Source organism: Caballeronia udeis, from assembly GCF_044909315.1.
GTDB lineage: Bacteria > Pseudomonadota > Gammaproteobacteria > Burkholderiales > Burkholderiaceae > Caballeronia > Caballeronia udeis_A.
This window is the reverse complement of the sequence record NZ_JBIYEB010000016.1, coordinates 1-115343: the sequence shown is the minus strand read 5'-3', so window position 1 is coordinate 115343 and position 115343 is coordinate 1. Positions and strand designations below refer to the sequence as shown.

Below are 115343 nucleotides of genomic sequence, written 5' to 3'. Positions count from 1 at the left end.
ACGAGATTTCCGAGGTGTTCACTTGCATCGTGAGTTCGGCATCGGCGGTGAATGCGTCCGGGATCAAGAATGGGCGATTAGTGTCCTTCGCCCGAATATAGGTCTCGATGGATTTTTGCAGGTTGATCATGGGTAGTTCCTGGGCTTGCCGACAGTGCCGGGCTGGTGCGGGGGCCCAAGTCTATCGCTGCCCGGTGCGGGCAAGGCGTTATCCCTTCGCTCTTGGCGGGGATGTGAGCGGGCTTTATCCGGACGTTTTGCTAGCGGATAATTCCGGGTGGGAACGCATGATCGCGCCGGGCTGGATAATCGGGCCTGGGATAATTGCTTCCTCGAAAGCAAGTTTTCGCGTAGATTTGCGACCGCGAAACAATTGTTACCCGGTAAAAGTAAGAGGAAACCATTCATGACCATTGCCCGGCGAATCCGCGAAGTGTCCAAGTTGAGCGGCGATTTCCTGCTGCGTTCAGGCAAGCGCAGCAACACCTACTTCGACAAATATCGCTTCGAGTCCGATCCCGTATTGCTGAAAGCGATTGCGGAAGCGATGGTGCCCCTGATTCCCCCAGGTACCGAAATACTGGGCGGTCTCGAGATGGGCGGCATTCCGATCGTCACCATGCTCAGCCAGGTGACCGGCTTGCCGGCAGCGTATATCCGCAAGGAAGCGAAAGAGTACGGCACTTGCAAGTACGCGGAAGGCGCGGATCTGGCCGGCCGCAAGCTCGTGCTGGTTGAAGACATTGTGTCGAGCGGCGGCGCCATTTCCGACGCCGTGGCGAAACTGCGTGCCGACGGCGTGCCGGTCTCGCTGACGCTGTGTGTGATCGACCGCGAAAGCGGCGGTAAGGAAATGCTTGCGGGAATCGGCATTGAATTGAAATCCCTCTATACCTTCTCGCAGATCGAAGCGGGCCAGTGAGCGGTCACTGAGCGGTCAGTGAGTATCAAGCATTGAGCAGTACTCCGCCCCAAGCACTTCGCCCCAGCTTCAATTCATCCATTCCTGAGCGGCCGAGCATGCAGCTTCTTGATCATGTTTCTATCGGTGTTCCCGATCTCGACATCGCCCGGCGTTTTTACGACGCGATCATGAGCACGCTCGGCGCAGCGAAGGTGTATGACTTGCCGCATGCGCTGGGGTACGGTGAACGGTGCACTGCCCAGGACCCCGCGTCGACCTATCTCGCGGTGTACCTGGATCAAAGCGTAATAGGCGAGAACAAGCGGCACTGGTGTTTCAAGGCCGCGTCCCGTGCACAGGTCGACGCGTTCCACGCCGCCGGCCTTGCTGCCGGAGGCCGCTCGGACGGTGCCCCGGGGCTGCGATCCGACTACCATCCAGGTTATTACGCCGCGTTCCTCCTTGATCCGGTGGGCAATCGCGTTGAAGCGGTGTGCCACGTCATCGCGTGACACTGATTGCTACAAGCCTCGCCAGGCATCCGCACTACCCGAAAAATAGTTATAGGCGCCGGAAAGGTCGTCGGCGGTGATGGCTTGTTCGCCGGTTTTGTCTATAACGGTCTTGCCCCGTCGCTGCAGTACGAAACGCGGCGTGCCGGCTCGGGCATCCGCGCTGAGATGGGTCACACCCGCGGGCACGTCGAAGCGCGTGGCGGAGTTCTGGACCGACGCCAGCGACACGACCAGCGCAGCCGGCGCTGTCAGAAACACCGATACGTGAATCTGCGACGACAGCGGTTCGCTGGTGCGCGGGGGCGTGCCGGCATCGTGTGTGTCCAGCCAACGCTGGTGATCCTGCCCGAGCGGATTCAACCGATAAAAATAGAACAGCCGATCCCGCGTGATGGCAGGCTTGCTGTCTGACTTGAACCATTCGATGTAGTACCGGCTCGCGTCGAGATAACCGGTATGCGAGAGGAGATCGCCGAAGCGGTCGTCATAGACATGAGCGCGGCCCGTGCCGCCGATGGGCGCGACATACGTGGATTCGGCCCAGTCATTCCAGGTCACGATCTGCACCCATGCCGCGCCGGATGTGATCGCCGCTTCCCATTCGGTCGCCATGCCGGAGAAACCGCTGGTTTCGAACGCGCGATAGTTGCTGCCCGCCCGCAGCCCGCGATAATACGGCGTGACCGGCGCCATGAACACTTTGCCCCGGGCCTTGAGTTCCGCGCTGAGCACTTCAGTGGACTTAGCGATCAGGTTTGGCGCACCCGCCGCGCCGAAGTAGAAATAACCATCAGCACTACCAAGCTGTTCTGCGATCTGAGCGGCTTCGCATGCGGAAATCTGGCGCTCGCCCGAGGACGGGAAAAAGTGCGGCACGAAGAACGCGCCTAGCCGGGCCGCTTCGCGCACGAGTGCCGCGCCATGGGTGTAACCCTTGCCTCCCGCGGCATAGGCGGACAGAACGGGCTTGTTATCAACGCACAATTGCGCCTTGAGACCGCGCGTAGTGGCGACTATGTCCTCGATTTCGTCTTGCGCCCGGCCGTCGGCGGAGACGAACAGCGTGAAGTCGAAGTCGAGACGCGCGGCTGCGGCGTACAGGCGCAGCACGCGTTGTTTATAGTGCGGCTCGCTGCGGTCCCAACCGCCGCAATTGAGTGCGAAGCCGTCGATGCCGCGCGCGTGCGCGTCGCGGCATTCCGACTCATAAGCGGCGACCGTTGCATGCGGGCCACCACGCGGCCACGCGACCACGTAGTGGGCGAACGCGTTTGCGCAATCGCTCTGCTGCAAGCGGCGGTACGGCGGCGTGAACGCTGAGGGGAGTAGTGCAGGACAACGAGAAGCACGCAAGCACGAAGCGGCGACGGCCCGGGATCGGACGTGATGGCATGAAGGGCAGGCTCAAGAGAGTGTCTGCACCATAGTAGCCGGATCATGAGGACTACATGTGGAAGTCAGACATGCCGATGACTTGCCCGAAACCAACCGCGAGAGTGTGAATGCAAACGCGCAGGTTTTGGGTTCACCCCGCTGCGCCGGCGTTTGCAATCCCGAAGATTGGTGCGCTTCATGTTGCTGGCGGTGCAACCGCCGATGTCGTTGCTATTGCGTCGGATCGGTGTCGGTCGAGGTCTGCTGGTGCCGATGCCCCCGGCCCTTTGCGGTCGCGGCCGGAGCGCTGGCTTCAGCGGGCGGCGCAGGCGGGTGATTGATGTACTGGAAGTTCTGCGCGATAGCCGAGTTAGCGACGTCCGGGCTCGACTGTGCATAAGTTGAAGAAACGAATAGCAGGCACGTGACGGCCGGCGCGAACAAGATACGGTTCATTGGAGACTCGTTTGTTCGTGAAGAAAAAAAACGGCCCACCCAGGAGGGCGGGCCAAGCTGCAGTCACTTGCATCACTCACAACCGCGTCTTGGGAGAAGACGCATGATCAGTGTATGCCGTGCAAGCTTCCAGTGCGTTGCAGGACCGCTTACATGCGTTACACCGCATGACAAACGCTCCCTGAAAATAGCAGGAACAAACCTTGCGGATGCTTGGCGACGTTGCATGCAGCGACCTGGTATGCATCGTGATGGATGAACGGCATGTAACGCCGCGATAAATTACAAAATGCCGACGTTGCAATCGTATCGACTGAAGTATTCAACAGGCACAATCCGTGTTCTGATTCGTGCCTTGCTTTACAGCTAGCTTCTAGCGTGCTTCATAAGCTTGATTAACAGCTTGATTCACCGTTTTATTAACGTTAACCCCCATCATTTTTAAGCAAAAAAAGTCCGAAAAGTTGTTATCCAATTCGCATCCGTTGCGTTAACAGAAATGTAGGGTGAACAACCATCGACTGGCGGGAACCTCCTGGGACACTTGATAGACGACATGACCAACCGCTAATGATGGGGTTGCGGGGTGTTGTTGAACTCGTCCGCCAATGTCGGCGTCTGTACCGCCTGTGCATGAATGACTCGCTATGTGAAGCCACTTCACTTTTTCCCCGCCTTACACTTATGGAAAACACCATGAAGAAAATTGCCATCGCCCTTGCTCTTGCCGCCACCACGTTCTGCGTTATCACCCCGGCCTCCGCCCAGCCGCACCATCGCGAATGCCACAAAGTGAAGGTGCATCATCATTGGGAAAAGCGCTGCCATTAATTGCCGGAGTTGTCGGCTGATCGATGTGCCGGATCGGCATCGATGGGCGGTCAGACCTGCGGTATTAACAGTATCTGCAGCAGCTTCAGTAGCGTCATTAAGCAGTCTTTGAAAAAGCCGTTCCGGATTTCACGGGAACGGCTTTTTCGCATCCGGCATTTGATCGCGCGACGGCTAGCTTGACGCTGTTGTATTCCAATGACAGCGTTGGCGGGCAAGCGCGTACCTGCAGAAGAAAGATCGTCGCGTGACGGCCGGGAACGCATAGAATAATTGCATGACGAATGGGCGCCGAGGGAGGCACTCAGGACCGGGAGTAAAAAGGCAAATCGAAAGGTGGGACGCGCACGCTCGGCAATGACGGATTGCATGGGTGATTGCGGCTTTAGGGGGACCGTTTCCTGCGGGCGGGAGGGTTGGATCGGCGAAGTGCGAACAGGCGCAGGCCGGCTCGGATCTGACAAGCGCCAGACAATAGCGCCTTATCGTTGGAAGCCTTCGAATGTTAAAAAGACCGACTATTTTCTTTCGGCTAAGAGCGGCTTTAGCGCGCCATCCGAATGCAATAGTTCTAGGCAGCATTGCTTTTTCGGTGATCGTGTTCGGGTTCGCCCTCGCTGTTCTGGTGCAGGCGCATCAGGATACGACGGCTCGCGCGATCGAGAATGCGGACAACCTGGCGCGCGTCATTGAGCATGACATCACGTACACCGCCCAGCTGACGGACCTCTCCATCCGGGCGGCCGTGGACGGCGCGCAGGACGCAGACGTCATGCGGCTGCCGGACCGCCTGAGGCGGGAACTTCTGTTCGACAGATCCACTACCGCCAGCCAGTACATAGGTTCATTGTTGTGCCTTGATTCGCAGGGCAAGATCATTGTGGACTCCACGAGCGCGATTCCACGCAGGGTCGACCTGGCCGACCGGGAGTGGTTCGTCGTTCATCGCGACAATCCGAATCTCGGGCTCTTCATCAGCCGTCCATTGCATTCGCGCCTGGTTCCCGGCGAAGTCGATCTCATGTTCAGCCGGCGGGTGAATCATCCCGATGGCTCGTTCGCCGGCGTTGTGGTGGCAGCCTTCCGGCTCGACTACTTCCAGAACTTGCTGTCGGGGGTCCGGCTTGGCCCCGGGGGCGTCATCACGCTCTTGCAGGACGACGGTCACATGATCCTACGTTATCCGAACGATGGAACCGCAGTCGACGAAAACTTCGCCGGACGAAAAAACTTCGAGCGCTTCAAAGAGACGCATGAGACGTCGTTTATTGCCACGTCCGGAGAAGACGGGGAAGAGCGGCTCTATAACTTTCGCACGTTAGACAAGCTGAAGATGATCGTGATCATTGCGCCCGCTACCCGCTACGTCTTCGCGGACTGGACCAGCCGGGCCTGGTATATCGGCGTTGTCACGGCGCTGCTGATTGTCGGCCTGTTGTTTGCGGCACAGCTTCTCTCAGTGGAGTTCCGGCACCGGCTGGAAGTGGAGGAGCACTTGCGCAACATGACGCGTATTGACGGCCTGACGGGCCTGAGCAACCGGCGCAGTCTCGACGACCGCCTCATGCTTGAATGGAATCGTTCAAAGCGCTCGGGAAAACCACTGGCGCTTTTGTTCGTGGATATCGACCGGTTCAAGGGCTACAACGACACGTACGGCCATCAGGCCGGTGATGACGCGCTGACCGCGGTGGCGCAGGCGATTGCGCGAAACAGTCAGCGGCCGGGCGACATCGCTGCGCGCTTCGGAGGGGAGGAGTTCGTGGTGGTATTGCCGGAGACGGACCGCGCGTCCGCGGCTGTGGTTGCCGCCGCCATTCATGCGGCTGTCCACGGTCTGGCGATCGAGCACAACGGTAGCGAGCATGGAGTCATCACGGTGAGCATCGGCGTGGCCTGTACCGACACCGAAGAGGTGGCCGACCCGCTTGCGCTGATCAAGGTGGCGGACCAGGCTGTGTATCGGGCGAAGGCTTCGGGCAGAAACCAGACGAGCATGGCCGGGCCATTCGGCGGAGCGGCCGTCACGACCTAGCCTGGGATTACACGCTCTCAAACGCGCCCGACGGCTCGCTACAAATGCGCCCTGACGTTCGTTCAACGAGTTCCGATCGAAGAGGCCAGGGCGATGATGAAGTCCATTGTCTTGCTTCCGGCAACGTCCTTTCAAACGCGCGAGCTCAGGCGGCGCCACTCACCGGACTTTTCTCGCGCAAGGCTGTGACATGCTGCCTGGCCGCTTCGTTGCCGTGAGCTAACGCACGTACGGCAAGGGAAAACGCCAACTGGGTGTCGTGGGCGACAGCGCTGCGATCGTCGTCGAAGAGTTTGGCCGCGTGGCGCAAATGCTGCGCCGCCTGCCCATGGAGTTCTGCCGCCGTTGCATGATGCTGCGCTGCGGTCGTGTTGTCGCCGGAACCCGATGGCGGCGGTAAGACGGTCGACGCACCGGCGTTATGTTTGACGACGCTGTTGGCTTCGTCTATGGCGTGAAGGGCATGCCCGTGCGCCATGACCGCCTGATGGGCGGCATGGTCGTGGTCCTTGCCTGCTTCGAAATGATGTGACGCCTCGCGGTGAAATCGCGCGGCCTGCTCGTGATGCGATGCTGCGGCTTCGAGATGTCCCTTTTTACTTTGTTTTGTGTTCATGGCTGCTCCTCCTGTACAACGTGTCCGACTTCGACGTTTGACCTGCCGCGTAAGGCATGCAATCAGCATGCAACCGCCATGCAACCGCTACGCGACAGGCCGGAACCTATCCAATGAATTTACGCCTCTTCGGTCCCCGGAGGTTTTTTTTCGGCAGGCCGGCTGCCATCGGAACGTTGTCAGGAAAGCGCATCCAGCAAGCCATACCACGCCACGCCCGCACTGATATACACACGCTGCAGCGCATGAAAGGGGATCGGCTGGATCGACGTGGGCGGCAGCGGCAGTCCCTGTGCCGCGCCGCTCATGAATGCGGCGAGGTGCTTGCCCAGGGTTGTCGCCATGGCGATGCCGCGCCCGTTGTAGCCCAGCGCTATCGTCAAGCCCTTGGCAGGCGTGTGCACATGCGGCAGGAAGTCCCGTGTAATGGCGATGCGTCCCGCCCATCGGTATTCATATTCGATCCCTTCGAGTTGCGGATACATCAACCGCGCTGCGCGTTCAAGATGCGCCCAATCGGTGACGGCACGCGGATCGCGGAAGGGACCTCGGCCGCCCATCAGCAAGCGGCCGGCGGCGTCCTTGCGGAAGTACAGCAACAACCGCCGCGAGTCCGACGCGACTTCGCGTCCGGGCAGCACACTCGCGGAAATATCGCCGGGCAAAGGCCGGGTTGCGACGATAAAACTATTTGCCGCTATCACTGATTGCGCGAGGCCGGGCCAAAGCGAGTCGGTATAACCATTGGTCGCGAGCAGCACCTGTTTTGCCTCGACGACCGTCCCTCCGGCACATTGCACGCGCCAGCCGTCGGCGCTTCGTTCGAGCGCGACGGCGCGGGTTGCACCGTGAATCGCGACTCCCGCCGCCTTTGCCGCGCGTGCCAGCCCACGCGCATAACTCAACGGCTGCACGCTGCCCGCGCGTTTGTCGATCCAGCCGCCCACGAATGTTTCAGTACCGAGCCGCTTCGCAACCTGCGAGCGGTCGAGTAGTTCGACCGGCGCACCACGCGCTTCCCACTGCCGTGCGCGGGCGTGCAGCGTGCCGAGCAGCTTGTTCGAATGCGTGGGCTGAATCCAGCCATTGCGGGTGGCGTCGCATTGGATCTGATGACGGCCGATCAGGTCGAAGACCGTGTCCGCGGCACCCCCGGCAATCTGCGCGAGCGCTTCGCCGTCGCGCGGACCATAGCGGCGGATGAGTTCATCCGGATCGTATTTCAGGCCGGGAATCACTTGACCGCCGTTGCGGCCGGACGCGCCCCAGCCCAGTTCGTTCGCATCGATCACGCAGACTTTCAGACCTTGCTCCGCAAGATGCAAGGCGGTCGACAGGCCGGTATAACCCGCCCCTACGATCAGCACATTGGTCTTGATGGACGTGTCGAGCGGCGGGGTATCGACGGCCGGTTCCGCCGTCGCGGCCCAGAGAGAAGGCGGCAACGGTTGTGCAACTTCAACGAGGCTCATGTTGGATATTCAGGTTGAAGGCGCGTCGGTGGAAGTGAGCACCCGGCGCAGGAAATCGCGTGTGCGGGGATGTTGCGGACGTTCGAGCAGATCGGCTGCGGCGCCTTCTTCGCAGATCGTGCCGTCATGGAGAAAACACACCCTGTCAGCCACTTCGCGCGCAAAACTCATTTCGTGCGTGACGACAATCATCGTCATCCCGTCATAGGCGAGCTGGCGCATCACGTTCAGGACTTCGCCAACCAGTTCGGGGTCGAGCGCGGACGTTGGCTCGTCGAACAGGATCGCCTTGGGCTCCATGGCCAGCGCCCGGGCAATCGCCACGCGCTGCTGCTGGCCGCCCGACAGTTCCGACGGGTAAGCATCCATGCGATGCCCGAGCCCGACCTTGTCGAGCAGATGACGCGCTTTTTCCCGCGCTTGCGCACGGGCTTCTTTCTTGACGAACACCGGACCCTCGCAGACATTCTCCAGCGCGGTACGGTGCGGAAACAGGTTGAAGCGCTGGAACACCATGCCCACCTGCATGCGCAGTTCGTGAATGTGATTCGAGCGGGCGTCGACGGTACGGCCATCTACGGTGATGGTGCCGGCGTCGTGCTTTTCCAGCCCGTTGATGCAACGCAGGAGCGTTGACTTACCCGAGCCGGACGGACCGATCAGGCAGACAACCTGACCCGCTTCAACGTTGAGGCTGACGCCCTTCAGCACTTCCTGGTCGTGAAAGCGTTTATGAATCGAGTCGACCTTGATCATCGTTTCCCCTTGAGACCGAGGCGGCGTTCCAGGCGACGCAAGCCATAGACCAGCGGCAGGCTGAGCCCGAGATAAAGCAGCGCAACCAGCGTGAACACCGTCATGTTCTGGAACGTCGACGACGCGATCAACTGCCCGGCACGGGTCATTTCAGCGACCGTGATGGTGGACGCGAGCGACGAGTCCTTCAGCATCATCACGAGCGTGTTGCCATAGGGCGGCAGCGCGATCTTGAACGCCTGCGGCAGCACTACGCGCCGCATGATCAGCGCGCCGCGCATGCCAATGGATTGCGCCGCTTCTATCTGCCCGTGATCGATCGCCTGGATGCCCGCGCGAAAATTCTCGGCCTGATACACGGAGTAAGCGATGCCCAGCCCGATAAAACCCGCTTGGAACGCGGACAGGCGCACGCCCAGATCGGGCAGCACGAAGTAGATATAAAAAAGCTGGACGATGATCGGCAGGCCGCGGATCACGTTGATGAACGTCGCGGCGGCGCGCGAAGCGAGCTTGTTCGACGACACCCGCATCAGCGCCAGCAGGAGACCGAGCAGCGTGCTCAGGATGAACGAGCAGAAGGTGATCTCGATCGTGACGACCGCGCCTTTCAGCAGGATCGGCAGGAACTCGATGGCGTTCTGGAAGAACATGGCTTCTATCCTCTTTATGCTGAGGATGCCGTTATTCCACCTGCCACTTCTTGATGATCTGCATCAGCGTACCGTCAGCCTTGATCTTCTTGATGCCCGCGTTCAACTGGTCGAGCGTGGCCGTGTCGCCTTTGCGCACCACGAAGCACAACTGGCCTTTCACTTCCGGCTGATACTCGGCAACCAGCCGCAACTGCGGATTCGGGTTGTGCTGAAGCTGGTAAGCGATGATCGGATGGTCGCCGAAGCCTGCCTTGATGCGTCCGAGGGCGACGTCGCGCATGATGTCGGCGACTGAGTCGTAGGTGCGCACTTCCTTGAAAATGCCTTTCTTGTTCAGCGCATCGACGAACGCCGTCCCTACCTGAGCACCCACCACTTCGCCTTTGAGCGAGTCCATTGTCGGGTATTTGCCGGTGTCGTCGGCGCGCACAATGAGGCCTTCGCCATAGGAGTAAACCGTGTCCGAGAAGTCGACGACCTGCTGGCGTGCGGGCGTCTTCAGCATGGCGGCCGAAATGATGTCGATCTTCTTCGTGGTCAGCGACGGAATAAGTGAGGAGAACGTGGTTTGTTCGATGCTGACGTCAAAACCCGACGCCTTTCCGGTGGCCGTGATGGCGTCGACCAGCAAGCCCTGGATCGAGTTGGTCTTGACGTCGAGGAAGGTGAACGGAATACCCGTAGCTGTCGCGCCGACCGCATAAGTGGGGGTGGCGGCCACCGACAGGGCCGGTGCGCCCGTGAGCAGCAATCCCGTTGCAAGGACACAGGCGAAGCGTTTGACGAACTGGAACATGAGGCTCTCCACTTATTGGGAAGGGTCGACAAGAGAAATCGGTCAATGACGGTTGGAGTATCTTATTCGAGACAATAAAATCGTCAATCGAAATATGCGTATCGATATTCGATATGATAGTGTTGCATTGTCATTCCGCACCTCGATCCAAACAATTGGGTAAATCCATGAACCTAAACAAGCCGGACCTTCAGGCGGACGTGCCTGCTGCAGCTGACGACGTGCCGGATGCGTTGTTCAATCAGTCGCTGGAGAAGGGCATTGCGGTGCTGCGGGCGTTCAGTGCACAGCGGCGGACCATGACGCTGCCGGAGGTGGCCGAGGCCACGTCGATCACCAAGAGTTCGGCGCAGCGCATGATCTACACGCTGGAAAAGCTGGGGTATGTGAAGAAGCATCCGCGCACGAAGCGGTATCAGCTTGCGGCGAAGGCCATGCAGATCGGCTTCAACTATCTGGCGGCGGATACGTTGATTGATGTCGCCAATCCGTTCCTGTCGGAGCTGACCAATGTGACGGGAGAGACGACCAACCTGACCGAACCGGATGGCGTGGAGATGGTCTACGTGGGGCGATTCGTGTGTACGAAGTTCCTGCCCATACACATGCCGATCGGCAGCCGCATTCCCATGTATTGCACGGCGTCGGGGAGGGCGTATCTGGCGGCGTTGCCGGAGGACGAGTCACGCGTGCTGCTGGAGGCAAGCGAGCGTGTGGTGCATACGCAGTACACCGTAACAGATCTCAGAGAGATCCACGCGCGGCTGGCGCAAGGGCGGCTCAGCGGCTATGCCTCGAATCGGGAGGAGTTGTTCATTGGCGATATGACGATTGCAGCGGCCGTGCTTGACGGCGAGCGCCGTCCGGTGGGGGCGGTGCATGTTGTCGCGCCCACGAGCCGCTGGACGCTCGCCGAAGCGGAGCAGCGCCTGGCCCCGGCGGTGATTGATTGCGCGCGGGGAATCAGCAACTCGATCCGTACGCTGGGGTAAGGGTTATCGTTCGCACTCCTTGGGTCAGGTCCTTCCCGGGTGCGAACGAAAACGTCGAGCCTTCTTCAATACCCCGGTGGCGGAGGCGGCGGCATCCCGGGCGGTGGCGGAGGAGGCGGCTGGGTGGAATAAACGCCTTGCGCCGGTTGCGCACTCATCATCCGCCCGCGCATTGGCACGCGGTTACCGTTTGCATACATGCACTGCAGATACGCCTGGTCATAGCGGCGCTGTACGTCGTAAGCTGACCCTTGCGCGTTGGACGCACCAAACAAACTGCCGGCCAGCAAGCCGGCGCCCGCGCCTACCGCAGCACCCGAACCGCCATTGAACGCCGCACCCGCAGCCGCGCCCAACGCCGTGCCAACCACGGCGCTGCCTACCACGCTATTGGTCGTGGACTGATTGGCCTGGTCACCGCCAACCTGCCCATACGCAAACTGACGACACGAACCATCGTCCGCGCGGAACTGGTCGAAGGTCTTGCCGGTACCAGGAAGGGCCATCACGCTCGGTCCCGTAGGCACCACGGCGCAGCCGCCGAGAATGCCGAGCGAAACCCCCATCGAAACGAGTAATGCAAGTCTTGGATACTTCATGATGCTTTGATCTTCCGTTCAAGGATTACTGAGAGTTGCCTGGTTGCGGCGCCACGGGACGCCAACCGGACGGGCAGTCCTTTACATACGGGTAATACCCTTTCGATGCATCGCAGTAGTACCAGGAGCCACCCTGCTGTCCAGAGCCGTCGGCCGATTGGCCCTGCGCCTGTCCCTGCTCGACATAGTTGACCGGTGGCGGCGCCGGCACGGCCACGACCGGCGGATAGTAGGGGTAAGGGTAGTAATACGGAACCGGCGCAACGGGATAGTAATAGGGGAGTCCCACCCCCACTCCCACAAAAACACGTGCGGCATTCGCCGGCCCGCAGATACAGGCTGCGGCGACTGCCACCGCCGCTAGCGGCAAGCAAGAATTCAGGCGTTTCACGACATTTCTCCCAACCTGGTTTGACATCACGCTCCCCGACTTTTTTTACCGCAAGCAGATATTGGACCGAACCGTCATCCACCGCATTAAAGGAGCACAACTGAACGCTAATTCAGTTGACCACGAAGTGCCATTACAGACGTTACGTGTCATTTTTCCGATCGTTACAAAACTGCCGTTAACGCCCTTATTCGAAAGATAATTGACAGCATCAGGTAATATATTTTTATGGAATTCAATCAAAAATACCCGGCAATCCGGTGCGGCTTCTAACAGGAGTAAAGGTGTCCACTCCAGCGGCCCTGTGGCACTGCTCTTACAATTGAAAACGATTACTTCTCGCGGAAATTCCCGGCGCGAAACGTTTTTTACATGAGACGCCGAATCGTCTTCAGGCACAAGAGCGGACAACCGCGGGTGTGTGCTCGCGCAACGGTCGGCGCGAATGTGACCAGAATTGAAGGGAACGTACTGACGCCGCAACTGGCGTTGCTGCGCACGAAGCAGAAGCGCGAGGCTTCGTAGCGGCGAGGCCGGATAAAAGCTGCAAGCGCAGCAGCGCTTGCGCCCGCTCGATGATGCGGATCATGACGCCGGTGTCGCGCCGTGCGGTCGCGCTTATTGCCGCGTTCCCGCTTTGATCGCTTCGGCGAACCGCTTGATGTAGACCGGCGATGCGTCGCTGATCGCCCAATAGACCATGCCGTCCTGGTGCCACTCGACCAGCGAATAACCGTCGTCGGACTGTGTGACCAGAGGCGTGGACGACGGCGCGCTTTTGCCGTGATCATCCGGGAAGACGTACAGGTCGATCGGATGTTTCAGGTACCGGTAGATCATGACGGCCACCGGACGATGATCCACATAATCGAGCCGGCCGCCGACCAGCGGAAAACCTTGCTCCTGGGGATCGACCACGGGCGGCGCATAGTCGATGCGCCCATTGAACCAGGGCTTGACCGTATGCTGGTCGCTCGACAGCACATCCATTGTGCGCGCCGACATCAACGCCCGCACGTGGCTTGAAACAATCTCCTGCTGCAGGTCGCCGCCACGGGGCGGTTGCTGGGTCCAGAGCAGCGTCATGAAGACCACCGAGCACAGGGCGATCCCCGCCACGCCGCCGCCGATGAACGGGACACCCGCCATGCGCCACGACCAGTTCCAGCGCGACGGCTTTTGCTTCGCTTCCTTCGCTGTTTCAGCTTTCAGCCGGGCTTGCACCTGCGTACGCAGGGATGCCGGGGCACGCTCGTAGAGCGAGCCGTCGCGCAGTTTGTCAGCGAGAGATGAGTTGGGTTTAGTTTCCACGCTTGGACTCCCCCGGACCGGCGGGTGGTGTTTTGACCAGGCGGATCGCCTGCTGTTCAGACCCGCTCTGGGCCGCCCGCACGGCCGTGCACAACAGGCGGCGCGCGCGCGACAGGCGCGACATCACCGTCCCCATGGGGATGCCCGCCACCGCTGCCACGTCCTTGTAGCTCATGTCTTCCAGCTCTCGCAACACGATCACCTCACGATATTCGACCGGCAACGTGGCCAGCGCCCGATGCACGAGCTGGGTCTCGTCCTGCCGCACGGCCAGTTTCTCGGGATCGTCGCCGCTTTCGTCGGCCCAGCCGGGAAGCTGGTCGTCGACATTGAGCGAGTCGTCGTAGGGCGTGGCATCCGCGCGGCTATGTTGCCTGCGCCATTCGGTGAACCAGGTGTTGCGCACGATCGCCAGCAGCCAGGCACGCGGATTGTCGCCCTCGTAACCGTCGAAGAAACGAAAGGCTCTCAGGAAGGCTTCCTGCACGACGTCGTCAGCGTCCGTGGGACTGCCGCTCAACCAGCGAGCAAGGTTATACGCCGCGTCCAGATGCGGCAGCATCACCTCGTCGAAGCGATTCGGCGAGTGCTTCGCCATCGGTACTCTCCCTGCCGTGGAACGTGCTGAATGTGTGTCATGCGCCCATGCGCATGACGGGTCGCCGTCGGTCCGCCATACCGCACTACAAAACGCCGGCTCTCAACCGTACTTACTGTCCGGCTTCCAGGTTTATTCCAGATTATGCGAGTTTCGCGAAAAAATTTATCGGGCATAAAGCACCGGACCGCTGAGTTTGGTGGGCATGGGGCAATGCAACCCCAGCTTGCATCTATATGCGCAATGGGGCTGGGGTACGGATGACAGCGCGCAGGCCCTGGCAATGATGAAGCGCTTCGGTTCGGTCACGGTGCTCAACGGCCACGTGCATCAGGTCGCACAAAAGGTTAAAGGCGAGATCAACTTCTATTCGACGTTATCAACGGCCTTTCCGCAGCCAGCCCCGGGCACGGCTGCCGGTCCCGGACCGATGAAAGTCCCCGCCGACACGCTGCGCAAGATGCTGGGGGTGCGTTCGGTCAACTACGTTCCGGGCAAGGCTGAACTGGCCGTTGTCGATACCCGGCTCAGCGTATGAGCGCCCTTTTGAACCAGCGGAGAATGATGATGACACTGTCTGATTTTCGGCATGCATGGTGGCCACGACGGCTGCTAAAACAATGGCCGCATTGTGCCTGGCAACGGCGCTGGCGGCTGCGCCCGCATTTGCCGCCGATGCAAAGCCGGCCGCGACTACCGTAGTGATCGACAACTTTTCGTTTAGTCTTGCTCAGTTGTCGGTTGCAGCGGGGTCGACCGTGACCTGGGAGAACCATGACGACATGCCTCATACGATCGTCAACGATGCAACACCGCGCGAATTCAAATCCGCCCCGCTCGATTCCGGTGAGCATTTTTCACAGACGTTCCTGAAACCCGGCACGTACAAGTATTGCTGTTCGATCCATCCGCATATGACGGGGACGATCGTTGTGAAATAGAAGAGGGATAGAAGAGGTTATTGCTGCACGCCCAGCCGATACCACGTGACTTGCCGGTACGGTTCACCGGGCCGGACGATCACGTTGCCCGCATCCGCCATGTTGACCTGGTTCGGAAATGCGCCGGCCTGGAGGCACAGGCCGGCGTGCTTTCCATAGTGTCGTCCATGCCGTCCCACGATGCCGTCCAGATGATTGCCGGTATAGAACTGCACGCCGGGTGCGCTGGTTCCCATTGTCAATTCGCGGCCGCTGCCGGGGTCGTAGAGCCGCACGACAGGGTTGAGCGTCCTGCCGCTTTCACCTACGACATAACAATGATCGAAGCCGCCCGCTCGCACGAGCTGATCGTGCGGCCAGTCGAGCCGCGCGCCAAGCGGAGCGCTCGCGCGGAAGTCGAACGCATGGCCCGCGACCTGCGCGCGGCCTTCGGGGATCAGTGCGGCGTCGACTTCGAAGAACGTGTCGGCATCGATGGAAATCACGTGGCCGCGGATATCGGCCGTTTCGTCGCCGGACAGGTTGAAGCAAGCGTGGTTCGTCAGGTTGAGCGGCGTAGGCGCGTCCGATACGGCTTCATACGCGAGCGTCAGCGTGCCGTCGTCGTCGAGCGTGTAGCGTAATGTGGTCGACACATTGCCGGGGAATCCCGCTTCGCCTTCCGGCGATTCATGCGTGAGGACCAGTCCGCCGTCCGCCTCCTGAGCGTCCCATAGCGCGCGATGAAAGCCCGCCGCGCCGCCATGCAGCAAGTTGTGGCCCTCGTTGCGATCGAGCGAATACGCGACGTTGTCGAGTGCGAAGCGCGCGTTCTCGATCCGGTTTGCCCAGCGTCCGATCACGCCGCCTAGATAGGCCTGCCCGGCGAAATATTCAGCCGGCGTGTCATGGCCCAGCAGGACATCGGCCACGCGGCCTGCGCGGTCGGCGGTATTCCATGAGACCAGCGTCGCACCGAGATCGCTGATCGCGACGCGCATGCCGTGCACATTGCGCAGCGTGAACAGGCGCGCCACGTCGCCGCCGGGCAACTTACCCCAGCGTTCGACACTGACGCGCGCGGAGCCTGGGCGGATTGGTGTGGGCATGCCGGCTGGATTCATGAAGAGCGGCGATCAGCCGGGTTGTGCGCAGGGCGCGACCGGCAGGCGCTCCTGGTATTCGCGCGGCGTACAGTCCAGCTCGCGGCGGAACACGGCGTACATGTATTGCAGCGAAGTGAAGCCGCAGCGAATGGCGACTTCAGCGCTCGATAAATCGTGACGGGCGAGGAGTTGCTTCGCGACATCGAGTTTGTGATTCAGGATCTCCTGATGCACGGTGCAGCCGAGTTCGCGGCGGAAGTGATCCTCCAGCGACGAGCGCGACACGCCCACGTAATCGGCCACCTGTTCGGTCTTGATACCCTGGCATCCGTATTGCCGGATGTAGTGGCGCGCACGCATGACATAGGGGCTCGACACCGGTTGATGCCGCGTTGATTCAAGCACGTTGATGCCCACCGGCGGGACGAGGATGCGCCTGCCGTGAAAGCGCGCACCGCCCAGCATCTGGTGCAGCAAATGAGCCGCTGTCCTGCCCATTTCCTCGGCCCCCTGAATCACGGAAGAGATCGGGATGCGGGTGAGCGAACGGGTCAATGGATCGTTGTCTATGCCGATGATGGCGACTTGCTCGGGTACGGGAATACCCGAAATAAGGCACGCCTGCAGCAGATGCCGCGCGCGTGCATCGGTCACGGCAATCACGCCTACGGGCTTCGGCAAGCTCTCCAGCCACGAGGTCAGTTGCGCGCTTGCCTGGCTCCAGACAGGCGCGCTGGTCGGCAGGCCGCGATGGATATCCGCTTCCAGCCCATCGGCCGCGAGCAGCGCCTTGAAGGCCAGTTCGCGTTCCTGCGCCCAGCGGTTTTCCGATGCTTCGGGCAGGCTGTACAGCGCAAAACGCTGCAAGCCGGCGCCGATCAGATGCGTGTATGCAAGCGATATCAGCTTGGTGTTGTCGGTCGCGATATAAGGCAGGCTGGCTGGATAACAAGCCGGGTCCGCATAAGACGAACCCACGGCGACCACGGGCAGTTGCGAATCTCCAAGTGCTTCGGCCACCGCCGGATCGTCGAAATCCGCGATGATGCCATCCCCTTCGAAGCGTTCGATGCCGTTCAGCCGGCAACGAAAATCCTCCTCCAGGAAGAGGTCCCATGCCACACGCGTGGACAGCAGATAGTTGCCGATGCCGGTAATCACCTCACGGTCATACACCTTGTTCGCGTTGAACAGCAGTGCGATCCGGTGTGATGCCTGAGCGGTCTGTGGTCGTGTCATCGAACTCCGGACGGACGCATGCCGCTGCGTCGCGATATGCCCGTCATCTCCGTTGCAGCGCAATATGCGCCTGTTTTTCTAAGGTCTTTGTAGCGTTTGCTGATTCTAGGCCCGCGCGTCAGCCCACCGCCAGCCTGATTATGACTTACCTGAAGAAACACCATGAGCGCTGGCGGATTTCGCAATTGCCCGCTGTGCGACGATGCTGGCAGCATGGTGTCACATTAAAAGCAAGGAGACGCCCATGTCGTATTTCGAACATTTGCCGGCCGTACGTTATGAAGGTCCGCAGTCCGACAATCCTTTCGCCTACCGCCATTACGACCGCGACAAGCTGGTGCTCGGCAAGCGCATGGAGGATCACTTGCGCCTGGCCGTCTGTTACTGGCATACGTTCGTATGGCCGGGGGTGGACATGTTCGGGCAGGGCACGTTTCACCGGCCTTGGCAGCAACCCGGTGACGCCATAGAACGAGCCCATGTGAAAGCCGACTCGGCATTCGAATTCTTCTCGAAACTGGGTGCGCCGTATTACACCTTCCATGACACGGACGTGGCACCCGAAGGCGACAGCATCAAGCACTACGTCAACAACTTCAAAGGCGTCACGGACTATCTGGCGACCAAGCAGGAGCAGACAGGCATCAAGCTGTTGTGGGGCACGGCGAACCTGTTTTCGCACCCGCGTTATGCGGCAGGAGCCGCGACGAATCCGAACCCGGAAGTGTTTGCGTTCGCAGCCACGCAGGTGTTCCAGGCGCTTGAGGCCACGCATCGGCTTGGCGGAGAAAATTATGTCTTGTGGGGTGGCCGCGAGGGTTATGACACGCTGCTGAACACCGACCTCAAGCGCGAACGGGATCAGCTTGGGCGCTTCCTCAACATGGTGGTGGAGCACAAGCACAAGACGGGTTTCAAGGGGGCTTTGCTGATCGAGCCGAAACCGCAGGAACCGACCAAGCACCAATACGACTACGACGTGGCGACGGTCCACGGTTTTCTTGCGCAGTTCGGTTTGCAAAATGAAATTCGCGTGAATATTGAAGCGAATCATGCAACGCTCGCGGGGCATTCGTTCCACCACGAAATTGCGACCGCTTATGCGCTTGGCATCTTCGGCAGTGTCGACGCCAATCGCGGTGATCCGCAAAACGGCTGGGACACCGACCAGTTTCCGAACAGCGTTGAAGAGTTGACGCTGGCGTTGTATGAAATCCTGCGGCATGGCGGCTTCAGCACCGGCGGCATGAACTTCGACGCGAAAGTGCGCCGCCAGAGCGTGGCGCCCGAGGACCTGTTCTTCGGGCATATAGGCGCGATCGATGTCATCGCCCTCGCGCTTGAACGGGCAGCCACGATGGTCGAGAACGACAAGCTTGCGGAGTTCAAGACCCAGCGTTACGCGGGATGGGACACGGAATTTGGCCGCAAGATTCTCTCAGGCGGTTACTCTCTGGAATCGCTGGCTATAGATGCGCTCGGACGTCGTGTTAACCCTCAGCATTTGAGCGGACAACAGGAGCTGCTCGAAAATATCGTGAACAGGGCGATTTATAAGTGATGTGCCAAGCTTGGCAAAACCGCAAAGAAGCCGCATTGAAAATCATTAAGCGGACCGGCTGATTTCGCAATTGCGTTCGAGGCGAATAAGGCCCCAAGCTAACGACAAATTAAAGAGAGACCACCAACCCGCAAAACCGACGACCGCGGACACCGATTCGCGGCGCAAGCAGTAGATTCCGCCGACGTCCCCTCTCTCGCCTATGCGTGGCCCTCACCGGCCGCGCAGGGAGACGTATCGGCTCGTCAACCATAAAGAGGAGTGAGACATGAAGTTCGCAAAACGCCGTGCTGTGCTCGGATCGCTGGTCTGTGGAGCGATGTTCGCAAGTCTGACCGTGCTTCCTTCGCTGGCTTACGCAAGCAAGGACAAGCCTGAAATTGGCTTTTGCATTGACGATCTGCGGGTCGAACGCTGGTCGCGCGACCGGGATTATTTCGTTGCCGCCGCGACCAAGCTGGGCGCCAAGGTGTCCGTCCAATCCGCCGATGCCAGTGAAGAACGGCAGATATCGCAGATTGAAAACCTGATCTCGCGAGGTGTGGATGTCATTGTGATCGTGCCGTTCAATTCGAAAACCCTCGGCAACGTGGTGGCCGAAGCGAAGAAGGCGGGCATCAAGGTGGTGTCGTACGACCGGCTGATCCTCGACGCGGATGTGGACGCCTATATCTCCTTCGACAACGAGAAGGTCGGCGAAATGCAGGCGCAAGGGGTGTTCAACGCGCAGCCGAAGGGCAACTATTTCATGCTCGGCGGCGCACCGACCGACAACAACGCGAAGATGCTGCGTGAAGGGCAGATGAAGATCCTCAAGCCGGCCATTGATCGCGGCGACATCAAGGTTGTCGGCCAGCAATGGGTGCCGGAATGGAGTGCGGCGACCGCGCTTCGTATCACCGAAGACGCACTGACCGCGAACAACAACAAGATCGACGCCATCGTGGCGTCCAACGACGGCACGGCCGGCGGCGCTATCCAGGCGCTGGCTGCGCAACACCTCGCGGGCAAGGTGCCTATCTCCGGTCAGGATGCGGACCTGGCCGCAGTCAAGCGCCTGGTGGACGGCACGCAGACCATGACGGTCTATAAACCACTCAAGCTGATTGCGGGCGAAGCGGCCAAACTGGCGGTGGACCTGGCGAAGGGGCAGCAACCGGCCTATAACGCGAAATACGACAACGGCATGAAGCAGGTCAACACCGTGTTGCTGCAGCCGACGCTCCTGACGAAGAGCAATGTCGACACCGTGATCAAGGACGGTTTCTACACGCAAGCCCAGTTGGCGGGAAATTAACACGCCTTTAGCGTCATGCCGGGCGTGAGGGCCTTGCAAGTATGAGTAAGGGTGGGCCTTCACGCTGATTCACTGTCCAGGATAAAACCGCATGGCAAACGCGCTGCTGGAAATGCACGGCATCGTCAAGACGTTTGGCGGTGTGAAGGCGCTCGACGGAATCGACCTCGCGGTCTCGCCCGGGGAATGCGTTGGTTTGTGCGGCGAGAATGGCGCGGGCAAATCTACGCTGATGAAAGTGCTGTCCGGCGTCTATCCGCACGGCACATGGGAAGGCGAAATCCTCTGGGAAGGTGAGCCTTTGCGGGCATCGACCATCCGCGAAACGGAGGACGCCGGCATTGTCATCATCCATCAGGAACTGATGCTGGTGCCGCAGCTATCCGTGGCGGAAAACATCTTCCTCGGCAACGAGATCACGCTGAGCGGCGGCCGCATGAACTACGCGGCCATGTACCAGCGCGCGGACGAATTGCTGCGCGAATTGAACATCAGCGGCATCAACGTGGCTCAGCCCGTGATGAACTATGGCGGCGGCCATCAGCAGCTCATCGAGATCGCCAAGGCGTTGAACAAGCGCGCAAAGTTGCTGATCCTGGATGAACCTTCGTCGTCCCTGACCGCGAGCGAAATCCGCATCCTGCTGGACATTGTGCGCGACCTGAAGAAACGCGGCGTGGCGTGCGTGTACATCTCGCACAAGCTTGATGAAGTGGAAGCCGTCTGCGACACCATCACGGTGATCCGTGACGGCAAGCATGTCGCCACGCAGCCGATGAAGGACCTGAGCACCAACAGCATCATCTCGATGATGGTGGGCCGCGAGATCAAGAACCTGTTCCCGCGCGAGCCGCATGACATTGGCGAAGTGATCTTCGAGGCGCGTCACGTTACCTGTTTCGACGTGACCAACTCACGCCGCAAGCGGGTGGATGACGTCTCGTTCTCGCTGCGCAAGGGCGAGATTCTCGGCGTGGCGGGATTGGTCGGCGCGGGGCGGACCGAACTGATGCAGGCAATCTTCGGCGCCTACCCGGGCATCAGCGAGGCGGAGGTTTACCTGAACGGCAAGCGCCTGAAGATCAAGACCCCGGCCAATGCAATCGACGCCGGTATCGGCATGGTGCCCGAGGACCGCAAGCGCCACGGCATCGTGCCGCAACTGGGCGTGGGACATAACATCACGCTTGTCGTGCTGAACCGTTTTGCGAAGGGCGGGCGGATTGATTCCGCTGCCGAGCTCGACACCATCCATACCGAGATGAAGCGGCTTTCCGTGCGTGCAGCCACCCCCATGTTGTCCATCGCCAGCCTGTCCGGCGGCAATCAGCAGAAGGCCGTGCTGACCAAGATGCTGCTGACCGACCCGGCAATTCTTATCCTCGATGAACCCACGCGCGGCGTTGACGTAGGCGCCAAGTTCGAGATCTACAAGCTCATGTTCGCGCTGGCCCGCCGCGGCGTGTCGATCATCGTGGTGTCGTCGGAGCTCAACGAAGTGCTGGGCGTGAGCGACCGCGTGCTGGTGATCGGCGAAGGTCAGTTGCGCGGCGACTTCGTCAATGAGGGGCTTACGCAGGAACATATCCTGGCGGCAGCCATCCGCGCGACCCCACAGACAAACTCTTTTCAAGCGAGCGTCGCATGACTCCTGACGTCACCTCGTCGCCCAAACGCAGCGCCGCCGGCGGCGCGGGCACCTCCTCCGGGCAGCGCTTCAAGCAGCTATTCACGCGTTACAAGTTGCTTGCCCTGCTGCTGGCGGTCACCGTCATCTGGATCTTCTTTTCCTTCCTCACCGACGGCGCGTTCGTCACGCCGCGCAACCTGTCGAACCTGCTGCGGCAGATGTCGATTACCGGCATGCTCGCGTGCGGCATGGTGTTCGTGATCATCTCGGGCGAGATCGACTTGTCGGTTGGGTCGCTGCTCGGTTTGCTGGGCGGCGTGGCCGCTATTCTCGATGTCTCGCATCACTGGCCGATCCAGTTCACGGTGCCGGCAGTCATGCTGCTTGGCATTGCAGTCGGCCTGTTCAACGGCTGGTGGTCGACCTATTTGCGGGTGCCGTCGTTCATTGTCGGGCTTGGCGGCATGCTCGCGTATCGGGGCGTGCTGCTGGGCGTGACGGGTGGTTCGACCATCGCGCCGGTCTCGAGCAACCTGGTGTTTATCGGCCAGGGATATTTGCCGCGCATGGCGGGCAATGTGCTGGCCGTCGTGCTATTTGCGCTGCTCGTCTCGCTGACCGTGCGCCAGCGGCAGAACCGCCTGCGTTACAGCCTGCCTGTCGTGCCGCTCTGGCAGGACGGCATGAAGATCGTGGCGGCGGGGCTCGTGCTGGTCGCGTTCGTGACCACGCTGAACCAGTACGGCGGTATTCCCGTGCCGGTGTTGCTGCTACTGGCGCTCCTTGGTATTTTCACCTATATCGCGACGCAGACCGTGTTTGGCCGGCGTATTTATGCGGTTGGTTCAAACCTGGAAGCGACCCGTTTATCTGGCGTGAATACCAACCGCGTGAAGCTGATGATCTTTGCGCTGATGGGCCTGATGTGCGCGCTTGCCGGGTTAGTCAACACGGCGCGGCTCGCGGCCGGGTCGCCGTCGGCGGGGACCATGGGCGAACTCGACGCCATTGCCGCGTGCTTTATTGGGGGGACATCCATGCGCGGTGGTTCGGGTACCGTGTATGGCGCATTGATCGGTGCATTGGTGATGGCGAGCCTGGACAACGGCATGTCCATGCTCGATGTCGATTCGTATTGGCAGATGATCGTGAAGGGCGGGATTCTTGTGCTCGCGGTGTGGATCGATGTCGTGTCGGGCTCCAACCAGCGCTAACCAATAGTAGTGCGGGGGTTTTCCATGGTGGTTTGACCGGAGGGTAAGTGTCACAAAACTTGGCGCATAATCCGAGCACCGTACGTACAAGATCCGGGAGCCGACATGCTGACCAAGAGCGAAGAGCGCGTAGCGCACCTTCTCACCGACGTAGTCGACTTTGCACGGGGACGGCTGCCCGAGCCCGCGTTCAATGTCGTCGAACCTCTCCTGAGCCACTACTACGAACTTGCGGACCCCGAAGACGTCCAGAGCCGCGACATAGCCGATCTCTACGGCGCGGCCATGGCGCACTGGCAGACGGCGCAAAAATTCACGACGGGCCGCGAGGTCCTGCGGGTCTACAACCCCAACCTCGAACAACACGGCTGGCACTCCGATCACACGGTGGTCGAGATCGTCAACGACGACATGCCGTTCCTCGTCGACTCGGTCACCATGGCGGTCAACCGCCTGGGTCTCTCGATGCATTCCGCCATTCATCCGGTGTTCCGGGTTTCCCGCGGCGCGAGCGGGGCGATCACGCGGATCGCGTTGGGTCACGTCGACGGCGGTGATCCGCAATCACGGCTCGAATCGTTTATTCACTTTGAAGTGGACCGCTGCGGCGAAGCCGCCAAGCTCGACGAGCTACGCAGCGACATCGCGCGGGTGCTTGGCGACGTACGTGCATCGGTTGAAGACTGGCCGAAGATCGTCGACGTTGCGCGTGCCACCATAGGAGAAATGAAAGCGCGTGAGACGAGCGCGGACGGCGTCGAGGCACGCGCCTTCCTTGAGTGGATGGTGGCGGATCATTTCACCTTCCTCGGGCACCGTGACTACGAACTCATTACGCAAGACAACGGGTTCGCGTTGCGCGGCGTGCCGGGCTCCGGCGCGGGACTATTGCGCGAAAGCCTGCGCCCGCCCTCAGCCGATAACACCACGCCCTTGCCTCCGGCAGCGGCCGCCATCATCAACGGCTCCGCGCCAATCTTTCTAACCAAGGCGAATTCGCGCGCGACCGTGCACAGGCCGGGCTACCTGGACTACGTTGGCGTGAAGCGCGTTGGCGCGGATGGCAAGGTGATCGGGGAGCGGCGGTTTATCGGCCTGTATACGTCCACCGCGTATCTGGTTCCCACTTCCGAGATCCCGATCGTGCGGCGCAAATGCGCGAACATCATCAGGCGTGCCGGTTTTCTCGCGAAGGGGCATCTGCACAAGTCGCTGGTGACCGTGCTCGAACAATATCCGCGTGAAGAACTCTTCGAAGCGGATGAGGACGACTTGTTCGACATCGCGCTCGGCGTGCTGCGGTTGCAGGAGCATCAGCGCACACGCCTGTTCGTGCGGCGCGACCGGTTCGACCGCTTTGTCTCATGCCTCGTGTTCGTGCCCCGCGACAAGTTCAACACGGACCTGCGCAAACGCATCGCGAACGTGCTCATGGAGGCGTTCAACGGCAAGAGCATCGAGTTCACGCCGCTGCTTTCGGAGTCTCCGCTCGCACGCATCTATATCACGGTGCGCTCCGATAAAGGCGCAATGCCCGAAGCCGATACACGCGAACTCGAGCAACGGATCGTGCAGGTTGCGCGCCGCTGGCAGGACGATCTCGCGGATGCGCTGATCGACAGCTACGGTGAAGAGCAGGGCAACCGGCTGCTGAACAGATACGCGGATTCGTTCCCGGCGGGTTACCGCGAGGATTATCCGGCTCGCACGGCGGTTCGCGATATCGAGTTGATCGAGCAGACCCAGGTGAAGGCGGGCGGCCTTGCCATGAGCCTCTACAGGCCGATTGAAGCCGGGCGGCGGGCGTTTCGGTTCAAGGTGTATCGGGTGGGCGACCCGATCGCGCTGTCGCATAGCCTGCCGATGCTGGAGCACCTGGGCGTGCGGGTGGATGAAGAACGGCCTTATCGCATTGAACCGCAGGGTGCGCCGCATGCGTGGATACACGACTTCGGACTGGAGCTTGCCGACGACGTGGAGTTCGATATCGACCGCGTCAAGGAGTTGTTCGAGAACGCGTTCGCAAGCGTCTGGACGGGTGAGGTCGAGAACGACGACTTCAACCGGCTGGTCCTGCGCGCGCAACTCGGTGCCCGCGACGTCACGATCCTGCGTGCCTACGCCAAGTACCTGCGGCAAGTGGGGTCCACGTTCAGCGATGCTTACATAGAGCGTGCGCTGACCGGCAACCCGGCGATCGCGCGCAAGTTGCTTGAACTGTTCCTGGTGCGTTTCGATCCGGCGCTTCCCGGGTCGGCCGGCGATAACGCTCAAAGCCGGGAGCTTCGCGACACCCGCACGCAGCATGTGCTTGCCGACATAGAAGCCGCGCTCGACAACGTGCCGAATCTGGACGAGGACCGCATCCTGAGGCAGTTCCTCGGCGTGATCAACGCGACGGTGCGCACCAATCACTTTCGTAAGGATGCCGAAGGTAAATCCAGGCCCTACCTGTCATTCAAACTCGATCCGTCGATGGTGCCGGGCCTCCCCGAGCCCAAGCCGATGTTCGAGATCTGGGTCTATGCGCCGCGAGTCGAAGGCGTGCACTTGCGAGGCGGAAAGGTGGCGCGCGGCGGCTTGCGCTGGTCGGACCGGCGGGAAGATTTTCGCACTGAAGTGCTCGGCCTGATGAAGGCGCAGATGGTGAAAAACACCGTGATCGTGCCGGTGGGATCGAAGGGGGGATTCGTGGTGAAGAACCCGCCGCCGGTCACCGATCGCGAGGCGTTCGCGCGTGAAGGCGTAGCGTGCTACCAGATGTTCCTGCGTGGCCTGCTCGATGTCACCGACAACCGTGTGTCCGGCGTCATCGTGCCGCCGCCGGATACCGTGCGCCACGATCCCGACGATCCTTACCTCGTTGTCGCGGCCGACAAGGGCACGGCCACGTTCTCTGACTACGCCAACGCCATTGCGCGCGAATACGGTTTCTGGCTCGACGATGCCTTCGCATCGGGCGGGTCGGTGGGCTATGACCACAAGAGGATGGCGATCACCGCACGCGGCGCGTGGGAATCGGTTAAGCGGCATTCACGCGAGATGGGTGTGGATACGCAGACGACGGACTTTACCGTGGTGGGTATCGGCGACATGTCCGGCGATGTGTTCGGTAACGGCATGCTGCTTTCACGTCATATCTGCCTGATTGCGGCGTTTGATCATCGTCATATCTTCCTCGATCCGAATCCCGATACCGCCGCGGGTTTCAACGAACGCGAACGGCTGTTCGCGCTGCCGCGATCAAGCTGGGCGGACTACGACGCCACGCTGATTTCAGCCGGTGGCGGTGTCTTCCCGCGCACCGCGAAAACCATTCCATTGTCGCCACAGGCCCAGGCCGCGCTCGGCGTAACAGCAACGACGCTCGCGCCAAACGAGTTGATCCGCGCGATCCTGCTGGCGGATGTGCATCTGCTTTACAACGGCGGCGTGGGCACCTACGTCAAGTCGACGCGCGAGACACCGGCACAGGTCGGTGACCGCACCAACGACGCCGTGCGGGTCAACGGCTCCGAACTGCGCTGCAGGGTCGTTGCCGAGGGTGGCAACCTGGGCGTGACGCAACTTGGCCGGATTGAATACGCGCAGCATGGCGGGCGTATCAACACGGACGCTATCGACAACTCCGCGGGCGTGGACTGTTCCGACCACGAAGTGAACATCAAGATCCTGCTGGGCCTTGTGGTAGCCGACGGCGAGATGACAGAAAAGCAGCGTAACGCGCTGCTTGCCGAGATGACCGATGAAGTCGGCCTGCTCGTGCTGAAAGATAACTACGCGCAGACGCAGGCGTTATCGATTGCGAATCGCTACGTGGCCGAGATGCTCGATGGCGAGGCGCGGCTGATGCGCTGGCTCGAACGTGCAGGCAGGCTTAAACGCAAGATCGAATTCCTGCCGTCGGATGAAGAGATTACCGAGCGTCAGGCGGCCAAACTTGGGCTCACGTCGCCCGAGCGGGCCGTGCTGCTGGCTTACAGCAAGATGTGGCTCTACGACGAACTGCTGGCCTCCGATGTCCCCGAGGACGTGCTTGTCGCCGGCATGCTGCCCGACTATTTTCCATTGCCCTTGCAGGCTCGCTACAGCGAACCGATGCAACGCCATCCGCTCAGGCGCGAAATCCTGGCCACGCACCTGACGAATGCATTGATCAACCGGGTCGGCTGCACCTTCGTGCACCGGTTGATGGAGGAAACCGATGCATGTCCCAGCGAGATCGTGCGTGCCTGCATCATGGCGCGCGACGTGTTCGATCTGAACGAGATCTGGAGCAGTATCGACGCGCTCGACAATCACGTTGCAGACGAAGTGCAAGCGCGGATGTTCGTCGATGTCGTGCGTTTGCTGGAAGGCGCAACGCTCTGGTTCCTGCGTCATTTGAAGGTATCGACGGAGGACGCGGGTCTTGCGGCCGAACGTGTCGCGCGCTGTCGTGAGGCGGCGCAAAGGCTTGCACCGCAGTTGCCGAGCTTGCTGCCTGCCGATGAACTCGACGGATGGACGGAACGGCGTCGCGTGCTGGAGGACGCGGGGGTTGAAGGTCCGCTGGCCGCGCTGGTGGCGAGCGGCGGGTTATCGACTGCCGTGCTGGACAGCGCCGAAGTGGCGGCCAGTTGCGACCGTAGCCTCGAGACAGTCGCGAGCGTTTATTTCGCCATAGGCACATTGCTGAACTACGGCTGGATTGCAGAGCGTGCGATGGCGTTGCCTGCATCCACTCACTGGGACCTGCTCGCGCGGGCGGCTGCGTTGGAAGAGCTTGCGCGGCTCAAGCGCGCGTTGACGATCAGTGCGCTCGAGCAGACACGCGACATGGATACGCCTGAGGTGATCGTTGAAAACTGGCGATCAAGAAGGGAAGCCGCCGTCGAACGTTACGCACGTCTGCTGGCGGAATTGCGTGCAACGAGCGGCGCGAGCCTTTCGATGCTGCTGGTTGTGGTCCGCGAGATAGCGACGCTGGAACGTGCGTAGTTGCATGGGCTGGAGCCAGACATGGCTCCAGCCGTACTGTCTCAAACCGTCCAGTCCAGGATCACCTTGCCGCTCTGGCCTGACAACATGGTCGCGAACGCTTCTTCATAGTCGTCCACGGCGAAGCTATGCGTGAGGATAGGGGAGAGATCGAGCCCGCTCTGCAGCATGGCGACCATCTTGTACCAGGTCTCGAACATCTCGCGGCCATAGATGCCCTTGATCTCCAGTCCCTTGAAGATCACCTGGGTCCAGTCGATCGCCATGTGCGCGGGCGGAATGCCAAGCAAGGCCACCTTGCCGCCGTGATTCATCGCTTCCAGCAAGCCCGTGAACGCGCTTGGCACGCCGGACATTTCCAGCCCCACGTCAAAGCCTTCGGTCATGTGCAACTCGGCCATCACGTCGCGCAGTGACGTCTCCGACACATTCACCGCCCTCGTCGTGCCCATCTTGCGGGCAAGATCCAGCCGGTAATCGTTCACGTCGGTGATCACTACGTTGCGCGCACCCACATGCTTCGCGATTGCCACGGCCATGATGCCGATCGGCCCGGCGCCCGTGATCAACACGTCCTCGCCGACCAGATTGAACGACAGCGCCGTATGCGTTGCGTTGCCGAACGGATCGAAGATAGCGGCAAGATCGTCGGAAATTTCCGGCGGAATCTTGAACGCGTTGAACGCCGGAATCACCAGGAACTCGGCGAACGCACCGGGACGATTGACGCCGACGCCCACGGTATTGCGGCACAAATGCCGGCGCCCCGCGCGACAGTTTCTGCAGAAACCGCAGGTGATATGTCCTTCACCGGACACGCGGTCGCCGATCGCGAAGCCACGCACTTCCTGCCCCATCTCCACGATCTCGCCAACGTACTCGTGACCCACATGCATGGGCACGGGAATGGTCTTCTGCGCCCACTCGTCCCATTTCCAGATATGGATGTCGGTGCCGCAGATAGCTGTGCGCGTGATGCGGATCATCACGTCGTTATGACCGACTTCAGGCTTCTTGACGCGCGTCAGCGTCAGCCCCGGGCCACGTTCCAGTTTTGCCAGTGCTTTCATGATTGTCCCGATTGATCCCGATGTTTCAGATGATGCCCAGTGAACGGCCGACACGCGCAAACGCATCCACCGCGCGATCGATTTGCGCCGGTGTGTGCGCGGCGCTCATCTGCGTGCGGATACGGGCGCGGCCCTTCGGCACCACCGGGAACGAGAACCCGATTACGTAGACGCCCTCATGCAGCAGCGCGTCCGCCATGCGCGACGCGATCTGCGCGTCACCCAACATGACCGGGATGATCGGATGTTCGCCGGGAACGAGCGTGAAACCGAGCTTGCTCATGGCATCACGGAAATGGGCGCCGTTGGCACGGACGCCGGCGCGCAATTGGGCGCCCTCGTCGCTCGCCAGCAGGTCGAGCACCTTGAGCGTCGCGGCGGCAATGCTGGGCGCCAGCGAATTCGAGAACAGATAGGGGCGCGAACGCTGCCGCAGCAACTCGATAATCTCGCGGCTCGCGGCGACATAACCGCCTGACGCGCCGCCCAGCGCCTTGCCCAAGGTGCCGGTGATGATGTCCACGCGAGAGAGCACGCCGCAATGCTCAGGGGTACCCCGTCCGTGTTCGCCGATGAAACCCACCGCGTGGGAGTCGTCGACCATGACGAGCGCACCGTAGCGATCGGCGAGGTCGCAGATGCCGGCGAGATTCGCGATGATGCCGTCCATTGAAAATACGCCGTCGGTGGCGATCAGCTTGAAACGCGCGCCGGCAGCATCTGCTTCGCGCAGTCTGGTTTCAAGGTCGGCGAGATCGTTGTTCTTGTAGCGGTAGCGCTTGGCCTTGGACAAACGCACGCCGTCGATAATGCTCGCGTGATTGAGTTCGTCGCTGATGATGGCGTCGGACTCGTCGAGCAGGGTTTCGAACAGGCCGCCGTTTGCGTCGAAGCAGCTTGAGTACAGGATGCAGTCGTCGGTTTGCAGGAACGAAGCGAGCGCTTGCTCGAGTTCCTTGTGGACGGTCTGCGTACCGCAGATAAACCGCACCGACGCCATGCCGAAACCGTCGCGGTCGAGGCCCGTTTTTGCGGCTTCGATCAGGCGGGCGTCGTTGGCGAGGCCGAGGTAATTGTTGGCGCAGAAGTTCAGCATGTCGCCGCCGCTCGCGAGCTGGATGTCAGCCGATTGCGGACTTGAGATTACGCGCTCGGTCTTGTAGAAACCGTCTGCGCGAATCTGATCGAGCGTGCTGCGCACATGCGTCAGATAAGAATCATGCATGGATCATGCTCCTGAGTGATACGGACGCCCGACGGAACCCACGATGGATCGGCACCATGGGACCGTAAGGCAACGCCGTTTAGACGATACGGCTGCCAGTATGCAGGAACTGACGTCAGGCATGAAGCAAAATGCCGATTCGGGGCAATCAGAGCACCGCGTGCGAGCCTCTATCCACATGAATGATCCGGCCATTCACATCAGTCGATGCGGGCAACGAGAGACACACCGCCGTGCCTTCGGGTTTGCCCCAACTTTGCGGCGGATTGCTGCCATGCATCCGTGCATTGGACGTGGCGTTTATCACGACCCGAGGCAATTACTCCAGCGGGACTCCGCGCAGCTCCGGAATCAGAAAGAGTGTTGCCAGCAGATCGATAATATAGATCGACGCCAGCAACGCGATGGCCGTGCCGAACGAGTAATGCGTGGCGAGCGCCCCGATAGCGAGCGGGCCAAACCCGCCCACCGCCCGACCGATGCTCCACAACACGTTTTGTGCGGTGCCGCGAGCGTGCGTTGGATAGAGTTCCGCCATCAGCGCGCCGTAACCGCCCATCATCCCGTTCACGAACAAGCCCATGAAAATGCCGCCGATCAGCAGCGCGCTCGGGGTGCTGAGCGTTGAGTAGACGAATACCATGACCAGCGCGCCGACCTGATACCCGACGAAGGCAGGCTTGCGTCCTATGCGGTCCGCAAGCTGGCCGAAGATCCAGATGCCGGCGAGCATGCCGATGATCGATGAACCGGTCCAGATGGCGGACCTGGTGAGCGTGTAGCCGAACATTTTCGACAGGTAAGCCGGCATCCAGACAATGAGGCCGTAGTAGCCGAAGTTCTGGACCGAGCACAAGATGATCACGCCAATACTGTGTTTTGTGGTGGCCCTGTCGCGAAACAGGGTCTTGATGGGAAACTCGCGTTTCTTCGCGGCATGCGTGCGCACGAACAGTTCCGATTCGCCAATAGCCTTGCGGATGATGAACGACCCCACTGCTGGAAACAGGCCGACCAGGAACATGCCGCGCCAGCCTATATGCGGCAGCAGCAGCGGCGTGACAATGGCCGCGGCAAGCACACCCAGTTGCCAGCCCATGCCGACATACGACGACACGCGGCCGCGCTGGTTCGCGGGCCATGCTTCGATGGCGAGCGCCATGCCAATACCAAATTCGCCGCCTAGCCCGACGCCCGCAATAAACCGGTAGACGAGCAGATCGCTATAACCCGTTGCGAGCGCGCACAGGCCGGTGAACAGCGCGAAGAGCAGGATGGTATAGGTCAGCACGCGAACGCGGCCGATATAGTCGCTCAAGATGCCGAAGCCCACGCCGCCCACGACCCCGCCGGTGAGCGTCCACGTCACCAGCGACCCGGCTTGAGAACTCGTCAGGCCCAGGTCGGCGGAAATCAGGTTCAGCATGAAGCCGAGGATCAGCAGGTCGAAGCCGTCCATGGCGTAGCCTGAAACAGCGGCGATCAGCGCGCGAGCAGGGCCTTGCGTTCCGGCCGCGAGAGGCGGGTTCGCGCTGGGCGGAACGTCGGGCGTTTCGGCGCTGTCTTGCTTGTAGCTTGTCATGAAGATAGGGCTTCGTGCGAATGGCCGCGACTCTGCCATGCGGTTGAGAAGGTGTCGAGCAGTTGTTTAGTCGTGAGGCAGCGGGGCGCCCGCGCCGGTTCGCTCGACGATCAATCCATAGTGTTCGGGACGGCGATGTCTGGCGAAATTGAACACATGTTCGCGGAAGGTGTCGCCCAACGCGAGATCGATATTGGCGAAAATGACCTCATCGTCTTCACTCGACGATTGCGCGGCTATTTCGCCTGAAGGTGCCACGATCACCGAGCCGCCGATCATATGAAAGCCGTCTTCAAAGCCGCACTTGGCGGCCGCGCCGATCCACATCGCGTTCTGGTAGGCCGCCGCCTGCAGCGAAATCAGATGCGTGTGCATGCGCAGGTGCGGCGGCTCGTTCCAGTGAATGTTCCAGGAGGGTGTGTTGTAGCCGAGCACACCGAGTTCGGCGCTTTGCAGAGACATTACGCGCCATGTTTCCGGCCAGCGGCGATCGTTGCACAGGCACATGCCGACCTTCGCGCCGAACGATTCGAAGACCGGAAAACCGCAGTCGCCGACCTCGAAGAACTTCTTCTCGAGATGCTGGAACGGCGCATCGGGTTTATGGTCGGCGTGACCCGGCAAATGGATCTTCCGGTACTTGCCGATCACGTTCGCCGTTTTATCGACCAGCACGGCCGTATTGAAACGGTGGCCATCGGGCGCCAGTTCCGCATAGCCGAGATAAAAGCCGATGCCGAGTTCGCGGGCGGTATCGAAGAGGGGTTGTACGCCGGCGTTGGGCATGGAACGTTCGAAGAAGCGCTCGACCGCTTCCTCCTCGCTCATCCAGTAGCGCGGGAAGAACGTGGTCAGCGCCATTTCAGGGAAGACGACCAGGTCCGCGTTGCGGCCTTTCGCCTCGCGCAACATCTCGACCAGACGCGCGACCACCTGGCGGCGATCGTCGGCAAGGTTGACGGGACCCATCTGCGCTACCGCGAGACCGAGTTTTCGGGAAGGACGCATGCTTGACCTCTGGTTGAAATTGGTTTGAATGATGATCGAGAATCACAAGCTGACCGGCTTGCTGTCGGTCAACGAGCGGAAAAAGCGGGTGGAAGGCGTGAGCTCGCGTTCGGTCGCGCAGGGCATGGGCGTTGAGCGCGGAATAAAGCGGCCGCTGCCGCGCGCTGCGTTTAGCTGGCCGTTCTCGACAATCACACGTCCGGCGCTGACGACCGTTTCCGGCCAGCCCGTCATGGTCATTCCTTCGTAGGGTGTGTAACCCACCTGATCGTGCAGCGTGCTCGCCGTAAGCGTTACTTCGCGTGACGGATTCCAGATGGCCACGTCAGCGTCCGCGCCCGGCGCAAGCAGCCCTTTGCGCGGAAAGAGGCCATACAGGCGAGCGTGATTGGTCGCGCTCAGCGCGACAAATTCAGGCAGGGACAGCCGGCCTTTTCCAACCCCTTCCGAGAACAGCAGCGGCAAGCGCGTCTCGAGTCCGGGCAGGCCGTTTGCGATCTGCTTGAAGGTCGTCTTGTCGCCTTCGGGCAGCTTGCCGCTTGCATCGTACCGATACGGCGCGTGATCCGACGAGAGCGTCTGCAACGTGCCTTGCCTGAGCGCGTCCCATAGCGCGTCCTGTGCCGCGGCATCGCGCAGCGGCGGGCTGCAGCAATACTTCGCGCCCTCGGTGCCCGGCAGGTCCATGTCGTCTTCTGTCAGCAGCAGATAATGCGGACAGGTTTCGCCATACACTTGCGCCCCGATTTTCTGAGCGGCCTGGATGGTCGCAAGTGCTTCGCGCGCCGACACGTGCACGATCAATATCGGCACGTCGAACAGGCGTGAAAGCTGGATCACGCGATTCGTTGCTTCAGTCTCGGCCAGTTGCACATGGCTCGTGCCGTGATATTTCGGCGCGGTATGACCGCGTTCCAGCAGACGCTGCGAGACCCAGCGGATCACGTCGTTGTTCTCGGCATGCGCCATTACCAAAGCCCTTTCGCGTGCGGCCACCGCGAGGACCTCGAGCATCTGGTAGTCGTCGATCTTCAACTGGTCGTAGGTCATGTAGACCTTGAACGAGGTGATGCCCGAGCGGATCAGTTCCGGCAGGTCATGCTGAAGCGTCTGCGGATCGGTCTCCGAGAGAATCAGGTGATAGCTATAGTCGATGACGGATTTTTCGCACGCGAGCGCGGCGTAGTCGGCGGCTGCCTGTTTGAGCGACATGCCGCGATGCTGGGTGGCGAAGGGCACGATGGTCGTCGTACCGCCGAACGCTGCAGATACGCTGGCGAAGTACCAGTCGTCCGCGCCCATGCGGCCCATTCCCGAGCGCTGTTCCACGTGGCAGTGCGTGTCCACGCCGCCCGGCAAGACAAGGCGGTTCGTGGCGTCGAGATCGTGACGGCCCGGAGGCAAACCCGCTTCAACAGCAACAATGCGATCGCCCACAATGCCGACATCGGCACGGAAAACCTCGGTGTCGCTCGCGACAGTGCCGCCGCGAATGGTCAGATCGAAATCGTTCATAGTGTGCCGCCTTGGGATCGCCTTGAATCGCGCCATCGTGGTGCACGTTTGCGCTCGATATGCTGCAACGATATCAATCACCGCGCCAGCCGTGAAATACGCCAAAATTTAAAGGGTATAGACGCCGTGCATGCATCTCGTCCGGGCGTGCGGATAACGTTAAGCTTCCGCCGTCGGGCAGCCGGACCGACAGGATTCAAGAGGCAATTGGAGCGCTGATGACCTGCAATGACTCGCCGCAACGCAGGCTTACGATGAGCCTGCGCCAGATTGAAGTGTTTCGCGCCATCATGATCGCGGGGTCTATCAGCGAGCGTGGTCGATGGTCTGGTTGACCAGATCAAGCAGGCGCGGCTGCTCCTTCACCACGCCGATATAGCACGGTGAATCGCGGAAGATGCAGGAACAAAAAAATAGACCAATTTAGATGCGATATAGCTGCAGGCTACGGTTCGCGATTCGCGGGCTGAGCCGTGAATTTGAAGCACTATTGTGAGGCGCTGGTAATGCAGCCCACTGACCCTGCAGGATCGGGATGATGCGAGTGAAGCGCAGTGGGCGTGACGAGTCATTCACGCCAGGCGTCATGCCGGTGCCTGACGTTTGCTTGAGGAAGCTGTCTTACTTCACCACTACCTTCACGTCGAAGTACTTCGATCCCAGCTTGTCGATGGTGCCGTCGGCCTTCAGGTCCGTCAGCGCCTGATCAAGGGCATCTTGCAGCGCGTGGTTATTCTTCGTCACGCCGAAACCCACCCCCGCGCCCAGCAGTTTCTCGTCGGCCACCGCAGGTCCGGCGAACGCAAAGCCCGCACCTTGCGGCGTCTTCAGAAAACCCTTCGACGCCGCTTCCGCGTCCTGGAACGCCGCATCCAGACGGCCCGCTGCGAGGTCCGCATACACCTGGTCCTGCGCCTGGTACGACACCACGTCAATACCGGCTGTCGCCCACTTGGCCTTCGCGTAGGTTTCCTGGATCGACCCTTGCAGCACACCAACGTGTGCGCCCTTCAGGCCGTCGACGGTGGGCAGGATCTTGCTGCCTTTCTTTGCAATCAACTGGTTCGGGATTGCGTAGATCGGATTCGTGAAGTTGATGGCCGCCTTGCGCTGGTCGGTGATGGTCATGTCCGAATTGATCGCGTCGAACTTGCGTGCCTGCAAGGCCGGGATCAGGCCGTCAAACGAGTTCTCGACCCAGACGCATTTGACCTTGAGCTTCGCGCATACGGCGTTGCCGACATCGATGTCGAAACCAATCAGTTCGCCGCTCGGTGACTTCGATTCGAACGGCGCGTACGACGCCTCGACGCCAAAGCGGATTTCCTTGAGATCCGCCGCCTGCGCGCTTGATGCCGCGAACGACGCTACGAACACCGTGGTGGCGGCAAGCGCGAGAGCGGCGACTTTATGATTCATCCGGAAAACGTTCTTCAATGCATACCTCTCAGGAGTGGGGCGGTGGTTTTATGCGTTTGCACGGCCATTGCCGGCGAACACGGGATTGGGGGCGAAAGCGGGTATAAGCGGATATAAGCGGACATGGGAGGGCATACGCAAGCCAACAAAAGAGGCTTTAAACAGGCTCGCGCGATGAACCGAGCAACGCGCCGCCACGTGGTTCATCGGGCGCCTGTCCGCTATGCTTTTCGATCCAGTTACGGCGTTCTTCACGCGGTGTCACGCCGAAGCGGTCGCGGTACGCGTTGGAGAAATGCGCCGCCGATGCAAACCCGCACGCGAGGCTGATCTGCACCACCGACTTGCTGGTGCGCTGCAATTGCGTGCGGGCTTTGGTCAGGCGCAGGTTGACGTAATACTTCGACGGCATCGCGCCGAGGTACTGTCGAAACAGCCGCTCGAGCTGGCGTCGCGAGATGCCGACAAGCCCCGCGATTTCATCGGTGGCGAGCGGGTCTTCAATGTTCGCTTCCATCAGTTGCAGCGCGTCGTTCAGCCGCGGGTGGCGTTCGCCCGGCGCGGTCACGAACGGAATGCGCTGGCGCTCTTCGCCCGAGCGCAATACGCCAATGCCAAGCGAATCGGCGATCCGTTCCGCCAGGTCGGCGCCCTGGTCGCGGGCGATCATTGCAAGCATGAAGTCGACGGTCGCCTGGCCGCCGGTGCAGGTGGATCGGTCGCGGTCGATTTCGAAGATCTGCTGTGTGACGATCGAACGCTCGAACTCCTCGGCGAATTGCTGATAGGTTTCCCAGTTCACGGCCACCCGGTACGCGCTCAGCTGGCCAGCCATCGCGAGCCACCAGACACCGTGGTGAATGCCGGTCACGCGTGGCGTGCGGCTGCCCACGCGCGCGAGGCTTTGCAGGAAGAGCCGGTAGTCCGCGAATTGCTGATACCGCTCGCTGACCACGATCAGCCAGTCGCAACTGACGGCGTCGCCGAACGCGGTGTCGGCTTGAAGCTGCGCACCGCCCGCGAACGTCAGGGGCCGGCCGTCCCACGAACAGATTCGCCAGTCGTAGAGCGCGTGGCCATCGATCTCGTTCGCGAGGCGCAGGCTGTCCAGGATCATCCCCACGCCGCTCATGGAACACGGCGGCAGGACAACGATTGCGACCTTGAGCGGCTTGGCGCCCGGGACCGGCCCTGGCCCTGGCCCGGGGCTCACGCTCGCACTCGCGTTCACGCTTAAGCTCACGTGCTTACTTGAGACTGCCGGAGAGGAACTGGCGCAGCCGCTCGCTCTTCGGTGCCGTGAGCACGTCGGCCGGCGCACCTTCTTCTTCGGTGCGGCCCTGATGCAGGAACATCACATGGTTCGAGACGTTGCGTGCAAAGCCCATCTCGTGCGTGACCACGATCATCGTGCGGCCCTCTTCGGCAAGCTTCTGCATCACCTTCAGCACTTCGCCGACCAGTTCCGGGTCGAGCGCCGAAGTGGGTTCGTCGAACAGCATGACGTCTGGATGCATGGCGAGTGCGCGCGCAATGGCCACGCGCTGCTGCTGTCCGCCCGACATGTGCGACGGATATTGCTTTTCGATGCGAGGCGCAAGCCCGACCTTCTCGAGGTACATCCGTGCACGCTCCTCGGCTTCCTTCTTCGAGAGACCGAGCACATGGCGCGGTGCTTCCATCACGTTTTCAATGGCGGTCATATGCGACCACAGGTTGAAGTGCTGGAACACCATCGCGAGCTTCGTGCGCACCCGCTGCAATTGCTTGCGGTCGGCCACGTCATGGTTGCCCGCGCGGTCAGGCTTGACGAGCACCGTCTCGCCATCCACCACGATCTGTCCTGCGTTCGGCCGCTCGAGAAAGTTGATGCAGCGCAGGAACGTGCTCTTGCCCGAACCGCTCGCGCCGATGATGCTGATGACGTCGCCCGCGCGTGCGGAGAGCGATACGCCCTTGAGCACCTCATTGTCGCCGTAGCGCTTGTGAATATCCTGCGCGACCAGTTTCGTCGCTGCATCTTTGGCGGTTGGCTCCAACTCATACTCCCGGGGTGATTGACTGAACTGCGGTTTAAACCAAGGTGATCCCCGAGGGAATCCTTGCAAGGCGCCGATTTTAATTCATGTCCTTCAACGGCGACTCGGGCCCAGATACCCAAGCCAGCGCTTTTCCGCATGCCTGAATGCGCCGATCAGCACGAACGACACGGCCAGGTAGATCAGCGCCGCGAGCCCGAACGACTCGAACGATTGATAAGTGGCCGAGTTGGCGTCGCGCGCGACCTTCAGGATGTCCGGCACGGTCGCGGTGAATGCGACGGTTGTGGCGTGCAGCATGAGGATCACTTCGTTACTGTACAGCGGCAGCGAGCGTCGCAGTGCCGAAGGCAGGATCACGCGCCGGTACACCGTGAAAGTGCTCATGCCGTAAGCACGCGCCGCTTCCACTTCGCCGTACGGAATCGAGCGGATCGCACCGGCGAAAATCTCGGTGGTGTAAGCGCAGGTATTGAGTGCGAAGGCCAGTATCGCGCAGTTGAAACCGCTGCGAAAAAATGCTTCCAGCAGCGACTGCGAGCGCACGAATTCGAGACCATACATGCCGGTGTAGAGCAGCAGCAACTGCACGTAGAGCGGCGTGCCGCGAAACACGTAGGTGTAGAGACGCACCGGCGTGGCGAGCCAGCGATTCTTCGAAACACGGGCGCAGGCGAGCGGCACCGCCGCGATAAAACCCAGCGCAAGCGAGCTTGCCAACAGCCACAAGGTCACGACGAGGCCCGAGGCGCGCATGCCGTCGGAGTAAAGAAACGGGCGCCAGTAATCGGCAAGTACCTGGATCATGATGGTCGCTGTTCCCTTTTGCTCAGAGGTCGGCGTGCCGCACGCCGGTGGAATAGCGGCGTTCGAGATACAACAGAACGATGTTCGAGACAGTCGTGATGGCGAGATAAGCCGCCGCCGCGACCAGAATGAAGAAAAACATCTTGTAGGTGCTTTTGCCGGCGTCTTGCGCGGCCTTGACGATATCGGCGAGACCAATGATCGACACCAGCGCCGTCGCCTTGATCAGCACCTGCCAGTTGTTGCCGATTCCCGGCAATGCAAAGCGCATCATCTGCGGAAACAGGATGCGGACGAACACGCGCACGCCGCTCATGCCGTAGGCGCTGCCCGCTTCCAGCTGGCCGCGCGGCACCGCGAGAAACGCGCCGCGAAAGGTTTCGGTGAAATAGGCGCCGTAGATGAAGCCGAGCGTGAGGACACCCGCCGTGAAGGGATCGATGTCGAACTGGTCCAGGCCAAAAGCATCAGTCAGGTGATTGACGGCAATCTGGATGCTGTAGAAAAGCAGCAGCATCAGGACCAGGTCGGGCACCGCGCGAATCAGCGTTGTGTAGGCGGTGGCGAGGCTGCGCGTGACGCGGTTGCGCGATAGCTTGGCGCTTGCACCCGCGAGCCCGAGCAGGATGGATACCGCGAGAGACAGGAGCGCGAGCGCGACCGTCTGTTTTGCGCCCGCCAGCAGCAGTGGACCATAGCCGTAAAGGAACAAGTGCATGTCTCCGTCTGTTGAAGGGGCCGTGGGGGCATGCGCCTTGTCACGACGGCATTGCCCGGACGACTGGCGCGGATATTCACCAGCGAAAAAGAATTGCTCAAACGGGGCAGGCGCTGTTTATTGCGCTGCAGCAAACGCTTCCATCCATGCGTATTGCGGACAATGAACCATGGGACAGGGGCTTCGGTCGCGTTGCGGCTTTCGTACGACATGACGCTGCACATTGACTGCCGAGCGGAATCCACGGGTTTTGCGTCGCTTTTCCGATAGAAACCCGGAGGCCCTGGAAAGCGCTTTGGCGGGGGCTGGACGGGGAAAATCCGTTCGCCCGATTCATCCTGGATGAAGATGCGGCGAACAAGCCTGCCCGCTGTTCAGAGCGCGTGAAGCAGCCTGAGGCCGTAGGCGCCGTGAAACCAGACGTGGTCTACAGCCACGGCTGCGGCGATCCACGCGACGCCGACGATCAACGCGTCGCAGCGGCCGCTGTTCCACCAGTTCAGGGAATGTCGCGAGACGAGCCACGGTACGCCAAGCGGGTTGGGCCAGTCGGCGAAGAGATGCATCAAGCCCCCGCAGGCAAAACCGAAGCCGACGGCGGCCCATGGGTGGACCCCAAGCAGATGGTAGGAAACGGCGAGCAGTGCGACCCAGCCAACGCCCCAATGCGTGAGCGTGCGGTGCGTGATCCATAACCTTCGCGCCCGCGTCCACCACGCCACTTCGAGCCAGTCCGGCGCGGTGCCGCCGAATACGCCCGCACAAAAGCTGAGTACGCCCCAGACGTGATACGGACCGGTTGCGCCGGCCTTGCTGACGACCGCGGCAGCGATAAGACCTGCTGCCCAACCGGTCGCGTGATGCGCGTTGCTCGAAGCCATGAAGAGATGCCGCGTGTAGCGAATGAAATGAAGCTGCGCATGTTGACACAAGAGTTGCGTAGTGTGCGCAATGTTCGCGAGGATCGGGCACGTCCGGGTGCTTGCGGATTTGTCAGGAGACACACGCGGAGGAGCGTGAGCGGTAGGGCGGTGCCGGCCACTCAAGTCCGGGTTTGGACTTCAGGCAGGGCCGGGCGCGCGATTTGCTGTTTGAAGATATCGCCACCTTTTACTGATGCCATGTTCCGTTTGGTGCATGAACAAGGAGCAATCATGCTGACGCAGGCGTTCGAAACAATTCTCGCGCTGTTTTCCCTTGGCTTTCTCCAGCTATCGGCGCTTACACCGCTCAGTGTCGCGCAGGGGTTCGGATCGGTACTGGGAATTCTGGTCGGCATCGCGATTCCGTTAGGCATGGCAATGACGACCCGCGAGCAGTTGGAAAGGCTTTGAAAATTCAGCGAGGAATGATCACAGGATTCGTGGGAATTCAGGCACGCGCTGCCGCATAACGGCGCGCGACTTCGGTCCAGTTGATCACGTTATAAAACGCGGCTATGTACTCCGGCCTGCGATTCTCATACTTCAGGTAGTACGCGTGTTCCCAGACATCCAGCCCCAGAACAGGGTGATTGCCTGACATCAATCCCGCCATCAGCGGACTGTCCTGATTACCCGTATTTTCCACGGCGAGGCGTCCCTGCTTGTCGACGCAAAGCCATGCCCAGCCGCTGCCAAAACGCGTCAGCGCCGCCTTCGTGAACGCTTCCTTGAAAGCAGCGAATCCGCCCAGGTCGGCATCGATCGCGCGGGCCAGTTTACCTTCGGGTTCACCGCCGCCCCGAGGCGACATCACGGTCCAGAAAAGGCTGTGATTCGCATGGCCGCCGCCGTTGTTGCGCACAGGCAATTTCAGGGACTCGGGCAGCGATTCAATTTGCGCTACCAGCGATTCAACCGGCAGATCCTGGTACTCCGTGTCTTTCACCGCGGCATTCAAGTTGTTGACGTAGGCCTGGTGATGTTTCGTGTGATGAACTTCCATCGTGCGAGTATCGATGTGGGGTTCGAGGGCATCGAATGAATAGGGCAAGGCGGGCAACGTGTAGGGCATCGCAGGTTCCTTTGCGGTTGGGGGTTGGAATCAGTGCGGTATCGGGTGGTCGGCGTTCAGCGCGAGACAACCTGCGCCAAGCGCCCGGGTAACCAGCGGATGCGGTCCGTGCGCACGTATATGGTTCAGCAAGGCGACGTGCGTTTCGCGGCTGTGGCGCAATGCGGCGTGTTGCAAGCTTGTGTCCTGCCTGCCGTCGAGGAACAACTGGATAAGGGTTTCGTGGGCATCGCAAAGATGGCCGGCAGCGCTGTCCAGATCGCCCCATTCAGCCTGCAGGCCGGCCAGGTTGAGATGCGAAACGACCAGCGCGGCCACGCAGTCATCAGCTCGTCCTGGAGGCGGTTGTCCGACCAACTGATGCGCAATGCGCAGCGCTTGCTGATAGATCGTCAGAGCGACACTGCGCGGCACGGCGCGAGAGGTGCGCGCGACTTCGCGCATCACGCTCTCCCACACGGACAGGCTTGCTCCGTTGTTCGGGGACAACTCGTTTTCCGCAGGACTGGCGATCTGCTGGTGCATGAAAAGGGCTCCTGTTTCTGCCCCCTTTTCGTTGACGGTCGCCTGCGTACTTGGGTCATTAAATGATAATCATTCGTGTTAACGATGTCTAGCGGGGTTGATTTTTCGGAGCACCGGGTGTGTAGGTTCGCCTGTACGGTGGGGTGAGTCCGCTGCACGGCTGCGCTGACCCCTATTGACAAAGAAAATTGACTACATTTACATACTAACCAGTTGGTATCTTAGTGAAAGGGGAACTGGGTGGTCACAGAACTCAAACGGCGCAGTCAAGCCGATCGCACGGCAGCGGCGCGCGCAGCATTGGTTGAATCGGCGATCACGTTATTGAGCGAGCACGGGTTTGCACGTACGACGACGGCTGCCATTGCCCAGCACGCGGCCGTAACCACGGGGGCGTTGCATCACCATTTCCCAACTAAAGAAGGCCTTTTGATTGCGGTGCTCGATGAATTGGCCGAGCAAGCGCTCGTGCTTTTCAGGGGGCTGAACGATCGCGACCGGCACGGCGATGGTCCGGCGCGCTCGATCGTCAGATCCCTGTGGTCGCTATACGGCAGTCGCCGCTATTGGGCCGTCTGGGAAATCAACCTTGGGTTGCGGCCCGACGAGAATTTGCACCAGTTGTTGATTGAGCATCGGACGCATACACGCGAGCAGATGAACGCGGTGCTGGCGGCCAACACCGCGCTCAAACCGGAAACCAAGCAGGCGCTCCACGTCCTTTTGCCGTTTCTCCTGTCAGCGATGAGAGGAATATTCCTCGACACGTTCTTCACGGGTCACGACTCCGAAACCCTTGACCAGCAACTCGAGCGACTGCAGCACGCACTTGATCAGGAAATCAGGTCGCTCTCCACGAACACACATTCGCCGGCACCCGCTTAGGACCGCCATCCGCGATACCCGCGAAGCGTTGATTCAGAGCGGTCGCGGAGTGTGAATTGCAGGAAAGTCGACGAGAGAATTCAGCCCTGATTCGCCTTCGGAGCTTCTAATGAAACACCCAAGCAATACAGCAACCCAAGAGCCGGGTTCCGGCGCCAGGGCGGCGTCCAAAAGCCTGGTGCTCGATGCCGTCAGCAAACGCTACGGCGGCGTGCCGGCGCTGGATGCGCTCTCGCTTGAGGTGGAACCGGGTGAACTGGTCTCGCTGCTTGGGCCATCGGGTTGCGGCAAGACGACCACGCTACGCCTTATCGCCGGATTCGAGTTTCCCGATCAGGGGTCGGTTTCGATTGGCGGGCGAGACGTGTCGTCGTTGCCACCGAACAAGCGTGGGCTCGGAATGGTCTTCCAGAACTACAGCCTCTTTCCTCACATGAGCGTGGGCGAGAACATCGGGTTCGGCCCGCGTATGGCAGGTATCAGGAAGCCCGAGACCCAACAGGCGGTTCGCCGTATGCTCGACTTGATCCGCATGCCCGGTTTCATGGACCGCCGGGTCTCGCAGCTTTCAGGCGGACAGCAGCAGCGCGTGGCGCTGGCGCGCGCGATCGTCAATAATCCATCAGTACTCCTCCTCGACGAACCGCTCGGTGCGCTTGATAAAAACTTGCGTGAAGGCATGCAGTTCGAGATACGAAGGCTTCAGCAGAGTCTCGGTATCACGAGTGTAATGGTTACGCACGACCAGGAAGAAGCCATGACGATGAGCGACCGCGTCGTCGTCATGCGCCAGGGAAAGATATTGCAAAGTGGTGCACCGCGCGAGGTCTACGACCGTCCGCGCAACCGCTTCGTCGCGGAGTTTCTCGGCACGGCCAACGTGATCACGTGCCGTATTGTGTCGCGCGGCGCTCAGACGGTCACCGTCGGGACGGTGTGTCCGGATGAAGCCCACGGTGCGTCGCTGACGCTTGCGCTGCCGAAGAACTGGACAGGCGAGTTGCCCCGCACGATCGAAGTGGCGGTGCGTCCCGAGAAGATCGCCATTGACGCCCCGCAACCGGGCCACGTGCAGTTCCGCGGAGAGATCGTTCAGCACGTATTCCGAGGCTCGCAACATTCGTACGAGATCGAGGTGCCGGAACTCGGGCCTCGTATCTATGCGTATCAGCAGGCCTTTTCTTCCGGGCATGCCGGGCATGCGCGCGGCCAGGCAGTGACAATCTCGTTCGCGCCGGGCGATGTCGTCGCGCTTGAACCGGACGAGGGCCACGAACTCGCCATGAGCGGCATCGATGCGTTCATCTGCGGCCCTGAAACGGTTGCCACGCAGGGAGTACGCTGATGTCCACGCCAGGCGCCATCACGTCCTTGCTGCTTACGAGAAATGGAAAGCGCTCGCGCAGCATGCGTGTTGCCCTGTTGCTCGCTCCCGCGGTGATCCTGCTGGTCGTCTTCTTCGCTGCTCCGCTGCTCGAGAACGCCGTGCGCAGCCTCGGGCTGGACGTTCATGCGAGCGGGTCGGACGGCAGCGCGTTCAGGAACTACGAGAAGCTCTTTTTCGATCCGTACTATCGCGGCGTGATCGTCGAGACGGTCAGGATCAGTCTCTATTCAACGCTCCTTTGTCTCGTGATCGGGTATCCGGTCGCGCACCTCATGGTGCGGCACGCGGGACGCTTTGCGATGCCGTTGCTGTTCATGCTCATCACACCGCTTCTGACGTCGATCATCATGCGCACCTTCGGCTGGCGCGTGCTGTTCGCCCGTCATGGGCCGTTCAACGATGCATTGATGTGGCTGCATCTGATTGATCGTCCGCTGTCCGTGCTGGGCGGACCGCTTGGGGTTTATATCGGCATCGTGCATGTGATGGTGCCGTTCATGGTGCTCTCGATCATCCCAGTCCTGCGTGGCGTTGACCGGCGACTCGAGGAATCCGCCCGCATTCTCGGCGCCGGGGCGACACGTACGTTCTTCCTCGTGACCCTGCCACTCACCGCCGAAGGCATCGCGACCGGCTGCGTACTCGTGTTCATGCTCACCAACGGCAGCTTCGTGACCCAGCTTCTGCTTGGAGATGGAAGCGTTGTCACATTGCCGCTTCTCATCTTCCAGCAATTCTCGCTCACGCAGGATCTCGGCTTCGCGAGTGCCATGGGTAATGTACTGCTCATCATCGTGCTCGTGTGCCTGTATGTGCAGCTACGCCTCTCCGGACGCAAGGGGACATCGCAATGAACCATGCCGGCCTGCAGAACAAGCTCGCGTCTCGCGCCGGGCTCGGCGTGCTCTCGGCGTTCACGGGGCTTTTCTTCGTCGCGCTGATTGCGCCGATCGTCGTGGTCGTGCTCGTGTCGTTCACTCCGGGCGAGGCCCTCACGGTGCCGGTGACGGCATTTTCAATGCGATGGTACAGGCGGCTGTGGGAGTATCAGCCGTTTGTCGACTCGCTGATCACGAGTCTCTATCTGGCATTGTCTTCGTCGTTCATCGCAATCCTGGTCGCGGTGCCGGCGGCGATCGGCATTGGACAAAGCCGGAGCAGGGTGGCCACCGCCCTGACCACCTTCCTGCTTGCGCCGATCGCGATTCCGGCCCTTGTGATCGGCCTGTCGCTGCTGTATTTCCTGTCCAACATCGGCATTGGCGTGTCGTATGCCGCGCTGCTGATCGCGCATACCGTGGTCTCCGTGCCATACGTGATGCGTACCACGCTCGCGACTTACAGGAACACGCATGCTTCGTATCGCGAGGCGGCGTCCGTGCTCGGCGCGAGCAGCTGGCAGACCTTCCGGCACGTCACCCTGCCGCTGATCGCTCCGGGGATTTTCGCGGGTGCGCTGTTCTCGATTCTCGTGTCACTCGACAACCTCGGCGTGTCGTACTTCTTCGGCACGGCGAATGTCACGACCCTGCCGGTCGTCATGTTGTCGTATCTGCAAAACCAGTTCGATCCTGCGATTGCGGCCGTCAGTACGGTGCAGATGGCGATTACAGTCGTTTTGCTTCTGATCGTCGAAAAAACCTATGGCCTGCGCTCATTGACGACTCAATGACGACTCAATTACACAGGCCACTCCTTTCCCAATGCCCTGGAGCCCGAATGACTCTGCCTCGTCCCCTGCGTGCCGCAGCAGTTGTGATCCTGCTTTCCTTTAACGCTGTCGGCGCGCCGTCGGTAGCGCGTGCCGCGGACCTGACCGTCACCGCCTACGGAGGGGCCTGGGAACAGGCGTACCGCAAATGCTTCGTACAGCCGTTCGAGAAGCAAACGGGCAAGACTGTCGATGTGATTCTCGGCAGCCCCATGCAATGGATCAACCAGGTGGGTGCGAATCCCGCGCATCCGCCGATCGATGTGATGGTGGGTCTTGTCGACAGTGGCGAGATCGCTCGCGAGCGCGGGCTCGTCGACAAGATCAGCGATGCGGAGATTCCGAATCTGAAGCAGCTCAAGCCGAACATGCTTGGTTACGGCAAGGGCTACGGCTTTCCGATCGCGTTCGGCGACTTCGGCCTGATGTACAGCAAGAAGGCCGTGCCGAATCCTCCCCAAACGTGGAAGGAATTCGTCGATGGCACCGTGGCAGGAAAGTGGCACGCAGGTCTGCCCGGTATTTCATATGTGGCGACGGCCCAGGGGGTCATCGGCCTGTTCGCAACGGTGTACGGCGGTAGCCTTGATAACGTGCAGCCGGGCCTGGACCAGGTCAAACGAATGAAGGCGAGCGGCAACGTGAGCTTCTACAGCGAGCCTAACTCGCCGCTCATCAGCCTGAGGTCAGGCGATATTGACATCGCCATGTATTTCGACGGCCGCGCCTGGGCCGAGCACGATGCCAACAACCCTGATATTGGCTATCTGAATCCGAGACCCGGCGCGGTCGCCTTCCCGACAATGGTGCAGAAAGTGAAGAACGGGTCGCCGCTTGGCTACCAGTTCATGAACGTGCTCGCCTCGGCCGAAGGGCAGAGCTGCTTCGCCAATCTGCTCCAGTACTCGGCGTCGAACCGCGACGTAAAGTATTCGGACCAGGTCAGGTCACGTATCGCAAAGGACGACGACTCGCTGTGGCTTTCGTTCGACGTCGTGTCGAAGAAGACGCCTGAGTGGGTCGAAATGTGGAACAAACAAATCGGTCGTTGACCGGAACTGAGGAACCTCTTTCATGAGCCTGAGAATTGGAGTCGACATTGGCGGATCGTTCACCGACTTTGCGGTGCTGGACGATGACACCCGCAAGATCCGCACGCTGAAGGTGTTTTCCCGCCCTGACAGCCCAGGCAGCGAAGTGCTGACCGGCATGGCAGGCCTGATCGATCGCTATGGAATCGAAGCGAAGGATGTCGCCTACTTCACGCACGGCACGACTATTGGTGTGAACGCCGTGGTGCAGCGCAAGGGCCTGCGCCTCGCGCTGGTCACGACCCGGAATTTTGAGGATGTGCTCGAAATCGCGCGTCTCAAGATCCCAGACATGTATCACCTGTTGTCGAAGCGCCCCGAGCCGCTCATTCCGCGCGACCGGGTGTTCGGGGTGAAAGGCCGGCTCGCGGCAGACGGCAGCGAGGAAAGTCCGATTGACGAAACGAGCGTGCTTGCCGCGTTGGCGGGTATTCGCGCGGCGGAATGCGAAGGGGTTGTGGTCTCCTTGCTGCATTCGTACCGGAACCCGCAGCATGAGAAGGACGTCAAGGCCCTGCTGGAAAAGCATTGTCCTGGTCTCTTTGTCTCATGTTCGCACGAAGTGTGGCCCATCATTCGCGAGTACGAGCGTACGTCCACGGCCGTCATCAGCGGGTACGTGCAGCCGAAGGTAGCCAATTACCTGACGCATTTGCAGTCCGCACTGGCGGAAGCGGGCGTGCCGGCGGAGCTCATGGTCACGAAGTCCAACGGCGGCGTCATGAGTGCCGAGAACGGCAAATCGAACTGCGTGCAGATGATCCTGTCGGGTACGGCGTCGGGTGTGATCGGCGCGGCTTACATTGCGGAACAGTGCGGGATCAGGAATTGCATGAGCCTGGACATCGGCGGGACGACAGCGGATGTCGCGCTGATTGTCGACGGTCAGCCCCAGTATGCGACCGGTGAATACATTGGCGACTTCCAGATCCACATTCCGTCGGTCTCGGTATCGTCGATCGGCGACGGTGGTGGCTCTATTGCTTGGGTTGATGATTTTGGTGTACTAAAAGTAGGCCCCCACAGTGCGGGATCGAGCCCGGGGCCGGTCTGTTACGGGCGCGGCGGAGACAAGTCAACCATTACCGATGCGTTCGCCGTGATGGGTATCCTTGGACAGTCAGACCTGGGCTACAACTCGGTCACGCTTGACCGCGAGGCGGCGCGCAAAGCAATCGCGACATTGGCCGTGCGTCTCGAGAAGAGCGTCGAGCAAACCGCGGAAGCGATCATCCGGGTTTCCACGTCGAGCATGTATGCGGGTACAAGCCGCCTGGTTTCCCGTTTCGGCATTGATCCGCGCGCCTTCACGCTGTTGCCGTTCGGTGGCGCCGGTCCCATGCTGGCTTGTTATCTGGCGCGCGCGCTGAATATGCCGAACGTGACCGTACCGGTCACGCCGGGCGTGCTGAGTGCCTTGGGCGGCCTCATTGCCGACATCAAGAATGATTTCGTGAAGACGACGTACTACGAGTTGAACGAGACCTCGCTTGGCTTGCTCGAAGAAGACGCACGCGGGCTTGAGCAACAAGCGCGCGCGTGGATGACTGAGCAGATCGGACACAGCGACAGTGCGCCGATCACTCTGACGGCCGACATGCGATACCGCGGCCAATCGTTCGAAATCGAAACACCGCTTACGCGCGATACGATTCGCGCCCAGGACATGGCGGCTATTCGCGATGCATTTCACGCCGAGCACCGCCGGCTCTACGGACATAGCGACGATGCGGCGCCGATCCAACTGATCGCGCTACGGCTCGTCATTTCGTCGGTTACGCCGAAGCCGGAGCTCGAACGCCTGGCCACCAGCACTGAACCCGCTATTCCGGTTCGCGAGATCGAAGCGTGGATGGACGGACAAGCCCGCCTTATTCCTCTATACCGGCGTGCCGACCTGCGCGCAGGGCAGGCTTTCGAAGGTCCCGCGGTGATCGCCCAGGACGACGCCACCACTTGCGTGCTGCCGGGCTTTACCGTGAATGTCGATCCGTTCGGCAACCTGGTTCTGATGAACCGCGCGCTTCTTAACTGATCTTGACTGGTAACTCCACCATGAAATTCGACAAGTCTGAACTGCAGATATTTGCGAACTATTGCGTCGCGGCGGCCGAGAGCATGGCCTTTACGCTTGTACGCACCGCACATTCGACCTTCGTCAAGGAAACGGAGGACTTCTCCTGTGCGCTTACAAGCACCGACGGACTCACCTTCGCTTCGCCGCGTACATTTGGCGCGACGTGGTATGTCGGGCTTGACTATGGCCCCGTCATCCGTTGGTTCACGGACTACCAGCCCGGGGATGTATGCATGACCAACGATCCTTACAGCGGTTTCGTGGCAACGCATACACCGGACGTCGTGATGTGGAAACCGGTTTTCTACGAGGGCGAGATCATCTGCTTCGTAGCCGGCCATATCCACAACACGGACATGGGCGGTGCGGTGCCCGCGTCGCTGTCGCGCACGCTGACCGAGATCCATCAGGAAGGCATCCGTTTCCCGCCTACGAAGGTCGTAGAGAAAGGTGAGCTTAACGAAACGCTGCTCTCGTGGATGAAGCGCAATGTTCGGGCTCCCGAGCAGAACATAGGCGACCTGAAGGCTCAGATTGCGTGCCTGTTGACCGGCGAGCGGCGAGTGCTCGAGATCGCCGAGCGCTTCGGCGTCGAAGCGTTCAAGGCGGGTATCGGCCAGTTGCTCGACTATGCGGAGAACCAGTCGCGCGCCGTGGCGCGGACCATTCCCAATGGCCGGTATTTTTTCTCGGAGTATGTTGACGAGGATGCGGTGGGTGGCAAGCCGATGCGCATCGCATTGACGCTTACCGTCGACGACGGCCTGCTGCACTTCGATTTCGCAGGCAGCGATCCGCAGCTTACGTCGTCGCTCAACGTGCCGACCGGGGGGCATCCACGCCACGCGCTGTTGCTGGTTGCGCTTAATTACGTGCTGTACTCGCTCAATCCCGACATCCTGCTCAATGCGGGGATGCTGCGCATTGCTACCTGCGAGATGCCGGTTGGCAGCGTGCTCAATCCAATCGAGCCGGCCGCGGTCGGCATGCGGACGCTTACGTGCGTCGTGGTGCAGGCGGCCGTATTCGGTGCATTCGCCCAGGCGCTGCCGGACAGGATGCCGGCGTGTCCGGCATCGAGTGTCTGCCTGCTCAACGTGAAGACGACCGATACGGCTGGACGCACGATCATGGCTTCCATCGGACCGGTCGGCGGTGGCGCAGGCGGTTCGTCCGCGGGCGACGGCTCCGACGCGTCTGGCGCGAATATGGCGTTCCTGCGCAATACGCCGGTGGAAATAAACGAAGCCGAGGTGCCCATCCGGATTCAGCACTACGGTCTGGTTGCCGATAGCGGCGGTGCAGGTTTGCATCGTGGCGGGCTGGGTGTCGTGATGGAGTTCAAGGTCTTCGCTCCAAACACGCTCGTGACGGCCCGCAATCGCGACCGCACGCTGTTCGGCTCGTGGGGCATCAAGGGCGGCGGCGCCGGACGGACTTCGCTCTTCGTGCGTAACCCGCGCAGCGCTCACGAGGAGATTCTCGGCAATACGGATCTCATCGCTTGCGAGCCGGGTGATGTTATCCGCCTGGAGGGGAATGGCGGCGGCGGTTACGGGAGACCGGTCGAACGGCCGCTTCACGCCGTGGAGCAGGACGTGCGACGCGGTTATGTGTCGAAGGAGGAGGCTCGTCGGGCCTATGGCGTCGTCTTCACGGACAACGGTATTGATACCGGGGCCACGAATGCGTTGCGCGCGAGCATGCGTGACGAGTGCAATGAGGACTCGTTCTTCGACTATGGCCCGTACCGGCGATCACACGAGGCCATCTGGACTGCTGAGCGTTATGCGGCGCTGTGCCAATGCCTTAAATCGGTATCGGTGAGCTGGCGCTTCTTTCTGAAGCATCAGATGTTCGACCGGCTTGCACGACGAATTCAGGAACACGGTCCGATTGAAGGTGCGCAGATCGTGTTCGATCTCTTTGATGAACTCGCGAACGCGTTTCCGGCTTTGTCCGCGCGGGACGCGAAGGTCACGCAAGTAGCCTGAGGCCAGCTCCCATGCCTATGAACCTGATCGAATCGTTGCATGCCATCGTTGGCCCTGCCGGCTTTGTGAACCTTGAAGACGGTGAGCCTTATCTGACGGACTGGCGCGGTCGTTACCACGGAAAGGCAATGGCCATTCTCAAGCCCGCCAACACGGAGGAAGTCGCCCGCGTGCTGAAGCTATGCGCGGCACATGGGATCGCCGTCGTGCCGCAAGGCGGCAACACGGGCCTCGTCGCGGGCGCCACCCCTTCCGAAGCCGGCGATTCGGTGGTTGTCTGCCTGAGCCGAATGGCGAATATCCGGGAGATCGATACCGCCAACTACACCGTTACCGTCGACGCCGGATGCACGCTTGCCAGGATTCAGGAGGTGGCTGCTTCGGTGGACCGCCTTTTTCCGCTATCGCTTGCGAGCGAAGGCTCCTGTCAGATCGGCGGCAACATTGCAACGAACGCGGGCGGCACGGCGGTGCTGCGTTACGGCAACATGCGCGCACTTGTGCTTGGTATTGAAGTAGTGCTGCCTGACGGCCGGATCTGGAACGGCTTGCGCGGCCTGCGCAAGGACAATACCGGTTATGACCTCAAGCAGTTGTTCATCGGTGCCGAGGGCACGCTCGGCATTGTCACGGCCGCCGTCCTTAAGCTCCATGCTTCGCTGAGAGCGCGGGCCTGCGCATGGGTTGCGATTGAATCCGTCAGCGCCGCCATCGCGCTGCTCGAACACTGCCGCAGCGCGTGTGGCGACGGACTGACGTCGTTCGAGCTCATCTCGCGCAGCCAGTTGGATGTCGTCTATGAGCAGGTGCCTGGGACTCGCGATCCGCTCGACGGCAGCTCGCCCTGGGCGCTGCTGCTCGAACTCGCCGACTCGGCCAGCGATGCGCCCCTGCAGGCTACGCTGGAAACGGTTATTGGCGAGGCGCTCGAAGCGGGTCTCGCGGTCGACGCGGTATTGCCCGCAAGCGAAACCCAGCGCAACGCACTGTGGCACTTACGCCATATCGTGTCTGAAGCGAACGTGCGCTGCGGTACGAGCGTCACCCACGACATCTCCCTGCCGATCTCGAAGATCCCGGAGTGTCTTGCTGACACCGAAGCGAGGTTGCTCGATGCAGGGCTCGTGGACGGTGCCCGCTTTCTCTACGTCGGCCATGTGGGCGACGGCAATATTCATTCAATCGTTCTGTTTCCGCATGAGGTCTGGTCGACGGTGGGTGACAAGGACGCGCTTATCAGCCAGATCGGCAAGATCGTCAACGACACGGCTGTCTCGTTCGGAGGAAGCATCAGCGCTGAGCATGGCATTGGACGCGCGCATCGGGATGAACTCGTCCACTACAAAAGCGACGTTGAGCTTGACCTTATGAAAGCGGTCAAACAAGCGTTGGATCCCGAAGGCCGCATGAATCCGGGCAAGCTCCTTTGACCACTGCACGGCATAAGAGGCGGGCTGTTACCGATCATCTGTTTCATCAAGGGATTTTCATTCATGCCACTCGAACGCGCTGCATTGACGGGACTATTTCCCGCGCTTCCCACTCCCTTCTCCGCAAATGGTGACATCGATATCGAGCGGCTGAACGAGCTCGTTGAAACGCTAATCGGCGGCGGTGCTTCGGGGCTCGTCCCGGTCGGCGGCACTGGCGAGTACACCGCGCTGTCTCCGGCAGCGCGCACGCAAGTCGTGAAGGCGACAGTCGACGCTGCCCGGGGACGTGTACCCGTGGTCGCGGGCGTGATCTCGCCGGGCTATGACGAGGCGCTTGGCGCCGGCCACGCATTTCTGGATGCAGGGGCGGACGGCCTTTTGCTGATCACGCCGTTCTATGTGACGCCGGGGGATACAGGCGTGCGGAAGTATTTCGAATCCTATCGCCGGGCCGTGGGTATTCCCCTGCTGCTGTATGACATTCCGGCTCGCACGCGCTATTCAACGCCAGTAGGAACCATCGCAGCAATGGGCAGGGATGACGGCAGCATCATCGGCATGAAGGCATGCAACACGGATCTCAATGTGTTCGCGCGAACGGTTGAGACAGCGGGCAAGCATATTGCCGTGATGAGCGGCGACGATCTCCTGTATGTCCATCACATGCTGCTGGGCGCGACGGGCGGTATTCTCACCTCGGCAAGCCTCCTTCCCAAAGCGTGGGTGCAGATTCACGAATGCGCTGCGAAGGGAGACATTGCCGCCGCGATGGCTTTGCATCGGAAACTTGAGCCGTTGCTTGACGCTCTTTTCTCCGAATGCAACCCTGGACCGGCGAAAACTACATTCGAACTCATGGGTCGGCCGGTAGGTCCCGTGAGGCTGCCGCTCCTGCCGCCAACAGCCGAGACTATTGCAAGACTGCAAGCAGCCCTCGCGGAAATTCCGCCTGCTTATCTATGATCCAGCCTGACCGCGCCGCCGGGGGAAGTCCGCGGCTAGTGCCATGCACCGCTTCATCCTGACTGGTCTTGCTTTCTATCGCGCCGAGCCACTCGCTCCATGCCGTCAACTATTGCCTTGTATAACCGGGGCGGCAGATCGTGTCCCATGCCGTCAATCAGCATGAATTCGGCACCCGGGATGGCCGCGGCCGTGTCCTTGCCACACGCCGGGACGAACAGCGGATCGTCCGCCCCATGGATGACCAGCGCCGGGGCCGTGATGGTCGCCAGCCGCTGACGACGGTCGCCGCTAACCGCGATTGCTGCGATTTGCCGTCCGAACCCGCCTGGATCGTAGGCACGCCGGACTTCTTCCAGGATCAGGGCGCGATAGTCGTCCTCGTCAAACGGATAGCCGGTGCCTGCAACGCGCCGCGCGAACGAGAGGCTGTGAGCTAAAAATCCGGCTTCGTCTTCGGCGGGATTCGGTGCGGGCCGGGTCATCATCGCCATGACATCTGGGGCAGCTTGGGGAAGGGCCGGGTTCCCTGAACTGGACATGATGGAGGTGAGCGACAAGACCCGCTCGGGATGCTCGCTGGCGACAATCTGGGCGATCATGCCGCCCATCGACCTGCCGGCGAAATGCGCCCGGTCAATCGAAAGGGCGTCGAGCAGACCGATGGCGTCCTTAGCCATATCGTTGAGGGTGTAGGGTATGTCCGGCCTCTGTCCCGACATGAGTGCGCTCGCCAGTGCGCTGAAATCCAGAGCGGGATGATGGCTGAAGTGCGTCGAGCAACCTGCGTCCCGATTGTCAAAGCGGATCACGTGATAGCCTCGTGCTGCCAGGTCCAGGCAGAATGGAGTGGTCCAGCGGATCATCTGGGTTCCAAGCCCGGGAATCAGGAGCATGGTCTCGGCGGTTTCATCGCCGAAGCTGTCGTAGGCCAGATCGACGCCATTGGCCTTCAGGATTTTCTGGGTCATTTTTCGTTAGGATCAAGCCGGCATCAGGTTCTGTCATGGGAAGGAAGCGGGAGTCCTCGATTCCCCCGATCTTAGCGTACGAAGATCTCGTCTCTTGAGAGCACACTTAAGGCGAGGGCGAGTTGATATTCATCGATCGCAAGGAGAAGAGGTTTGGATTTTCTACAGAGGGAAGTCTTGACGGCGGCGTTGCATGAGCAGAGCGCCGCAATGGCCGTGTTTATCACCGGCAAAAACGTGCCGGTTCCCTGGGGCATTGCGGCCGGGATGGCGGATTCGTCCACTGCCAGGCCGCTAACGATCGACACACCGCTGCGGGTCGCCAGCAATACCAAGACCTTTGTCGCCGCGACGGTGTTGCGCCTGTGGGAGCAGGGCGCGATCGTTCTCGATGCGCCTATCGCCGCGCTGCTTGCGCCAACGCTTGAGCGCTTGCTGGCGTCCCGCGGATACCCCATCGACGACATCACGGTCCGCCATCTCCTGAGCCATAGCGCAGGTATATACGATCACGCCGACGACCCGCGTTATTTCAAGGCGGTGCTCGCCAACCCCACGCATTACTGGACGCGTGAGGAGCAGGTTGGCCTGTCCTGCCACTACGCAGGACCGACCAATGCGCCGGGGAAGGAGTACCGGTATTCAGACACGGGGTATGTGTTGTTGGGTGACATCGTCGAACGCGTGACACAAGCGCCGCTGGCGGAAAGCGTTCGGCATCAGTTGCGTTTTGACGAGCGTGGACTCGCATCGACATGGTGGGAGATGGTCGAGTCTCAACCCGCGGGGACGCAGGCACGCGCGCGCCAGTTTCTCGACGACGAGGCCATAACCGATGTCACCCATCTCAGCGCGACGCTGGATCTTTATGGCGGCGGAGGGTTGGTCATGTCGGTTCGTGATCTTGCTACGTTCCAGCAGGACCTCTTCGAGAATCGCGTATTCGATAATCCAGGCACGCTCGTGGAGATGCTGCGCCAAGGTGACCATGAGGGCGCTGAGGAATATCGGCTGGGTATTTCAGTGAAGCGCGTGGGTGGACGGGAGCGTTATTCGCATGCCGGGTTCTGGGGAACCGCGGTTTATTACTCACCGGATGCCGGGGTATCGGTTGCAGGATTTACTACCCACCGTGCCGGGCGGCCCGCGTTGGTCGAGCTTTTGGAGAACGCGTTGAGGGCGGCTGCGGAAGGGGTCGAAGACGAAGATTAGAAAGGAGGGACATCATGCAGATGAATATTCATGCAATGAGTGTTGCTAATAAAATACTTCGTTATACTGGGCAATTTATCAACGATCGATGCAGACGCCGCATTGGGCGCCTGCACGTGGCCTGATCAGCGAAAGACTAGGCGCCGCTCCCACCCACGGTCCGAAGACTCTTCCATTGCCCTTGCTGGACCTGGAACAACGTATAGGGCGGCTTGATCAGGTCGCCGTAGGGATCGAACGCAATCTTGCCGGTGATGCCTGTCACAGTGACCTTCGCCAGGCTGTCCGTAATCTTCTGCCGATCAAGCGAATTGGCGTTCTCGATGGCCTTTATCATCGCGAGCGCTGCGTCATACGCAAACGGCGCGTAGAGTTCGACGTCCTGGTTGAAACGGGCCTTGTACCGCTTGCCGAAGTCCTGGGCTGCCGGCAACTTGTCCAGCGCAGGACCCGGCTCCAGATCCTGCGTGCCTTCGCCGGCGGGTCCGGCGATCTGCAGGAACGCGTTGCTCTTGAGCGCGCCCGCGCCAAAGAGCTGCGTCTGCATGCCGAGCGAACGCATCTGTTTGACAAGCATTGCCCCTTGCTCATCCAGGCCACCGAAGAAGATCATGTCGACGTTCTTGCTCTTCAACGTGGTCAGGACCGCACGAAAGTCGACGGCTTTGTCGTTCGTGAACTCACGGTCCACAATATTGCCGTTCGCCTCCTTTACGCCTTTCTCGAAGGCATCCGCCAGACCTTGCCCGAACGCCGTGCGATCGTCGATGATGCCGATTCGCTTCGCCTTCATTTGCTCGACGACGAAGTGACCCGCGACAACACCGCCAATACCATCGTGGCCCATCGTGCGAAACACATTCTTGAAGCCTTGCTTCGTCAGTTGCGGATTGGTCGAACCCGGTGTGATCATTGCGACGTCGGCCTGATGGTAGACCGCCGACGCGGGAATGCTGCACCCCGAGTTGTAATGGCCAATCACACCAACAACGCCGTCGTCGACCAGCTTCTGGGCGGCCTGGATTGCAAAACGCGGATCGGCCTGGTCGTCCTGCACGTCCAGGACGAACTTCACCGGCTTGCCGTCGACGGTCGGATTCTTCGCGTTCTCTTCGTCAAGCGCGAGTTGCGCTCCGTATTGCAAGTCCTTGCCGACGCGCGCGACCGGCCCCGTCAGCGGCGCGGCAAAACCGATCTTGACCACCTCCGGTTCTGCTCCGTATGAAGGCACATGCGCACCTATCATCCCAAGTGCAATTGCGACAACCAGGTTTCGACGTTTCATGATGTCAGTCCTTGTCTCATGGAGACTGCTGCGGTGGTTAAAAACGACTTGGGCTATAAGGATTCAGGTCGAAGGCAGGCGTGCGGCCGGCCACGAGATCGGCCACCACGCTGCCCGTCACGCCGCCTAGCGTGACGCCCAGATGCTGATGTCCGAACGCATAGACCACGCGCGGCGAAGCGCGTGATCGCCCGATCACCGGCAAGCCGTCTGGCAGGCTTGGCCGGAAGCCGAGCCAGGTGCTATCGGGCTGAGGCAGGCCGGGCAGCGCTTGTTGCGCGGAAGTGGTCAGCAGGCTCAGGAGCGCCGGATTTTTCCGTGGCCCAAAGCCGCCGAGTTCGACGGTGCCGGCGGCGCGGATGCCGCCTGTCATCGGCGTCATGTAGAAGCCGCGTTCGGCCCAGCCGCAAGGGCGGGAAAGCAGGTGTGATGTGAACGGAAAGTGCACGTGATAACCGCGCTCCGTGTCGAGCGGAACGCGGTCGCCGCACTGCCGCGCAAAGCGTTTCGAGAGTGCTCCGGTGCAGACGATCGCGTGTTCGGCGCCATGCGTGCGGCCGCTTTCATCGATGAGATGCACGCCGTTGCGTTGCGGCTCGATGGTGTTGATGGCGACTCGCTCGTGCTGAAGACCTTGGGCCAGCATCGACGTATGCAGCGCCTGTAGAAAGCCGCGCGGATCACTGAGAAACCAGCTGCCGCCAAACAGGATGCCATGCTCGAAGATCGGTGCGAGATCGGGTTCGATCTGACGGATACCGTCCCGGTCGACGGTGTCGAACTGCACACCGAGCGAGCGACGCAAGTCGAGTGACGGCTGTGCTGCCTTGAACGATCCCGGGTTCGAGTAAAGATACAGGCACTCACGCTGCTGCACGAAGCTTGCAAGCGTGCTCGTTGCCAGCATCTCCCGGTAACCGTCGAACGCTCGCGACAGGATGCTGGCGAGCGCGCGGGCGCTGTGTTCGTAGCGGCTCCGCGTTGCGCTCAGCATGAACCGCACGAGCCAGGGAGCGAGTTGCGGCAGATAACCCCAGCGAATCCGCAGCGGACTCGTCGATGAAAACAGAAAGCGCGGCAGATTGCGAAACACGTCCGGGTTATTGACGGGGATGCATCCGTAGTTCGCGAAGGTGCCGGCATTGCCGTATGAGGTCGCTTCCCCCGGGCCTTGCGGGTCGAGGAGCGTCACGCGATGCCCGTCGCGGATCAGCCAGTAGGCGCACGACAAGCCGATGAAACCCGAGCCCAGGACAGCGACTTCAGCCATTATTCTTCCCGCGGGTGGCAGTGGGGCCAAATGAATGTGCCGATGACGGTTGATGTGCCACGCGTGCCTCCTCCTGTAATACAGTTCGGGACCGTGCCGGCACAGCGTCGACACACAAACAATGAAGACATGCTCACACAAAGCTTTTTTGTGTGCAATTGATTTATCTTTGTGTGGACTTAGGGAGTTTCCCTGAATCCGGGCGGATTTTTGTGCTGACTACGCGTGAATCCCTGTACGCTACAGATGCTTAAAATGCTTAGCCTGTGCCGAAGCGTGCGGATTGCGACTCACCGGAGCCAGAATATATCGGCTCAATGAGTTTTTGTATGGAGATATGGGTTGAATGAAGATTGATAAAAGCCACACAAATGACGCCGATAACCCTCAGACAAAGCGGCGCGAGGCCACGTATCTAGAGGTGTCACGTGCGCTGGAAGAAAAGGTGCGCAACGGCCTGTATCCGCCGGGCAGCCGGCTGCCGCCGCAACGCGACCTGGCTGTGGAACTTGGCATCAATGTGTCGACCGTCTCGCGGGCATACAAGGAATTGCAGGCGCGCGGACTGATCGTGGCGAGCAAGCGGCGCGGCTCGATCGTGACGGGCGGGGCGATGCCGTCGGTGCATGGCACGCCGGCGCGCGGCGCGAACGGCGAAGCAGCGGCGAATGCGGTGATCGACCTGACCGTCAACCGTCCTGCCACGGGTGAATTCCTGACGCAGCTTGTGCGAACGATGGCGAGCGTCGCACGCGATTCACGTTTTCCGGAGACACAGGAGTACCAGCCGCCGCAAGGCCCCGACTGGGCACGCGCAGCCGGGGCGCGATGGATGGCGGCACCGGGCTTTACGCCAACGCCGGACAACGTAGTCGTCACGAGTGGTGCGCAACATGGGCTGTATGCAGTCCTGAGCAGCCTGATGGGGCACGACGGCGTGATCCTCTCGGACCAGTTGACTTACTACGGACTGAAGGCGCTCGCGCCGGTGTTCCAGTTTGAACTCGTCGGCATTGCGAGCGATCACGACGGTTTGCTGCCGGACCAGCTCGAGGACGCATGCCGGCGCATGCGCGTGAAGGCGATCTTCACCGTGCCGAATCTGCAGAACCCGACCGTGGTCACAATGAGTCTCGCGCGGCGCACGGCACTCGTCGAGATCGCGCGCCGGCATCACATTGCCATTATCGAAGATGACGTCTATGGGCCTTTGGTGAGCACGCGTTTGCCTACCATCGCGAGTCTTTGTCCGGAGCTGACGTTCCATGTTGCTTCAACGTCGAAGATCCTGGCGCCGGGACTGCGAGTGGGCTACGTGCTTACGCCACCCAATGGCGCCGCGCTCGCAGCCGAGGCTGTGCGCACTACCGCCTGGATGCCCGCGCCGCTGTCGACCCTCATCACCACACGGTGGATTGAGGACGGCACCGCCCAGACCATTCTGGATGCACAGCGCACCGAGTTGGCTGCGCGGCAGAAACTCGCGCGCGACCTGTTGCCACAAGAGCACCTGAATAGCGACCCGGCGTGCATGTTTGTCTGGATGCGCGTGCCGGCACCCTGGCGCTCAGACGATTTCGCGGCGAATGCGCTCGCTCGCGGCGTCAGTGTCATGCCTGCATCGGCGTTCGCAGTGGACCGTTCGACGATCGAGCATGGCGTGCGGATCAACCTTGCGTGCGCGACCTCGCGTGACCAGTTGGCGAGCGCATTGCAGATCGTTGCGCAAGCGCTGCGCGACAGGCCGCGAGCGTTGTTCGGCACGATCTAGTGATGGTGACCTTCGGGGCAACAGGTTGATCGATTTCGACGGCATCGACTATCTGCATTGCCCCCGATCACGTGCCGGTCGACGCAGTGAGATCCCGAAGACTCGCCGTCAAGGTCTCGATGACGACTTCCCGTAACCGCGCCGCGGCCGGCTGCAATGACCGTCCACCGTCATGCAGCGAGACGGTCAATGCAGGGGGCGCTACCACCGGCAATCCCATCGCGTCTCCGACAGTCCGTAGACAATCCGGCAAGCCTGCTGTCGTGCGCAGCGTCACACCGAGGCCAGCTTCAACGGCAGCCCAGAGCCCGTGAAGGCTTGGACTGGTGAATGCAATACGCCAGGGCAGACCGGCAGCGTCCAGCGCGGCAAGCGCCCGTTGACGAAAAAAGCACGGAGTCTGGTACATCACGAGGGGGAGGGGTTCGTCTCCTGTCCACAGCCTCTCGACGGACGCGGGCCCGATCCAGGCCAGCGGCAGCACGCCCACCTGCTCGGCATCGCTGCGTGTTTCATTGCCGAGCGCAACGACAAGATCCAGTTCGTCCTTATCGACAGCCTCCAGCAGGTTCCGGTTCCGGTCGACAACCGCTTCGATCCGGACCGCCGGATGAGCACGTTTGAAGCGGCCAAGAACCTCAGGCAACCAGGTCTCCGCCAAATCGGCAGGAAGGCCCACGCGCACCATTCCATCGATGGCAAAGCCGCGGACTGCGGACACCGCTTCGTCGTTGAGATCCAGAATTCGACGCGCATAGGCAAGCACCAGTTCACCCGCCGTAGTGAGCGCGAGGCCACGGCCCTGCTTCTGGAAAAGCGGCTCGCCGACCTGCGCTTCGATCTTGCGAATCTGCTGGCTGATGGCCGACTGCGAGCGGCCGAGCCGGTCCGCCGCCCGATTGAAGCTGCCCAGTTCGTGCGCGGTCACTAACGTGCGAAGCACGTCCATATCAAGATTTACGCGGCCCATAGTTCAGTTTTACGAAAGTATGGAATAAGAATTATCGAATTTTCTTATTATTCTAAAGCGCTTAGTGTCGGCACATCCGAATTTCTCTGGGGACGGGCCGCGTGACACCACAAACCGTACGCCTTTATGGCGTATCAATCGCCACTGCCAAAGTCGGCACGGGTTTCTTCTTCCTGATCAACACCTGGCTTGTCATTGGCATCACGGGCCGTCCATCGAGCGCCGCAATCACGCTCGTGATGACGGTCCTCCCGGGCTTGTTGCTGTCACCCTTCATCGGCCTGGCATTGGACCGGTGCCAGCCGGCGCGGCTAGCGTGTCAGGCGGACCTTCTTCGCTGGATCGTACTCGTGGGATACGGCCTGCTTTATGCCTCAGGCCGGGCGACGGCTCCCGTCGCTTATGCGGTCAGTTTTCTTATCGCGCTGGGAAATGAAATCCAGACCCTGTCGTGGCGGACGGCAGTCGCTCGCGAGGCCTCGCGCGAGCAATTGTTTCGCCTGAACGCGTTGACCGTGGTCACGGGCCAAACCGGCCAGATCATGGGCGCCGCCGCGTCCGGCATTGTGCTCGCGGCCATCGGTGCGGCCGCGACGGTGGGTGTGGCCAGCACGACCTATTTGCTAGCCGCGCTCTCCGGTTTTGTCGTTGCGCGGCGAATGCGTGTAGTGGAGTTCGGGCCGCACGCGTCCGTGAGCGGTGTGAAAAAACACTTGAGCGATCTGCGTTCCGGCATGCGCCATATAAGCGAGCGGCCGGAGATCGCATTTTTCTACGGGCTCATGGTCGCAAACATGACGATGATCTTCGGCATCAATGCCATGCTGGCGCCGTTTGTGCGCGAGGAGCTTCGTCTCGGCGCCGACGCTTTCGGCAAGATCGATGCGGGCTATGCGCTGGGCGCGATCGTCAGCGGGCTCTTTGTTGTCCGGCTCGCGGACCGTTTCGGCCGGCGCACCATTCTTGTCCTGGCTTTTCTGGTCGCTGCGTGCAGTCTGTTCGCCTTTGCGCAATGCCACGGATTTCTCGCCGGGTTCGTGGCTTATGTCGGGCTGGGCATGAGTTTCCAGAGCAGCGTTATCGCACTCAGCGCCGCGCAGCGCGCCACCGATCCGCACTATCAGGGGCGTGTCAACGCAAGCTTCAACGTGCTCAACGGCGCTGCCGGCCTCCTGATTTACGGCATTGTTGCGATCAGTGCCGGACATCATCTGTATCGCCAGCTTTACGGCTGCCAGGCAGCGGCGATGCTGATCCTCATCTCTGTCGCCGTCTTCGCGAGCCGCCGACACCGGATCAGTCAGTTTCTTACTCGTGAGGAGCCGGCGCCTTCACTGGATTCCCGGTCGTCTCCCATGCCGGCTTGCGAGCAAGCAGTCGGCCGTAGCTAACTATCTTTATTCGTAGTCCATACAAGGTCTTCAAAAGATGAAAGAAAACACCACGCTAAGAACCACCCTGATCGGCGCGTTGTGCTTGACGGGCGCGTTATTGGCCACGGCCGCTAAACCAGCGGATCAAACCACCGGCAACAACATTCTGGCGGGGACGTGGTCCCTTGTGGCGGCCGACGTCATTCGACCCGACGGCTCGCGAGCCCGCGACTACGGCGCCGCTCCGAGCGGATCGTTGATGATCGATAGTCAAGGCCGCTACTCGCTGCAGATATTCAAGGCCGAACGCCCGCGCTTTTTATCGGGCAACAAGCTCACCGGGACACCAGCCGAATTCGAAGCGGCAGTGCTTGGATCCAGCACGCATTTCGGTACTGTCAGCGTCGATCAGGCTGAAAAGACGATTACGTTTTCTGTCCAGGGCGCTTCGTTCCCGAACTGGGAAGGAGAGCGCCAGACACGACGTTACGAATTGAAAGGGGATGAACTGAGCTATCGCCTGGCCGCCCGGCCGGATGGGAATGTCCCGATCTCGGTCTGGAAGCGGATGAGCAGATAACTGGACAGGGCTTGGCTTACCTGGTCGAGCCGCGCAGCTTGATTGCAATATCGAGCTTCGACACCCAGCTTGCGTCGTCCAGGCGTGCTCCGAGGATAGTTTCGATTCGTTCCAACCGATAATTAAGCGTATTCGGATGAATACCAAGAACGCTTGCGGTCACCTTCCTTCGCTGCAGTTGATCAAAGTAGGTCTCGAGTGTTTCGAGCAGTTCCGGTTCGCTCGCGAGCTGTTCGACCAGAGAGACGAGATAACGCAGGGCGTTTTTCTTACCGCGCACGCTTTCTTCGACGACGATTTCCGAATAGAACCGCACGCGCTCTTCGCCTCCACGACCGCGCTCGCAACTGAGCGCGCGGATTGCTTCCTCGGCGGACATCGCCCAGCCTGCCGCACCTTCGCCCGTCAGGCCGATGCCGATTGCCTTGATTTCCGGCATTGTTTCCGCGATCGATACGATCTGCTTGCCCACGTGAAGATCACTCACGCCCATCAGGTCACCAAGCCGCGCCGGTATCCACACGATTAGTTTTCCGCAGTACCAGATGTCGAACAGCGCATCGACGGGCAATTTCAGCCGTCGGGCGGTCGCAACAACAATTCGGTCGAGTTCACTCTTGAACGTTGGCGAATTGCTGTCGATCGAGCGTACGTCGATGGCCAGCGCTATTCTGGGAATCGTCCCGTCGAGCCGGAGGGCGGCTGCAGTCTTCAGGAATCCTTCGGTATCGTCGGGGTAGTAGAAAATAATGCTGTGCAACTGATATCGAAGTGCTTCCCGCCAGCGAGCCTGTTTATATTGCTCGTCCAGGTAAGTCTGGGAGATGATCTGCGCCAGGATGTCGAAGAACTCCATCAAAAACGGGGAGATCCGGAATAACAGCTCGTCCCGCAGATCGTCGTTTTTCTCATTGGGTTCAATATAGAAACACCATAATTCGCGGGACCCTAATCGGAACGCACGCAGCAGAGCGTCGAGAGGCAAGCCCTGGTAGACCCGCCGGCGCCCGTACTCCCGGAAGACTTCAAGCCCTTCCGCCGATGGCGCGTTGCCGGACAATAGAGCGTCGAACCAGAGTTTTGAAGCCCAGGCGATCGAATGGCGTATGTCAAGTTTTGCCGGGGAATCCAGATCCGCATACAGCTTGATATTCATCAACGCCGCATAGACCCGATCGACGACTTTTCCGTGATCAAGGGCCACCTCCTCAGTCCACACGCGTAAGGCTGGCGATATCTCCGGGACAGTTTTAGTCATGCGTTGCATACCTTTGTGATTATTGCCGTCGCTAGTCTACCGAAGTCTTGTGTCGGCGCATGGCTCTACAGCCGCAACGGCCACCTTTCACGTTGACTCACGCCGAGTGCGGGCACCCCCCCGGCAATGATCGCGACAAGCATGGAGGCGAAGAGAAGCGTCAGATTCACGTGTCCTTATTCGGTGCTATTCAGGCGCGGCGCCGAGCGTCCCGGTCGCAAGCGCGAGCATGGCAGCCGCCGACAATGCCGTGCTGTACGCATCGGTCGATGCATTTTTTGCCTGCAGAAGCTGGCTGTTCGCCAGCGTCAGGTCCGTGATGGAACCGACGCCATGCTGATAGGCAGCGAGCGCCGCATCGAATGTGGTCTGAGCCGCGCTGGCGAGCGACTTCGATGCCTGACAGGCGGAAAGGCTGGTGCGCAGCGTGTTACCGGCAAGCACGATCTCGCGAACAGCTTCGTCGCGTACGTGCGTCAGCCTGGCATCGGCGCTGTCGGCTTCGGCACGAGCCTGAGCCAATACGGCCGAGCGGGTTCCACCGTCATAGAGCGGTATGGTCACACCGACAAAAATGCCGCCGTTGAAGTGATGTCCGTTGACGTTGACGGTGGGCGGCGCCTGCCCGGCCGACGGAAGCGCTGTCAGACTCAGGCCTCCCGCGCTATACGCGCCGACTCCCGAGAGGAAAATCTTCGGCATGAATTCAGCTTGCGCCGCCCGGATATTCGCCAGGCTTGCGCTTCGCGCCGCGTCGGCGCCGAGCACGTCGGCGCGGCGCCCGATCGATTCGGAGATGATCATTTCCACTGATGTCTCCGTGGACGGCGACAGATCGCGGCCCGATACATCGGCGATCTTGATCTGGGTGAGCGGCGAGATGCCCATGGCCGTCAACAACGCCAGATAGGCATCTTTCTCGCCGCCGGTGGCCTGAACGAGTGCAAGGTTCGCCTGTGCCGTGCCCTGGCGCGCCTGCGCAACTTCGATCACGGTGCCTACTCCGTGTTTGTAGCGATCCTTCGCTGCGCGTTGAACGGTTTGAGCGTTCCTCAACGACTGGGCGGCTGTTGCGACGCGCGACAAGGCGGCCCCATGAGCATGGAATGCAAGGGTTACGTTGTAGATGACTTGCTGGTGGGCGGCATTGAAGGCAACGTTCGAGACGACCGACGCCTGTTTCGCGGCCTCGACGACTGCCGCGCGTTCCCCGAAGTCGAACAGAAGCCATTGAAGCGAAACTGCCGAGACGGTGCCGTTCGCTGAACCATTGTTGCCGAGGTTCGCGCCCTGTGCGGAATCGTTGCCACTGGTTCCTTGATAACCGCCGATCGCGGTCGCGGTGATCCTTGGCAGGTAAGCACTCTCGGCGATCCCGGCGGCAAGCGCCACGCGTCGCGCATCGTTCCAGGCAATGCGTGTTGTCGTGTTGCTGGATTCCGCGAGGTCGATCAACCCGGGTAGGGAATAGACCTTCGAGGTATCCACATCGGGTGAGAGATGAATATTCGCCAGCGCCGGGTTTGACGGGAGCACGTAGCTGTCCGATGGCCCGGCCATCTTTTGCTCGCCTGCGATGATCTCTCCGGTCGCGGTGGTGACCGGTGACCACGGCCGGTCGGGTCGGTCCGGCGCCATTTCGAGGGCCGATGTCGCGCAGCCGGACAGCAGCCATGAGAACAGGACAGCGATGACCAAGCTCTTATGCTCTCGCATGGTCGGTCCTCTCGTTCCCGTCGCTGTTTTCGATCGGCTGCGTGATCGCGTCTTCCAGCGCCTCGATAAAGGGATCGACGATTGCATGCGCCGTACTCGTGAGAGTCGATGCGTCTTCGGTATCGCTTGGCAAGGTCTCATGTCCCGTTGACGAGGATGTCACGAGCGCTGTCGTGTCGGGGTCGAATGTGTCGGCCACACGATGGAGCCGGTTCGCGAGGACATCATTCTTAAAGCGCTCCCGCCCGGACTGGATCAGAAGGGGACCCTGTAGAAATGCGATGGCATTCATGACGCGCCTGCGCCGATCGAGCCAGCCACGCGCAGGCCGAACCGGGAGCGGTTCGTAGCGCGACAGGTCAAGATCCTGCTCAATTGCACCGAGCGTTGCCTGGATTTCCGGAGTCATCGTCCACCGTTGGGACTGCTGATCGATACCGGATAGCGTCGCGAGCTGGCGAAGTACGGACGCAATGCACGGATCGATGCGTTTAGCCACGCTGACGGACCAGATTTGCGTGAACACCAGTGCCACAACGAGATTGCCGAAGAGAATGCCGATCACCCGGTCCCGCGCGGTCGTCATGTCGAAGGCGGGTGACGCGCCCTGAACGACACAAAGGAAAAAAGCAAACGCGATCTGGAATCCGATGTAGGAAACGCGTGGACTGCCTGCCGCGATCCAGCCCGAGGCGAGCGCGACGACGAAGACAATGACGATGAGCGCGCCGATCGAGGTGACATTCGGCATCAGGAACACAATAGCCGCAATGCCGGCCGCCGCGCCGATCAGGCAGCCCACGATCCGAAGCGTCAGCTTTTCAACCGTCTCGGCGGTGGTGCCGAGCGACACGATGTAGCACGTGATCAGGCAGGTATGGATCCCGGGCCAGTCGAGCAGCGAGTAGGTGACGTAGCAAAGCATCGCCGCCGCGGTCGTTTTTAATGCGTAGTGGACATGGACCGGATTGGTGAACGCATCCGGCGCGAACAGGCCTCGTGCGCTTTTCGCGGCCGGTTGCGGCGGCAATGACGTTGGCGGCGGTTGGGCGAAGCCAGCCAGCGCAGCGCGCAGTTCCGCCAGCGCCGCCGCGGCGAGCGGCGACAACGCCGCCTCGCCGTCGATGCGTAGGAGAACGATGTCGACTGGATAGGCGCCTGTCTGGAGAATTGCCGCCATCTCGTCGAGTGTTTGGGCGACGTGCTCACGAAGGTGGCCGGGTTGCAGCGTTGCAGGTTCGCGTGTGATGACCTCGACCATCGCGAGGATCACGGCGGTGGATTGACTGGCTTGCTTCAATGCGGCGAGATCGTGCGCGGAGGAACTTTTCTCCAGGCCTGCGATTTTCAGCCACGTTGGAACATCGCCGGGTCCTGTATGCAGACACGTCCGGAGTCTGCCGCGGGCCTTGGCATCATCAGGCGACTGGAGGACCCTCGCGCCGGTGCGCAGGCGATGCGCCAACTCGCGTTCGGCAAGCCGCCTGGGCGCTGGCCCGGCGACGAGGTTGATCACGATCGACACGCCGGCGGGAATGCCGACGAAGAGCCAGGCGTAGAGCAGCCCGCGGGTCGCGATCTCCCCAATATGGACCGTGCCGAGCAGATCCAGCGCGTAAGCCGCGATCAGCGCGACGATGCCGGCGATCGGCTTGAGCTTGCTCGCCGACGCCGCGAACAGCAGGCAGAACGACACAAGCGTCATTGCAACGACGCGCCAAAACGGTTCATCGATCACCTGCATCGCGATCAGCAATACAGTGCCGACGATCAGCGTGATCAGAAAAAGCATGACGGTGCTGACGATCACGCTCGTGGTCCGATCGGCCTTGATCACGAAGAACGCGACATACACCGTAAGCGCCGGTTCAGGCGTCTGATAGATTTCGACGACGAGCGTCGTCAGCGCACACATAAGGGCCAGCCGGACCGCGAACCCGAGTCGATCGGGGAACGGCTCGACGATGGCCCTGAGCCGTTCCATGGCATGGTGTCGCTGCTTATCTGCAGGCATCGCCATGCTTTATCTCGACAACAGCTGTAGCGCCCAGTCTCATTAGCTCCTGGGGAGGATTCTCAAGCCGGATGCGCACGGGAAAGCGTTGCGCGACCCTGACCCAGTTGAGCGAGCGCTCGACGTAGGGCACCGAGCGGGGGAGATTGATACGGTCGGTGTCGAGTACGCCGGCACCGATGCCCTGAACAGTTCCTTTAACGGGGCGAGCGCGATCGATCATCGAGAAGGCCGTCACGCAGTCGCCGACCTTAATGGCGTGCAGGTCGATTTCCCGAAAATTTGCCACCACGAACCATTCGTCGTCGTTGACCAGTGTGAACAAGGTCTGTGCCGGCGCAACGATTTCTCCGGTCAGGACGGTCAGCCCGACAATGCGACCGTCGTGCGTCGCCCGCACGGCGGTGTCGCTCAGCGCGCGCTGCGCGATGTCGAGCGCGGCTTGCCGCGCACGCACGGTTGCCTCGGCACCCGCTTCCGTATCGATCGCCTGGACAGCGGCCGTTTGCCGTTCGCGGGCCTGCTCGACCGACGTCACTGCGTCGTGCTGCGCGGTCTGCGCCTGATCGAATTGCTGTTCAGGCACGTACCCTTTGGATGCCAGTGGCTGTAGCCGTTGTACTGTGCGTTGCGCCAGGGCGAGATTGGCGCTCGCACGCTGCACCTCATCGGCGGAGACAGTCGCAGTCGAGCGCTGGGTCGATAGCACCCGCCGCTGCGTAAAGAGGGCAGCCTCTGCCACGCTCAGGTCCGCCTGGGTCTGCGCCACTGTCAGACGATACGGAACCGGATCGATCTGAAAGAGCAGATCGCCTTTTCCGACGTGCATGTTTTCGGTCACCGGTATGTCGACGATCCTCCCGCCGACAACGGATGCCACATGGACGACATCGGCATCGATGGTGGCGTCGTCTGTGGATGGCATGACCGAATTCGTGTGCATCACACGGAGTCCGAACAGTATGGCCGCAGCGATGATCGCCAGCGAGATCAGCCTGGCCCAGAGCGGGCGGCGAACGTTACCCGCCGCCCTCATGGTCCATACCCGAACCAGAGCAACCACACGAGGAGGGCTGTCCAGACGCCCATAGCCGTGCAGACAAAAAGCTGAAACGGAAGAATATTGGCCAGCCCCGAGAAAACGAAGATTGCTCGCGCGGCGATCGCAGCAAGGATGCCGAGCGCTGCGCCAAACATCCAGGCGGGGAAGAAGGCGCCGAATAGCGCAAACGAAGGCGCGCCTCGCGCGGCGCAGCCGGTCAACGTATTCAAGGCCAGGGATATGACGAGCGCATGTCGTCGCCTCATGACCGTCCTGTCACCAGGATGTCGGCAACGGTTTCGTCAGTTGCCGCCGTTGGCAATGCGGGGCACAGGGCGAGTAATCGCTTTGTCCGGGCCAAACGGCCCGGCAAGAGGCACGGCAACATCAGATTTCGTCTCGACGAAGGGACAGGAGGCCGAGCAGGATCTCATCGCGTTGCGCGGCAAGTTCCTGCGTGGATCGGGATTGAGTCTGTTCATGCACCCCTCGGATGATGGTTTCACGAACCCCGGAGGTCAGCTCGGGCGCGCCGAGCACGTGCCACCATGCGCTCATCGGTCCCGTGAACTGTTCGAAGAAATGTTCGATGCCGCCGTCGCCTCCGCCCAGATGAAAGAGCAGGTTCGGTCCCATCCCTCCCCAGCGCAGACCCGGTCCCCAGGAAACAGCCGTATCCGCATCAGCTACGCTGACCACGCCTTCCGATATCAGATACACCATCTCGCGATAGAGCGCGGCCTGCAGCCGATTGGCGACGTGTCCTGGCACCTCCTTGTGCAGACGGACGGTGCGCTTTCCCAGGCCGCGATAAAAAGCCGCGACGCGTTCGATTGTCTCTTCGGATGTCTTGGTGCCGCCGACAATTTCCACAAGCGGTATCAGGTGGGGCGGATTGAACGGATGTCCGATCACGCATCGTTCGGGGTGATGCTCGCAAGCCGACTGGATCTCGCTCATGGTCAGGCCTGAAGAGCTCGACGCGATGATCGTGCCGGGCGCCAGGATAGTGTCGAGATGCCTGTAGAGGTCCTTCTTGAAATCGATGCGCTCGGGCCCATTCTCCTGGACGAAATCGCTGCCGCTCACCGCGTCGTCGAGATTCGCCGTGAACTCCAGCCGGGTGCGCGAGGCCCCTGGCGCGAGTCCTAACCTTTCCAACGCGGGCCATGCCGCGTCAATGAACGCCTCGAGCTTTGCTTTGGCATCCGGGGCAATGTCCGTAGCGACGACATCCAGGCCCTTGGCAAGGAACAAGGCGGCCCAGCTTGCACCAATGACGCCGGTGCCGATAATGGCGATGCGACTGATGTTATTGCTCATTGTTTCCATCCTTCGAGTGGGGTGTGTTCAGGCGAAGGCGCTGAATCCGGTTACCGCCTTGCCGACGATCAGGGAATTCATTTCGCGTGTGCCTTCGTATGAATAGAGCGCTTCGGCATCGGCAAAGAAACGGGCGACGTTGTAGGCCAGCACAATGCCGTTACCGCCGAATATCTCCCGTGCCCACGCAACCGTCTCTCGCATGCGGGTCGTGCAGAATGCCTTTGCCAGCGAGGCATGCTGGTCCAGCAGCTTGCCCTGGTCCTGGAGCTGGGCAAGCCTTACGACCATGCATTGCGATGCCGTAATGTTGCCGAGCATTTTGGCGAGGAGGTCCTGCACCATCTGGAATGACGCTATCGGCTTGCCGAACTGCTCGCGGGTTTGCGCATAGCGCAGCGCATGTTCGTAAGCGCCCATGCTGCAGCCGACGGATTCCCATGCGACGTATTGACGGGTAAGCCGAAGGACCCGCGCCGTATCGCGGAAGGACAGGTCCCCCTGGAGGCGGTTCTCCTCGGGAACGCGGCAATTGTCGAGCGTGATGACGCCGTTCTGCACGACGCGCAGCGCGATCTTGTTCTGGATTTTTTCCACCGAAAAACCCGGAGTCGTTTTGTTCTCGACAATGAAGCCCTTGATCTGATTGTCGTCGACATCGCGCGCCCAGATAATCGAGACGTCACACCAGGGAGAATTGCCAATCCACCGCTTCTGGCCGTTCAGGATCCATGTATCACCTTCCCGCTTGGCGGTGGTCAGCAGGCCTCCGCCGGCACCCGATCCGACTAACGGTTCGGTCAATCCGAAGCAGCCGATTTTTTCCATACGCGCCATTGGCGGAAGCCATTTTTGCTTCTGTTCTTCCGAACCGCCTAGATAGATCGATCCCATTGCCAGTCCGCTATGGACGCCGTAGAAGGTCGCGATGGAAGAGTCGACGCGAGCCAGTTCCATGGCGATGAATCCATCGAAAAGGGTACTGCCGCCAGGGCAGCCATATCCTTCGAATCCGACGCCTGCGATACCGAGGTCACGGATGCCGGGGATGAGTTCGAACGGGAACGCGTCCTCCGCCCAAAATTTGTTGATCACGGGCGCGACTTCGCTCTCCATAAAGGTCCGCACCCGCTTTAGCAAAGCTCTCTCGGTATCGTTCAGAATCTCGTTAAGCAGATAGAAGTCGCTATCGGGAGCGGGAAGCGCGTGGTTTGGCTTTGAGCTGGCAGTCATGGCGGGTTCCATTCGATCGTTCATCGGGATGCGTTTGAGGGGAGGCTGAGATAGTCGTGGACGACTTCCGCGCCGCCGATTGTGAGATCGGTCAGGATATGGATCGCCGATAGAACCTCGAGCACCGGCAGCTTTGCGACCGGCGCGAAACAGTGCGGATGCAGCTCGAGGGAGGCCGGCCCGCTCCAGGCTCCTTTTACCGTGACGTCGGTTACGTAATACCTGACCAGTTCACAGACTCGGGCCGACCCATCCACGTGAGGTAGAACCTTCAGCAGGAAACCGGGTGCGGCGAGCGTTTTCTTGACGGCGGCGAGATCCAGCGCCTCGTACTTGTACGCCATGGTTGCGGTCGCAACGCGTACACCGTTGTAATCTAGGGTCCCCACGAGCGCGTCGTTGCGGATTTCAAGCTTCGGTTGGGCGAACACTTTCGGAAAGCCCAGCAGCTCGCGTCCAGAGGCGATGCCGGCGCCGCTGTCGAGGTACATGGCATGCGTGAAGCCGCCGGATACACCGTTAAACGACACCGGCACGACCTGACCTGATTCGGTGTATGAGCCGAGGCCACTCGAATCGGGCATCCTGATGAACTCGTATTTGACGATTGGCTCGGCGGGAAGCAGCGGAGCGGGGACGATGCTGGCCAGCAATTGCGGATCGGTGCGATAGGTAATGATGATGAATTCGCGATCGACAAAGCGGAACGGCGGCTTGGGATAGGCCGGGCTGCTGACCGGCATCGTGTAAGCGTGTGCGCGAATTTCGTCTTCAGTCATGTAAAGCTCCAGGTGAGTGGCCAGGCAATGGCTTGCCAGTGCCGGGCGGCCAAAGGCGTTCGCTCAAATCGTCCAGCGTGGTGAGATCAGGCCGAGCCTTCGAAGCGCGCGACCGCGCCGGCGTTGTGAAGGTGCGCGATCTCGTCCTGGGTGAAACCCATCTCCTGCAGGATCGCTGCGCCGTGTTCCCCAAGTTGCGGCGCAGCAGTCGGTTTCACCTTCTGTTCCCCCGTGATCTGGATAGGATTGCTGACCGTGCGCATGGCTGGCTTGCCCGGCACGTCGAGCGGCACGACGATGCCATTGGCTTCCAACTGCGGATCATGAATGATCTCCTCTGCAATCTGCACGACTCCGAAAATCACGCGCGCCGCGTTGAGCACTTGTTTCCAGAAGGCGAGCGGCTGGCCGGCGAACAACGGATCGAGAATCTCGACCAATGCGGCTGCGTTATGGATACGCTGGTCATCAACAAACCGCGGGTCTTCCAGAAGCTCCGGCATACCGATAGCGCGGGCGAAGGCGGGCCAGTCCTTGCGTTGGGCCGCTACCAGCAGAATCCAGCGGCCGTCTGCCGTCTGGTAAGGATTGAGCAGCGCATTGGGTGGATTTTTTCGGTCGTGCTGCGCGAAGAATCGACCGCCATTCAGACCGCCTTCGACCCACGCTGCCGCCGCCCAGATGCCGTTGGCGATCAGTGAAGTCGACACGTGACTGCCTTTGCCCGTCGTGGCGCGCGTATAGAGCGCAGTGACGATTGCGGCATAGAGTGTCGTTGCGGTGGCGTGGTCGCCAATCCCGGGAATGGGAAGGGTCGGTGGGCTGCCGGCGTCGTGGGTGACCTCCATGAGGCCGGAGCGGGCCCAATAGGCCGTGACGTCGAAACCCGGTGTATCAGCCTCGGGCCCCTCGGAACCATAGCCGGTAATGTCCGCGTAGATCAGCTTCGGGTTGAGCGGTGACAATGCCGCGTAGGTCACGCCTAAAGCGGCCTTCACACGTGGCGGGAAATTGACGACCACGACATCGGCCCATTGAACGAGGCGCACCAGTACTTGTCTCGCTTCGCTGGACTTCAGGTCGAGGGCAATGCTGCGCTTGTTGCGGTTCGTCAATTGCCAGGCGTAGTTCGTGTCGGCCACCGGATTCGGCGGCATGGTCGAGAAGAAGCGGTAGACGTCGCCCGTGCCCGGCGGCTCGATCTTGATGACGTCTGCTCCGAAATCCGCCAGGATCGTCGTCGCCGCAGGGCCGGCAATATAGCTCGCAAGGTCGAGCACCTTGAGACCTGAAAACACGTGTTGTCCGTCAGTCATGGAAGTGTTCCCGATTCGGGGTTGGGTATTGACGCTGCGCAGGCGTAAGCTTTTCCGGATCATTAGCTAGACTAATGAATAACTGTGAGGTCTTAATGTCCCTGAAACCTCGGCGGCCGTTTCTCGAGAAAGGCGGTCGTCCCTTCTTTCTTGTCCTCGGTCGCGGCGCATAGTGCGAAGAGCTTGCCTTCCAGGGCAAGCCCTTCCGGCAAGGCAGCGTTGAGTCCGAGATTGACAGCATCCATTGCATAAGCAACAGCCAATGGCGCGTTGGCGGCGATCTGCGCCAGAATCGCTTCGGCGCGCGCTATCAGCTTGCCGGCTTCCACGACTTCATCCACCAGACCGATCCGATACGCCTCGTCCGCCGACACCATTTCGCCGGTGAGGATGAGTTGCAGTGCGACACTCCTGCCAACCAGGCGAGGGAGTCGCTGCGTTCCGCCGAAACCGGGGATGAGCCCCAATTTGATCTCAGTCTGGCCGAACTTCGCGCTCGGACTGGCTAGCCTGAAAGTACAGGCGAGGGCGGTTTCACATCCACCACCCAGCGCCAGGCCATTCACGGCGGCAATGACTGGCTTGCCCAGATTTTCGACGAGGTTGAGAAGCGCTTGCCCCGCCCGTGTCTGGCGTTCGGCCTCGATCGGCGTCGCGGTGGCCAACTCGGTGATGTCGGCCCCGGCGATGAATGCCCGATTGCCTGCGCCGGTGACGATGACGCCGCGAATCTGCGGATCGTCTTGTGCATCTTGGAACGCAGCGCTTAGTTCTGCTATCGCCTTCCGGTTCAGCGCATTCATTACCTCGGGACGGTTCAGCGTCACATAGGCCGTCGCATTTCTCTTTTCGTAGAGAACCGTGTCGAAGGAGGGCGCAGACAAACTGTGGGGCATCAAACGATCCTTCCGGGTTCGTGGACGTTCAGCGCTGGCCCGGTTGGGTAGCGCACTTCAGTTGGCATAGCTGACTAGCATGAAGGTCTGTCTCTCGACCTCCACCTGTCCCGAAACCATTTCCGCCTGTGAGCGAACTGCCTTCGCGAGAAAGTGGGCAATGAGAGGAACGAAGCGCGGACGCTTTCTATTAATCTCTCTGTGTGACGTTAAAAGATGACTCGCGCTGATCCGGTACCAGGGACTTCTCAAACAGCACGGACGAATGCCCGCATCGTGGGATTAGTGGTCCCACGGCGTACCCTCCGGGCAATCGTCTTAGCAATCGGAGACCCACTCGTCCTTCTAGGATGCGGCGCTAATCAGGAAATTCGAATTGTCGGGGAGGGGCCGACGACAGAGGTCTAGCCATGACATGCCAACGCTCGAGTCGACTGCCCGCTCCAGCGTCTTTATCCTGGCGACAGGCGGGCACTTGTCCTGGTCATTTCTTCGTGGAGCAACAGGCGTGTTCCGGAAACAGGCTTGGTTCGCACGCCGGCTACCGTGTGCGATGGAACCCATCGTGTGTTCGCATATAAAGCAATCCGATCCAGCAGTCCCCATGCGGACTTCTCCTTCCCGTACATAAGATCAATCAACGGCAGCGAGCACATCGGATCTTAGAGTTATCGCGACCTGTCGTATATGTGATAACTCACAACGTAGTTAGCTTTTTTTCCAAAGCCGATACGTCCGGGGTTGGTTTCGCACCGTCTCATCGCGACAGAACCGTGCGTGACTCGTGCTCGAACGGGAGGCAGTCGCGAATTTTGCCCGCAGAGCGTCCGACGCCGATCTGGAGAAGATCGAGCGGGCGCACAAGGACATTGTTCGGCGCGCGTCGGCGAAGAAGATCGATAGCCGTCTCCTGATTGACGCGTTGACAGTCGACTGGGGGCTCCACGACATGATGATCGATGCCATGGACAACGAGATCATCTCGAACATGTATCGGGTCAACAGCTTGCGCATCCGGCTGATCCGGCTCGAACACGTGGTGCTGAACCCCGCCGTAGTGCTTCCGACCATGTACGAGCATCTCGAACTGATAGCGGCACTCAAGGAGCGCGATGTGGAAAAAGCGGTCAGCCTCCTGAGCACGCATATCGCGAATGCACGGCAACGTACGATGGGCAACTTCGGCGTTTAAGACTTCGGCATAAAAGACTTCGGCATATAAGGCACGCCAGCAGGCTCCGGGCCGGCAACCGCGCCCGGAGCGCAACTTCAGAACTCTTCTTTGACGTCCTGCCAGTTCTATTTTAAATATGTGATTAGCAAGCTGACCAACTAACGGGACTCGAATTTTTGTTGAGATTGGAGGCTGGAGGTTGGTGATAGTGGCGAAAGGGCAAGTCAGACGACTTCCACCCAAGGAGCGCCTGCTTGTTGACGCTTCCTTCGCGTCAAGCCCGGTCGTTTTGCGCTGACGCGCGGTATGACTCGGTCTGCGCACCGGAGCAGCCGGATTGCGCGGCACTACCTGGCCGATCACGATCCAATCAGCAGGGTGGTGGGTGGCGTCGGCTTCAGATGCCTTGGTTAACCTGGCGCTATCGGCCGCGGGCGGCTGTTCGCGGACATCGCTCCGAACGACCGCAGCGCAGAACCTAACGGCCGTTCGTCGTACCTTGCAATCACCGCACTCTGCAGGTTCGTTGACGTTCGGAACGGTCTCGTCACGAATGCGTTTTCACATAATCCACCAAAGCTTTTAGCTTCGAGGGCAGTTGCCGCCTGCTTGGGTAATACAGAAAAAATCCCGGAAATGTCGGGGAAAAACTGCTCAGCACGCGCGTCAACCTTTTGGCCTGCAAGTAGGGAAGCGCGATTTGCTCGAATGTATAAGCCAACGCAATGCCGTCCAAGGCAGCCTGGACCGAGAACAACGAATCGCTAATAGTCAGATTGCCACTGACGTCGTACTCGACGAGCCGACCATTGACCAGGAGCTCCCACTTGTAAATGGCGCCACTGCCGGAGAACCTGAATCGGACGCAATTGTGATTCTCGAGATCCGAGGGATGCTCCGGGATGGATCGTTGCTTGAAATAGTCCGGCGATCCGACAATGACCACGGGTATCGGACCGCCCAAAGGCACTGCGACCATGTCTTTCTGGACACTTTCCCCCATTCGAATGCCGGCATCAAAGCCGCGCTCAACAATGTCAACGTAGCCGTCATCGTTTGTCAGCTCAATCTGGATGTCAGGATAGGCCTGCAGAAATCCCGCCAGCAGGGGCTGGAGCACCATGACGGTGGAAATGCGAGCTGCATTGATGCGCAACAGACCCGACGGCTGCCCCTGCAGCGCGTGAATCTGTTCTCCTGCGTCAAGCACGTCGCTCAGCGCCGGTCCGATCCGCGAAAGGTAGGCTTCGCCGGCTTCAGTGAGACTAATGCTGCGAGTCGTCCGGTTAAGCAATCTGACACCGAGCCGCGCCTCAAGATTCCTGATGGCCTGACTGAGCGCGGAAGGGGAAACCTCAAGCGCTGCTGCAGCGACGGTGAAACCGCCGTGCTCCGCGATCTTCCAGAAGGCAAGAAGTCCGTCGAGTTGGTTGAGTCTCATATTGTGAAGATTATCTTCATACGGTGTTGAGTATTTGGGTGTTTTTCTTCTTAGTCATTGTGCCTACAGTGGGGGGCATTGGGAAGTGAGCTGTTCTGACCGACGGTTTTCGTCACGCAAGCCTGCTGCGCCCGCCGCGAGCCAAATTGAGCGACATGTAAATCCTGCGATTCAACAACCTGCCCGGTTCGGGAGTTGGGTATCGGCACAGCGTTCCCCCGATTGAGAGGGCTGCAATGTGGGAAGAAGCGGGGCGCGCCTGACGAGTCAGGCGGCGAACCTGTCTCTCGTACCGTAGACAGCACTCTCTTTTTTCTAATCTACGTCAGGTGAGACAAGTCCATGTCAGACAAGAATTCAGAGAAAGACCGTTGGCGCCAGCCCCCGGCCGACGCCGAAACCACCCACAAAACCTCGCGGCGAAACTTCCTGAAGATTGGCGTTGTCAGTGCGACAGCCACTTCGTGGTTGCGACCCGTCCAGGCAGCAACGTCCGGCGAGCAGCCGGTCATCAACGACAGCGAAGTGCTAGCCGCTGGCGAACGTCGGATCCGGCTAGACGTCAACGGTCAACCGCATACGCTGAATGTCCCCGCGAACGCGATTTTATTGGACGTCATACGTGATCGCTTGCAGCTCACCGGTACCAAGAAGGGCTGCGACCACGGTCAGTGCGGCGCCTGCACCGTTCATGTAAACGGCAATGCGGTCAACTCATGCCTGTCCATAGCGGTACAGCACGACGGCGATCAGGTCACGACCATTGAAGGATTGGAGCGCAATGGTCAGCTTCATCCGGTTCAGGAAGCGTTCTGGGAGCACGATGCTTACCAGTGCGGCTACTGTACGCCCGGGCAAATGATGAGCGCCGTCGCAATTTTTAGGAATCCTGATATTCCGTCCGATGATGAAAGCGTGCGTGAAGCAATGAGCGGCAACATTTGTCGGTGCGCGGCTTATAAAAACATTCTCGCGGCGATTCGGGCCGCGCGCGTCAAAATGAAGGACCTGCCCAATGCGTGACTTCACTTATGCTCGCGCCGAATCCGCTAATCGAGCGGTTCTAGACCATGCTCGCGCGCCGGAAACGTCCTATCTTGCCGGCGGCACCACACTGCTTGATCTGGTCAAACTGGACGTAATGCGCCCGAACCAACTGGTCGACATCAACCGTCTTCCGCTCAAGCAGATTGAAACGCTGCCGGATGGACGCCTGCGCATTGGTGCGCTGGTGACCAACACCGAACTTGCACGGCATCCTCTCGTGCGAACCCGCTACGCGGTGCTCGCGGAGGCGCTGCTGGCCGGTGCATCGACACAGCTTCGCAATAAGGCAACGACCGCCGGCAATGTGATGCAGCGCGTGCGTTGCAGCTATTTCCGGGACGGGCTTTCAGCGTGCAACAAGCGCAATCCTGGATCAGGTTGCGCGGCCATTGGCGGACATAACCGCAGCGTTCACGCGGTGCTTGGCACCAGTGAGGACTGCATCGCCACCCATCCGTCCGACATGTGCGTCGCGATGACAGCAATTGGCGCACAAGTGACCGTGCAGGGACCTGACGGCACGCGCGATATCGATTTTGCGGATTTTCACCTGTTGCCGCGGGATACGCCCTGGAAGGAGCATGCATTGCGTGCGCACGAGCTTATTACCCACGTCACGCTGGATGCGCCGCTCGCAGGCAGTCGATCGGGTTACCTCAAGCTTCGCGACCGTGCCTCCTATCAATTCGCGTTGGCATCAAGCGCAGTCATCGTCGTGCTTGATGGACACCGCGTTCGGGAGGTACGCATCGCCCTTGGTGGTGTAGGCACCAAGCCATGGCATGCTCGGGACGCCGAGGTCGCATTGAGAGGGCAAAACGCATCGCTGGAGGCTTTTGAGCGCGCGGCGGGCGTTGCGTTCCAGCACGCCCGCCCGTACACCCGGAACGCGTACAAAGTGCCGCTCGGGCAGCAGGCTATTGTCCGCAATCTTCGTGATCTCACCGCGTAGGAGAAAGCATGGCTGAGCAGTTTATTGGAGTTCCGCACAGACGTGTCGAAGGACGGCTCAAGGTCAACGGCACGGCGCGATACGCAGCCGACCACCCCATCGACGGCATGTTGTTCGCTTACGGTGTCTATAGCACGATCGCCAACGGGCGCATCCTGGCAATTCACGATGAAGCTGCCCGGCGCATGCCAGGCGTTGCAGGCGTGTTTCACCACAAGAACGTTTTCGAGTTGCATCGTGCACCCAAGACGCAAGTGGACCTTGCCGAGATACTCTCCTGGCGAATCATGGAAGAACATCGTCTGCCTTTCGAGGACGACAATATTTACTATCCCGGTCAGTTCGTTGCGTTGGTCGTTGCTGACACGTTTGAGCACGCCCGGGCCGCCGCACACACCGTCAAGGTGGACTATACCGGGCGTGCTTCAATTAAAAGCCTTGCCGAAGGGCTCGCCGCGAACGGGTCGCGCAAAGGCGGTGGTCATTCTCGCGGCGATCCGGAACTGGCCTTCAGGACGGGCGGGCATCGCATCGACGCAATCTATACAACCCCCGTCGAAACCCACAATCCGATGGAAATGCATGCAACGACCGCGCACTGGCAGTCGGGGCGTCTGATTGTGTACGAGTCAAGTCAAGCTGTGGTCAACCACCGCAATGTGCTTGCCGATGTCTTTGACCTCACGCCTAATCAAGTCGAGGTTCGTGCACCTTTTATCGGCTCTGGTTTTGGCAGCAAGCTATGGACATGGCCGCATTCAATCGCGACCTGTGCAGTCGCGCGCTTGGTCAACAGGCCGGTTCAGTTGGTCGTGCCTCGAGCTCAGATGTTCACAACCGTCGGGCACCGGCCAGAAACGCGACAGCACGTGCGTCTCGCGACAGACGCTGCAGGCAAACTCGTGGCGATCAGTCATGAGTCGTACAACAGCACGTCTACCATTGAGGAGTTCACTGAAACATGCGGCGACATGACCAAGAGCCTGTACTCATGCCCGAATGTCTTGATGAGCAACAACAACAGTGCAGTAAATCGCGGCACACCCACATCAATGAGAGCGCCAGGCGCGGCGCCGGGTCTCTTTGCGTTGGAGTCGGCTATTGATGAAATGGCTTTGTCGATCGGGATGGATCCGTTGGCATTTCGCCAGTTGAACGTGTCGGTGAAAGACGAAAGTACGGGCTTGCCGTGGTCGAGTAACCATCTGCAAGAAGCGATGGCCCATGCCGCCGAGCGGTTTGGCTGGAAGCAGCGCAATCCGCAAATCGGAGCGATGCGTGAAGGCGACACTATCATCGGATACGGTATGGCCGCGTGTAACTGGGAGGCGTTCCGCGTCGCGTCGGACGCCCGTGTCACCTTGCGCGTCAACGGGTCCGCACTGGTGCAGTGCGGCTTGCAAGACATCGGGACCGGCACTTACACCGTGTTCGCTCAGACCGTGAGCCAGCTGACGGGCTTGCCGTTGGAAAATGTCGAGGTCGAGTTGGGAAGCTCGTCGTTTCCTCCCGGTCCGGTATCCGGGGGCTCATGGGCCACCGCTAGCGGCATGGCGGCGGTCGCCGGTGCAACGCGCGCAGCGTTGAAGCGCCTCAGGCAATACGCGGTGGCTGAATCCGGACCATTCGCAGGCGCATCTGTTGATTCCATTGGCGTAGAGACCGGCAATTTAACTTTCGGAGCACAACGGGTTTCATTCGCCGACGTCTTGAACAGTCAACGGTTGGCTCGCGCCGAAGGCTCGTTCCACAGCGAAGGTGTCGACATGACAAAGTATTCCTTCCGCTCGTTTGGTGCTCACTTCGTCGAAGTGCGTTGGGACCCCGGCATTTCCCGGCTGCGCGTGGCAAGGGTGGTCAGCGCGATTGATGTAGGCAAGGTGATCAATCCGCTGGCCGCGCGCAATCAGCTGGAAGGCGGGATCGTGATGGGGATTGGCATGGCCATGTTCGAGGCGGCCGAATACGATGCCCGTGACGGATTACCGGTAAACAATAACTACGCGGAATATATGGTCCCGGTACATGCTGACCAACCTGAGATCGACGTCATCTTGCTCGATTACACCGACTATCAGCTCAGCGAATTCGGCGCTCGCGGAATTGGTGAAATTGGCGTAACAGGGCTTGCTGCTGCAATTGCCAACGCGGTCTATCACGCCACAGGCAAGCGGATTCGAAGCCTTCCCATCACGCTCGACAAGCTCATGGATGACGTACCGGCGGTTTCGACCTGAGCATTTCTACTTCGATAGGCAGAACCCCTTGATTGCACAGTGACCTGTCCGGAAGGCCGCATTTGCCACCACCTGTCGCACATTCGTAATGGCGAAACCACGCAAAAAGGAGAAACACATGACTGACAAAACAGTTTGGGCCATCACCGGCGCTGGCCGTGGATTGGGCTTAGACATCACCAGGGCGGCGCTCGCAGCTGGCCACGCTGTCGTGGCCACCGGCCGCGACCCTGAAAAAGTCACGGCGGCAATCGGTGACCACGAGGACTTGCTGGTCACCACGCTCGACGTTACCCGTCCCGAGGACGCCCAGGCTGCGGTCGAGGCCGCCATCGGCAAGTTCGGACGGGTTGATGTGCTGGTCAACAATGCGGGTGACTTCCACGCTGGCTTCTTCGAGGAGCTTACCCCGGAACAAATCCGCGCTCAGATCGAGACACTGCTGTTTGGTCCGATGAACGTCGCGCGCGCCGTGCTGCCCGTGATGCGTAAGCAGCGCTCTGGCCTGCTGCTCACTATTTCCTCGACAGCCGGCATTTCGGGCGGAATGTTTTGCACGGCGTATGCTGCTGCAAAGTTCGGCATCGAGGGATGGATCGAGTCGCTCGCGCCAGAGATTGCGCCCTTCGGGATCCGCACGATGCTTGTCGAACCCGGCTTCTTCCGGACCGAATTGCTGAGCGCCGATTCCACCACATACGCACAGCCCGCCATCGATGACTACGCCGGGCGCACGAAGGAAACCATCACTGCGTGGAGTGGGATGGACGGCAAGCAGGGCGGCGACCCCGCCAAGCTCGCAATTGCAATCGTTCAGCTTGCGGGACTCGACGAGCCGCCAGCACGTTTCGCCGCCGGCGCCGACGCGGTACAGACCTTCGAGGCCAAGGGCAAGACTTTGCTCGCCCAGGCCGAAGCCCACCGCAAGCTGTCTTCCTCCCTCTCCCACGACGACGCCTGACCTCTCCTCCTCAGGTCGAAGCACACAGGGCATACCCATGACATGGCCACTCACCGGTGCCGTCGCACTCGTCACCGGGGCGAGTAGTGGAATCGCCCACACCTCGCGTCCGTAAGCGAGTTGTGGATCATGCTGACCGCTCTCAACCCAACAACGTGACAATACCTGCGCCGCTGTCGAGTCTGAAGATCGAGACGACCTGTACCAGTTCGTGGGACTGGTTGCGCAGGTTGTTGGCCGCGGCGGCCATTTGTTCCACCAGGGCGGCGTTTTGCTGGGTGGTCTGGTCCATCTGGGTAACGGCCTCGCCGACCTGGGCCACGCCCAGCGATTGTTCATTGCTCGCGGCACTGATCTCGCCCATGGTGTCGGTGACGCGGCGGATGGAGCGGACGACGTCGGTCATGGTGATGCCGGCCTGCTCGACCTGGGCCGAACCCTGGGCTACGCGTTCCAAACTGGCAGTGATGAGCTTTTTGATTTCCTTGGCGGCATCGGCGGAACGTGCGGCCAGGCTGCGCACTTCATTGGCCACCACGGCGAAGCCGCGACCCTGTTCGCCGGCTCGGGCTGATTCCACCGCAGCGTTCAAGGCGAGTATGTTGGTCTGGAAGGAGATGCCATCGATGACGCCAATGATGTCGGAGATTCTCCTGGAGCTGTCGTTGATGCCCTTCATGGTTTCCACAACCTGGTTGACGACTTCGCCGCACTGGATGGCGACGGTAGAGGTGTTCATGGCCAACTGGTTCGCCTGACGGGCGTTGTCGGCGTTCTGGCGCACGGCGGAGCTGAGCTCTTCCATGGCGGCGGCGGTTTCTTCCAGGGCGCTGGCCTGGCTCTCGGTGCGGGCGCTGAGGTCGTCATTGCCCTGGGCAATTTCGGCACTGGCGGTAGCCACGTTTTCCGAGCCGGAGCGTACGTTGGAGACAACGCGCACCAGGTTGGTTTGCATGTTCTTCAGGCTGCTGAGCAACTGGCCGACTTCGTCGGTGCCGTGGTTATCGATACGGGCGGTCAAATCACCTTCGGCGACCTGACGAGCTACGTCAGTGGCGTTCATCAACGGCCTCGTGATGCTGCCGGAAATCAACCACGCACACACCACGCTCAGCAGCAGGCTGACCGCTCCCAAGGCGATCATGAGCGTGCGGCTGAATTGATAGTTGGCCTCGATCTCCCTGGCTACCGCGTCGATTTCTTCTCGCTGCTGCTTCACCAAAGCGTCAACCTTCGCGACAAAAAGCTTGGACGCAGGCATGAACTTTTGCTCCAGCACCTGGTTCGCCTCATCGGCCTTGCCCGCTTTTTTCAGCGCATAGATTTCGTCGCGGGTAGAAATAAAAAGTTTGCGCTGTTCTCCTATTGCGGCAAACAGGGATTTTTCCTCATCCGTTTTCATCAAGGCTTCTATCGATTTTTGCAACGCTCCCGACACCTTGGACGATGCTGCGGCTTCTTCCACGAAGTAACTGCCAAGGCTGGGATCGGCGCTCTTGGCAGTCGCAGTCGTGCGGGTGACAGCCGTACTGATATTGCGCGACCAGTCGTTGATAAGCCGCTCGGTCCGGATTGGATTGGCAACCAGATCGCGGGTTGCCTGCGCCACAGAGGACAAGCGCACAAGCCCTATGACGATGCTGATCAACGACATGAGCAATACCAACACAAAACCCACACCCAGTCGCTTGGCGATGGGCAGGTTGGAAATGAAGGTTGGCATAGTAGCTTTCATCAATAACTAAATGGAAAAATACCCACCGACAAAACAAATTTCGGAGTTTGGACATGACAGGTATACGGCTGCAACCGGCGCGCGCTGAAGACACCATCCGATAGGCCGTTCCTGAAATTGATGTAGGGATATTCTTACCGGGCAGTCTCCTCAGGCGGAGCCCCGACTCGCAAGGGGTGCGTCAACGGCGCTCCGACCGCAAGTCGAAACCGCCGCGAAGCCGCCAGGAATCGCTCCGATCGTCCTCTTTCTCGGGGCAGATCCTCGCTTGCTCGTGCTTCGTCCCGTAGAAGCACGGCGACGTATGCCGACTGTCTCCGGTCACATATAGGCGCCGGGCGAACATCGTCCCCTGAGATGGCAATGCGGGCAGACGCCGGGCCAGTACACCCGCAGATTCATGTGCGGCGCAAGTTGTAGAACAACGGCATCTGCGTCGAAATGCCGGTCCAGCCGCGACGGAACGCCGAGGCATTGTAGTAGGCGCCCAACGGGATATACGGCACGTCCTGCCAGACCTGCATCTGCAGTTCCACGCAGAGCTTCTTGCGCGTGGCCTGGTCCGGCGCATCGAACCACGCTTGCCGCAGCGTCTCGATCTTCTCGCTGGTTGGCCAGCCGAACCAGCCTTGCTTGCCGTTCGCGCGCAACGCGAGATGGCCTGCCGGATCGAAGTTGTTCATCCCGCTGATCGTCGTGAAGTGCATGTTCCAGCCGCCCGACGCCGGCGGGTTTTGACTGGCGCGGCGCTGCATCAGCGTGCCCCAGTCCATCGTCTGCACGTCGACGTTCATGCCCAGCTTCTTCAACAGGTCGGCCGCCACCATTGCGGGCATATGGCTCGCCGGATAATCGGCCGGATCGAGCAGTACGACTGTCTCGCCCTTGTAGCCCGCGTCCTTGATCATCTGCTTCGCCGCCGCGATGTTCGCCGGCGACGCGCCCTTCATCACGCCGAGGCCCGCGTCGTTCGCCATCGGCGAACCGGGGCTGAACACGCCGACTCCGGACTGCCAATACGGCTTGTTGTCGGTGCCCATCAGCGCTGTCATGAACTCGGTCTGGTCGATGACGCTCAAGACCGCGCGGCGAATCGCCGGATTGTCGAACGGCGGGTAGAGTGCGTTGAAGCGCATGATCGGAATCGTCGCCACCGTCGATTTGACGATCTGCAAGCTCGGATCGGCAGCAAGCACGGGCAGGAAGTCGCTGCTGACGGTCTGCAGCCCGTCGATTTCACCTGCCTGCAATGCCGCGGTGGACGTGGCGGCGTCGGGAATCGACTTCCAGATCACCTGGCTTAGCTGCGCAACCTTGCCGCCCGTCGCAAAACTGCCGGCGCCCGGACGCGGTTGATAGCCATCGAAGCGCTCGAAGACCGCGGTCGATCCCGACACCCATTTGTCCTTCGCGAACTTGTATGGACCGCTACCGACGGCCTCGGTGATCTGTGTATGCGAATCGATCTTCGCGAGCCGCTCCGGCATGATGCAGGCCATGCTCGACGCCACCTTCCCGAGGGCGCTGGGCAGCAACGGGAATGGCTTCCTGAGCTTGAATACCAGTGTCTGCAGGTCTGGCGTCGCTATGTCGTCGGTGGCCTTCATCAACTCCTGCCCGAGCGTATCGCGGCTGCCCCAGCGGCGGATGCTCGCTGCGCAATCGATGCTGCGCACCGGCTGGCCGTCATGGAACGCGAGGCCCTTGCGTAGCGTCAGGGTCCAGGTCTTGCCGTCGGCGCTGGTCTTCGCGTCGGACAACATTTGCAACTGGACGTTGTAATGCTCGTCGTAGGCGAACAGCGTGTCGTAGACCAGTTCCGCGTACATCTGCGTAATGTATGCAGTACTCCAGACCGGATCCAGGCCGGTGAGGTCGGCTTCGGCGACGTAGTGGAGGACCGGGAGCTTGCCGGTGGCCGCCGTCGCAGCGCTCACGAGACGGGGCAAACCCACTGCGGCGGCTGCGGCCGTGTTCGCCGTCGTCAGCAAAAATGCTCTGCGCTTCATTACGATTCCTTTTTGGGCTGGCAATCGGAATCGATTCTATGAGGCGTTTTTTTTGGAGTCGTATGCTTTTTTATGGCCGGCCATTAACGTTTTATTAATGGGCGGGGAGCAGGACGGGACGCGGCATGGAAATCCCGGCGGAAGGAGGGGCGGCGGGCGTGTGCATTCCCATGCCGTAGTCGTCGAAGGTCGCGCCAAGCATTGTCACGAACGACGCGGCCACGCGCGACAACGGCTCGCTGCGCAGATGCACGAGCTTCGCGACGAAGGCCGGCGCTTGCGCGACCGGGCAGACGACAAACTCGTCGGCGCGGCTGTTGCGCACCGAGAATTCATCGACGAGTGCGACGCCCGCGCCCGCCTGCACCATCAGGCACGCATGCTGTGGCGAGGCGACATCGATGGCGACCTCGCGCGTCAGCCCGGCCTCGGCATACATCTGCTCGATCAGCACGCCAAGCGGCATGTGCGGCGCATACGAAATCAGCGGATAGGGTTGCAGGTCCGCCAGCGTCAACACGCCTTGCCGCGCAAGCGGGTGCTCGCATGGGCAGATGCAGACCAGGTTTGCCTCACCGATCGGCGTGTAAGTCAGATTCGGATGGTCTTCCGACGTGATCTGCAGGCCGATGTCCGCCTCTTTCGCGAGCAGCGCACGGGTTAGTTCGGCGCGTGTCATCTGACGGAAGGTGACTTTCACTTCGGGCGCGTGTTCACGATAACGCGCGATTGCCTTCGGCACGAGAAACTGCCCGACGCTGGCACCGCAGACAATGCGGATATGGCCGCTTGGCCGCGACGCCAGGCCCGCGGCCAGCTCGTTCACGCGCTGGATTCCCGCATAGACGCGCTCGATCTCGCGAAACAGCTCGTGGGCTTCCGGCGTGGGATAGAGCCGGCCCTTGATTCGTTCGAACAGAGCGAAGCCGAGGCGTTGCTCGGTGTACGACAACAGCCGGCTGACGGCCGGCGGCGAGACGCAGAGCAGCTTCGACGCCGCGCTGATCGACCCGGTCGAGATTACCGCGCGAAAGACTTCGATCTGCTTGAAGCTCAGGGACATGGGCGGAGTAGGCGGGGAGCAGTCACCCTTAACGTTACATTAAGATCGCCGGACAAAATAATAATCGTAGCCAAAAAAGAGCCCTGACTACACTGGCGTCGAATGCTTGGGGCCGGGCACGCGCGGCGTCGCGCAACGCGCCGTGTCCCGGCACAAGACGAACGCAGTAGCAATAGTCATAGGGAGCAATTGCAATTGACTTCGACGCACCCCTCGCTGATCGAACGGCTGCGCGCAGTGGTCGGCGACGCCGGCCTTGTACTCGACGCCGAGCGGCAAGCTGCTTATCTGACCGACTGGCCGCGAAAATGGACTGGGCGCACGGCGGTTGTCGTGCGCCCGAACTCTACCGGGGAGACCGCGGCAGTCATGCGGCTCTGCCACGAGACACGCACGCCCATGGTGCCGCAGGGCGGTAATACCGGGATGACCGGAGCCGGCATTCCGGACATGGACGGTACGCAGATCATCGTGAGCATGAACCGGATGAACCGGATACTCGAAGTAGACGCGACCAGCAATACGATGACCGTCGAGGCCGGCGTGATCCTGGCGTCGGTGCAGCAGGCGGCAGCTGACGCGAATCGCTTCTTTCCGCTGAGTCTTGGCGCCGAAGGCAGTTGCACGATCGGCGGCAACCTCGCGACGAACGCCGGGGGCATCTCGGTGCTGCGCTATGGAAATGCGCGCGATCTGGCGCTCGGCGTGGAAGTCGTACTCGCCGACGGCCGCGTCTGGGACGGTCTGCGCGCATTGCGCAAGGACAATAGCGGTTATGACTTGCGCGACCTGTTCATCGGATCGGAAGGCACGCTCGGTGTCATTACCCGTGCGGTGCTCAAGCTGTTTCCGGCACAGCATGGACGCGCCACCGCCTGGGTCGGCTTGCGCAGCCACAATGAAGCGGTCGCGCTGCTGTCGCTGACGCAATCGATTTGCGGGGACCGGATCATCGCGTTCGAGATGATGTCGGAGTTCGGCATGTCGATGATCCTGCGGCACGTCACCGGCACGCAGCGGCCATTGAGCGGCGTGCATCCGTACTACGTGCTGATTGAACTGGCCGATGCGCGGCAGGAGCTGCCGGGAACATTGCTCGAGGAAGCCTTGGCCGCGGCGCTCGAAGCAGGCCTTGCGGACGATGCGGTGCTTGCCGTCAACGACCGGCAGCGTCAGCAGTTCTGGAAGATCCGCGAAGGCGTCTCGCAGGCGCAACTGCGCGAAGGGCATCCGCTGAAGCACGACATTGCGCTGCCGATCTCGCGCCTCGTGTCCTTCATCGACGAAGCGAATGCGTTGATCGCGGCGTCGTTCCCGCAATTGCCAGTGCTGAACTTCGGACATATCGGCGACGGCAACCTGCACTACAACGTGCTGCTGCCGCACGGGCTGGCCGACGACGAGCGTGAGCGTCTCACCGCCGAGGTGAACCTCTGCATCCACGACCTGGCGATTGCATATCGCGGCAGCATCAGTGCCGAGCATGGGGTGGGACGCTTGCGTCGCGACGAGTTGCGACGGTACAAATCCGCCGTCGAAAAGGACCTGATGCGCGCGATCAAGACCACGCTGGATCCGGACCAGTTGCTCAATCCCGGCAAGGTGCTGTAGTGATCGCTTATGTCCTGCGCCGCATCTTCAGCGCGATTCCCGTGATGCTGTTCGTCGCGTTCTTCGTCTTCGCACTCCTGAGCTTTGCCCCGGGAGACCCCGCTGCGCTGCTCGCCGGTGAAAACGCGACACCGGACGATATCGCCCGTATCCGCGCGAACCTCGGGCTCGACCAGCCGTTCTTCACGCGCTTCTTCCACTGGATCTGGCGCGTGTTGCATGGCGACCTGGGCACGTCGCTGTTCACCGGGCAGACGGTCGGCCATATGATCGCGCAGCGTCTCGCGCCCACGTTTTCGCTGATGGTGCTGACGATGATCGTCTCGGTCGTGATCGCCATTCCGGCTGGAGGCTGGGCGGCATGGCGGCATAACCGCTGGAACGATCGCCTCGTGATGCTCTGGGCCGTGCTCAGCTTTTCGATTCCCTCGTTCGTCGTCGGCTATATCCTCGCGTGGATCTTCGGGCTGAAACTGCGCTGGCTGCCGGTACAGGGCTACGTGCCGTTCGACCAGGGATATTGGGCATCCGTCCAGACTTTGATCCTGCCGGCCTTTGCGCTCGGGTCGGTCTACGTCGGGCTGATCACGCGCTTCACGCGCTCGACGCTGATCGAAACGTTATCGCAAGACTACGTGCGCACGGCTCGCGCGAAAGGCGTCAGCAATCGCAGGATCCTGTTCCGGCATGCGCTGAAGAATGCCGCGGTGCCCATTGTCACGGTCGTCGGTTCCGGTGTCGCGCTGTTGATCAGCGGCACCGTGGTGACCGAGACCGTTTTCGCGATTCCGGGCCTTGGACGGCTGACCGTTGACGCGATCCTGCGTCGCGACTACCCGATCATCCAGGGTGTGATCCTGTTATTCAGCTTCCTGTACGTGCTGGTCAATCTCGCGGTCGACTTGCTCTATACGGTATTCGACCCGAGGATCAAGTACTGATGACCTCCGTATCCCGATTCCTGCGACGCTATCCGACGGTTGCCGTAGGCGGCCTGCTGATGCTGCTGCTGGTGTTGATCGCAATCTTCGCGCCCTGGCTCGGCACGCAGGACCCGACCCGGATCGCGCCGCTTTATCGCACGCGGCCGCCGTCCGCGCAATTCTGGTTCGGCACCGACCTGCTCGGTCGCGACGTCTATTCCCGGGTGCTGTACGGCGCGCGCGTGTCGTTGACAGTGGGCTTCTCGGTGGCGGTGCTGTCGACCGCGATCGGCGCCGTCATCGGCGTGATCGCCGGTTTCGTGCGGTGGCTCGATGTCGTGATCATGCGAACCATGGACGGCTTCATGTCGATGCCGACGATCCTGCTCGCTATCGCATTGATCGCCCTCTGGCACGAGTCGATGCGCACGGTCATCCTCGCCATCACGATCGTCGAGATCCCACGCGTCGTGCGGTTGGTGCGCGGCATCGTGCTGTCGCTGCGCGAGCAGGCGTTCGTCGAGGCGGCGGTGATCGCCGGCGCGAGTCCCTGGCGCATCATGGTCCGCCATATCTTTCCGAATACGGTGGCGGCGCTGATCGTGCAGGGCACCTATATCCTGGGCGTGTCGATTCTCGCCGAGGCGAGCCTTTCGTTCATTGGCGCGGGCGTGCCGCCGATCACGCCGTCGTGGGGCAACATCATGGCCGAAGGGCGCGCGCTGTGGCAGATCCGGCCGCACCTGATCGCGTTCCCCGCGGCGTTCCTGTCGATCACGATCCTGTCGGTCAACATGCTGGGCGACGGTTTGCGCGATGCGCTGGATCCGCGCATGTCGAAGGAGGACTAAGCCATGCCGATCCGGAACAACATCGGACAGGACGGCCGTGAACGGGTCCTCGACATCCGCGGCATGACGGTCGGCTTCGAATGCGGCCGGCAGATGATCCCGGCGGTGCGGGATCTCTCGCTGCATGTGGACCGCGGCTCCACGGTGGTTGTCGTGGGCGAGTCGGGATCGGGCAAGTCGGTCACGTCGCTGTCGATCATGCGGCTGATCGAGTATGGCGGCGGGCGCATCCTCGGCGGCGAAATGCGGTTCCGTCGCACCAGCGGCGACGTCATCGATCTCGCGCAGGCGAGCGACGAGACGATGCGCCAGGTGCGCGGCGCCGAAATCGGCATGATCTTCCAAGAGCCTATGACGTCGCTGAATCCCGTGCTGACGGTCGGCGAGCAAATCACCGAAGCGATCCTCCTGCATCAGCGGCGTAGCGTGCCCGAGGCGCTGAAGGAGGCGCAGGCGACACTCGATCACGTGCGGATTCCCGACGCCGCGCGCGTCATGCGCCGCTATCCGCACGAACTGTCCGGCGGCATGCGGCAGCGCGTGATGATTGCGATCGCGCTGTCATGCCGGCCGCAATTGCTGATTGCCGACGAACCGACGACCGCGCTCGACGTCACCGTGCAGGCGCAGATCCTGCATCTGATTCGCGAATTGCAGCGTGAGATGCAGATGGGCGTGCTGCTGATCACGCATGACACGGGCGTGGTCGCTGAATCGGCCGACCGTGTGGTCGTGATGCGGCGTGGCGATCTGGTCGAAGAGAACGAGACGCGCATGCTGTTCGCGGCGCCTGCGCATCCCTATACGCGTGCATTGATGGCGGCCGTGCCGAAGCTCGGCGCGATGAGCGGCACCGATCTGCCGGCGCGGTTCGAGCTAGTACGGGAGCAACTGGTTGAACCTGCGGGAGCGCCGGTGGCGATGCCGGATGATGCCCTCGATCCGCCCGCGCTGTCCGACGCGCCTGAGAAGAAACCCGACGTAGTCCTGAGCGTTCGCGAACTGGTGACCCGCTTCGATGTGCGCAGCGGCTTCTTCTCGCGGGTCCGCCGGCGTGTGCATGCGGTCGAACGTGTCAGCTTCGACCTTTACGCCGGCGAGACGCTCGGCCTCGTTGGCGAGTCCGGCTGCGGCAAGACGACGACCGGCCGGTCGCTGTTGCAGCTTGTGCAGCCCGATAGCGGCAGCATTTATTTCGACGGCGTCGATCTCGCCCGGCGCGACCGGCGCTCGAGCCGGTTGCTGAGACGCAATATCCAGTTGGTGTTCCAGGACCCGTTCGCCTCGCTGAATCCGCGGATGCGCATCGGCGACGCAATCATGGAGCCGATGATCGTCCAGGGCATTGCATCAGGCCGCGACGCGCAGCGCCGCGCGGCAACGCTGCTCGAGAAGGTCGGTCTCGATGCATCGATGGCGCGCCGCTGGCCACATCAACTGTCAGGCGGACAGCGGCAGCGCATCTGCATCGCGCGGGCGTTGTCCACTGACCCTCGCGTGCTTGTCGCCGACGAATCGGTCTCCGCGCTCGACGTCTCCATTCAAGCGCAGATCGTCAACCTGCTGATCGACCTGCAACGTGATCTCGGCATCGCTTGCCTGTTCATCTCGCATGACATGGCGGTGGTCGAACGCATCAGTCATCGGGTGGCGGTGATGTATCTGGGCCAGGTCGTGGAGATCGGCCCACGCCGCGCGGTGTTCGAGAATCCGCAGCACGCGTATACGCGCAAGCTGATGGCGGCGGTGCCGATCGCCGATCCGGCCCGCCGCCGCCACGCCGCGCCGCCGCTCGTGGGGCTGCCGAGCCCCGTGCGCGACGTTGGCGATGAACCCGTCGTCGCGCCTCTGGTCGAAGTGGGCCCCGGGCATTTCGTGGCGCGGCATCGGGTGGGCGGGGCGTATTAGCACTGACACTCGCAACCGCCTGGCGGCACCGTGCTTCACGCAGGTTTAACTACGTCTCACGACCTGGCCCGCCCGGCCGTGCCGGAGGATGCCATCTGAAAAAGCGAGCTGGCCGTTGACCCAGACCTGCTCCACGCCGGCAGACCGTGCGCGCGGTTCGGCAAAGGTCGCACGATCGCCGACGCTGGCCGGGTCGAACAGCACCAGATCCGCCGCATAGCCCGCCTCGATCCGGCCGCGGCCGGGCAGCGCGAGCTCTTCGGCCGCGAGGCCGCTCATCTTGTGGACGGCGGTCTCGAGGCTGAAAAGCCGCTCGTCGCGCGCGTAGTGCCCCAGCACACGGGGGAAGGTGCCCCACAACCGGGGATGCGGATGCTCGTCGTGCGGCATGCCGTCGGAACCGATCATGGTCTTGGGAAACGCCAGGATACGGCGCACGTCCGTCTCGTCCATCATGAAGTAGATAGCGCCCGCGGGCATGAGCCGGGCCGCTGCCTCCAGCTCGTCGCAATCCATGCTCTGGGCGATATCGGCGAGCGTGCGGCCCGCGTGCTCCGGATACGGCTCTGACCAGCTCACCAGCACGGACGAGGCGCGTGCGACGAATTCCGGCCGCAGCACGGTGGACGATGCGTTGTACGGATAGCAGTCGAGCGAGACAGGCTGCTCATCCATTGCGGTGGCAATGCGTTTGAGCGTTTCCACCGAGCGTCCATGGTTGGGGGTGCCCGCGAGCTTGTGGTGCGAGATCAGCACCCGTACGCCCAGGCGCCGGCCAATCTCGAAGGTCTCGTCGAGCGCGTCGGCAATCTTCTCGGCCTCGTTGCGCATATGGGTTGCGTAGAGCGCGCCGCGAGCGCGCAGCGGCTCGCCGACGGCGACTATTTCGTCAGTGTCCGCGTGTCGCGCCGGCGGGTAAAAGGTGCCGGTGGACAGGCCGAGTGCGCCGGCATCGAGTGCATCGGCCAGCAGTGCACGCATGGCTTCGCATTCGGCGGGCGTGGCGGCGCACTCGAGGTCCTCCATGACGTTCGCACGCAGCGTCAGATGGCCTACGAGGCAGGCGGCGTTGACAGCGATGCCTTCTGACTCCAGCGTTCGAAGATAGTCGCCGAACGTTGGAAAACGCAGCCACTCCGGTGTGGCGATCAGGTCGAGCGGCGGCGGAATGGCGCCTTGAATGCGGCTCGGAGCGAGGCTCAGGCCACAGTTGCCGGTGACGACCGTGGTCACACCCTGCGACAGCTTGGCCGCCATGGCGCCCGGCATCAATAGTGCCCGGTCGTCGTGCGTATGGACGTCGATGAAACCAGGGGCAAGTACCCGGCCGGCGGCGTCTCGCCGTTCGCGCGACGAGGCTGCAGCCAGTTCGCCCACCGCGGCGATGCGGCCGCCGGCAATGCCGACGTCCGCCACGAAGGCTGGCCCGCCGCTGCCGTCGATAATCGTCGCCCCTGCAATGCAGAGATCGAATTCCATGCCGTGTTCCGCCATCAGATCGAAGCGATCATGCCGCCGTCCACCCGGACGACCGAGCCGGTGACGAATGACGCGTGCGCGCTGGCGAGAAAAGCCACCATGGCCGCGTATTCGTCGGGGCGGCCGTAGCGGCCGAGCGCAATGGAGGCCGTGCTTTGCGCGACGATGTCCGCGACAGGACGGTTTTCCCGCTGCGCTTTTGCTTCATCGAGTTGCACGATGCGGCAAGTGGCGATGCGGCCGGGCACCACGACATTGGCGGTGATGCCGTCTCGTCCTACCTCGCTCGCCAGCGTTTTGGACCAGGCCACGAGCGCGGCGCGCAGCGTGTTGGAGATGCCCAGGTTCGGGATCGGCGCCACGACGCCCGACGAGGTGCTGGTGACTATGCGGCCCCAGCGGGCGGCACGCATGTCAGGCAACACCAGGTCGGTGAGGTGGATGATCGAGGCGACCATCGCCGTGAAATGGCGCGACCATTGCGCCGGCTCCACACCCGAGACCGGCGTGGGTGGCGGCCCGCCGGAGTTGTTGACGAGGATGCCGACAGGTCCTAGTGTCTGCCGGATGCCGGCTAGCACGGCTGCGAAGCTGTCGGGCTGTGCAAGATCGAGTGCGAAGCCCGCAGCACGGCCGCCTGTCTCATTGATGCGCGCCACGGTGCGCCCGAGCGCCTCCTGATCCACGTCGCAAACGGCTACGTGTGCACCCTCGGCCGCGAGAGCCTGTGCGATGGCGCCGCCGAGCCCGCCGCCCGCGCCGCTGACGAGGGCGACCTTGCCTTGAATGTCCAGATTCATGTTGATGTTTCCGCTGTGATCTCAATGGTGATGCGTGGGTGTTGCACGCGGTTCAACTCGACGCCCGCATGGCGAGCCGGGCCTCGAGCCGACCGATCAACCGGGTCAGTTCGGCTTTGTCGGTAGCGTCGAGCACCGGGCCGGGCTTGCGCACGGCAGCGCTGCGGATCGCACCACGGCGGCGCAGCGTTTCCTTGCGCAAGGCGAGGCCAATGCCGTACTGGAACTCGTGACGCAAGAGGGGCAGGTAGAGATCGAACGCGTCTTCCGCGGCTTCGGGCCGGCCCTGCGCGAACAAGTCGCAAACCTGCACCAGCATTTCAGGGTAGGCGAAGCCGGTCATCGCTCCGTCGGCACCGCGCAGCATCTCCTGTGGCAGGAAGAGCCCGCCATTGCCGACCAGGATGCTGATGCGGCGGCGGCCCGCGGCCTCGCTCTGGGTGCGCAGTTGAGACAGCTTGCGCAGCCCGGGCAGGTCCTCGTGCTTGAACATCACGATCTGGGGGAATTCGTCGACCAGTTGGTGGACCACCGCGACCGAGGTATAGACCCCGGTGGATTGCGGGAAGTCCTGCAGGCAGATCGGCACGTCCTTGCCCAGCAGGCGGGCAATGGCGGCGTAGTAGCCATGGACCTGGTCGTCGGTCTTGAGGTTGGGCACCGGCGCCAGCATGACGCCGGCCGCGCCCAGCCCCATCGAGGCCTTGGCGAGCCGCTCGACGTGCTGGTTGGACGCATGGCTCACACCCACGATAACGGGCACGCGGCCGTCCACGCGCTGCAGCACGCGGCGGGTGAAGGCCAGCGACTCCTCTTCAGTCAGCTTGGGCGCCTCGCCCATCATGCCGAGGATGGTCATGCCGGCCACGCCCTTGTCGAGATAGAAGTCGACGAGGCTGTCGGTACTTTCCAGGTCGAGCGCACCGTCGTCGGTGAATGGCGTGGCCGAGATGATGTAGACGCCGCTGGCGCTTTCGTCAACGCGGGATGCTTGGGTCATAAGGGGACTCCAGGTTCAGAGGTGGGTGTGACGCGTAACGAGACCCACGCGCACTGTGTCGAGGTGCTGGCGCATGGCTTCGCGTGCCGCGTCGGGATTGCGATCGACGATAGCCTGCAGGATCGCGATGTGTTCGCGGCAGCCGGGCTCGAAGCGCTCGGACGTGCCGTTCTGGTCAAAGCAGCGTGCCTTGATGCGCAGGTCATGGATGCTCTGCGCGAGCATCTGGTTGCCGCTGGCGGCCGCGATGGTGTCGTGCACGAGGTTGTCGACACGATGGTTTTCCTCCACGGAGGAACTGCCGGCGCTCAGCAGTGCCTGCACTTGAGCCATCACGGCGCGCGCGCGTTCTGTTTCGAGCCGGGTCGCGGCAGCAGCGGCGGCCTCGCCTTCGAGGAGCATGCGGATCTGGAAAATTTCCAGGTATTGCCGCAGGGTGGGCTCCTTGACGATCAGCTGGCCTCGCGGCGTGCGCATGGCGAAGCCGCCGCCGATCAGCCGGCTCATGGCTTCCCGCACCGGCGTGCGCGACATGCCCAGCGTGGCCGCCAGCGTGCGCTCCTGCAACGGCGTCTCGGTCGGCAAGCCGCCGCGCTGGATCATGTCGAGCAGGGCGCGATAGGCGTCGCCCGCCAGATCCGGTGTTTCGTCGCCTGGTGCTTGCGTAGTGCCGGGCACAAGGTGCGGAGCACGGCCATTTGTCTCGGTTGCTGGATTCTTGTTCATGGTTCTCGGACCGGTTGCAGAAAAAGGGGTGGCGGGGCCGCACGGACTCGCCGCCAGGATCATGCCGCGGCGAATGCCATCGCGTCCCCGGCGCTGAAGCCCCATACGATGGACTGACCCGGTGTGCGCTCCGCCTCGCGTGTGCCGGCCGGCGCATAGGCGACCACGGTACGGCCGGGCGCCTCGATAAAGATTTTCCAATGCAGCGCGCAGAAGGTCGAGGCCACGATCCGGCCTTCATGACGGAGGTCGGATGAAGTGAGTTGCGAGCCGATGCGCACGTTTTCCGGCCGGACGCCCAGCACCTGACCTGCGCGGTCGACGAAATTGCATTCACCGAGAAAGCCGGCCACGAACGGCGATTCCGGCGCGCGGTAGAGCGCCTCTGGGGCGCCGGCCTGCACAACGCGGCCGTGATCCATGATGACGATACGCTCGGACAGGTTCATCGCCTCTTCCTGGTCGTGCGTGACAAAAACAATGGTCAGGCCCAGGTCATGGTGCAGTTTCTTGAGCTGCAGCTGGATCGCCTGGCGCAGGTTCTTGTCGAGCGCGCCCAGCGGTTCGTCCATCAGCAGGATGTCAGGCGTGAAGACCAGCGCGCGGGCCAGCGCCGCGCGCTGTTGCTGGCCACCCGAGAGTTCACGCGGCAGGCGGCCGTGGAGCTTGTCCATGGAGACCAGCGCCAGCACCTCGTCCACGCGGCGCTCGATCTCATCGCGCTTCACGCGTCGCATTCGCAACGCGAAGGCGACGTTGTCGAATACTGTCATGTGCGGGAACAGCGCGTAGTTCTGAAACACCATGCCTATGTTGCGCCGCGCGATCGGCGTGTGTGTCACGTCCTCGCCGCCAATGCTCACGCTGCCGGCGGTGGGCGCCTCGAAGCCGGCGATGATCTTCAGCAGCGTGGTTTTGCCCGACCCCGATGCGCCGAGCAGTGTGCAGAACTGGCCGCGGGGAACGTCGAGGCTCAAATCCGGCAGTGCGACGGTCGGACCGTAGGTTTTGCGGATACCTGCCAGGACGACGTCCTTGCCCTGGCGCTCAGGCCGCTCGGCAAGTTGCAGGGACACGGGTGTCTGGAACTGCGCGGTGCGTTGCATCTTATGCTCCGTTCTGTCTGGCGGATTGTCTGCCGGACAGGATGTTGGCCGTCAGGATGAGCGCGGTGGCGGCGATCAGTACACAGGAAGCCGAAATGACGGTCGGGTCGAAATCCTGCGCCAGGCCCTCGTACATCAGCTTGGGCAAAGTACGGTTGTGAATGGTAGTCAGGAATAGCGCCATCACCACGTCATCGAATGACGTGACGAAGGCGAACACCGCACCGCCGATGAGGCTTGGCAGCAGTGCCGGCAGCATGACCAGCCGGAACATCTTCGGCCAGGACGCGCCCAGGCCAAGGGCTGCCAGTTCCAGGCTGGGGTCGAAGCTGCGCAGCGCGGCGCGCACCGTGATGTAGACGTAGGGTGAGGCCAGTACCGTATGGCCCAGCACGACCGCCACCGAGTTGGCGACCCAGCCCAACGGCGCCATGAGGTAGTACAGCGCCACCGCAGTGATGATGGCCGGCACCGACATGGGGATGACGAACAGCGTGTCGAGCCAGCCTTTGCGCGCTGAACGCATCTTGTGTACGCCGAGCGCGGCAGCGGTGCCGAGCACGGTGGCGATAACCGTGACCGTCAAGCCTGCGCGCAGGCTTGACCAGAGGGCGTCCAGCCACTTCGAGTCCTGGAAGAAGCTGGCGTACCAGCGCAGACCATACTGTGGCGGCGGAAACACCGGATAGTCACTGGTGCCAAAGCTCATCGGGATCACGATGAGGATAGGCAGCAGCAGAAACACCGCGCACACGCAGCCTGCCAGCACCGCCAGGCGGCCGCCTGGCGTGCGCCGTGTGCCGCCCGCGCTGCTGCCTTTGCCGGCCGTGCCGCTGATCAGCTGGTCCAGTCCGAACCACCGGTTGAAAAGCCACATCGAGATCAACACGGTGATCAGCAACATGCCAGCCAGGGCGGCAGCCAGTCCCCAGTTCAGTTCTTCCGTGATGTTGTACGAGATCAGCTCGGCCGCCATGCGTTGGCCCGGACCGCCCATGAGCGACGGCGTGATGTAGTAACCCACGGCGTTCATGAAGACGATGATCGCGCCGGCTATCGCACCCGGGCTGGTCAGCGGCAGCACCACATGGCGCAATATGCTGGCGGAGCGCGCACCGAGGCTTTGCGCCGCCTGCACGAGCGTGGTGTCCATCGCGCGGAACGAGGCATAGAGCGGCAGTACCACGAAAGGCATGAGCACATGGGTCATGCCGATCATCACGCCCGTGAAGTTATACAGAAAGGCAATGGGTGCATCGACGATGCCGACGCTGGTCAGCAACGTATTGAGTGGCCCGTTCTTGCCCAGCAGCGCGATCCAGGCCGCGGTGCGTACCAGCGCGCTCGACCAGAAAGGCAGCAGTACTGCAAAGAACAGCAGGCGTGCTGCAGCCGGTGGCACCGTAGCCATCAGATAGGCGAGCGGGTAGCTCATCACCACGCACGACAGCGTGACGGCTGCGGCAATGGTGAAAGTATTGCCCAGCACGATGCGATAGATCGGTGTATCGAGCACGTGCCGGTAGTGGGCCAACGTGAGCGTGCCGTCGCGATAGAAACTCTCTTTGAGAAAGCCGGCAATCGGCCCGACGAAGAACAGCAGCAGGAACAGCAGCAGGGGCAGGACGGCGAGCATGGCCGCGTGGTTCCGGCTGCGCCGTATCCGTGCCGTGGCGTCCGTGCGCGCGGCGTGGGGCGGGAGGGGGGCGGTGCTTGCCATCGGTGTTCCAGTTTATCCGCCGGCTCCCTGGCCCGGTAAAGGCGAGGAGGCGGAGGGCAGGTGACAGGGCGACGCGTGCCTAGCGGGCACGGATCTGGTTGTAACGCTCGGTGATGGCCGGGCCGTTCTTGTCCCAGAACTCCGAGTCCAGGAACAAGGCGCTCTTCAGGCGCTCGGGCGTGGACGGCAGACGCTGCTTGCGCGCGTCGTCAATCAGCGGGAAGGCGGCTTCGGTTGTCGGCCCGTAAGCGATGTACTTGCTGAACTCGGCCTGATTCTTCGGCTGGCTCATGTAGTTGAGCAGCTCGATGGCTTCGGTGCGATGCGGCGCGCCCTTGACGACGGCGAAATAACCGACCTGCGCCACCGCGTTGCCCCAGCCCATCTGGATCGGCAGTCCCGAATCCATGCCAGCCTGAAAACGGCCGTTCCAGCCGAGGGCCATTACCGCCTCGCCGCTTGCCAGCGCACTCACCGGCTCGGCGCCGTTCTTCCACCACACGGCAACGTACGGCTTGATCTTCTCGATCTGCTTCATCGCGCGATCCATGCCCTCGGGCGTGGACAGCACCTTGTAGACATCGGCGGGCGCAACGCCGTCGGCAATCAGCGCGGCCTCGATCACGGTCGCCGGGTCGTCCTGCAGCGTGCGCTTGCCGGGAAACCTGGCGACGTCCCAGAAGTCGGCAAAAGTACTCGGCTGCGGCTTGCCGGCCGGGAACGCCCTGGTCGAAAAACCGATGTTGGTCGAGAAAATCTCCGACGGCACACCGTAGTCATTGCGAGCACTCGCAATGACATGAGTCTGATCGACCATGGCCGGCGTGATCTTCTCGAACACGCCGAGCTTGATGCCGCGTGTCAGCCGGGCACTGTTTTCAGTCACGACATCCCACGCGACGGATCGGGTGTCGATCATTGCGCGGATCTTGGCGACCTGCGGATCAGTGTCTTCCTGCACCTTGATGCCTGTCTCTTTGGCAAAAGGCTTGAGCCAGGCTTCGCGGATTGCGTTCTGGTAGGCACCGCCCCAGCTCGCAAAATCCAGTTCGGCCGCCTGCGCGGCCCCACTCAGGAGGGCTGCGGCGGCAGCCACGGCACAGCTCATTTTCTGCAACATGCTCGTCATCAGTTTCTCCGCTTGGAAGAGGACCAGTCCGGGTTTCGGCCATTGGCACGCACATTGCATGCCAATGGCATACCAAACCCGAGAGGGCGTATTTTCCAAGGGAAAAAATGTCAGAGGTGGATCTGAATTCGGATCTGGGCGAAAGCTTTGGTCCTTACAAGATGGGCGATGACGAGGCAATGCTGGGGTTGATCACATCGGCCAATGTCGCCTGTGGATTCCATGGCGGCGACCCGGTCGTGATGCACCGTACTGCGGCGCGCGCCCTGGAAGGGAGCATCGATCTTGGTGCACACCCGGGCTTCAACGACCTCTGGGGCTTCGGTCGCCGCAAGATCGCAGGGGACAGCGCGGCCGACATCGAGAAGATGCTGATCTATCAGATCGCAGCGCTGCAGGGCATGGCCCGTGCCGTCGGTCACCGCGTGACTCATGTGAAGCTGCATGGGGCGCTGGCGACGCTGGCTTTCGATGACCGGGACCTGTCGGAAGCGTTGGTGCGGGCAATGCTCGCCCTGGATCGCGATCTGATACTGGTTAGTACACCCCACAATGAGACTGAGCGGGCCGCACGCCGCGGCGATATCCGCGTGGCCTGCGAAGTGTTCGCCGATCGCCTCTATGGGGATAACGGGCTGACACTGCCCCGAAGTGAACCTGGTGCGGTCATCCATGATCCGGCGGAGGCTGCAGCGCAAGCCCTGCGGATGGTTGATGAACAGGCGATTCGTACCGTGGGCGGGCGCAAAGTCGACATGCCGGTCCACACGATCTGCGTGCATGGCGACAACCCGCACGGCGTCGTCATTGCCGCCGCAGTCCGAGCCGCGCTCGAAGGCGCAGGCATACGTGTGCGCCCGATCAGCGAACTGGACATCTGAAAACGGTTCTTCATCGCTAGAACGATCTGATCATCACGAGGATCCATGAAAACCAAGGAAGAATCCCTGGCCCGCGCGCGCGGCCTGTTCAATATTGCCATTACGCCATTCGCCGACGACGGCCGCATCGATCTCGCCGGTTTCACGCAGAACCTGGAGCACATGCTGGAACTGGGCTACGACGGCCTGCTTACCGGTGGTACCTACGGTGAATCTCCGGCCATGGATACGCCCGAGGGTGTATCGATCGAAACGGATGCCGATCTCGCGCGCTATCTGTTGCACGATGCAGGCGTCGCAGTGGTGCCCGGCACGGCGTTTGGCATGGCGTCCTACCTGCGGCTGGCCCATGCCGTGCCGGGCTCACGCCTGCAGGAAGCCTGCGAGCGGATTGTCGCTGCCTGCCTGAGGCTCGCATGACCGGCCGTGAAGAGACGCTCTCGTGCGAGCGTGCATTCCCACGTATCGAAGCGCTGGGCGATCGCTGCCTGATGGTCCGCTTTGGCGACCGGATCGACCCGGCGACCACCCGCGACGTGCATTCGCTCACGGCCTGGCTGCTGGCTCACATGCCGACAGGAGTCGTCGACGTCGTACCCGCCTTCACGACGGTCGCGCTGCACTATCTGCCTGAGCGCCTGCCGCGCGCCGGGGGCTCTCCCTACCGGCAACTCGCCGGCTCGCTTGCGGCGCTGCTCGAAGGCGGCATTGCGCCAGTCGAACAGAGTACGCGGCTGGTCGAGGTGCCGGTCTGCTATGGCGGCGAGTACGGCCCCGATCTAGATGACGTCGCGCAGCGCTGTGATCTCACCACGGACGAAGTGATCCGTCTGCACGGCGCATCGGAACTGATCGTGCAGACGTTCTTCTTCTCTCCCGGTAATCCATTCGCGGGCCCGCTTGATGCACGGCTCACCGTGCCACGCCGCGCTACGCCTCGCGCGCGCGTCGAGGCGGGGTCGGTGGCGATCGCCAACGGCCTGTCATCGATCTATCAGGTCGCGTCACCCGGCGGGTGGAACGTGATCGGACGCACGCCGTGGAGCATGTTCGATCTCGCGTGGACGCCTCCGACCCGCCTGCGGCTCGGTGACCGCCTGCGCTTTGTGCCGGTGTCGCCCGAGACGTTCGCGAGCATGGACGAGCGCCAATCATGATGCACGTCGACAAACCCGGGGTTTTTTCGTTGCTGCAGGACTGCGGGCGCTATGGGGTGCAGCGGCTCGGCGTGCCGGTCAACGGAGCGATGGACGAATGGTCGCACCGCGTGGCGAACCTCCTTGTCGGCAACGGCAAAACGGCTGCAACACTCGAATGCACGTTGCAGGGTCCGCACCTGCGGTTCGATCATGACGCGCTGATCGCCGTCACCGGCGCCGAGATGGAGATCGTGATCGACGGTGTGCAGGCGCCTCGCAACCGGGCGGTACTCGTTCGACGCAACGCAACGCTTGCGTTCGGCAAGCGCATGGGCGGAGCACGCGCTTATCTGGCGGTGCGCGGCGGTTTTGCGACCGAACCGGTGCTGGGCAGCCGCAGTACGTTCGTCCGCGGAGCATTCGGCGGCTTCGAGGGGCGCGCGTTGCGCAAAGGGGATCAGGTGCCGCTGTACCCGGCAGACGCGGGTTATCCGGAGCTTCAGGCCGCGCTCATCTCATCCGGCATGCCGTTCGTGAATGGTCCGGTGTTCCGCTTCCAGTCCCACGCTGCTCCGATGGGCGCGTGGCGCTTCATTGCCGGGCCGCAGTGGGATGCGTTCAGCGAGAAGGCCAGGCAGTCCTTCACCCATGACGTATTTCGCATCGATGCCAGATCGGACCGGATGGGGTATCGGCTCAATGGACCCGTGCTCGACCTGAAGCATCCGCTGGAGATGGTGTCCGAAGCCGTTAACTTCGGCACGATCCAGGTCCCGCCGGACGGGAACCCGATCGTCCTGATGGCTGATCGGCAAGGCGCGGGCGGCTATCCGAAGATCGGCTACGTGATCAGCGCTGACTTGCCCGCGCTTGCGCAAGCGTTGCCGGGAGACGCCGTGGGTTTTCTTCCGGCCACGCTGGATGAAGCAGAGCAAGCCTATCTGGATCGGGAGGACAAGCTTGAGATCCTGCGTGCTGCAATCGGAAAGACGCTGCCCGAAGCGCTGGCGCACGACCCGGCATGACCTTTTCTACACGGACGACAATGGAATCGATTGATCTCAATGGCGATAGGGGCAAGCGCTTCGGCCCCTGGACGATGGGAACCTTGATGTTGAGGTGATCCTGCTCGATCCGTCGATGTCTTTCAGATGGCTCATTCGCTCGTGTTCATCAAAAGCACGAGCGCAACAGACCGCTCCTTCCGAATTGCACCACTACCCTCATTAGAACCATCGAAGGCGTTACAGCTTGAGCCGTGATCAGCCGCGCCCGATAGGCTCGGTTGCGCCCAATGGCGCCATTCGGCGCAATGCCAGCCTGAAATCCCGTGCGACTGCCGACATTTTCCCTTTGCGCCGCCGAATGAGCCCAATCGTTCGCGCGACGGTTGGATCGACCAGCGGCCGGATAGCAATGCGTCCTTCTGCATCGCGAGGCACGGCGCATTGCGGAATGATCGAAATGCCGAGTCCGGCTTCCACGAGTCCCAGCGACGTTGTCAGGTGCTCGATCTCGATCAGTCTGTCCGGCCGCCAGTCGATGTCGCGCAGCGCGGCATCCAGCATGCGCCGGTTGCCACTTGTGCTGCCCGACACAATGAGCGGCCACGGCCGCAATTCCCGCCACGCGACCGTGGCGCGCGCCGCGAGTGGATGATCGGCGGGACAAGCGAGAACGTAGGGATCGGTCAGCAGCTCATCGATGGTCAGTTCCGGCGTTTCGCTGACGAGAAACGCAATACCGAATTCGGCATGGCCTTCAACCACGCGACGGGTGACTGTAGCGAGATCGGCCTCGATCAGACGCAGGCGCACATCGGGGCGCCGCCGATGGTAGTCGCCCACGATTCGCGGCAACAAGTGCTTCGCCACCGTGGAGATGCACGCGATAGTCAGCGTTCCGGTCCGGCTGCGCGTCGATTCGGTTACGAGCTTGAGCGATGCCTCCAATTCCTGCAGTACCCCGCGAGCATGCGGCAGGAACATGTCGCCGGAAGCCGTCAGCGCAACGCTGCGCGTGGTGCGCTCGAACAACCTGAGATCCAGCGCATCCTCGAGTCGTTTGATGCGCCGCGTCAAAGCCGACGCGGACAGTTCCAGTTCCATCGCGGCGTCATGAAAAGAAGCATGCGACGCGACCGAAACGAAGGCACGCAGCCCCTCGAGGTCGACGCCGGGAAAGTCGCTCATTGCGTCTCCGGATTTATTGCTTGTGACGCAATAATAATCATGCGGCGTGCAATTCACAAACGCATCGAGGCTGCGGATACTCGGACTACACCTCAATTACCGAAGCCAGTCCAATGAACCAGCATACCGAGATCGGCGTTAATACCTACACTGGCGGCGTGGCGTCTTTTGTTTCCGGATTGAGATACGATGCGATCCCGGCAGAAGTTATCGAACGGATCAAGCTTTTGATTCTCGACTCGTTCGGCTGCGCGATATTCGGCACAGCCTTGCCGTGGAGCCGCATTCTCATCGACACCCTGAGCAGCCTGGACACCACCCAAGGGGCGACGGTATGGGGAACGGCGACCCGCCTTTCAGCGCCGCACGCCGCGCTGGTAAATGGCACGCTGGTGCAGGGTTTCGAGCTCGACGATGTTCATCGCGTGGGGGTGCTGCACGTGGGCGCGGTGACGCTACCGGCTGTGCTGGCTGTCGCGGAAACGCAGCGCGCCATGAACGGCCAGGATTTCCTGCGCGCCTGCGTGGCGGGTTACGAAGTGGGCCCGCGCGTGGGCATGTGCATGGGGCCGGAACATATTGCGCAAGGATGGCATTCTGGCGCAACAGTCGGTGTCTTCTCGGCGGCGGCGGGCGCGGCGGCCGCGCTCAACCTGAGTGTGGATCAGACCGTGCATGCGCTAGGCATTGGCGGCACGCAGGCGGCGGGATTGATGGCCGCGCAGTTTGGTGCGATGGTCAAGCGCATGCATGCCGGCCGCGCCGCGCAAAGTGGCTTGTATGGCGCACTTCTGGCACGCAACGGCTTCACGGGGATTGTCGATGTATTCGAAAACCCTTATGGCGGCTTTTGCAGCACGTTTTCCCGCTCGACCGATCGCTTTGACTTGTCGCAACTGACTGACGGGTTGGGCGAACGTTTTGAGACGATGCGCATCGCGCTGAAGTTTTATTCATGCGTCGGCAGCAATCACACTACGCTCGACGCGATTCGCGCGATGCAGGCGCGTCGTCCGTTTAATGCGACTGAGGTGGAGCACATCGTGGTTCACGGTTCCCGTGTGACGGTCGATCATGTCGGCTGGAAATACGTGCCGCAGGGGCTGACGTCGGCGCAATTGAATCTGCCGTATTGCGTGGCGACGTTGCTGCTCGATGGAGATGTCTTTGTCGATCAGTTTACCGAAGACAAGGTCGCGGACCCGCAACGCATGGCGCTGGCCGAACGCGTGCAGGTCTGTGAAGACCCTGCGATTACCGCCCGGGGTTCCGCGTTGCGCCATATGGTACGCGTGGAAGTGTTCCTTCGCGATGGCACGCGGCTGGAAGAAACCGTCGAGTCGCAGCGCGGCAGCGAGCACGCCTTCGCGGGTCCGGACGAGATCATCGGCAAAATGCGCAAGCTCACGGAGCATCGGGTCGACGCCGCCCATGTCCAGCGTATCGTGGATTGGGTGATGCACGCCGAGTCCATGCCCGATGCCAGCGAACTGCCGCGACTCCTCGCACTCGCGACTTCCTGAAACAGGTGCATGGGATGTCTTCCACCACGAGGACGATCGCACTGAACCGCAACCGGGACGCTCGCCGGACTCGCTTGCGCTCGATCATCGGCGGCAGCGCGGGCAACGTGATCGAGTGGTATGACTTTCTCGCTTATTCCATCTTCTCGATCTACTTCAGCAAGGCGTTTTTCCCTGGTGGCAGCCAGACTGCCCAACTTCTGAATGCGGCGGCGGTTGCGGCGGTCGGCTACATCGTGCGGCCGCTTGGCAGCTGGGCCATCGGGGCGCTCGCCGATCGTCGCGGCCGGCGGGTGGCGCTGAGCCTGTCCGTGGCAATGATGAGCCTCGGCTCGCTCGCGATTGCACTGACGCCGACTTACGCGACCATCGGCGTTGCGGCGCCCGCCGTGCTGGTCATCGCGCGCTTGCTGCAAGGCTTCAGCATGGGAGGCGAGGCGGGTACCAGCGCGACGTATCTGAGCGAAATGGCGCCTGCCGGGCGGCGTGGCTTTTTCGTGGGGTTTGTCCAGGTCACCGTGGTGTTGGGGCAGCTCGTCGCGCTTGCGCTGATGCTCGTGCTGCAACGGCTTTTGCTTTCCCCGAGCCAACTCGAACAGTGGGGCTGGCGGATTCCGTTTGCCATCGGCGGTGTGCTGGCGGTATTCGCACTTTTTCTGCGGCGCGGCATCGCAGAGACCGATGCGTTCGAGCGCCACGAAGTCACCAGCGCCACCGAACACGGCAGCGTGCTGGTGCTGCTTGGGCGCTACTGGCGGCAGACGTTATGGACCCTCGGCATTAGTGTCGGCGGAACGGTTGCGTTTTATACCTTCACGATCTACCTGCAGAAGTACATGGTGAATACGACTGGCTTCAGCCGCAATCAAGCCACGCTGATCACGACAATCGCGCTCGTCATCTACATGTTCCTTCAGCCGCTTTTCGGCTGGCTGTCCGATGTTGTGGGACGGCGCCCCGTGATGCTGCTGTTTGGCATCGGAGGAACGTTTTTGACGGTGCCGCTGATGCATGCACTCGGCCATGCGCAAAACGCACTCGTCGCGTTTGCGCTCAACCTCGCGGCGCTCGCCATTCTGAGTGGTTTTTCATCCATCCACTGGCTGGTCAAATCTGAACTCTTTCCCGCTAAGGTACGCGCACTGGGCGTTGGTTTGCCATTCGCGGTGGTGACCTCGGTGATGGGCGGCACAACGGAGTTCCTTGCGCTGCGACTGAAAAGCGCCGGCCATGAGACGTGGTTCTTCTACTACGTCAGCGCGTGTGCGGGGGTGTCGCTGATCACATACATCCTGATGCCGGAGACCCGGCACCAATCCGTGATCGATGCGGAAGCGAACTAGAAAGGGAGGCTCGTGGTCATGCAGTTGTCATCATCGCGTGGGCCGTTCGCGGCGCAGATTCTGTCGGACTATGCCGTGTCGTTGCGCTTCGAACAGTTGCCGGCCGAGGTCGCGCGACGGGCGAAAGAGTGTGTGATCGATGCAATCGGCGCCGCCGTGTATGGACATGAAGTGGCGGCGGGAAAAGCCGTGATGCGGCACAGCACCATGGCTGCGCCGGGATCATGCGCGATCCTTGGCACCGCGCGACGCGTGTCCGCGGAAGCGGCTGCTTTTGCGAACGGCGTCTTGACGCACGCGGCGGAACTCGACAGCTTGCGCCAGCCCGGCAGCGGGGTGCATCCAGGCGCAGCGCTGGTGCCGGCTGCCCTAGCGGCGGCGCAGGTCTCCGGTGCGGCAGGCGCCGAGTTCCTGACGGCGTTGGTGACGGGCATCGAAGTGCTGTTCCGGATTGGCAACGCGACGAAGCATTCTGCCGAAGCGCGTGGCTTTCACGCACCGGGCCTGACGGGGCCGTTCGGCGCTGCGATAGTGGCTGGCCGCTTGAGCGGACTCGATGCCGCAACGCTCGCGCAGGCGTTGGGCATCGCCGGCTCGTTGAGCGGCGGCTTGCTGGAGTTCGCAAAAAGCGGCGATGGCGGCCTGGTCAAACGAATTCATCTTGGACGCGCCGCGCAGGCGGGCGTGGCGGCGGTTGCGCTCGCTCGCGCAGGCTTCGACGGACCATCGAGCGTGCTTGAGGGACGCTACGGCTTTCTGCACGCCTATTGCGAAGAGGCGGATGCATCCCGTCTCACCGACGCATTGGGCGAGCGTTTCGAGACGCTTGCGCTATGCATTAAACGCTATGCGTGTCATATCGTGGCGCACACGCCAATCTACTGCGTGCAGCAATTGCAGTCGATGCACGAGATAGAGCCGGAGTGCATTGACTCAATACGCATAGAAGGCGCGTCCCGGCTCAGCGCCAATCATGATCTCAAGGCACCCGGCGACGCGGTTCTCGCGCAATACAGCGTGCCGTATTGCGTGTCGGCGGCGTTGCTGCGCGATGCCGACGAACCGTCGACTTTCGGCACGACGCTGCTCGATGACCCCGCGATTGCCGCGCTCGCCCAGCGCGTGCGGATCGTCGTGACCGACGCGGCCGGTCTTGCCACCCGGACCCGCATCACGCTCAACGACGGCACATTTCATGAAGCATCGCGCCACGACTTTCCCGGTTGCCCTGGCGACCCGCTGACTCGCGAGCAACTGCGCGAAAAATTCATGCGGATGACGCGCCGGTTAGGACGGGACGCCGCGCCGTTGTTCGAGCGCCTCGAGCATATTGAACGCGAAGCGGATCTGTCCTGGCTCGATGCGGCGATTCAAGGAGAACCAGCATGAGCATCGCGCAGACACTGGCCGACGCCATCTCGACATTCACCTTCAGCGATCTCCCCGACGAAGCCCGCTATTGGGCGCGTATCGGCATCGTGGATACGGTCGGCGTCACACTCGCCGGCGCAAGCGAACCTTGCGCGCAGATCGCCAGGAAGGTGTCCACGCCATCGGTCGGCCGGTCCTTGTTGTTCGGCCGGACGGAGCGGGCGCGCGCCATCGATGCCGCACTGATCAACGGCACCGCGGCGCACGCGCTCGACTTCGACGATTGCAGCAACACGCTCGGCGGCCATCCATCCGCGCCCATTTTGCCTGCCCTGTTTGCGTTCGCGGATGAGCACGCGGTCAGCGGGCGCGATTTCATGACGGCGTATGTCGCCGGCTTCGAGACGCTTGCTCGAATTGCCCGGGCGGTGAACTTTCACCACTACGATAAAGGCTGGCATCCGACCGCAACGCTCGGTGTATTCGGCGCTTGCGCGGCGTCCGCTCGGCTGATGGCGCTCGATGCCGCGCAAACGGCCACCGCGCTGTCGGTCGCGGCATCGTTTTCATCCGGGCTGAAAGCGAACTTCGGCACGATGACCAAGCCGCTGCATGTGGGTCACGCAGCGCGCAACGGCTTGCTTGCCGCGATGCTCGCCCGCGAGGGTTTCACCGCCGGCAGCGAAACATTCGAACACCAGCAGGGGTTCTTCAACGTCTACAACGGCACGGGCAAGTTTGACGCAGATGCGGCGGTGCGGGGCTGGGCCGATCCGCTCGACATCGTCGAGCCCGGCATCGCGATCAAGCAATATCCTTGCTGCGGGAGTACACATCCGGCTATTGACGCGATGCTGATGCTTGTCGCCCAACACAGGCTTACGCCGGACCAGGTAGAGAGCGTGGTCTCGTGGACACATCCGCGGCGGTTGCGGCACACGAATCGCCCCGAGCCGGCCGGTCCGCTCGACGCGAAATTCAGCGTTCAGTACTGTGTCGCGCGGGCGCTTGCCCAAGGTCGTGTGGTGCTCTCCGATTTTGAGGACGACGCGTGGGCCGATCCCGCCATTCGCCGGCTGATGAAACGCGTGATCGCCGAACCCGATCCGCTTGCCGCTCAGCAGCGCGACCACTTCGGCGCGGAGATCGTCGTGATCATGCGCGATGGCCGGCGGTTGTCCCAGCGTGTAGCGAAAGCGGCGGGGCGCACATCGCAGAATCCGCTGCCCGTGGCGCGCATCGAATCGAAATTCATTGATTGCGCGAGCCATGCGCTGAGCCTCGAAGCAAGCCGCGATCTGCTCGCGATGCTATGGCGCATCGATGAACTCGACGACCTTGCGAGCGTATCGGCTCTGCTTGAGCGGGGCATCGAACAAGACGTCAGAAGCTGAAACCGGCGGCCACGACCGCAGGACATGGGAGACAGAAGCCATGAACGATTCACTCGTTGCCGCGCGTGTCGACCGGTTGCCCACCTCGCGGCTGCATCGCGAATGGATGTTCCTGTTCGCCATTCCGCTGTTCTTTGATAGCTGCGACATCAACACCTTCGCGTCCGCTGCGCCCGCGTTGATTGCGCACTGGCATATCGCGATCAATGAAATCGCGCTGATCACGTCGGCAAGTTTTATCGGCATGTTTTTCGGTGCGACGCTCGGCGGCATGCTGTCCGATCGAGTGGGGCGCAAACGCTCACTGATCCTGTTCGTGATGATCTCGTCGCTAGGCTCGCTGGCGACGGCTGCGGTGCCGAGCGTCGGCTACCTGTTCGTGGCGCGGGTGATTACCGGTTTCGGTATTTCGGCGGGCATGGTGACTGTCATGACGTACATTGCCGAGTTGTTTCCGGCTCGTTCGCGCGGTACCTGGCAATCCTGGGCGATGGTCATCAACCTGTGTGCTATTCCGATGACCAATTTCGTCGCCCGTCTGCTTGTGCCTTACGGTCCGCATGGCTGGCGCTGGGTGTTCGTCTGGGGCGCGCTCGGCATCGTGTTTCCCTTTCTGGCACGCCGCCTGCCCGAATCGCCGCGCTGGAGCGTACGCGCCGGACGGCTCGAGCAAGCCGAGGAAGCGCTCGCCGCGATGGAGGCCCGCGCTCGCGCCGACGGCCACACATTGAGCGTGCCGGAAGTGGCCACGCGGCCGCAGGATGTGCGCGAACCGTGGCTGACGATGTTCAACAGCGTCTATCGCCGCCGCACGCTGACACTGTGCGCGATCTGGCTGCTACAGACCATCGGCTTCTATGGCTTCGAGGCGTGGGTACCGACATTGCTCGTGCATCACGGCATCACCATCGCAAAGAGCCTGACGTATTTCACGCTAATCAACGTCGGCGCGCCGCTCGGTGCGTTACTCGCTGTTTATCCGGCCGACCGTTTCGAGCGTAAACATCTGATCGCGGCCGTCGCGTTGTTGATCGCGGTGTTCGGCCTGCTCTATGGCCTGAGTTTCACGCCGGTGCTCATCGTTACTTTCGGCTTTGCCGTCGGCATGCTGACCCAGACCTTCGCAACGCTGCTGTATTCGTACACGCCGGAACAGTTTCCGACTGGCGTGCGCAACAGTGCCACGGGTCTGACGTATGGCGCGGGACGGCTGGCCAATGTTGCCAACGCGTTCGTGATCGCGGCGATCTATACAAATCTGGGCTATGTGACGGTCTTTATGTACGTGGCCGGCGCATGGTTCCTCACTGCGCTGATCACGCTCGTATTCGGTCCGCGCACGACGGGCCGCAGTCTCGAAACACTCAATCCCGCGTTGGAGCGGCAGGAGTCCGCGGCGGCGAATGAATCCGCAATCACTTCTTTTGATACCAGGAGACTTGTTCCATGAAACCGGATGAACTCAACGGCATTGATGTGCTCGTGATCGGTGCCGGTAACGCCGCGACCAATGCCGCGCTTGCCGCGCGCGAAGGGGGCGCGAGCGTGGCGCTGCTCGAAAGCGCGCCGGCCGATGCGCGTGGTGGCAACTCCGCGTTCACCGGCGGCGCGTTTCGCTTCGTGTATGACTCGGTTGATGACCTGATGAAGCTGGCGCCCGATATAGCTGAACTGGATCTGGCAAACATCGACTTTGGCACTTATACCCGCGAGCAATATTTCGATGATATCGGGCGGCTCACCGAGTATCGCGCCGATCCGGAATTGACCGATGTCCTGATCGACAGCAGCTTCGATGCCGCGCTTTGGCTCAAGCGTCACGGAGTGCGTTTTCAGCCGGCGCTCGGGAGGCAGGCGTTCAAGGTCGAAGGCAAGTTTCGTTTCTGGGGCGGGCTTGCATGTCATATCTTGGGCGGTGGCACGCATCTCGTCGCAACGCTGCATCAAGCGCTTGAGAAAGCGGGTATCGGTGTGGTCTATAACACGCAGGCGATGAGTCTTCTCTACGATGGCGGCGGCATTCAAGGTGTGCGCGCGTTGCACGAAGGGCGGCAGGTCGAGATTCGCGCCGGATCCGTCGTGCTCGCATGCGGCGGCTTTGAATCCAATGCCGAAATGCGCGCGCGCTATCTCGGTCCGAACTGGGACCTTGCGAAGGTTCGCGGCACGCGTTACAACACTGGCTGGGGCCACAAGATGGCGATCGATGCCGGCGCCGCCGTTACAGGCCACTGGTCGGGCGCGCACGCGGTGCAATGGGACATGAACGCGCCGGAGTATGGCGACCTGACCATCGGTGACCGTTTTCAGAAGCACAATTATCCGTTCGGCATCCTTGTCAATGCGAAAGGCGAGCGCTTTCTCGACGAGGGCCTCGACTTCCACAGCTTCACCTATGCAAAGTACGGACATGAAGTACTGCGTCAGCCCGGCCTGTTCGCATGGCAGATCTTCGACCAGAAAGTCACGCGTCTCTTGCGCGACGAATACCGCATCGCCCGGATCACAAAAGAGACGGCGAATACGCTGGAGGAGCTTGCGACCAAGCTGACCGGGGTCGATCCGGAAGGCTTCCTGCGGACCGTTCGCGGTTACAACGCAGCCAAGCGTCCAGACGTGCCGTTCGATCCGAACATCCATGACGGCCTGCGGACCCAGGGCCTTGCCGTCGACAAAACCAACTGGGCCAACAAGCTCGACACACCGCCTTACGAGGCTTATGGCGTCACAACCGGCGTGACGTTCACGTTCGGCGGCCTGAAGGTATCGACTGCGGCCGAAGTGCTCGATGCGTCGGGAGCGCCGATTCGCGGGCTTTTCGCAGCGGGCGAAATAGTTGGCGGCTTGTACTATCACAACTACGGCAGCGGCACGGGCCTGGTCGCGGGCGTAGTCTTCGGAAGGCGCGCGGGTTCGGGTGCTGCGGCACTCGTGCGGGGAGCGCGTTAGATGCTGCTTATCGATAACGACTGCGTGGCGCGCGTGCTGACCATGCGTGATTGCATCGACGTGCAGGCGCGCGCGTTTGCCGGCCTGATCGATGGCACGTCGATTGGCCGGCCGCGTATCGACACCTACGTGCCGTGTGCTCGCGACGATGGCTACTATCGGTTTGGTTCTGTCGATGGCGCGACGGAAGGTGTGCTCGCCGTGCGGCTCAAATCGGACATGATGGTATGGCCGCGCGACGGCGGTAGCGAACAGAAATACTGCATCGAGCCAGGCACGTATTGCGGGCTTGTCGTGCTGTTCAGTACCGAAGATGGCGCACCGCTCGCTATTTTGAACGATGGTCATCTTCAGCATATGAGGGTTGGCGGCGCGGCCGGCCTTGGCACGCAGCTGCTCGCACGCGAGGATTCGCGCACGCTAGGCATGATCGGTTCCGGTGGCATGGCGGAGACCTTCATGGATGCAATTTCCGCAGTCAGGAAGATCGAGCGCGTGCGGGTCTACAGCCGTTCCGCCGATAACCGCTACCGCTTCGCACAGCGCATGCGCGAGCGTCTGGGCATCGATGTCATGGCGACTGATTCCCCGGAAGACGCGGTACGTGGTGCCGATATTGTCGCGACCTGCACGGACAGCATGACGCCTGTCCTGAACGCTGCGTGGCTTGAACCCGGCATGCATGTAGTGGCGCTGACGCCGCGTGAGTTCGATGCCGAGGTGGTGCGCCGTTTCGATGTCACGATCGTGCAAGGTCGCGAGCCGTTGCCCATGGAGGAGAGCGAGTGCTTCAGCCAGCGCGTTTCGGGCAGTCCGAACGCGTTCATTGGCGGAACGGTGGAAGAGCGCAAGCGCCTCCCGGTATCAAAAGTAGCGCGCGTAGATACATCGTACTGGCCCATTTATACCGATGTCATATCGGGCGCCGCGCCAGGTCGTGCGAACGACCGCGAAATCACGTTCTATTACACGGTTGGCAACTGGGGCGTGCAGTTTGCTGCGGTGGGCGGACATGTTTATCGTGAAGCCGTGCGGCAAGGGCTTGGTATTCAATTGCCGCAAGAATGGTTCGTGCAATCGATCCGTAACTAGAGAGTGTGCGTTGAATGGAAATAACCGCTGGGTCGAAAGAGGGCGTGCATCGCGCGGCCGCGGGGGTAGCAATGCTGCACGCGCCTTCGCATCGTCGACCTTGCCTTTTGGCGACGAGCTTCGCGAAGGTGTCCGCGAGCTGGTCGCGCGCGGTGTTGACGCAGCCGGATTGGTGCCGTAGAGGTGCACCGTCAGGCCTGACAGCGCCGCGATCTGCGCGATGCCGCGGCCCATTGCGCCGCTACCGGCGATGCCGATGGTTTCAATGGATCCGCGAGAGGTTGGGTTACTCGACTCCACGGTTGATCGCAGCCGATGTATACACAACACGATAGGCCGGCGGACAAACACTCAAACGCCATCGCACGCCACTTAAGAAATGTGGCCACACAGCGACACTTGTAACGAGAAGTAAGACGGCAGCAACAAGAGGCGGGGGTGCCATACGCTGGCATCACAATCTCGCTAATAAAAATGGCCTGCCCAAGCTGTTTAACGAATCCGCATGACTCAAGGGCTTCGTTAATCGTCGGAAGATCCGATGTCTTTGCCACTCGAGTGGCGTGGCTCGGCTGTCGCATCTGGCACATCTTCCGTACTACTTCGTTTGTTGAGGCGTTGAAAGATCCGTCGCCTACATAGGCAAAGGAATCGGGGCGAAGGCTTAACGCCCTTGATCTAATGATTACGCTTCCGAAGCGATTCTTGATGGCTTTTGAAAAAACTACCACGGCGGCCATAAATCGACCCGCGCGGAGCGTCTCAGCAGTATATTTTCGAAGCGGTTCACTAGATACTATGTAAGGGGCCATCGAAAGTAAGCTCCCTGGAGTAAAACGAGAATTCTGACACTCGTTTTTCGAAAGGAGCATGCAAATGGACGCG

General features: G+C 61.3%; 99 protein-coding genes and 2 pseudogenes (1 of these 101 running past the window's edge). 47 read left to right on the top strand and 54 right to left on the bottom strand.

The genetic code is table 11. The annotated features are described in order from the left end of the window. Positions 1-130, bottom strand: the 5' end (the start) of a protein-coding gene (locus tag ABH944_RS24640) for a hypothetical protein (protein WP_404609928.1). The gene continues 392 nt to the left of window position 1, outside the view; only the first 130 of its 522 coding nucleotides appear in the window; the start codon lies at positions 128-130; its stop codon lies off the left edge, out of view. Positions 131-406: 276 nt separating this feature from the next. On the opposite strand from ABH944_RS24640, the gene pyrE reads away from it, so the two are divergent. Together pyrE and ABH944_RS24630 are read left to right on the top strand one after the other, a co-directional pair. Further along, the gene (pyrE, locus tag ABH944_RS24635) at positions 407-922 is read left to right on the top strand and encodes an orotate phosphoribosyltransferase (RefSeq protein WP_404609929.1); all 516 of its coding nucleotides are present in this window, start codon (positions 407-409) and stop codon (positions 920-922) included. Positions 923-1020: 98 nt separating this feature from the next. Then, positions 1021-1416 (top strand): VOC family protein, encoded by a 396-nt coding sequence (locus ABH944_RS24630; protein ID WP_404609930.1) that lies wholly within the window; start codon positions 1021-1023, stop codon positions 1414-1416. A gap of 9 nt (positions 1417-1425) precedes the next feature. Here the strand turns inward: ABH944_RS24630 and ABH944_RS24625 are convergent, their stop codons facing one another. Both ABH944_RS24625 and ABH944_RS24620 read right to left on the bottom strand, forming a co-directional pair. Continuing rightward, on the bottom strand, positions 1426-2712 hold the full coding sequence (locus ABH944_RS24625; protein WP_404609931.1) for an endo-1,3-alpha-glucanase family glycosylhydrolase: 1287 nt from the start codon (positions 2710-2712) through the stop codon (positions 1426-1428). Positions 2713-3024: 312 nt separating this feature from the next. After that, positions 3025-3249, bottom strand: coding sequence for a hypothetical protein (locus ABH944_RS24620; protein WP_404609932.1), 225 nt, complete (start codon positions 3247-3249; stop codon positions 3025-3027). Between the two features lie 696 nt (positions 3250-3945). Between ABH944_RS24620 and ABH944_RS24615 the strand changes: the two genes are divergently transcribed. Further along, positions 3946-4080, top strand: coding sequence for a hypothetical protein (locus ABH944_RS24615; protein WP_257026163.1), 135 nt, complete (start codon positions 3946-3948; stop codon positions 4078-4080). A gap of 502 nt (positions 4081-4582) precedes the next feature. Beyond that, a complete protein-coding gene (locus tag ABH944_RS24610) occupies positions 4583-6115 on the top strand; it encodes a sensor domain-containing diguanylate cyclase (RefSeq protein ID WP_404609933.1) in 1533 nt (510 codons plus the stop codon). Positions 6116-6260: 145 nt separating this feature from the next. On the opposite strand, the gene ABH944_RS24605 is transcribed toward ABH944_RS24610, so the two are convergent. From ABH944_RS24605 to ABH944_RS24585, 5 genes are all read right to left on the bottom strand, one after another. Then, positions 6261-6731, bottom strand: a complete 471-nt coding sequence (locus tag ABH944_RS24605; RefSeq protein WP_404609934.1) for a hypothetical protein — start codon at positions 6729-6731, stop codon at positions 6261-6263. 179 nt (positions 6732-6910) lie between these two features. Then, positions 6911-8203 (bottom strand): NAD(P)/FAD-dependent oxidoreductase, encoded by a 1293-nt coding sequence (locus ABH944_RS24600; protein ID WP_404609935.1) that lies wholly within the window; start codon positions 8201-8203, stop codon positions 6911-6913. Positions 8204-8212: 9 nt separating this feature from the next. Beyond that, complete coding sequence (locus ABH944_RS24595) at positions 8213-8959, bottom strand: amino acid ABC transporter ATP-binding protein (protein WP_404609936.1); 747 nt, start codon at positions 8957-8959, stop codon at positions 8213-8215. Continuing rightward, the gene (locus ABH944_RS24590; RefSeq protein ID WP_165104213.1) at positions 8956-9612 is read right to left on the bottom strand and encodes an amino acid ABC transporter permease; all 657 of its coding nucleotides are present in this window, start codon (positions 9610-9612) and stop codon (positions 8956-8958) included. The genes ABH944_RS24595 and ABH944_RS24590 overlap by 4 nt, the downstream gene beginning before the upstream one ends. A gap of 31 nt (positions 9613-9643) precedes the next feature. Continuing rightward, the gene (locus tag ABH944_RS24585) at positions 9644-10411 is read right to left on the bottom strand and encodes an ABC transporter substrate-binding protein (RefSeq protein ID WP_097266446.1); all 768 of its coding nucleotides are present in this window, start codon (positions 10409-10411) and stop codon (positions 9644-9646) included. A gap of 167 nt (positions 10412-10578) precedes the next feature. Here ABH944_RS24585 and ABH944_RS24580 point away from each other — a divergent pair, with 167 nt between their 5' ends. Continuing rightward, positions 10579-11403: an IclR family transcriptional regulator gene (locus tag ABH944_RS24580; RefSeq protein WP_404609937.1), complete on the top strand. Its 825-nt coding sequence runs from the start codon at positions 10579-10581 to the stop codon at positions 11401-11403. A gap of 65 nt (positions 11404-11468) precedes the next feature. Here the strand turns inward: ABH944_RS24580 and ABH944_RS24575 are convergent, their stop codons facing one another. After that, positions 11469-12002, bottom strand: a complete 534-nt coding sequence (locus tag ABH944_RS24575; RefSeq protein ID WP_404609938.1) for a YMGG-like glycine zipper-containing protein — start codon at positions 12000-12002, stop codon at positions 11469-11471. A 25-nt stretch (positions 12003-12027) separates the two neighbouring features. Beyond that, positions 12028-12420, bottom strand: coding sequence for a hypothetical protein (locus tag ABH944_RS24570; protein ID WP_404609939.1), 393 nt, complete (start codon positions 12418-12420; stop codon positions 12028-12030). A gap of 345 nt (positions 12421-12765) precedes the next feature. Here ABH944_RS24570 and ABH944_RS24565 point away from each other — a divergent pair, with 345 nt between their 5' ends. Beyond that, positions 12766-12918, top strand: a complete 153-nt coding sequence (locus ABH944_RS24565; RefSeq protein WP_404609940.1) for a hypothetical protein — start codon at positions 12766-12768, stop codon at positions 12916-12918. A gap of 93 nt (positions 12919-13011) precedes the next feature. On the opposite strand, the gene ABH944_RS24560 is transcribed toward ABH944_RS24565, so the two are convergent. Both ABH944_RS24560 and ABH944_RS24555 read right to left on the bottom strand, forming a co-directional pair. Continuing rightward, a complete protein-coding gene (locus ABH944_RS24560) occupies positions 13012-13704 on the bottom strand; it encodes an anti-sigma factor family protein (RefSeq protein WP_404609941.1) in 693 nt (230 codons plus the stop codon). Beyond that, positions 13694-14347: pseudogene (locus ABH944_RS24555) on the bottom strand (RNA polymerase sigma factor); the annotation flags it as partial. The gene ABH944_RS24560 and the pseudogene ABH944_RS24555, both read right to left, overlap by 11 nt. A 160-nt stretch (positions 14348-14507) precedes the next feature. On the opposite strand from ABH944_RS24555, the gene ABH944_RS24550 reads away from it, so the two are divergent. Further along, entirely contained in the window at positions 14508-14840 is a 333-nt protein-coding gene (locus tag ABH944_RS24550) for a hypothetical protein (RefSeq protein ID WP_404609942.1), read from the top strand. Between the two features lie 82 nt (positions 14841-14922). Next, positions 14923-15243: a plastocyanin/azurin family copper-binding protein gene (locus ABH944_RS24545; protein ID WP_404609943.1), complete on the top strand. Its 321-nt coding sequence runs from the start codon at positions 14923-14925 to the stop codon at positions 15241-15243. A 17-nt stretch (positions 15244-15260) separates the two neighbouring features. On the opposite strand, the gene ABH944_RS24540 is transcribed toward ABH944_RS24545, so the two are convergent. Together ABH944_RS24540 and ABH944_RS24535 are read right to left on the bottom strand one after the other, a co-directional pair. Further along, positions 15261-16331: an aldose epimerase family protein gene (locus ABH944_RS24540; RefSeq protein WP_404609944.1), complete on the bottom strand. Its 1071-nt coding sequence runs from the start codon at positions 16329-16331 to the stop codon at positions 15261-15263. A 27-nt stretch (positions 16332-16358) separates the two neighbouring features. After that, positions 16359-17567 (bottom strand): XylR family transcriptional regulator, encoded by a 1209-nt coding sequence (locus tag ABH944_RS24535; RefSeq protein WP_404609945.1) that lies wholly within the window; start codon positions 17565-17567, stop codon positions 16359-16361. A gap of 244 nt (positions 17568-17811) precedes the next feature. On the opposite strand from ABH944_RS24535, the gene xylA reads away from it, so the two are divergent. The 5 genes from xylA to ABH944_RS24510 all read left to right on the top strand — a co-directional run bounded on the left by xylA (position 17812) and on the right by ABH944_RS24510 (position 28249). Continuing rightward, a complete protein-coding gene (gene xylA / locus ABH944_RS24530; RefSeq protein ID WP_404609946.1) occupies positions 17812-19128 on the top strand; it encodes a xylose isomerase in 1317 nt (438 codons plus the stop codon). Positions 19129-19396: 268 nt separating this feature from the next. After that, positions 19397-20425, top strand: coding sequence for a D-xylose ABC transporter substrate-binding protein (gene xylF / locus ABH944_RS24525; protein WP_062084373.1), 1029 nt, complete (start codon positions 19397-19399; stop codon positions 20423-20425). A gap of 91 nt (positions 20426-20516) precedes the next feature. After that, on the top strand, positions 20517-22073 hold the full coding sequence (gene xylG, locus ABH944_RS24520) for a D-xylose ABC transporter ATP-binding protein (RefSeq protein WP_404609947.1): 1557 nt from the start codon (positions 20517-20519) through the stop codon (positions 22071-22073). Then, positions 22070-23269 carry a sugar ABC transporter permease gene (locus tag ABH944_RS24515; protein ID WP_404609948.1) on the top strand — a complete coding sequence of 400 codons (1200 nt, stop codon included), beginning with the start codon at positions 22070-22072 and terminating at the stop codon, positions 23267-23269. Before xylG ends, ABH944_RS24515 begins: the two co-directional genes overlap by 4 nt. A gap of 105 nt (positions 23270-23374) precedes the next feature. Further along, positions 23375-28249, top strand: a complete 4875-nt coding sequence (locus ABH944_RS24510) for an NAD-glutamate dehydrogenase (protein ID WP_404609949.1) — start codon at positions 23375-23377, stop codon at positions 28247-28249. A gap of 41 nt (positions 28250-28290) precedes the next feature. Here the strand turns inward: ABH944_RS24510 and tdh are convergent, their stop codons facing one another. The 11 genes from tdh to ABH944_RS24455 form a co-directional block, all read right to left on the bottom strand. Next, positions 28291-29319, bottom strand: a complete 1029-nt coding sequence (tdh, locus tag ABH944_RS24505) for an L-threonine 3-dehydrogenase (RefSeq protein ID WP_404609950.1) — start codon at positions 29317-29319, stop codon at positions 28291-28293. Between the two features lie 25 nt (positions 29320-29344). Continuing rightward, a complete protein-coding gene (locus tag ABH944_RS24500; RefSeq protein ID WP_404609951.1) occupies positions 29345-30544 on the bottom strand; it encodes a glycine C-acetyltransferase in 1200 nt (399 codons plus the stop codon). 319 nt (positions 30545-30863) lie between these two features. Further along, the gene (locus tag ABH944_RS24495; RefSeq protein WP_404609952.1) at positions 30864-32126 is read right to left on the bottom strand and encodes an MFS transporter; all 1263 of its coding nucleotides are present in this window, start codon (positions 32124-32126) and stop codon (positions 30864-30866) included. Between the two features lie 66 nt (positions 32127-32192). After that, entirely contained in the window at positions 32193-33134 is a 942-nt protein-coding gene (locus ABH944_RS24490; RefSeq protein WP_404609953.1) for an N-carbamoyl-D-amino-acid hydrolase, read from the bottom strand. A 42-nt stretch (positions 33135-33176) separates the two neighbouring features. Continuing rightward, complete coding sequence (gene hydA, locus ABH944_RS24485) at positions 33177-34649, bottom strand: dihydropyrimidinase (protein ID WP_404609954.1); 1473 nt, start codon at positions 34647-34649, stop codon at positions 33177-33179. Positions 34650-35270: 621 nt separating this feature from the next. Next, positions 35271-36068: an ABC transporter substrate-binding protein gene (locus tag ABH944_RS24480; RefSeq protein WP_404609955.1), complete on the bottom strand. Its 798-nt coding sequence runs from the start codon at positions 36066-36068 to the stop codon at positions 35271-35273. 157 nt (positions 36069-36225) lie between these two features. Next, positions 36226-37200 carry a GlxA family transcriptional regulator gene (locus tag ABH944_RS24475; RefSeq protein WP_404610017.1) on the bottom strand — a complete coding sequence of 325 codons (975 nt, stop codon included), beginning with the start codon at positions 37198-37200 and terminating at the stop codon, positions 36226-36228. A 115-nt stretch (positions 37201-37315) separates the two neighbouring features. Then, positions 37316-38107: an ABC transporter ATP-binding protein gene (locus ABH944_RS24470; protein ID WP_404609956.1), complete on the bottom strand. Its 792-nt coding sequence runs from the start codon at positions 38105-38107 to the stop codon at positions 37316-37318. A 93-nt stretch (positions 38108-38200) separates the two neighbouring features. Continuing rightward, positions 38201-38914, bottom strand: a complete 714-nt coding sequence (locus tag ABH944_RS24465) for an ABC transporter permease (RefSeq protein WP_404609957.1) — start codon at positions 38912-38914, stop codon at positions 38201-38203. A 22-nt stretch (positions 38915-38936) separates the two neighbouring features. Next, positions 38937-39626, bottom strand: coding sequence for an ABC transporter permease (locus tag ABH944_RS24460; protein WP_404610018.1), 690 nt, complete (start codon positions 39624-39626; stop codon positions 38937-38939). Between the two features lie 380 nt (positions 39627-40006). Continuing rightward, a complete protein-coding gene (locus ABH944_RS24455; RefSeq protein WP_404609958.1) occupies positions 40007-40513 on the bottom strand; it encodes a metal-dependent hydrolase in 507 nt (168 codons plus the stop codon). 273 nt (positions 40514-40786) lie between these two features. Here ABH944_RS24455 and ABH944_RS24450 point away from each other — a divergent pair, with 273 nt between their 5' ends. Continuing rightward, positions 40787-40966 (top strand): hypothetical protein, encoded by a 180-nt coding sequence (locus ABH944_RS24450; protein WP_404609959.1) that lies wholly within the window; start codon positions 40787-40789, stop codon positions 40964-40966. 37 nt (positions 40967-41003) lie between these two features. Here ABH944_RS24450 and ABH944_RS24445 read toward each other — a convergent pair whose 3' ends face one another. Beyond that, entirely contained in the window at positions 41004-41627 is a 624-nt protein-coding gene (locus ABH944_RS24445) for a superoxide dismutase (RefSeq protein ID WP_404609960.1), read from the bottom strand. A 30-nt stretch (positions 41628-41657) separates the two neighbouring features. Next, positions 41658-42152 carry a hypothetical protein gene (locus ABH944_RS24440; protein ID WP_404609961.1) on the bottom strand — a complete coding sequence of 165 codons (495 nt, stop codon included), beginning with the start codon at positions 42150-42152 and terminating at the stop codon, positions 41658-41660. Positions 42153-42392: 240 nt separating this feature from the next. Between ABH944_RS24440 and ABH944_RS24435 the strand changes: the two genes are divergently transcribed. From ABH944_RS24435 to dapA, 9 genes are all read left to right on the top strand, one after another. Then, complete coding sequence (locus ABH944_RS24435) at positions 42393-43037, top strand: TetR/AcrR family transcriptional regulator (protein WP_404609962.1); 645 nt, start codon at positions 42393-42395, stop codon at positions 43035-43037. 109 nt (positions 43038-43146) lie between these two features. Further along, on the top strand, positions 43147-44382 hold the full coding sequence (locus tag ABH944_RS24430) for an ABC transporter ATP-binding protein (protein ID WP_404609963.1): 1236 nt from the start codon (positions 43147-43149) through the stop codon (positions 44380-44382). Beyond that, complete coding sequence (locus tag ABH944_RS24425; protein WP_404609964.1) at positions 44382-45278, top strand: ABC transporter permease; 897 nt, start codon at positions 44382-44384, stop codon at positions 45276-45278. Before ABH944_RS24430 ends, ABH944_RS24425 begins: the two co-directional genes overlap by 1 nt. Beyond that, positions 45275-46096 (top strand): ABC transporter permease, encoded by an 822-nt coding sequence (locus tag ABH944_RS24420; protein WP_404609965.1) that lies wholly within the window; start codon positions 45275-45277, stop codon positions 46094-46096. Before ABH944_RS24425 ends, ABH944_RS24420 begins: the two co-directional genes overlap by 4 nt. Positions 46097-46143: 47 nt before the next feature. Beyond that, entirely contained in the window at positions 46144-47187 is a 1044-nt protein-coding gene (locus tag ABH944_RS24415) for an extracellular solute-binding protein (RefSeq protein ID WP_404609966.1), read from the top strand. A gap of 22 nt (positions 47188-47209) precedes the next feature. Continuing rightward, entirely contained in the window at positions 47210-49261 is a 2052-nt protein-coding gene (locus tag ABH944_RS24410; protein WP_404609967.1) for a hydantoinase/oxoprolinase family protein, read from the top strand. A 20-nt stretch (positions 49262-49281) separates the two neighbouring features. Continuing rightward, on the top strand, positions 49282-51297 hold the full coding sequence (locus ABH944_RS24405) for a hydantoinase B/oxoprolinase family protein (RefSeq protein WP_404609968.1): 2016 nt from the start codon (positions 49282-49284) through the stop codon (positions 51295-51297). Between the two features lie 17 nt (positions 51298-51314). Beyond that, a complete protein-coding gene (locus ABH944_RS24400) occupies positions 51315-52727 on the top strand; it encodes an FAD-binding oxidoreductase (RefSeq protein ID WP_404610019.1) in 1413 nt (470 codons plus the stop codon). 63 nt (positions 52728-52790) lie between these two features. Then, positions 52791-53693: a 4-hydroxy-tetrahydrodipicolinate synthase gene (gene dapA, locus ABH944_RS24395; protein ID WP_404609969.1), complete on the top strand. Its 903-nt coding sequence runs from the start codon at positions 52791-52793 to the stop codon at positions 53691-53693. A 53-nt stretch (positions 53694-53746) separates the two neighbouring features. Here dapA and ABH944_RS24390 read toward each other — a convergent pair whose 3' ends face one another. Next, positions 53747-54664, bottom strand: a complete 918-nt coding sequence (locus ABH944_RS24390) for an alpha/beta fold hydrolase (protein WP_404609970.1) — start codon at positions 54662-54664, stop codon at positions 53747-53749. Positions 54665-54817: 153 nt separating this feature from the next. On the opposite strand from ABH944_RS24390, the gene ABH944_RS24385 reads away from it, so the two are divergent. Beyond that, positions 54818-55876 (top strand): serine hydrolase domain-containing protein, encoded by a 1059-nt coding sequence (locus tag ABH944_RS24385; protein ID WP_404609971.1) that lies wholly within the window; start codon positions 54818-54820, stop codon positions 55874-55876. Positions 55877-56012: 136 nt separating this feature from the next. Here ABH944_RS24385 and ABH944_RS24380 read toward each other — a convergent pair whose 3' ends face one another. Beyond that, positions 56013-57122 (bottom strand): branched-chain amino acid ABC transporter substrate-binding protein, encoded by a 1110-nt coding sequence (locus ABH944_RS24380; protein WP_404610020.1) that lies wholly within the window; start codon positions 57120-57122, stop codon positions 56013-56015. 76 nt (positions 57123-57198) lie between these two features. After that, positions 57199-58431 carry an NAD(P)/FAD-dependent oxidoreductase gene (locus ABH944_RS24375; RefSeq protein ID WP_404609972.1) on the bottom strand — a complete coding sequence of 411 codons (1233 nt, stop codon included), beginning with the start codon at positions 58429-58431 and terminating at the stop codon, positions 57199-57201. Positions 58432-58777: 346 nt separating this feature from the next. On the opposite strand from ABH944_RS24375, the gene ABH944_RS24370 reads away from it, so the two are divergent. Then, on the top strand, positions 58778-60202 hold the full coding sequence (locus tag ABH944_RS24370; protein ID WP_404609973.1) for an aminotransferase-like domain-containing protein: 1425 nt from the start codon (positions 58778-58780) through the stop codon (positions 60200-60202). 67 nt (positions 60203-60269) lie between these two features. Here ABH944_RS24370 and ABH944_RS24365 read toward each other — a convergent pair whose 3' ends face one another. Further along, the gene (locus tag ABH944_RS24365; RefSeq protein ID WP_404609974.1) at positions 60270-61151 is read right to left on the bottom strand and encodes a LysR substrate-binding domain-containing protein; all 882 of its coding nucleotides are present in this window, start codon (positions 61149-61151) and stop codon (positions 60270-60272) included. A 122-nt stretch (positions 61152-61273) separates the two neighbouring features. On the opposite strand from ABH944_RS24365, the gene ABH944_RS24360 reads away from it, so the two are divergent. Together ABH944_RS24360 and ABH944_RS24355 are read left to right on the top strand one after the other, a co-directional pair. Beyond that, entirely contained in the window at positions 61274-62563 is a 1290-nt protein-coding gene (locus ABH944_RS24360) for an MFS transporter (protein ID WP_404609975.1), read from the top strand. Positions 62564-62600: 37 nt separating this feature from the next. Then, positions 62601-63125, top strand: coding sequence for a lipocalin-like domain-containing protein (locus ABH944_RS24355; RefSeq protein WP_404609976.1), 525 nt, complete (start codon positions 62601-62603; stop codon positions 63123-63125). Between the two features lie 16 nt (positions 63126-63141). Here ABH944_RS24355 and ABH944_RS24350 read toward each other — a convergent pair whose 3' ends face one another. The 10 genes from ABH944_RS24350 to ABH944_RS24305 all read right to left on the bottom strand — a co-directional run bounded on the left by ABH944_RS24350 (position 63142) and on the right by ABH944_RS24305 (position 74702). After that, the gene (locus ABH944_RS24350; RefSeq protein WP_404609977.1) at positions 63142-64383 is read right to left on the bottom strand and encodes a PucR family transcriptional regulator; all 1242 of its coding nucleotides are present in this window, start codon (positions 64381-64383) and stop codon (positions 63142-63144) included. Positions 64384-64569: 186 nt separating this feature from the next. Further along, the gene (locus ABH944_RS24345; RefSeq protein ID WP_404609978.1) at positions 64570-66099 is read right to left on the bottom strand and encodes a TolC family protein; all 1530 of its coding nucleotides are present in this window, start codon (positions 66097-66099) and stop codon (positions 64570-64572) included. After that, positions 66086-68119, bottom strand: coding sequence for an FUSC family protein (locus ABH944_RS24340; RefSeq protein WP_404609979.1), 2034 nt, complete (start codon positions 68117-68119; stop codon positions 66086-66088). The genes ABH944_RS24345 and ABH944_RS24340 overlap by 14 nt, the downstream gene beginning before the upstream one ends. Beyond that, a complete protein-coding gene (mdtN, locus tag ABH944_RS24335) occupies positions 68100-69149 on the bottom strand; it encodes a multidrug transporter subunit MdtN (RefSeq protein ID WP_404610021.1) in 1050 nt (349 codons plus the stop codon). The genes ABH944_RS24340 and mdtN overlap by 20 nt, the downstream gene beginning before the upstream one ends. Next, positions 69146-69421: a hypothetical protein gene (locus ABH944_RS24330; RefSeq protein WP_404609980.1), complete on the bottom strand. Its 276-nt coding sequence runs from the start codon at positions 69419-69421 to the stop codon at positions 69146-69148. The genes mdtN and ABH944_RS24330 overlap by 4 nt, the downstream gene beginning before the upstream one ends. Positions 69422-69542: 121 nt before the next feature. Next, on the bottom strand, positions 69543-70478 hold the full coding sequence (locus ABH944_RS24325; protein WP_404609981.1) for a 3-hydroxyacyl-CoA dehydrogenase NAD-binding domain-containing protein: 936 nt from the start codon (positions 70476-70478) through the stop codon (positions 69543-69545). A gap of 27 nt (positions 70479-70505) precedes the next feature. Next, positions 70506-71711 carry an acyl-CoA dehydrogenase family protein gene (locus ABH944_RS24320; RefSeq protein WP_404609982.1) on the bottom strand — a complete coding sequence of 402 codons (1206 nt, stop codon included), beginning with the start codon at positions 71709-71711 and terminating at the stop codon, positions 70506-70508. Positions 71712-71731: 20 nt separating this feature from the next. Continuing rightward, positions 71732-72490, bottom strand: coding sequence for an acetoacetate decarboxylase (locus tag ABH944_RS24315; RefSeq protein ID WP_404609983.1), 759 nt, complete (start codon positions 72488-72490; stop codon positions 71732-71734). 86 nt (positions 72491-72576) lie between these two features. Further along, the gene (locus tag ABH944_RS24310) at positions 72577-73806 is read right to left on the bottom strand and encodes a CaiB/BaiF CoA transferase family protein (RefSeq protein ID WP_404609984.1); all 1230 of its coding nucleotides are present in this window, start codon (positions 73804-73806) and stop codon (positions 72577-72579) included. A 92-nt stretch (positions 73807-73898) separates the two neighbouring features. After that, complete coding sequence (locus ABH944_RS24305; RefSeq protein WP_404609985.1) at positions 73899-74702, bottom strand: enoyl-CoA hydratase/isomerase family protein; 804 nt, start codon at positions 74700-74702, stop codon at positions 73899-73901. A gap of 784 nt (positions 74703-75486) precedes the next feature. On the opposite strand from ABH944_RS24305, the gene ABH944_RS24300 reads away from it, so the two are divergent. Next, on the top strand, positions 75487-75894 hold the full coding sequence (locus tag ABH944_RS24300; RefSeq protein WP_404609986.1) for an FCD domain-containing protein: 408 nt from the start codon (positions 75487-75489) through the stop codon (positions 75892-75894). Between the two features lie 529 nt (positions 75895-76423). Here the strand turns inward: ABH944_RS24300 and ABH944_RS24295 are convergent. Continuing rightward, complete coding sequence (locus ABH944_RS24295) at positions 76424-77317, bottom strand: LysR family transcriptional regulator (protein WP_404659523.1); 894 nt, start codon at positions 77315-77317, stop codon at positions 76424-76426. Positions 77318-77659: 342 nt separating this feature from the next. Here ABH944_RS24295 and ABH944_RS24290 point away from each other — a divergent pair, with 342 nt between their 5' ends. The 4 genes from ABH944_RS24290 (at position 77660) to ABH944_RS24275 (ending at position 82514) form a co-directional block, all read left to right on the top strand. Then, the gene (locus ABH944_RS24290; RefSeq protein ID WP_404609987.1) at positions 77660-78340 is read left to right on the top strand and encodes a (2Fe-2S)-binding protein; all 681 of its coding nucleotides are present in this window, start codon (positions 77660-77662) and stop codon (positions 78338-78340) included. Further along, complete coding sequence (locus ABH944_RS24285) at positions 78333-79316, top strand: FAD binding domain-containing protein (protein ID WP_404609988.1); 984 nt, start codon at positions 78333-78335, stop codon at positions 79314-79316. The genes ABH944_RS24290 and ABH944_RS24285 overlap by 8 nt, the downstream gene beginning before the upstream one ends. Positions 79317-79324: 8 nt before the next feature. After that, positions 79325-81553 carry a xanthine dehydrogenase family protein molybdopterin-binding subunit gene (locus tag ABH944_RS24280; protein WP_404609989.1) on the top strand — a complete coding sequence of 743 codons (2229 nt, stop codon included), beginning with the start codon at positions 79325-79327 and terminating at the stop codon, positions 81551-81553. A gap of 118 nt (positions 81554-81671) precedes the next feature. Beyond that, positions 81672-82514: an SDR family oxidoreductase gene (locus tag ABH944_RS24275; RefSeq protein ID WP_404609990.1), complete on the top strand. Its 843-nt coding sequence runs from the start codon at positions 81672-81674 to the stop codon at positions 82512-82514. Positions 82515-82656: 142 nt separating this feature from the next. On the opposite strand, the gene ABH944_RS24270 is transcribed toward ABH944_RS24275, so the two are convergent. The 3 genes from ABH944_RS24270 to ABH944_RS24260 form a co-directional block, all read right to left on the bottom strand. Then, positions 82657-84237: a methyl-accepting chemotaxis protein gene (locus ABH944_RS24270; protein ID WP_404609991.1), complete on the bottom strand. Its 1581-nt coding sequence runs from the start codon at positions 84235-84237 to the stop codon at positions 82657-82659. 410 nt (positions 84238-84647) lie between these two features. Next, positions 84648-86258, bottom strand: coding sequence for an ABC transporter substrate-binding protein (locus tag ABH944_RS24265; protein WP_404609992.1), 1611 nt, complete (start codon positions 86256-86258; stop codon positions 84648-84650). Between the two features lie 94 nt (positions 86259-86352). Continuing rightward, a complete protein-coding gene (locus tag ABH944_RS24260) occupies positions 86353-87321 on the bottom strand; it encodes a LysR substrate-binding domain-containing protein (RefSeq protein WP_404609993.1) in 969 nt (322 codons plus the stop codon). Between the two features lie 195 nt (positions 87322-87516). Between ABH944_RS24260 and ABH944_RS24255 the strand changes: the two genes are divergently transcribed. The 4 genes from ABH944_RS24255 to ABH944_RS24240 are packed head-to-tail and all read left to right on the top strand — an operon-like array spanning position 87517 to position 92614. Next, positions 87517-88932: an FAD-binding oxidoreductase gene (locus ABH944_RS24255; protein ID WP_404609994.1), complete on the top strand. Its 1416-nt coding sequence runs from the start codon at positions 87517-87519 to the stop codon at positions 88930-88932. Then, the gene (locus tag ABH944_RS24250; protein WP_404609995.1) at positions 88932-89873 is read left to right on the top strand and encodes an ABC transporter permease; all 942 of its coding nucleotides are present in this window, start codon (positions 88932-88934) and stop codon (positions 89871-89873) included. The genes ABH944_RS24255 and ABH944_RS24250 overlap by 1 nt, the downstream gene beginning before the upstream one ends. Beyond that, positions 89873-90706, top strand: coding sequence for an ABC transporter permease (locus tag ABH944_RS24245; protein ID WP_404609996.1), 834 nt, complete (start codon positions 89873-89875; stop codon positions 90704-90706). The genes ABH944_RS24250 and ABH944_RS24245 overlap by 1 nt, the downstream gene beginning before the upstream one ends. A gap of 3 nt (positions 90707-90709) precedes the next feature. Beyond that, a complete protein-coding gene (locus ABH944_RS24240) occupies positions 90710-92614 on the top strand; it encodes a dipeptide ABC transporter ATP-binding protein (protein ID WP_404609997.1) in 1905 nt (634 codons plus the stop codon). A 45-nt stretch (positions 92615-92659) separates the two neighbouring features. Here ABH944_RS24240 and ABH944_RS24235 read toward each other — a convergent pair whose 3' ends face one another. The 7 genes from ABH944_RS24235 to ABH944_RS24205 all read right to left on the bottom strand — a co-directional run bounded on the left by ABH944_RS24235 (position 92660) and on the right by ABH944_RS24205 (position 100574). Further along, on the bottom strand, positions 92660-94093 hold the full coding sequence (locus tag ABH944_RS24235; RefSeq protein WP_404609998.1) for an N-acyl-D-amino-acid deacylase family protein: 1434 nt from the start codon (positions 94091-94093) through the stop codon (positions 92660-92662). A 14-nt stretch (positions 94094-94107) separates the two neighbouring features. Next, positions 94108-94893 carry an SDR family oxidoreductase gene (locus ABH944_RS24230; protein ID WP_404609999.1) on the bottom strand — a complete coding sequence of 262 codons (786 nt, stop codon included), beginning with the start codon at positions 94891-94893 and terminating at the stop codon, positions 94108-94110. A gap of 52 nt (positions 94894-94945) precedes the next feature. Then, positions 94946-95893 carry a dihydrodipicolinate synthase family protein gene (locus ABH944_RS24225; protein ID WP_404610000.1) on the bottom strand — a complete coding sequence of 316 codons (948 nt, stop codon included), beginning with the start codon at positions 95891-95893 and terminating at the stop codon, positions 94946-94948. Positions 95894-95908: 15 nt separating this feature from the next. Continuing rightward, positions 95909-96619, bottom strand: coding sequence for a GntR family transcriptional regulator (locus ABH944_RS24220; protein ID WP_404610001.1), 711 nt, complete (start codon positions 96617-96619; stop codon positions 95909-95911). Between the two features lie 59 nt (positions 96620-96678). Further along, on the bottom strand, positions 96679-97725 hold the full coding sequence (locus ABH944_RS24215; RefSeq protein ID WP_404610002.1) for an ABC transporter ATP-binding protein: 1047 nt from the start codon (positions 97723-97725) through the stop codon (positions 96679-96681). 1 nt (position 97726) lies between these two features. Next, positions 97727-99361 (bottom strand): ABC transporter permease subunit, encoded by a 1635-nt coding sequence (locus tag ABH944_RS24210; protein ID WP_404610003.1) that lies wholly within the window; start codon positions 99359-99361, stop codon positions 97727-97729. A gap of 163 nt (positions 99362-99524) precedes the next feature. Continuing rightward, positions 99525-100574: an ABC transporter substrate-binding protein gene (locus ABH944_RS24205; protein WP_404610004.1), complete on the bottom strand. Its 1050-nt coding sequence runs from the start codon at positions 100572-100574 to the stop codon at positions 99525-99527. 107 nt (positions 100575-100681) lie between these two features. Here ABH944_RS24205 and ABH944_RS24200 point away from each other — a divergent pair, with 107 nt between their 5' ends. From ABH944_RS24200 to ABH944_RS24185, 4 genes are read left to right on the top strand one after another with little or no spacing between them, the layout of a single operon-like run. After that, positions 100682-101455: a LamB/YcsF family protein gene (locus tag ABH944_RS24200; protein ID WP_404610005.1), complete on the top strand. Its 774-nt coding sequence runs from the start codon at positions 100682-100684 to the stop codon at positions 101453-101455. 45 nt (positions 101456-101500) lie between these two features. After that, a complete protein-coding gene (locus ABH944_RS24195; protein ID WP_404610006.1) occupies positions 101501-101875 on the top strand; it encodes a dihydrodipicolinate synthase family protein in 375 nt (124 codons plus the stop codon). Then, positions 101872-102612: a 5-oxoprolinase subunit PxpB gene (pxpB, locus tag ABH944_RS24190; RefSeq protein WP_404610007.1), complete on the top strand. Its 741-nt coding sequence runs from the start codon at positions 101872-101874 to the stop codon at positions 102610-102612. The genes ABH944_RS24195 and pxpB overlap by 4 nt, the downstream gene beginning before the upstream one ends. Then, a complete protein-coding gene (locus tag ABH944_RS24185; RefSeq protein ID WP_404610008.1) occupies positions 102609-103619 on the top strand; it encodes a 5-oxoprolinase subunit C family protein in 1011 nt (336 codons plus the stop codon). The genes pxpB and ABH944_RS24185 overlap by 4 nt, the downstream gene beginning before the upstream one ends. A 237-nt stretch (positions 103620-103856) precedes the next feature. Here ABH944_RS24185 and ABH944_RS24180 read toward each other — a convergent pair whose 3' ends face one another. After that, positions 103857-104786, bottom strand: a complete 930-nt coding sequence (locus ABH944_RS24180; protein WP_404610009.1) for a LysR family transcriptional regulator — start codon at positions 104784-104786, stop codon at positions 103857-103859. A gap of 113 nt (positions 104787-104899) precedes the next feature. On the opposite strand from ABH944_RS24180, the gene ABH944_RS24175 reads away from it, so the two are divergent. The 7 genes from ABH944_RS24175 to ABH944_RS24145 are packed head-to-tail and all read left to right on the top strand — an operon-like array spanning position 104900 to position 114458. Continuing rightward, positions 104900-106309 (top strand): MmgE/PrpD family protein, encoded by a 1410-nt coding sequence (locus ABH944_RS24175; RefSeq protein ID WP_404610010.1) that lies wholly within the window; start codon positions 104900-104902, stop codon positions 106307-106309. A 14-nt stretch (positions 106310-106323) separates the two neighbouring features. Next, positions 106324-107652: an MFS transporter gene (locus tag ABH944_RS24170; protein ID WP_404610011.1), complete on the top strand. Its 1329-nt coding sequence runs from the start codon at positions 106324-106326 to the stop codon at positions 107650-107652. 18 nt (positions 107653-107670) lie between these two features. Next, positions 107671-109041, top strand: a complete 1371-nt coding sequence (locus ABH944_RS24165) for an MmgE/PrpD family protein (RefSeq protein WP_404610012.1) — start codon at positions 107671-107673, stop codon at positions 109039-109041. Then, complete coding sequence (locus tag ABH944_RS24160; RefSeq protein ID WP_404610013.1) at positions 109038-110417, top strand: MmgE/PrpD family protein; 1380 nt, start codon at positions 109038-109040, stop codon at positions 110415-110417. The genes ABH944_RS24165 and ABH944_RS24160 overlap by 4 nt, the downstream gene beginning before the upstream one ends. Before the next feature lie 40 nt (positions 110418-110457). Beyond that, entirely contained in the window at positions 110458-111867 is a 1410-nt protein-coding gene (locus ABH944_RS24155; RefSeq protein ID WP_404610014.1) for an MFS transporter, read from the top strand. Next, a complete protein-coding gene (gene tcuA / locus ABH944_RS24150; protein WP_404610015.1) occupies positions 111864-113366 on the top strand; it encodes an FAD-dependent tricarballylate dehydrogenase TcuA in 1503 nt (500 codons plus the stop codon). The genes ABH944_RS24155 and tcuA overlap by 4 nt, the downstream gene beginning before the upstream one ends. Further along, on the top strand, positions 113367-114458 hold the full coding sequence (locus ABH944_RS24145; protein WP_404610016.1) for an ornithine cyclodeaminase family protein: 1092 nt from the start codon (positions 113367-113369) through the stop codon (positions 114456-114458). Between the two features lie 84 nt (positions 114459-114542). Here ABH944_RS24145 and ABH944_RS24140 read toward each other — a convergent pair. Continuing rightward, positions 114543-114758: pseudogene (locus tag ABH944_RS24140) on the bottom strand (3-hydroxyacyl-CoA dehydrogenase NAD-binding domain-containing protein); the annotation flags it as partial. Between the last annotated feature and the right edge of the window lie 585 nt (positions 114759-115343).

Coding starts and splice junctions, on each gene's coding strand:
- pyrE (WP_404609929.1), top strand. CDS start 407: ATGACCATTGCCCGGCGAATCCGCGAAGTGTCCAAGTTGAGCGGCGAT.
- ABH944_RS24630 (WP_404609930.1), top strand. CDS start 1,021: ATGCAGCTTCTTGATCATGTTTCTATCGGTGTTCCCGATCTCGACATC.
- ABH944_RS24620 (WP_404609932.1), bottom strand. CDS start 3,249: ATGAACCGTATCTTGTTCGCGCCGGCCGTCACGTGCCTGCTATTCGTT.
- ABH944_RS24615 (WP_257026163.1), top strand. CDS start 3,946: ATGAAGAAAATTGCCATCGCCCTTGCTCTTGCCGCCACCACGTTCTGC.
- ABH944_RS24610 (WP_404609933.1), top strand. CDS start 4,583: ATGTTAAAAAGACCGACTATTTTCTTTCGGCTAAGAGCGGCTTTAGCG.
- ABH944_RS24605 (WP_404609934.1), bottom strand. CDS start 6,731: ATGAACACAAAACAAAGTAAAAAGGGACATCTCGAAGCCGCAGCATCG.
- ABH944_RS24600 (WP_404609935.1), bottom strand. CDS start 8,203: ATGAGCCTCGTTGAAGTTGCACAACCGTTGCCGCCTTCTCTCTGGGCC.
- ABH944_RS24595 (WP_404609936.1), bottom strand. CDS start 8,959: ATGATCAAGGTCGACTCGATTCATAAACGCTTTCACGACCAGGAAGTG.
- ABH944_RS24590 (WP_165104213.1), bottom strand. CDS start 9,612: ATGTTCTTCCAGAACGCCATCGAGTTCCTGCCGATCCTGCTGAAAGGC.
- ABH944_RS24585 (WP_097266446.1), bottom strand. CDS start 10,411: ATGTTCCAGTTCGTCAAACGCTTCGCCTGTGTCCTTGCAACGGGATTG.
- ABH944_RS24580 (WP_404609937.1), top strand. CDS start 10,579: ATGAACCTAAACAAGCCGGACCTTCAGGCGGACGTGCCTGCTGCAGCT.
- ABH944_RS24575 (WP_404609938.1), bottom strand. CDS start 12,002: ATGAAGTATCCAAGACTTGCATTACTCGTTTCGATGGGGGTTTCGCTC.
- ABH944_RS24570 (WP_404609939.1), bottom strand. CDS start 12,420: ATGTCAAACCAGGTTGGGAGAAATGTCGTGAAACGCCTGAATTCTTGC.
- ABH944_RS24565 (WP_404609940.1), top strand. CDS start 12,766: ATGAGACGCCGAATCGTCTTCAGGCACAAGAGCGGACAACCGCGGGTG.
- ABH944_RS24550 (WP_404609942.1), top strand. CDS start 14,508: ATGGGGCAATGCAACCCCAGCTTGCATCTATATGCGCAATGGGGCTGG.
- ABH944_RS24545 (WP_404609943.1), top strand. CDS start 14,923: ATGGCCGCATTGTGCCTGGCAACGGCGCTGGCGGCTGCGCCCGCATTT.
- ABH944_RS24540 (WP_404609944.1), bottom strand. CDS start 16,331: ATGCCCACACCAATCCGCCCAGGCTCCGCGCGCGTCAGTGTCGAACGC.
- ABH944_RS24535 (WP_404609945.1), bottom strand. CDS start 17,567: ATGACACGACCACAGACCGCTCAGGCATCACACCGGATCGCACTGCTG.
- xylA (WP_404609946.1), top strand. CDS start 17,812: ATGTCGTATTTCGAACATTTGCCGGCCGTACGTTATGAAGGTCCGCAG.
- xylF (WP_062084373.1), top strand. CDS start 19,397: ATGAAGTTCGCAAAACGCCGTGCTGTGCTCGGATCGCTGGTCTGTGGA.
- xylG (WP_404609947.1), top strand. CDS start 20,517: ATGGCAAACGCGCTGCTGGAAATGCACGGCATCGTCAAGACGTTTGGC.
- ABH944_RS24515 (WP_404609948.1), top strand. CDS start 22,070: ATGACTCCTGACGTCACCTCGTCGCCCAAACGCAGCGCCGCCGGCGGC.
- ABH944_RS24510 (WP_404609949.1), top strand. CDS start 23,375: ATGCTGACCAAGAGCGAAGAGCGCGTAGCGCACCTTCTCACCGACGTA.
- tdh (WP_404609950.1), bottom strand. CDS start 29,319: ATGAAAGCACTGGCAAAACTGGAACGTGGCCCGGGGCTGACGCTGACG.
- ABH944_RS24500 (WP_404609951.1), bottom strand. CDS start 30,544: ATGCATGATTCTTATCTGACGCATGTGCGCAGCACGCTCGATCAGATT.
- ABH944_RS24495 (WP_404609952.1), bottom strand. CDS start 32,126: ATGACAAGCTACAAGCAAGACAGCGCCGAAACGCCCGACGTTCCGCCC.
- ABH944_RS24490 (WP_404609953.1), bottom strand. CDS start 33,134: ATGCGTCCTTCCCGAAAACTCGGTCTCGCGGTAGCGCAGATGGGTCCC.
- hydA (WP_404609954.1), bottom strand. CDS start 34,649: ATGAACGATTTCGATCTGACCATTCGCGGCGGCACTGTCGCGAGCGAC.
- ABH944_RS24480 (WP_404609955.1), bottom strand. CDS start 36,068: ATGAATCATAAAGTCGCCGCTCTCGCGCTTGCCGCCACCACGGTGTTC.
- ABH944_RS24475 (WP_404610017.1), bottom strand. CDS start 37,200: ATGAGCGGCGTGGGGATGATCCTGGACAGCCTGCGCCTCGCGAACGAG.
- ABH944_RS24465 (WP_404609957.1), bottom strand. CDS start 38,914: ATGATCCAGGTACTTGCCGATTACTGGCGCCCGTTTCTTTACTCCGAC.
- ABH944_RS24455 (WP_404609958.1), bottom strand. CDS start 40,513: ATGGCTTCGAGCAACGCGCATCACGCGACCGGTTGGGCAGCAGGTCTT.
- ABH944_RS24450 (WP_404609959.1), top strand. CDS start 40,787: ATGCTGACGCAGGCGTTCGAAACAATTCTCGCGCTGTTTTCCCTTGGC.
- ABH944_RS24445 (WP_404609960.1), bottom strand. CDS start 41,627: ATGCCCTACACGTTGCCCGCCTTGCCCTATTCATTCGATGCCCTCGAA.
- ABH944_RS24440 (WP_404609961.1), bottom strand. CDS start 42,152: ATGCACCAGCAGATCGCCAGTCCTGCGGAAAACGAGTTGTCCCCGAAC.
- ABH944_RS24430 (WP_404609963.1), top strand. CDS start 43,147: ATGAAACACCCAAGCAATACAGCAACCCAAGAGCCGGGTTCCGGCGCC.
- ABH944_RS24425 (WP_404609964.1), top strand. CDS start 44,382: ATGTCCACGCCAGGCGCCATCACGTCCTTGCTGCTTACGAGAAATGGA.
- ABH944_RS24420 (WP_404609965.1), top strand. CDS start 45,275: ATGAACCATGCCGGCCTGCAGAACAAGCTCGCGTCTCGCGCCGGGCTC.
- ABH944_RS24415 (WP_404609966.1), top strand. CDS start 46,144: ATGACTCTGCCTCGTCCCCTGCGTGCCGCAGCAGTTGTGATCCTGCTT.
- ABH944_RS24410 (WP_404609967.1), top strand. CDS start 47,210: ATGAGCCTGAGAATTGGAGTCGACATTGGCGGATCGTTCACCGACTTT.
- ABH944_RS24405 (WP_404609968.1), top strand. CDS start 49,282: ATGAAATTCGACAAGTCTGAACTGCAGATATTTGCGAACTATTGCGTC.
- ABH944_RS24400 (WP_404610019.1), top strand. CDS start 51,315: ATGAACCTGATCGAATCGTTGCATGCCATCGTTGGCCCTGCCGGCTTT.
- dapA (WP_404609969.1), top strand. CDS start 52,791: ATGCCACTCGAACGCGCTGCATTGACGGGACTATTTCCCGCGCTTCCC.
- ABH944_RS24390 (WP_404609970.1), bottom strand. CDS start 54,664: ATGACCCAGAAAATCCTGAAGGCCAATGGCGTCGATCTGGCCTACGAC.
- ABH944_RS24380 (WP_404610020.1), bottom strand. CDS start 57,122: ATGATAGGTGCGCATGTGCCTTCATACGGAGCAGAACCGGAGGTGGTC.
- ABH944_RS24375 (WP_404609972.1), bottom strand. CDS start 58,431: ATGGCTGAAGTCGCTGTCCTGGGCTCGGGTTTCATCGGCTTGTCGTGC.
- ABH944_RS24370 (WP_404609973.1), top strand. CDS start 58,778: ATGAAGATTGATAAAAGCCACACAAATGACGCCGATAACCCTCAGACA.
- ABH944_RS24365 (WP_404609974.1), bottom strand. CDS start 61,151: ATGGACGTGCTTCGCACGTTAGTGACCGCGCACGAACTGGGCAGCTTC.
- ABH944_RS24355 (WP_404609976.1), top strand. CDS start 62,601: ATGAAAGAAAACACCACGCTAAGAACCACCCTGATCGGCGCGTTGTGC.
- ABH944_RS24350 (WP_404609977.1), bottom strand. CDS start 64,383: ATGACTAAAACTGTCCCGGAGATATCGCCAGCCTTACGCGTGTGGACT.
- ABH944_RS24345 (WP_404609978.1), bottom strand. CDS start 66,099: ATGCGAGAGCATAAGAGCTTGGTCATCGCTGTCCTGTTCTCATGGCTG.
- ABH944_RS24340 (WP_404609979.1), bottom strand. CDS start 68,119: ATGGCGATGCCTGCAGATAAGCAGCGACACCATGCCATGGAACGGCTC.
- mdtN (WP_404610021.1), bottom strand. CDS start 69,149: ATGAGGGCGGCGGGTAACGTTCGCCGCCCGCTCTGGGCCAGGCTGATC.
- ABH944_RS24330 (WP_404609980.1), bottom strand. CDS start 69,421: ATGAGGCGACGACATGCGCTCGTCATATCCCTGGCCTTGAATACGTTG.
- ABH944_RS24325 (WP_404609981.1), bottom strand. CDS start 70,478: ATGAGCAATAACATCAGTCGCATCGCCATTATCGGCACCGGCGTCATT.
- ABH944_RS24320 (WP_404609982.1), bottom strand. CDS start 71,711: ATGACTGCCAGCTCAAAGCCAAACCACGCGCTTCCCGCTCCCGATAGC.
- ABH944_RS24315 (WP_404609983.1), bottom strand. CDS start 72,490: ATGACTGAAGACGAAATTCGCGCACACGCTTACACGATGCCGGTCAGC.
- ABH944_RS24310 (WP_404609984.1), bottom strand. CDS start 73,806: ATGACTGACGGACAACACGTGTTTTCAGGTCTCAAGGTGCTCGACCTT.
- ABH944_RS24305 (WP_404609985.1), bottom strand. CDS start 74,702: ATGCCCCACAGTTTGTCTGCGCCCTCCTTCGACACGGTTCTCTACGAA.
- ABH944_RS24295 (WP_404659523.1), bottom strand. CDS start 77,317: ATGAGACTCAACCAACTCGACGGACTTCTTGCCTTCTGGAAGATCGCG.
- ABH944_RS24290 (WP_404609987.1), top strand. CDS start 77,660: ATGTCAGACAAGAATTCAGAGAAAGACCGTTGGCGCCAGCCCCCGGCC.
- ABH944_RS24285 (WP_404609988.1), top strand. CDS start 78,333: ATGCGTGACTTCACTTATGCTCGCGCCGAATCCGCTAATCGAGCGGTT.
- ABH944_RS24280 (WP_404609989.1), top strand. CDS start 79,325: ATGGCTGAGCAGTTTATTGGAGTTCCGCACAGACGTGTCGAAGGACGG.
- ABH944_RS24275 (WP_404609990.1), top strand. CDS start 81,672: ATGACTGACAAAACAGTTTGGGCCATCACCGGCGCTGGCCGTGGATTG.
- ABH944_RS24270 (WP_404609991.1), bottom strand. CDS start 84,237: ATGCCAACCTTCATTTCCAACCTGCCCATCGCCAAGCGACTGGGTGTG.
- ABH944_RS24265 (WP_404609992.1), bottom strand. CDS start 86,258: ATGAAGCGCAGAGCATTTTTGCTGACGACGGCGAACACGGCCGCAGCC.
- ABH944_RS24260 (WP_404609993.1), bottom strand. CDS start 87,321: ATGTCCCTGAGCTTCAAGCAGATCGAAGTCTTTCGCGCGGTAATCTCG.
- ABH944_RS24245 (WP_404609996.1), top strand. CDS start 89,873: ATGACCTCCGTATCCCGATTCCTGCGACGCTATCCGACGGTTGCCGTA.
- ABH944_RS24240 (WP_404609997.1), top strand. CDS start 90,710: ATGCCGATCCGGAACAACATCGGACAGGACGGCCGTGAACGGGTCCTC.
- ABH944_RS24235 (WP_404609998.1), bottom strand. CDS start 94,093: ATGGAATTCGATCTCTGCATTGCAGGGGCGACGATTATCGACGGCAGC.
- ABH944_RS24230 (WP_404609999.1), bottom strand. CDS start 94,893: ATGAATCTGGACATTCAAGGCAAGGTCGCCCTCGTCAGCGGCGCGGGC.
- ABH944_RS24225 (WP_404610000.1), bottom strand. CDS start 95,893: ATGACCCAAGCATCCCGCGTTGACGAAAGCGCCAGCGGCGTCTACATC.
- ABH944_RS24220 (WP_404610001.1), bottom strand. CDS start 96,619: ATGAACAAGAATCCAGCAACCGAGACAAATGGCCGTGCTCCGCACCTT.
- ABH944_RS24215 (WP_404610002.1), bottom strand. CDS start 97,725: ATGCAACGCACCGCGCAGTTCCAGACACCCGTGTCCCTGCAACTTGCC.
- ABH944_RS24210 (WP_404610003.1), bottom strand. CDS start 99,361: ATGCTCGCCGTCCTGCCCCTGCTGCTGTTCCTGCTGCTGTTCTTCGTC.
- ABH944_RS24205 (WP_404610004.1), bottom strand. CDS start 100,574: ATGACGAGCATGTTGCAGAAAATGAGCTGTGCCGTGGCTGCCGCCGCA.
- ABH944_RS24200 (WP_404610005.1), top strand. CDS start 100,682: ATGTCAGAGGTGGATCTGAATTCGGATCTGGGCGAAAGCTTTGGTCCT.
- ABH944_RS24195 (WP_404610006.1), top strand. CDS start 101,501: ATGAAAACCAAGGAAGAATCCCTGGCCCGCGCGCGCGGCCTGTTCAAT.
- pxpB (WP_404610007.1), top strand. CDS start 101,872: ATGACCGGCCGTGAAGAGACGCTCTCGTGCGAGCGTGCATTCCCACGT.
- ABH944_RS24185 (WP_404610008.1), top strand. CDS start 102,609: ATGATGCACGTCGACAAACCCGGGGTTTTTTCGTTGCTGCAGGACTGC.
- ABH944_RS24180 (WP_404610009.1), bottom strand. CDS start 104,786: ATGAGCGACTTTCCCGGCGTCGACCTCGAGGGGCTGCGTGCCTTCGTT.
- ABH944_RS24175 (WP_404610010.1), top strand. CDS start 104,900: ATGAACCAGCATACCGAGATCGGCGTTAATACCTACACTGGCGGCGTG.
- ABH944_RS24170 (WP_404610011.1), top strand. CDS start 106,324: ATGTCTTCCACCACGAGGACGATCGCACTGAACCGCAACCGGGACGCT.
- ABH944_RS24165 (WP_404610012.1), top strand. CDS start 107,671: ATGCAGTTGTCATCATCGCGTGGGCCGTTCGCGGCGCAGATTCTGTCG.
- ABH944_RS24160 (WP_404610013.1), top strand. CDS start 109,038: ATGAGCATCGCGCAGACACTGGCCGACGCCATCTCGACATTCACCTTC.
- ABH944_RS24155 (WP_404610014.1), top strand. CDS start 110,458: ATGAACGATTCACTCGTTGCCGCGCGTGTCGACCGGTTGCCCACCTCG.
- tcuA (WP_404610015.1), top strand. CDS start 111,864: ATGAAACCGGATGAACTCAACGGCATTGATGTGCTCGTGATCGGTGCC.
- ABH944_RS24145 (WP_404610016.1), top strand. CDS start 113,367: ATGCTGCTTATCGATAACGACTGCGTGGCGCGCGTGCTGACCATGCGT.